This window comes from Streptomyces sp. NPDC127038, assembly GCF_042725875.1.
GTDB lineage: Bacteria > Actinomycetota > Actinomycetes > Streptomycetales > Streptomycetaceae > Streptomyces.
On record NZ_JBHXDQ010000017.1, the window covers coordinates 1 to 115343 of the forward strand.

102 protein-coding genes, 6 pseudogenes and 2 riboswitches are annotated in these 115343 nt (G+C 68.0%); of the genes and pseudogenes, 50 read left to right on the plus strand and 58 right to left on the minus strand.

Annotation, left to right across the window (positions count from 1 at the left end; all coding sequences use genetic code 11):
• Window positions 1–1135: 1135 nt before the first annotated feature.
• The gene (locus ACFWI4_RS14940; RefSeq protein WP_387195456.1) at window positions 1136–1735 is read left to right on the plus strand and encodes a hypothetical protein; all 600 of its coding nucleotides are present in this window, start codon (window positions 1136–1138) and stop codon (window positions 1733–1735) included.
• 415 nt (window positions 1736–2150) lie between these two features.
• Here ACFWI4_RS14940 and ACFWI4_RS14945 read toward each other — a convergent pair whose 3' ends face one another.
• A complete protein-coding gene (locus ACFWI4_RS14945; protein ID WP_387195458.1) occupies window positions 2151–2396 on the minus strand; it encodes a hypothetical protein in 246 nt (81 codons plus the stop codon).
• Window positions 2397–2777: 381 nt separating this feature from the next.
• On the opposite strand from ACFWI4_RS14945, the gene ACFWI4_RS14950 reads away from it, so the two are divergent.
• From ACFWI4_RS14950 to ACFWI4_RS14970, 5 genes are all read left to right on the plus strand, one after another.
• Window positions 2778–3587, plus strand: coding sequence for a hypothetical protein (locus ACFWI4_RS14950; protein ID WP_387195460.1), 810 nt, complete (start codon window positions 2778–2780; stop codon window positions 3585–3587).
• 284 nt (window positions 3588–3871) lie between these two features.
• Window positions 3872–4171: a hypothetical protein gene (locus ACFWI4_RS14955; protein WP_387195463.1), complete on the plus strand. Its 300-nt coding sequence runs from the start codon at window positions 3872–3874 to the stop codon at window positions 4169–4171.
• A gap of 274 nt (window positions 4172–4445) precedes the next feature.
• Window positions 4446–4652 (plus strand): hypothetical protein, encoded by a 207-nt coding sequence (locus tag ACFWI4_RS14960; RefSeq protein ID WP_387195466.1) that lies wholly within the window; start codon window positions 4446–4448, stop codon window positions 4650–4652.
• A gap of 309 nt (window positions 4653–4961) precedes the next feature.
• Window positions 4962–5213 carry a helicase associated domain-containing protein gene (locus ACFWI4_RS14965; protein ID WP_387195468.1) on the plus strand — a complete coding sequence of 84 codons (252 nt, stop codon included), beginning with the start codon at window positions 4962–4964 and terminating at the stop codon, window positions 5211–5213.
• Window positions 5214–5397: 184 nt separating this feature from the next.
• On the plus strand, window positions 5398–8193 hold the full coding sequence (locus ACFWI4_RS14970; RefSeq protein ID WP_387195471.1) for a TIGR02391 family protein: 2796 nt from the start codon (window positions 5398–5400) through the stop codon (window positions 8191–8193).
• 111 nt (window positions 8194–8304) lie between these two features.
• On the opposite strand, the gene ACFWI4_RS14975 is transcribed toward ACFWI4_RS14970, so the two are convergent.
• Together ACFWI4_RS14975 and ACFWI4_RS14980 are read right to left on the minus strand one after the other, a co-directional pair.
• Window positions 8305–10452 (minus strand): hypothetical protein, encoded by a 2148-nt coding sequence (locus ACFWI4_RS14975; RefSeq protein ID WP_387195474.1) that lies wholly within the window; start codon window positions 10450–10452, stop codon window positions 8305–8307.
• A gap of 1568 nt (window positions 10453–12020) precedes the next feature.
• Window positions 12021–12818, minus strand: coding sequence for an HNH endonuclease (locus ACFWI4_RS14980; protein ID WP_387195753.1), 798 nt, complete (start codon window positions 12816–12818; stop codon window positions 12021–12023).
• A 530-nt stretch (window positions 12819–13348) separates the two neighbouring features.
• Between ACFWI4_RS14980 and ACFWI4_RS14985 the strand changes: the two genes are divergently transcribed.
• From ACFWI4_RS14985 to ACFWI4_RS15020, 8 genes are all read left to right on the plus strand, one after another.
• Window positions 13349–14314, plus strand: a complete 966-nt coding sequence (locus ACFWI4_RS14985; RefSeq protein ID WP_387195477.1) for a hypothetical protein — start codon at window positions 13349–13351, stop codon at window positions 14312–14314.
• Window positions 14315–14811: 497 nt separating this feature from the next.
• Entirely contained in the window at window positions 14812–15777 is a 966-nt protein-coding gene (locus tag ACFWI4_RS14990; protein WP_387195480.1) for a PIN domain-containing protein, read from the plus strand.
• Between the two features lie 63 nt (window positions 15778–15840).
• On the plus strand, window positions 15841–16614 hold the full coding sequence (locus tag ACFWI4_RS14995; protein ID WP_387195483.1) for a hypothetical protein: 774 nt from the start codon (window positions 15841–15843) through the stop codon (window positions 16612–16614).
• 111 nt (window positions 16615–16725) lie between these two features.
• Window positions 16726–17307 carry a hypothetical protein gene (locus ACFWI4_RS15000; protein WP_387195486.1) on the plus strand — a complete coding sequence of 194 codons (582 nt, stop codon included), beginning with the start codon at window positions 16726–16728 and terminating at the stop codon, window positions 17305–17307.
• A gap of 117 nt (window positions 17308–17424) precedes the next feature.
• Window positions 17425–17847, plus strand: coding sequence for a hypothetical protein (locus ACFWI4_RS15005; protein ID WP_387195489.1), 423 nt, complete (start codon window positions 17425–17427; stop codon window positions 17845–17847).
• 921 nt (window positions 17848–18768) lie between these two features.
• Window positions 18769–19659 (plus strand): hypothetical protein, encoded by an 891-nt coding sequence (locus ACFWI4_RS15010; RefSeq protein WP_387195492.1) that lies wholly within the window; start codon window positions 18769–18771, stop codon window positions 19657–19659.
• 514 nt (window positions 19660–20173) lie between these two features.
• Window positions 20174–21325, plus strand: coding sequence for a hypothetical protein (locus ACFWI4_RS15015; RefSeq protein WP_387195494.1), 1152 nt, complete (start codon window positions 20174–20176; stop codon window positions 21323–21325).
• Window positions 21326–21832: 507 nt separating this feature from the next.
• Window positions 21833–23662 (plus strand): SIR2 family protein, encoded by a 1830-nt coding sequence (locus ACFWI4_RS15020; RefSeq protein ID WP_387195497.1) that lies wholly within the window; start codon window positions 21833–21835, stop codon window positions 23660–23662.
• Window positions 23663–23752: 90 nt separating this feature from the next.
• Here the strand turns inward: ACFWI4_RS15020 and ACFWI4_RS15025 are convergent, their stop codons facing one another.
• Window positions 23753–24811: a hypothetical protein gene (locus ACFWI4_RS15025; RefSeq protein ID WP_387195499.1), complete on the minus strand. Its 1059-nt coding sequence runs from the start codon at window positions 24809–24811 to the stop codon at window positions 23753–23755.
• Window positions 24812–25105: 294 nt separating this feature from the next.
• On the opposite strand from ACFWI4_RS15025, the gene ACFWI4_RS15030 reads away from it, so the two are divergent.
• On the plus strand, window positions 25106–25579 hold the full coding sequence (locus ACFWI4_RS15030; protein WP_387195502.1) for a hypothetical protein: 474 nt from the start codon (window positions 25106–25108) through the stop codon (window positions 25577–25579).
• Between the two features lie 142 nt (window positions 25580–25721).
• Here ACFWI4_RS15030 and tpg read toward each other — a convergent pair whose 3' ends face one another.
• The 5 genes and pseudogenes from tpg to ACFWI4_RS15055 form a co-directional block, all read right to left on the minus strand.
• Window positions 25722–26264, minus strand: a complete 543-nt coding sequence (gene tpg / locus ACFWI4_RS15035) for a telomere-protecting terminal protein Tpg (protein WP_387195505.1) — start codon at window positions 26262–26264, stop codon at window positions 25722–25724.
• A gap of 15 nt (window positions 26265–26279) precedes the next feature.
• Window positions 26280–26678 (minus strand): annotated as a pseudogene (locus tag ACFWI4_RS15040) (transcriptional regulator); the annotation flags it as partial.
• A gap of 903 nt (window positions 26679–27581) precedes the next feature.
• Complete coding sequence (locus ACFWI4_RS15045) at window positions 27582–28949, minus strand: replication-relaxation family protein (RefSeq protein WP_387195508.1); 1368 nt, start codon at window positions 28947–28949, stop codon at window positions 27582–27584.
• An 832-nt stretch (window positions 28950–29781) separates the two neighbouring features.
• Window positions 29782–29928, minus strand: coding sequence for a hypothetical protein (locus ACFWI4_RS15050; protein WP_387195511.1), 147 nt, complete (start codon window positions 29926–29928; stop codon window positions 29782–29784).
• Between the two features lie 410 nt (window positions 29929–30338).
• Window positions 30339–31688, minus strand: a complete 1350-nt coding sequence (locus ACFWI4_RS15055) for a hypothetical protein (RefSeq protein WP_387195514.1) — start codon at window positions 31686–31688, stop codon at window positions 30339–30341.
• Between the two features lie 217 nt (window positions 31689–31905).
• On the opposite strand from ACFWI4_RS15055, the gene ACFWI4_RS15060 reads away from it, so the two are divergent.
• The 5 genes from ACFWI4_RS15060 to ACFWI4_RS15080 all read left to right on the plus strand — a co-directional run bounded on the left by ACFWI4_RS15060 (window position 31906) and on the right by ACFWI4_RS15080 (window position 35271).
• The gene (locus tag ACFWI4_RS15060) at window positions 31906–32451 is read left to right on the plus strand and encodes a hypothetical protein (protein ID WP_387195517.1); all 546 of its coding nucleotides are present in this window, start codon (window positions 31906–31908) and stop codon (window positions 32449–32451) included.
• The gene (locus ACFWI4_RS15065) at window positions 32448–33032 is read left to right on the plus strand and encodes a hypothetical protein (protein ID WP_387195520.1); all 585 of its coding nucleotides are present in this window, start codon (window positions 32448–32450) and stop codon (window positions 33030–33032) included. Before ACFWI4_RS15060 ends, ACFWI4_RS15065 begins: the two co-directional genes overlap by 4 nt.
• A gap of 120 nt (window positions 33033–33152) precedes the next feature.
• Window positions 33153–34250 carry a radical SAM protein gene (locus tag ACFWI4_RS15070; RefSeq protein ID WP_387195523.1) on the plus strand — a complete coding sequence of 366 codons (1098 nt, stop codon included), beginning with the start codon at window positions 33153–33155 and terminating at the stop codon, window positions 34248–34250.
• Between the two features lie 2 nt (window positions 34251–34252).
• Window positions 34253–34396, plus strand: a complete 144-nt coding sequence (locus tag ACFWI4_RS15075; protein ID WP_387195526.1) for a hypothetical protein — start codon at window positions 34253–34255, stop codon at window positions 34394–34396.
• A gap of 62 nt (window positions 34397–34458) precedes the next feature.
• Complete coding sequence (locus ACFWI4_RS15080; RefSeq protein ID WP_387195529.1) at window positions 34459–35271, plus strand: aminoglycoside phosphotransferase; 813 nt, start codon at window positions 34459–34461, stop codon at window positions 35269–35271.
• A 641-nt stretch (window positions 35272–35912) separates the two neighbouring features.
• Here ACFWI4_RS15080 and ACFWI4_RS15085 read toward each other — a convergent pair.
• Window positions 35913–36131 carry a DUF3553 domain-containing protein gene (locus ACFWI4_RS15085; RefSeq protein ID WP_387195532.1) on the minus strand — a complete coding sequence of 73 codons (219 nt, stop codon included), beginning with the start codon at window positions 36129–36131 and terminating at the stop codon, window positions 35913–35915.
• Between ACFWI4_RS15085 and ACFWI4_RS15090 the strand changes: the two are divergent.
• A pseudogene (locus ACFWI4_RS15090) lies at window positions 36124–36585 on the plus strand (transposase family protein); the annotation flags it as partial. The gene ACFWI4_RS15085 and the pseudogene ACFWI4_RS15090 sit on opposite strands and share 8 nt — an antisense overlap.
• A 276-nt stretch (window positions 36586–36861) precedes the next feature.
• Here ACFWI4_RS15090 and ACFWI4_RS15095 read toward each other — a convergent pair.
• A pseudogene (locus tag ACFWI4_RS15095) lies at window positions 36862–37218 on the minus strand (transposase); the annotation flags it as partial.
• Window positions 37219–37897: 679 nt separating this feature from the next.
• On the opposite strand from ACFWI4_RS15095, the gene ACFWI4_RS15100 reads away from it, so the two are divergent.
• Both ACFWI4_RS15100 and ACFWI4_RS15105 read left to right on the plus strand, forming a co-directional pair.
• Window positions 37898–38998, plus strand: a complete 1101-nt coding sequence (locus ACFWI4_RS15100; protein WP_387195535.1) for a hypothetical protein — start codon at window positions 37898–37900, stop codon at window positions 38996–38998.
• Between the two features lie 125 nt (window positions 38999–39123).
• The gene (locus ACFWI4_RS15105; protein WP_387195537.1) at window positions 39124–39696 is read left to right on the plus strand and encodes a winged helix-turn-helix domain-containing protein; all 573 of its coding nucleotides are present in this window, start codon (window positions 39124–39126) and stop codon (window positions 39694–39696) included.
• 223 nt (window positions 39697–39919) lie between these two features.
• Here the strand turns inward: ACFWI4_RS15105 and ACFWI4_RS15110 are convergent, their stop codons facing one another.
• The 31 genes and pseudogenes from ACFWI4_RS15110 to ACFWI4_RS15260 all read right to left on the minus strand — a co-directional run bounded on the left by ACFWI4_RS15110 (window position 39920) and on the right by ACFWI4_RS15260 (window position 68812).
• A complete protein-coding gene (locus ACFWI4_RS15110) occupies window positions 39920–40492 on the minus strand; it encodes an ImmA/IrrE family metallo-endopeptidase (protein WP_387195540.1) in 573 nt (190 codons plus the stop codon).
• A 5-nt stretch (window positions 40493–40497) separates the two neighbouring features.
• Entirely contained in the window at window positions 40498–40728 is a 231-nt protein-coding gene (locus tag ACFWI4_RS15115) for a hypothetical protein (protein WP_387195543.1), read from the minus strand.
• 298 nt (window positions 40729–41026) lie between these two features.
• On the minus strand, window positions 41027–42187 hold the full coding sequence (locus tag ACFWI4_RS15120; protein ID WP_387195546.1) for an LLM class flavin-dependent oxidoreductase: 1161 nt from the start codon (window positions 42185–42187) through the stop codon (window positions 41027–41029).
• 48 nt (window positions 42188–42235) lie between these two features.
• Window positions 42236–42373, minus strand: a pseudogene (locus tag ACFWI4_RS15125) (SfnB family sulfur acquisition oxidoreductase); the annotation flags it as partial.
• Window positions 42374–42377: 4 nt separating this feature from the next.
• Window positions 42378–42932: an NADPH-dependent FMN reductase gene (gene ssuE / locus ACFWI4_RS15130; protein WP_073894529.1), complete on the minus strand. Its 555-nt coding sequence runs from the start codon at window positions 42930–42932 to the stop codon at window positions 42378–42380.
• Between the two features lie 56 nt (window positions 42933–42988).
• Window positions 42989–43289, minus strand: a pseudogene (locus ACFWI4_RS15135) (monooxygenase); the annotation flags it as partial.
• Window positions 43196–44341, minus strand: coding sequence for an LLM class flavin-dependent oxidoreductase (locus ACFWI4_RS15140; RefSeq protein WP_387195549.1), 1146 nt, complete (start codon window positions 44339–44341; stop codon window positions 43196–43198). The gene ACFWI4_RS15140 and the pseudogene ACFWI4_RS15135, both read right to left, overlap by 94 nt.
• Window positions 44334–45425 carry an LLM class flavin-dependent oxidoreductase gene (locus ACFWI4_RS15145; RefSeq protein ID WP_387195552.1) on the minus strand — a complete coding sequence of 364 codons (1092 nt, stop codon included), beginning with the start codon at window positions 45423–45425 and terminating at the stop codon, window positions 44334–44336. Before ACFWI4_RS15145 ends, ACFWI4_RS15140 begins: the two co-directional genes overlap by 8 nt.
• Entirely contained in the window at window positions 45422–46798 is a 1377-nt protein-coding gene (locus ACFWI4_RS15150) for an NtaA/DmoA family FMN-dependent monooxygenase (protein WP_387195555.1), read from the minus strand. The genes ACFWI4_RS15145 and ACFWI4_RS15150 overlap by 4 nt, the downstream gene beginning before the upstream one ends.
• A gap of 21 nt (window positions 46799–46819) precedes the next feature.
• Window positions 46820–48034 (minus strand): LLM class flavin-dependent oxidoreductase, encoded by a 1215-nt coding sequence (locus ACFWI4_RS15155; protein ID WP_387195558.1) that lies wholly within the window; start codon window positions 48032–48034, stop codon window positions 46820–46822.
• 77 nt (window positions 48035–48111) lie between these two features.
• The gene (locus ACFWI4_RS15160; protein WP_387195561.1) at window positions 48112–48255 is read right to left on the minus strand and encodes a putative leader peptide; all 144 of its coding nucleotides are present in this window, start codon (window positions 48253–48255) and stop codon (window positions 48112–48114) included.
• 2 nt (window positions 48256–48257) lie between these two features.
• On the minus strand, window positions 48258–48983 hold the full coding sequence (locus ACFWI4_RS15165; protein WP_387195564.1) for a GNAT family N-acetyltransferase: 726 nt from the start codon (window positions 48981–48983) through the stop codon (window positions 48258–48260).
• An 88-nt stretch (window positions 48984–49071) separates the two neighbouring features.
• On the minus strand, window positions 49072–50097 hold the full coding sequence (locus tag ACFWI4_RS15170; RefSeq protein WP_387195567.1) for an ABC transporter substrate-binding protein: 1026 nt from the start codon (window positions 50095–50097) through the stop codon (window positions 49072–49074).
• 64 nt (window positions 50098–50161) lie between these two features.
• Window positions 50162–50959, minus strand: a complete 798-nt coding sequence (locus ACFWI4_RS15175; protein ID WP_387195570.1) for an amino acid ABC transporter ATP-binding protein — start codon at window positions 50957–50959, stop codon at window positions 50162–50164.
• On the minus strand, window positions 50956–51936 hold the full coding sequence (locus tag ACFWI4_RS15180) for an amino acid ABC transporter permease (RefSeq protein ID WP_387195573.1): 981 nt from the start codon (window positions 51934–51936) through the stop codon (window positions 50956–50958). The genes ACFWI4_RS15175 and ACFWI4_RS15180 overlap by 4 nt, the downstream gene beginning before the upstream one ends.
• Before the next feature lie 325 nt (window positions 51937–52261).
• Window positions 52262–52370, minus strand: a riboswitch (SAM riboswitch).
• A gap of 65 nt (window positions 52371–52435) precedes the next feature.
• On the minus strand, window positions 52436–53299 hold the full coding sequence (locus tag ACFWI4_RS15185; protein ID WP_387195575.1) for a glutathione S-transferase family protein: 864 nt from the start codon (window positions 53297–53299) through the stop codon (window positions 52436–52438).
• A 128-nt stretch (window positions 53300–53427) separates the two neighbouring features.
• Window positions 53428–53508: a putative leader peptide gene (locus ACFWI4_RS15190; RefSeq protein WP_387195757.1), complete on the minus strand. Its 81-nt coding sequence runs from the start codon at window positions 53506–53508 to the stop codon at window positions 53428–53430.
• Window positions 53509–53988: 480 nt separating this feature from the next.
• Window positions 53989–54321: a 4Fe-4S binding protein gene (locus tag ACFWI4_RS15195; protein ID WP_387195578.1), complete on the minus strand. Its 333-nt coding sequence runs from the start codon at window positions 54319–54321 to the stop codon at window positions 53989–53991.
• Complete coding sequence (locus ACFWI4_RS15200; protein ID WP_387195580.1) at window positions 54318–55922, minus strand: FAD-dependent oxidoreductase; 1605 nt, start codon at window positions 55920–55922, stop codon at window positions 54318–54320. The genes ACFWI4_RS15195 and ACFWI4_RS15200 overlap by 4 nt, the downstream gene beginning before the upstream one ends.
• Window positions 55923–55946: 24 nt before the next feature.
• Window positions 55947–56759 (minus strand): ABC transporter permease, encoded by an 813-nt coding sequence (locus ACFWI4_RS15205; RefSeq protein ID WP_387195583.1) that lies wholly within the window; start codon window positions 56757–56759, stop codon window positions 55947–55949.
• A complete protein-coding gene (locus ACFWI4_RS15210; RefSeq protein WP_387195586.1) occupies window positions 56756–57598 on the minus strand; it encodes an ABC transporter ATP-binding protein in 843 nt (280 codons plus the stop codon). Before ACFWI4_RS15210 ends, ACFWI4_RS15205 begins: the two co-directional genes overlap by 4 nt.
• The gene (locus ACFWI4_RS15215; protein WP_387195589.1) at window positions 57591–58919 is read right to left on the minus strand and encodes an LLM class flavin-dependent oxidoreductase; all 1329 of its coding nucleotides are present in this window, start codon (window positions 58917–58919) and stop codon (window positions 57591–57593) included. Before ACFWI4_RS15215 ends, ACFWI4_RS15210 begins: the two co-directional genes overlap by 8 nt.
• Window positions 58916–59974, minus strand: coding sequence for an aliphatic sulfonate ABC transporter substrate-binding protein (locus ACFWI4_RS15220; RefSeq protein ID WP_387195592.1), 1059 nt, complete (start codon window positions 59972–59974; stop codon window positions 58916–58918). Before ACFWI4_RS15220 ends, ACFWI4_RS15215 begins: the two co-directional genes overlap by 4 nt.
• Before the next feature lie 44 nt (window positions 59975–60018).
• Window positions 60019–60750 (minus strand): ABC transporter ATP-binding protein, encoded by a 732-nt coding sequence (locus ACFWI4_RS15225; RefSeq protein WP_387195595.1) that lies wholly within the window; start codon window positions 60748–60750, stop codon window positions 60019–60021.
• Window positions 60747–61640: an ABC transporter permease gene (locus ACFWI4_RS15230; RefSeq protein ID WP_387195598.1), complete on the minus strand. Its 894-nt coding sequence runs from the start codon at window positions 61638–61640 to the stop codon at window positions 60747–60749. Before ACFWI4_RS15230 ends, ACFWI4_RS15225 begins: the two co-directional genes overlap by 4 nt.
• The gene (locus ACFWI4_RS15235) at window positions 61637–62533 is read right to left on the minus strand and encodes a TauD/TfdA dioxygenase family protein (RefSeq protein ID WP_387195601.1); all 897 of its coding nucleotides are present in this window, start codon (window positions 62531–62533) and stop codon (window positions 61637–61639) included. The genes ACFWI4_RS15230 and ACFWI4_RS15235 overlap by 4 nt, the downstream gene beginning before the upstream one ends.
• 890 nt (window positions 62534–63423) lie before the next feature.
• Window positions 63424–64665, minus strand: coding sequence for a vanadium-dependent haloperoxidase (locus ACFWI4_RS15240; RefSeq protein ID WP_387195604.1), 1242 nt, complete (start codon window positions 64663–64665; stop codon window positions 63424–63426).
• An 82-nt stretch (window positions 64666–64747) separates the two neighbouring features.
• Complete coding sequence (locus ACFWI4_RS15245) at window positions 64748–66214, minus strand: MFS transporter (protein WP_387195607.1); 1467 nt, start codon at window positions 66212–66214, stop codon at window positions 64748–64750.
• Window positions 66214–66450: a hypothetical protein gene (locus ACFWI4_RS15250; RefSeq protein ID WP_387195610.1), complete on the minus strand. Its 237-nt coding sequence runs from the start codon at window positions 66448–66450 to the stop codon at window positions 66214–66216. The genes ACFWI4_RS15245 and ACFWI4_RS15250 overlap by 1 nt, the downstream gene beginning before the upstream one ends.
• 35 nt (window positions 66451–66485) lie before the next feature.
• A complete protein-coding gene (locus tag ACFWI4_RS15255; RefSeq protein WP_387195613.1) occupies window positions 66486–67784 on the minus strand; it encodes an O-acetylhomoserine aminocarboxypropyltransferase/cysteine synthase family protein in 1299 nt (432 codons plus the stop codon).
• Window positions 67781–68812: an isopenicillin N synthase family dioxygenase gene (locus tag ACFWI4_RS15260; RefSeq protein ID WP_387195616.1), complete on the minus strand. Its 1032-nt coding sequence runs from the start codon at window positions 68810–68812 to the stop codon at window positions 67781–67783. Before ACFWI4_RS15260 ends, ACFWI4_RS15255 begins: the two co-directional genes overlap by 4 nt.
• A 572-nt stretch (window positions 68813–69384) precedes the next feature.
• On the opposite strand from ACFWI4_RS15260, the gene ACFWI4_RS15265 reads away from it, so the two are divergent.
• The 11 genes and pseudogenes from ACFWI4_RS15265 (at window position 69385) to ACFWI4_RS15315 (ending at window position 80780) form a co-directional block, all read left to right on the plus strand.
• A complete protein-coding gene (locus ACFWI4_RS15265) occupies window positions 69385–70491 on the plus strand; it encodes an LLM class flavin-dependent oxidoreductase (RefSeq protein WP_387195619.1) in 1107 nt (368 codons plus the stop codon).
• A complete protein-coding gene (locus ACFWI4_RS15270) occupies window positions 70488–71888 on the plus strand; it encodes an NtaA/DmoA family FMN-dependent monooxygenase (RefSeq protein WP_387195622.1) in 1401 nt (466 codons plus the stop codon). The genes ACFWI4_RS15265 and ACFWI4_RS15270 overlap by 4 nt, the downstream gene beginning before the upstream one ends.
• Before the next feature lie 105 nt (window positions 71889–71993).
• Window positions 71994–72347, plus strand: a pseudogene (locus tag ACFWI4_RS15275) (LLM class flavin-dependent oxidoreductase); the annotation flags it as partial.
• 81 nt (window positions 72348–72428) lie between these two features.
• Window positions 72429–73253 (plus strand): DUF1684 domain-containing protein, encoded by an 825-nt coding sequence (locus ACFWI4_RS15280; protein WP_387195760.1) that lies wholly within the window; start codon window positions 72429–72431, stop codon window positions 73251–73253.
• 86 nt (window positions 73254–73339) lie between these two features.
• A riboswitch (SAM riboswitch) is annotated at window positions 73340–73453 on the plus strand.
• A gap of 35 nt (window positions 73454–73488) precedes the next feature.
• Window positions 73489–73605, plus strand: a complete 117-nt coding sequence (locus tag ACFWI4_RS15285; protein WP_023551189.1) for a putative leader peptide — start codon at window positions 73489–73491, stop codon at window positions 73603–73605.
• A 217-nt stretch (window positions 73606–73822) separates the two neighbouring features.
• Window positions 73823–75442 (plus strand): ABC transporter substrate-binding protein, encoded by a 1620-nt coding sequence (locus ACFWI4_RS15290; protein ID WP_387195626.1) that lies wholly within the window; start codon window positions 73823–73825, stop codon window positions 75440–75442.
• A 3-nt stretch (window positions 75443–75445) separates the two neighbouring features.
• Complete coding sequence (locus tag ACFWI4_RS15295) at window positions 75446–76405, plus strand: ABC transporter permease (RefSeq protein WP_387195629.1); 960 nt, start codon at window positions 75446–75448, stop codon at window positions 76403–76405.
• Window positions 76402–77325 (plus strand): ABC transporter permease, encoded by a 924-nt coding sequence (locus ACFWI4_RS15300; RefSeq protein WP_387195632.1) that lies wholly within the window; start codon window positions 76402–76404, stop codon window positions 77323–77325. Before ACFWI4_RS15295 ends, ACFWI4_RS15300 begins: the two co-directional genes overlap by 4 nt.
• A complete protein-coding gene (locus ACFWI4_RS15305) occupies window positions 77322–79001 on the plus strand; it encodes a dipeptide ABC transporter ATP-binding protein (protein WP_387195635.1) in 1680 nt (559 codons plus the stop codon). Before ACFWI4_RS15300 ends, ACFWI4_RS15305 begins: the two co-directional genes overlap by 4 nt.
• A gap of 13 nt (window positions 79002–79014) precedes the next feature.
• Entirely contained in the window at window positions 79015–80073 is a 1059-nt protein-coding gene (locus tag ACFWI4_RS15310) for an LLM class flavin-dependent oxidoreductase (RefSeq protein WP_387195638.1), read from the plus strand.
• Entirely contained in the window at window positions 80070–80780 is a 711-nt protein-coding gene (locus ACFWI4_RS15315) for a hypothetical protein (protein WP_387195641.1), read from the plus strand. The genes ACFWI4_RS15310 and ACFWI4_RS15315 overlap by 4 nt, the downstream gene beginning before the upstream one ends.
• A 615-nt stretch (window positions 80781–81395) precedes the next feature.
• Here ACFWI4_RS15315 and ACFWI4_RS15320 read toward each other — a convergent pair.
• From ACFWI4_RS15320 to ACFWI4_RS15335, 4 genes are read right to left on the minus strand one after another with little or no spacing between them, the layout of a single operon-like run.
• Entirely contained in the window at window positions 81396–81575 is a 180-nt protein-coding gene (locus tag ACFWI4_RS15320; RefSeq protein WP_387195644.1) for a DUF397 domain-containing protein, read from the minus strand.
• A 13-nt stretch (window positions 81576–81588) separates the two neighbouring features.
• Window positions 81589–82443: a helix-turn-helix domain-containing protein gene (locus tag ACFWI4_RS15325; protein WP_387195647.1), complete on the minus strand. Its 855-nt coding sequence runs from the start codon at window positions 82441–82443 to the stop codon at window positions 81589–81591.
• Window positions 82444–82450: 7 nt separating this feature from the next.
• Window positions 82451–82975, minus strand: a complete 525-nt coding sequence (locus ACFWI4_RS15330; protein ID WP_387195650.1) for a DUF6879 family protein — start codon at window positions 82973–82975, stop codon at window positions 82451–82453.
• Window positions 82953–83354, minus strand: a complete 402-nt coding sequence (locus ACFWI4_RS15335) for a hypothetical protein (RefSeq protein WP_387195653.1) — start codon at window positions 83352–83354, stop codon at window positions 82953–82955. Before ACFWI4_RS15335 ends, ACFWI4_RS15330 begins: the two co-directional genes overlap by 23 nt.
• A gap of 670 nt (window positions 83355–84024) precedes the next feature.
• Here ACFWI4_RS15335 and ACFWI4_RS15340 point away from each other — a divergent pair.
• From ACFWI4_RS15340 to ACFWI4_RS15375, 8 genes are all read left to right on the plus strand, one after another.
• On the plus strand, window positions 84025–84444 hold the full coding sequence (locus tag ACFWI4_RS15340; RefSeq protein ID WP_387195656.1) for an ATP-binding protein: 420 nt from the start codon (window positions 84025–84027) through the stop codon (window positions 84442–84444).
• 445 nt (window positions 84445–84889) lie between these two features.
• Window positions 84890–85312: a DUF6415 family natural product biosynthesis protein gene (locus ACFWI4_RS15345; protein WP_387195659.1), complete on the plus strand. Its 423-nt coding sequence runs from the start codon at window positions 84890–84892 to the stop codon at window positions 85310–85312.
• Window positions 85309–86031 carry a hypothetical protein gene (locus tag ACFWI4_RS15350; protein ID WP_387195661.1) on the plus strand — a complete coding sequence of 241 codons (723 nt, stop codon included), beginning with the start codon at window positions 85309–85311 and terminating at the stop codon, window positions 86029–86031. Before ACFWI4_RS15345 ends, ACFWI4_RS15350 begins: the two co-directional genes overlap by 4 nt.
• Before the next feature lie 157 nt (window positions 86032–86188).
• Window positions 86189–86485, plus strand: coding sequence for a putative ATP-grasp-modified RiPP (tgmA, locus tag ACFWI4_RS15355; protein ID WP_387195664.1), 297 nt, complete (start codon window positions 86189–86191; stop codon window positions 86483–86485).
• Complete coding sequence (tgmB, locus tag ACFWI4_RS15360) at window positions 86482–87429, plus strand: ATP-grasp ribosomal peptide maturase (RefSeq protein WP_387195667.1); 948 nt, start codon at window positions 86482–86484, stop codon at window positions 87427–87429. The genes tgmA and tgmB overlap by 4 nt, the downstream gene beginning before the upstream one ends.
• A complete protein-coding gene (gene tgmC / locus ACFWI4_RS15365; protein WP_387195670.1) occupies window positions 87426–88544 on the plus strand; it encodes an ATP-grasp peptide maturase system methyltransferase in 1119 nt (372 codons plus the stop codon). The genes tgmB and tgmC overlap by 4 nt, the downstream gene beginning before the upstream one ends.
• A gap of 131 nt (window positions 88545–88675) precedes the next feature.
• Complete coding sequence (locus ACFWI4_RS15370; RefSeq protein ID WP_387195673.1) at window positions 88676–89254, plus strand: class I SAM-dependent methyltransferase; 579 nt, start codon at window positions 88676–88678, stop codon at window positions 89252–89254.
• 203 nt (window positions 89255–89457) lie between these two features.
• Complete coding sequence (locus ACFWI4_RS15375) at window positions 89458–89808, plus strand: DUF6193 family natural product biosynthesis protein (protein ID WP_387195676.1); 351 nt, start codon at window positions 89458–89460, stop codon at window positions 89806–89808.
• Window positions 89809–89823: 15 nt separating this feature from the next.
• On the opposite strand, the gene ACFWI4_RS15380 is transcribed toward ACFWI4_RS15375, so the two are convergent.
• Window positions 89824–90698 (minus strand): IS5 family transposase gene (locus ACFWI4_RS15380; protein WP_387195678.1). Its coding sequence is split into 2 segments (ribosomal slippage): window positions 89824–90305 and window positions 90305–90698, totalling 876 coding nucleotides; the frame shifts between segments, so codons are not numbered across the junction.
• A 684-nt stretch (window positions 90699–91382) separates the two neighbouring features.
• A complete protein-coding gene (locus ACFWI4_RS15385) occupies window positions 91383–92108 on the minus strand; it encodes an SDR family NAD(P)-dependent oxidoreductase (RefSeq protein WP_387195681.1) in 726 nt (241 codons plus the stop codon).
• A gap of 44 nt (window positions 92109–92152) precedes the next feature.
• On the opposite strand from ACFWI4_RS15385, the gene ACFWI4_RS15390 reads away from it, so the two are divergent.
• Window positions 92153–92680 carry a MarR family winged helix-turn-helix transcriptional regulator gene (locus tag ACFWI4_RS15390; protein WP_387195684.1) on the plus strand — a complete coding sequence of 176 codons (528 nt, stop codon included), beginning with the start codon at window positions 92153–92155 and terminating at the stop codon, window positions 92678–92680.
• On the opposite strand, the gene ACFWI4_RS15395 is transcribed toward ACFWI4_RS15390, so the two are convergent.
• The 3 genes from ACFWI4_RS15395 to ACFWI4_RS15405 all read right to left on the minus strand — a co-directional run bounded on the left by ACFWI4_RS15395 (window position 92639) and on the right by ACFWI4_RS15405 (window position 94612).
• On the minus strand, window positions 92639–93004 hold the full coding sequence (locus ACFWI4_RS15395; RefSeq protein ID WP_387195687.1) for a hypothetical protein: 366 nt from the start codon (window positions 93002–93004) through the stop codon (window positions 92639–92641). The two genes, ACFWI4_RS15390 and ACFWI4_RS15395, sit on opposite strands and share 42 nt — an antisense overlap.
• Before the next feature lie 1025 nt (window positions 93005–94029).
• Complete coding sequence (locus tag ACFWI4_RS15400) at window positions 94030–94197, minus strand: hypothetical protein (RefSeq protein ID WP_387195690.1); 168 nt, start codon at window positions 94195–94197, stop codon at window positions 94030–94032.
• 70 nt (window positions 94198–94267) lie between these two features.
• The gene (locus ACFWI4_RS15405) at window positions 94268–94612 is read right to left on the minus strand and encodes a hypothetical protein (protein WP_387195693.1); all 345 of its coding nucleotides are present in this window, start codon (window positions 94610–94612) and stop codon (window positions 94268–94270) included.
• Between the two features lie 82 nt (window positions 94613–94694).
• Between ACFWI4_RS15405 and ACFWI4_RS15410 the strand changes: the two genes are divergently transcribed.
• The gene (locus ACFWI4_RS15410; RefSeq protein ID WP_387195696.1) at window positions 94695–96488 is read left to right on the plus strand and encodes a hypothetical protein; all 1794 of its coding nucleotides are present in this window, start codon (window positions 94695–94697) and stop codon (window positions 96486–96488) included.
• 547 nt (window positions 96489–97035) lie between these two features.
• Here ACFWI4_RS15410 and ACFWI4_RS15415 read toward each other — a convergent pair.
• Both ACFWI4_RS15415 and ACFWI4_RS15420 read right to left on the minus strand, forming a co-directional pair.
• Entirely contained in the window at window positions 97036–97311 is a 276-nt protein-coding gene (locus ACFWI4_RS15415) for a hypothetical protein (RefSeq protein ID WP_387195699.1), read from the minus strand.
• A 41-nt stretch (window positions 97312–97352) separates the two neighbouring features.
• Complete coding sequence (locus ACFWI4_RS15420) at window positions 97353–97706, minus strand: peptidoglycan-binding protein (RefSeq protein ID WP_387195702.1); 354 nt, start codon at window positions 97704–97706, stop codon at window positions 97353–97355.
• Between the two features lie 1911 nt (window positions 97707–99617).
• On the opposite strand from ACFWI4_RS15420, the gene ACFWI4_RS15425 reads away from it, so the two are divergent.
• From ACFWI4_RS15425 to ACFWI4_RS15440, 4 genes are all read left to right on the plus strand, one after another.
• Window positions 99618–100151: a hypothetical protein gene (locus tag ACFWI4_RS15425; RefSeq protein ID WP_387195705.1), complete on the plus strand. Its 534-nt coding sequence runs from the start codon at window positions 99618–99620 to the stop codon at window positions 100149–100151.
• 563 nt (window positions 100152–100714) lie between these two features.
• A complete protein-coding gene (locus ACFWI4_RS15430) occupies window positions 100715–103345 on the plus strand; it encodes a hypothetical protein (RefSeq protein WP_387195708.1) in 2631 nt (876 codons plus the stop codon).
• 52 nt (window positions 103346–103397) lie between these two features.
• A complete protein-coding gene (locus ACFWI4_RS15435; protein WP_387195711.1) occupies window positions 103398–104345 on the plus strand; it encodes an FHA domain-containing protein in 948 nt (315 codons plus the stop codon).
• Window positions 104346–104359: 14 nt separating this feature from the next.
• Window positions 104360–104752, plus strand: a complete 393-nt coding sequence (locus tag ACFWI4_RS15440) for a hypothetical protein (protein ID WP_387195713.1) — start codon at window positions 104360–104362, stop codon at window positions 104750–104752.
• Between the two features lie 335 nt (window positions 104753–105087).
• Here ACFWI4_RS15440 and ACFWI4_RS15445 read toward each other — a convergent pair whose 3' ends face one another.
• Both ACFWI4_RS15445 and ACFWI4_RS15450 read right to left on the minus strand, forming a co-directional pair.
• Window positions 105088–105315, minus strand: a complete 228-nt coding sequence (locus ACFWI4_RS15445; protein ID WP_387195716.1) for a hypothetical protein — start codon at window positions 105313–105315, stop codon at window positions 105088–105090.
• Window positions 105316–106207: 892 nt separating this feature from the next.
• On the minus strand, window positions 106208–107938 hold the full coding sequence (locus ACFWI4_RS15450; protein WP_387195719.1) for a RecQ family ATP-dependent DNA helicase: 1731 nt from the start codon (window positions 107936–107938) through the stop codon (window positions 106208–106210).
• Window positions 107939–108139: 201 nt separating this feature from the next.
• Here ACFWI4_RS15450 and ACFWI4_RS15455 point away from each other — a divergent pair, with 201 nt between their 5' ends.
• Entirely contained in the window at window positions 108140–108508 is a 369-nt protein-coding gene (locus ACFWI4_RS15455; RefSeq protein WP_387195721.1) for a GNAT family N-acetyltransferase, read from the plus strand.
• Window positions 108509–108662: 154 nt separating this feature from the next.
• Here ACFWI4_RS15455 and ACFWI4_RS15460 read toward each other — a convergent pair whose 3' ends face one another.
• The 3 genes from ACFWI4_RS15460 to ACFWI4_RS15470 all read right to left on the minus strand — a co-directional run bounded on the left by ACFWI4_RS15460 (window position 108663) and on the right by ACFWI4_RS15470 (window position 113086).
• The gene (locus tag ACFWI4_RS15460; protein ID WP_387195724.1) at window positions 108663–109100 is read right to left on the minus strand and encodes a peptidoglycan-binding protein; all 438 of its coding nucleotides are present in this window, start codon (window positions 109098–109100) and stop codon (window positions 108663–108665) included.
• A gap of 246 nt (window positions 109101–109346) precedes the next feature.
• A complete protein-coding gene (locus ACFWI4_RS15465; protein WP_387195727.1) occupies window positions 109347–112205 on the minus strand; it encodes a BTAD domain-containing putative transcriptional regulator in 2859 nt (952 codons plus the stop codon).
• A 464-nt stretch (window positions 112206–112669) separates the two neighbouring features.
• On the minus strand, window positions 112670–113086 hold the full coding sequence (locus ACFWI4_RS15470) for an ankyrin repeat domain-containing protein (RefSeq protein ID WP_387195730.1): 417 nt from the start codon (window positions 113084–113086) through the stop codon (window positions 112670–112672).
• Between the two features lie 534 nt (window positions 113087–113620).
• Between ACFWI4_RS15470 and ACFWI4_RS15475 the strand changes: the two genes are divergently transcribed.
• Window positions 113621–114463 (plus strand): gamma-glutamylcyclotransferase family protein, encoded by an 843-nt coding sequence (locus ACFWI4_RS15475; protein WP_387195733.1) that lies wholly within the window; start codon window positions 113621–113623, stop codon window positions 114461–114463.
• The last annotated feature ends 880 nt before the right edge of the window (window positions 114464–115343 follow it).

The window sequence follows — 115343 nt, forward strand, 5'->3', positions numbered from 1 at the left end:
GCCGAATACTCGCTCCGCTCGTTTCGCGCGTCCCCGCGCGAAAAGCATTCCGCCTCCGGCGGCGGTTTATGAATTCACCCTCCGGGCGAAGTTCATAAACCTGCGTGCCTCCGGCACGATTTGAGGGTCTATCAGGAATTCTCCGAATTCCTTGAAAGGAAAGGAGAGTTGATGGGCGGATTCCGTGGGATGAGAACTCCACGGAATCCGGGCAGGGTTGGTCCCTCCGGGCCCAACCCTGCCGGACCGGTGCGGGTATGAGGGTTTGTCAGGGGCGCGATGTGAGGAGTGGTGGGCACCCTCCGGGCGCCCACCTCCTCCCGTCAGGCAGCCGACGCGCCTCCGGCGCACAGTCAAGTTGTGTGAGCGCCCTCCTGGTGCCCACTCACCCTGGCCATGGGGGCAAGCTCGGCCGTCGGCGCGGCGTCACGGGAGGGTTCGGCCTGGGGATCGAGAAACCGTGGGACCTATCCGGCCGCGCCACGCCGTGCGGGGCTGAGCTCTGGGAGATCCGCCCTGCCCATCGCTGTGGTCCGACGGGGCTTGGGCGCGTTTGCTGCGCAGGAACCACAGGGTGAGGTCGACTCCGTCGGCCTCACCTCGCCAGCTTCCCGTCCAACACCAAGCGCCGGTCCTTCACTTGAAGAACAGAGCCACCTAGCGTTCGACCCACCGGTCCCGGATGTCGCACATCCAGCGGCCGGTGCTGTGCCTCTCCTCGCTGACGATCACCCAGTAATCCCCGTCAGATCAACGGCCAGCAGCGGCCCGAACAGAGTCTCCTCATGCACCGTGACCCAGGACCGCTGGTCCGCGGATCACCATGCCTTTGGCCTTTCGCCTGCCCCATCAGGACCTGCGCGTCGCAGTTGTCGCAGCCGGAGGAGATGCGATCAGACCCAGTCGTCGGGTTCCACGCGACTTCGCAGAGGCGCACCCGCAGTAGCTCCTGCGCCGGCATGACCCGAACACGTCTGTACGCCAGGGCTGACCAATGCGGGGCCGGGATCGTGACCGCCACAGTCGAGGCGCCTGATCGTCCTGCGACAGGCTGAGCGACGCTGTATGTCAGGCTTTCGAGGGAAGCACACCTGTCCAGCCACCATGACCCAGATGGCGTTGTCAGGGTGGTGGCATGAAGCGATGCGGCGATACGTACACCTACACGGCCAACGATGTCGACCGGCTCGGCCTGTACGAAGACGACGCCGGCCTCGAGGCCGGTCCGTGTGATCTCGCACCCGGGCACTCGGGCCAGCACGTCGTCGACGTGTACCTCTTGGAGGAGCCCGAGAAGGACGACGACTATACATATCTGCTCTGGGGAAGCGGGGGCAGCACAGTACGAGTACTGCAGAAGTGCTCGACGTGCCAATTGCCGGCCGGCCACACAGAGGCGCACAAGTGCACTCACTGGGCCACGAGGTGTCCGGCCCAGGTCACGTTGGAGGACAGCGATATCCGCCGCCTCGACGACCTGCCCGAGGCTGCCTTCGCGGTCGAGAACCCGTTTGCCTGTGAGCTGGAACCCGGCCACACAGGGCGTCACAGCGTGTTGGGGCAGTCCCAGGACTTCGACTCCACAACCCAGACACTTTGGTGGATCTCCTGGGACCTGACCGGCTACGAAATCATGGAGGGACCGGACTGTGAGGCGGTAGCCGATCCTGAGGACGAAGACTTCGCGATCTGCCGAGCAGTCTCCGGACACCCCGGCGCCCATTCCTGGATCTGAGACGCACGGTCTTCTGAACAAGGGCTAGCGCAGGCGAAGATCTCAAGCGGCGCGGCACCAACGCCGAAAGTACGGCCCGCTGCTCCTCGCCCCAGCCGACGCCGTAGACGTAGCCATCACCCCCTTCCAGCGGGGCTCCAACCAATTGAGGTGCCCAGGGGAGCTCAGGGCGCCGCCGGAATCCGGTAACGGATGGTGTGCCGGGACTCGTTTGTCAGGGTCGAAACGGTCGGCGACCCTGACGGCCCGCGACAGCAGCGTCCGGTCAGGCTGCGTACCGCCGCGCCCAGCCCGCCGGTCCTGCGGTGATGAACCTCGGCATACGTCCGCACCGATCACAGTCCCAGGCTTTCGCAGGCGCCCGAGAAGACGGAAGGGTCGCGGACCGCGAGAAGGCCGGGGGATGCCCCGGCGGTCAGCAGGGCTGGTCGTCATCACTCTCGCCGCGGATCGCTCGCTTCGCCCTGTGCCAGGCAGCGAAGACCTCGGGGAGCTGGTCCAAAATGCCGCGCACGGTGAACAGGAGGACGCTGGCGACGCCCGCTACGGCCAGGATCCACAGAGTCAGCACATCCACTGATTCGATACCTTCGTGACAGAGGTCGAACCAGTGGCAGGGTGCTCTCAGTTCGACCATGAAGTGGTCAGAACTGAGTTCCACGCCGACAGTAAAGCTCAGGTACTGCTGGGAGGGTTCAGGCAGAAGCCGGAGCGACTGCGGGCGGCCGGTTGGGTGCAGGAGTCCGGGTCGTGGTTCACGGATCACAAACAGGGGTCGGCGACATGTCGGCTCGCCTACCTCTGCGCCTGACACAGCGAGTGAAGCGCCCATGAGCGGCCGGCAGGGCCGATAAGGAGATAACAGCGCGCAGACGCCCCGAATCTGATAGATCAGCCGCAGCCGGCGGACATCGTCTGCAAAGAGGCGGCGTACCGAGCACCCCGGCGTCCTGCACTGCAGAACTCCTCAAGATTCTTTGCCAGTCGGGCTGTCCCCCGGGACTGGAGGGTGAACCGCCCGCATCAGCAAGGAGCGACCATCGTGATCCCTGAGCCCGGCCCCGGCCAGCGACTGTGTGCCCCCGAGGTCCTCGTCAACCCCGACCTGCTCGCCCCTGCCTCCCCGAACACGGACCAGCTTCTGTTCGTCGCGCCGGACGGCGACGGCGGCATGCACATCGTCCGGGAGAGCCCGGTGCTGGTACCGACACAGGCCGTTCTCTCGCCGGAACTGATGGACGCATTGCGGGTCCGCGCCTACGCGAGCGGCGCGGAGCAAGCCGTCATCAACATGCCCCCTCCCCCGGGCGCCACGGACCGCCTCGCCCGCGACGTGTTGCTGGTGCCGCGCAGCGAGCGCTGGCGCCAGGCGGTGTCCACGGCCGTGCTGGGCAGTTGGTGCGCCTCCCTGCTGCAGACCGGGCACCTGCCTCTGAGCGCTCTCAACGTCCTGAAGGCGCAGGCCCGCACGGTGCACCGGGAGCTGGTGCCGCTGTGGCGGCGCCGGACCCGGCACGGGCGGGTGCTGTCCCTCGACGCGAGCCTGGGCGAGGGGCTGTCGCTGCACGACCTGGTCGCCACCCATGTCGACCTGCTCGCGCACACCGCAGGCGGAGTGTTCGAGGACGAACGGCTCGGCGCCGTACTGCGCGGCCTAAAGCCGGCGGAGCGTGCCGTCGTGTTCGCCTACGCCGAGGGCGAGGGCACCACGTGGACCGAGGCCGCAGCCGTCACCGGCGCGCTCGCTCCGGAGGCGTTCGGCGAGCGGGTCCGCCGCAAGGCCAAGCGGCTTGCCGCCGAGCAGCACCGTCGTGCCGGGCAGTCCCGGACCGGCCCGCCGAATCCGCGCTGACCGTCCTCGGCGTCGTGTTCCCGCCGGTGGCTCCCCTTCGCCGCGGGACAGTGCCTCGCGCCCAGCAGGGTCGCGTGGCCCTGCTGGGCAGCGCCCCCGAACCAGTCCCTCAGGGGGCGAGGGAGCCCCGGGGCAACGCCTGCCGGAATCTGTGCCACGCTTAACTCAAGCACCTCATCCAGGCATACCGCATGGCGAGGGCTGGGCCGACCGCGCGGCTACCCCCGCGGACGACACCACGCAGGTGTCCGCCTCCTGCCCGCCCTCCCCTCACGGAGAGCCGCGTGAAAATCCCCTCGTACCTAGCGGCCTGTGGTGCCGGCATCGCCACCATCGCCGCCGCACTCCCCCGACCGGCCGCGGTCCTGGCCATCCTGACAGCCCTGCTGGTGATGGCCCCGCGCCTGGGGGCCTGCTTCATCGACCGTGAACGCATGCAGCGCGACGACGCCTTCAGAAAAATGATCCTCGCCCACGCTCCCGGCCTGCCGGACAGTGAGCGGGCGACAGTTCTGTGCGCGCTGACCCGCACCTGCAGCACGGGCACCTCCGAAGATCCCTCCACCGCCCCTCACTCGCCCTGAGGCCGCTGCGGTGCGCGGGCCGGTCCGGGCTCTTGAGACCGGGAGCCGGAGCTGCAGGGTGGGAGCCGCTTGGGCATTTCTGCGATGTCCCGGGCAGCCGGTGTCTGTGGTGGTGAGGATTGGTGTCCATGGACGACGCCGGTGGTGCCGGGTATCCGCGCGGTACGGGAGTGGGAATGTTCCGTCTCCCGGCGCTGGAGGGCGAGTTGACGTCCTCGCTCGTACACCGGGTCGCGGCCCGCTACGGGCTGACGGTCGCCGAGGTGCTGCGGCTATGGACGGGGCGCAGTTCCACCGCCCGGCACGAGGCGGCGATGTGGGGGCCGACGCCGAGCTGCAGCTCGACAAGGCCGGGCGGCGGGTGCTCGCCGAACTGTGCGGGGTTGAGCCGGCGGTGCTGGCCCGCGCGTTGCCGGCCTTCACCGTGGACAAGCCCGGCATCGGCAGCGGTGGGCAGGCCTCGGTGGCGCAGGCGCGGTAGCGGGCGGCATCCACGGTGGCGGGGCCGGCCGCGTACGGGTGCCGTCTGTGCACCGCGCGGCGTACCGGTCAGGTAGTACGGGCGGTGCGGTTCATGCCGCGCGACTGGCAACGCAGCTTCGCACTGATGCTCGCACACACCCGAGCTGGCGGGGCGCTGCCTGGAGCCGCAGGCGAGGTGATCGTGCAGGGCGAAGACCTCGGCGCCTGGGCCCGCGCGCAGCGGGCGGGTTGGGAGAAGCCGACACCTCTGCAGCAGTGACTCTTCGACAACGTCCTGGGCCTCAAGCCAGTCACACCGCAGGAGGCTGTGGCGCAGCCGACGCGACGGACACAAGCCGACCGGTGGACTATCCACCTCGCTGCCGCCCGCCAGTTCCACGCCCGCGAAGGCCACCTCCACATCCCGCGGAAGCACATCGAGGAGCTGGCCGAAGAAGAGGGGAGGAGTGGTACTTCCGTCCGGCTCGGGGGATGGCTCGACAACACCCGGCGCAGGGCAGACAAGTTGAGCCTTGGACGACGGGCAGAGCTCGATGAGTTGGGGATGCGCTGGGCTTGACATACGGCCTTCATGCTGAGCGCAGGTCGGGCTTGCGCGTTCGGTGAGTCATGAGGGTAGACCGTGCTGCGTACGCGCTCCTGAGTGCGCCGCCTCTCGGACGGACTTCAGGCTGTTTCTGCAATTGACTGAGCCGTAGCCAAAAGCGGTCCGCAAAGCTATTTGGCGGCGGAAAATCATGCCTGTGACTCATGAGGCAGGCATTGACGCCGGTACCCGGGAGCTTCTTCAGGCCGTCTACGCCTTGTTGAAGCAGCGGGGTGACTGGCCCACGTTCACGACGGTGGACCTATGGGTTGACAGAGAGATGCACATCGAGGACGCACAAGCCGCACTCCTCGCTGTTCCTGACGCCTATCTTTTCCGCCCGTGGCAGGCACACGGCTTCTCCGGCAACGATCCGGTCCGACTGACCCTTCGAGGGGTAGCTGCATGCGACGGTGGTGCAGAGGACCTGCAACTGCTGGCGCGGTTCATGGCCTGGGCTGTGGAGCTTGAGCGCAATGACACCAGCCCCGCCGAAGTCCCGCTCGTAGCCACAAGCCAGGCCTTCGCCGAGGCCGAGGGCCTGTGGCTCGGCGAGCCGGACAGCAGGAACGAGCAAAGTGCAGCCGACACGCCCATACCTTCGGACGGCCCCGTGTCTGCCTCCTCGGCAGGATCTTCGGACTCCAACGACGCGGACGTGCCAGCACATGTAGAGGCGGCACGCGGGTCAGTGGCCCGTGTCAGGGTTCTCGCGGATCTACTTCCGGGCTTCTGGACGAGCGGCGGCTGGCCGTCGCAGAAGCCCTGGTTGTGGCACCTCACTGTGGATCGGCCGCGCCTGCGCCCCTACCGGCATGTGCATGGAGTGGAAGGTCTTCTGCGGTACACCGAGACCGTGGAGCGCGAGCGCGCAGCAGCGGCATCTGCGCAGATGCACGGGCTCACTGACACTCCCAGGGTCGCGCCACCAACTGAGGCACCCGGGAGAGCCGCCGAGGCACGGCTGGCGCCGGCCCAGGACCACAGTCTTGATGTGCTGCTCACTTTGTTGCGCGAAGAGATCTTGGACTCGTGCCAGGCGGCACTGCGCGCTGATCTGTACGACGAAGCTGTGTTCGCTGCATTCCGGCGGCTGGAAGACGAGGTCCAGCAGCGGTCGGGCAACTCCGCGATTGGAGACGTGCTGATCAAGACAGCTTTCAAGGAGAAGACGAACCCGATCCGTATCTCCGACCGTGACGGCGATATGGACCGCATGGTCCAGCTGTTCTCTGGCGCTGTCGGGCTGTTCAAGGGAGACCGCTCTCACAAGGACCGGCCCAGTCTGCCGTGCGTGTCACGACGGGAGTGCCTGCGTATTCTCGCTCACGCCAGTTCCTTGCTGGATCTACTTGATCGCGACATCGAACGTGCGCCAGCGGTCCGCGGATACCAGTACGGCCGGGGAGATCTCACGCTGTGGGTCGACCAGTCCGGGTCTCAGGTCCGGGCTTGGCTGGACGAGACCGTGCCCTTGACCACGCGCAGTTTCCGACCCGGGACCCTGGTGGTCGACGTCTCCGCGGTTTCTCCGGGCGAGCACCGTGTCCATCTGGTCGACGGAACCCGCCACGGGCCAGCACACACGGTGTGGCTGGTGCATGACCCGCGGCGCTCGACTTGGCACCGCGTCGTGGAAGTGGACGTCCCCCTTTACGGGGACGCTTTCGGGCAGCAACTGCTAGAGATCTCCGGGGTCCGGCTGGAAGTTCTGGAAGCTGGAGTGGCTAGCCAGCGCATGGTCCCAACCCACGAGGCCTACCAGGTAGGTCACTACGTCGAGTGGCGCCCTTCACGCTCGCGTGAGCAAGTCGGGCCTGCCTGGGCACGCGACCATGTCGGCGGACCTCTCCGACCTGTCTGGGATGGCGCGGCTGTGCTCGATGGCCAGCCGAGCGCTCCTGTCCACGACGAACGTCTGATGCGGATCAGTATCGAGCCAGGATTTCTGCGCCTGCGTCGCGGAGACACAGTTCCGCTGCGCGTCCTGGGCCACTACACCGACGGCACCGCGACATGGACGAAGCCGATCAATGGCCCTGAGGTGCAGAGCGCGGACGAAAAGATCGCATTCTTCAAGAACAACGTGGTCCGCGCGAAGGATCCGGGCGTCACCACACTGCGTTGCCAGCACAACGGGTGCTACGCAGAAGCCCGCGTCGATGTGGCCGCCCATCCTCGCTGGACTGCCACCGAACTGCTCACCGGTCTTCCACCAGTCAGCGGCATTGCCTGGACCTCTCGGGGGCTCGTTGTCAGCACGCGCGGCCGCTACATCTGGCGGCTCGATGCCAAGGACGGCGCGTTCCGGATGATCAGCGCGGTGCCCCCGGTGTCCCCTTACGACCAAGGCACGGACACGGTCAGCGCTCGCGATGACGGAGAACTCGCGGTCCGCGTCGTCGGTGACCGCGCCATTCTGGTACTCCACCACGCCGACGACTACCAGAGCAGCGAAGTCGTGGTCCCGGATGCGGAAGGCGTGCCGATGGCTTTCGTGTGGAACGGTGACGCTCTGCTCACTGCCATGGACAACGGAGCGGTCTATCGCGTGGAGATGGACGGCACCGCGCACGAGTTCACCCATGTCCAGGGAACCCCGGTCGCCATGGCCAGGAGTGCCGATTCCCTCTTGGTCCTCTGCGCCCCCTCGACGGGCCCCGCCACCGGGCAGGACCACAACACGCTATGGAGCATCCCACTCGCTGAACCCAATTCAGCCTCCAATCTTCTTGACGATCACAGGCTTGCAGGCCTCAACGGAATAACCCTGGCCGGGTCCTCCCTCTTGCTCAGCGACTTCAACGGAGGACGAATCTTCAGCCTCCACCCCAACAAGATCCGCGAAGTGGCCGCCGACCTCACCAACCCTGGTCAACTTGCCACCAGTTCCACCAACGACATCTACGTCGCCGAGTTCGGGGCCGGAGCAATCCGCAGACTCCTGCCATAAGGAGCGCGGCGCGAAGACCGTGGCGGGGCCGCTCAGCTAATCTCCTGCGAGGTCAGCCTGGGCGGCTCCAGCACACAGGATCTCCTGGCGGTAAGTCTCTGCACACACGTCTCACGTACTGCCCAAAGGAACGAGCTTCGGTGACGTTCCAAGCCCGGTCAGCAGACTGATCCTGGGCACAACCTTTCCAGCGCGCAGACGTCCCTGGCGTTCTTGCTTGAGCGCCTCAATGGTGGTCTGTGCCCACTGAGTTTTGGTGGTGGCCAAAATGAGACCAGATGCGCCGACAAGTGCGCACCCTTCCATGAGTTTGCCGGCCTCACCTCGCCGCCTGCCGGGGCTCGTGCCGAGAGAATCGTTGCTTTTGGCTTCCCCAAGCCATAGCTCCTCCGTAGTGGCAAGGGCAAAGTCCATCTCAACGAGCCGCTTGCCGTCCTTGAGAAGTTCGAACTCCTCAGATACCAAAGCTTGGCGAGCGGCGTACTGGCTGCGCAGGTACTGGGTGGCCAGCAGCGGTACGTCTCCATCGTTCGTGACGAGTTCCAGTACGGCTGGGTGCAGGTCGTAGAACCAACGGGGCTCGTCTGCAGTTGGTTTCCAGCGGCTCTTGGTGAGCTGGTTACCTCCTCCGCAACGCCGGCAACGGTAGCTCTGGCTGATCTCGGCCAGGGGATAGAACTCCAGAATGGGGCAGTGATCGCAGCTCAGGATCAACCCGCGACGCAGCACGCCTTGCGATGTCCACTGGTCGATCTGCTCTCTGCGAGTGGTCAGATCCCAGCCTCTGTCGTCGTGCGCTGCGATGGCTTCCCAGGACAGCACGACCGCAGATTTCAGCTTCCACCAACTGCCCTCTGGACAAACCTCATTCGGTGCGTCGGGAGCGAAGCGGTGCAAGAGAGGCCAGCCCGGGCTGGCGGCCAGAGCCTCCAAGGCGGCGCGGGACCCAAGGAGCCGCTCAGTGATGGCAGCACGTTTACCGGCGGGGCTGGGAAGAACAGTGCTGTCGTTCGATGAGGCGGCAACCCGCAGGATGCGCCTGATACCGGGCCAGGCCAGGCCAGGCGATGCCAGTGAACCGGCCAGCGATGCCCCGCTCGGTACGAAGTCGTAGCGGTGCGACCAGTAGGTGATGCCTCCGTCCGCAGCGCGGACAAAGGTCTCCCATGGGTTTTGGCCTGTTGCCATTACCGTGGACGATTCCAATACGACGAGAGGCGGCACCGGGTGGTTGGCGGCGGTGAGAGTGACCTGCCAGCGGTGCTTGTCCGGATCAAGGCCGCGAGGGACTTCCGCAGCGAGAGACAGCGACGTCTGAAGTGAACCGTCCGGCTCCATGGTGGCGGGAAGAGAGCGTGGTTGGTCCCAGGCGTTCTTCAAAACCACCATGAACGGGTGAGCCAGATCGATGTCGCCGGATTCAACCACGTCGAATGAGCGTTCCTCCTCAGGATCGATAGACCTGACAGGACGCTTGTCCCACCGCATGTCGATACGCTGCTGTGTCTCCTCCAGGCTCAACGACGCGCTCGTCACCAGCAGCCGCTCCGATGCACTGCGGGAAAACAACCACATGTCGTTGAGGTCTGTCTCTGTCCAGGGAACCCAAGAAACCGCGCCTCGAATCTGCCGGAGGGTCTCGGCAAGCGCGAAGTCTTCCGGCTGGTCCCCCAGGACGGCAATGCGCTCCCGGCTCTGGAAAGCTCGCCTGATCGGAACACACAGTGCTGCTTCGTGTGACCGGGCCGCGCGGGCTCGACCTGCTCTGCCTGAGTGCAGTTGCGACAGCAGCGTCGACTCGGCGCCGCGGACGGCTGCCTCCCGCCATTGCTCGCCCAGAACGTCTCCGCTGACGTCAGTGCCGGATGCCTCGATGCCGACATGCATCGCGTAGGCCAGAGCCTCCGGAGTGTTCACGAGAGCTGCCGGCACACCCATGACGGGGCCCGTGGCCACCTCGGCCAACGACGTCAGCTCATGCGCGTTGTCGTCGTCAAACAGATGACTGCACTGGGCGTGGTCATCCCGCCGGTTTGCGCCCAAGCGTGAACGAAGGCTGTTGGCAGCCGCCTCTGCTTCGTGCACGGCGCGGCCGTTCCACGGTTCCTGGCGCAGCATCTCCTTGAACTGCACTGCGGCGGAATCGTCAGGGATATTCCTCTGGGCAAGCAGCCGTTCGATCGCGCCGGGGTACAGGGCGTCATACGTAGCCCACGACGGGCCGTAGGCAACCACGTGATCGGGATGCAGTCGGGCCAAGCACCGCTCCACTGCAGGATGTCCGACCGCGCTGGCAGGCACCACCACGCTTCCGCTGCAGCCCCACACCCTCGACAGCCTGGCAAGGGCTGCCGCCGCCCACTGCACCCAATGCCCTTCATCGTGTGGCGCCACCACAACGATCCGAGGCGGCCTAGCCGCATAGGACAACGGAAGGAAAGAGAAGGACTGATCAGGCACCTGCCCAGTTTCGCACTTCACCGACTCACATCAGCATCAACCGGGAGCCGCGTTCGGTGCTCGTGTGATGGCTCCCGGGGACCATGGGGCCTTGCACGTAGACCGAGTTGACGGGACTGTCCATGGACTCAAGGGGGGTGCAGTCATTCTTGGCCTGTCGGTCTCTTCGCCCGCCCGACCGAACTGCGGCCGCGCTGCGCGGTCTCCATAGCGGGCCTTGGCAGACGCACAAGGCGGGCGGGTGATGCATCGATGGTCGACCTGGCTGCAGGAGCACCGTTACGCGCTGGCCTGCGAACCCTTCGCGTCGGGTGGCGTAGTTGGCGGCCCCCCTGCTGCGGTTGTCGTTGATGAGGGTTGTGGCCCCGGCCCGCTCCTGCTGCGCGTGATCGCGCCGGCGACCAGGGATCCTCCGCCAAGCACCACCAGGCCGGTGCCCAGGGTTCCGCGGGACCCGAATTGATCACGACAGGCCTGACGAGGGTCTCCGTCGTATCCGAAGCCGGTCATGGCCCCGGTCAATGTTCCGATGCGGGCCTCCTTGTCCGCGGCCTGCCAGTCGGGAGACCAAGGAGATCCACAGTTACCCATCGGAGCAGCCCCCAGGTACAGGCCGAGCCCTGCCACGATCGCGCCCAAGGACAGAAGCCACACAGCCGTCCTGTTGTTCACATCCATGTGCGTGATCATGACATCACACTGGAGGAGTTGAGAGGGTTTCGTGAAGACACATGGAGATCATTGCCTCGCCTCTGGTGTGAGGGCGATCGCGCCCGGCGCCAGGAAGGAATGCTGGCTCCTCACCGTGCTCTGCGGAGTGGCACGGCGGGTAGCTGGCGTGCGGCTGCCTCCCGGCAGGGCGGGTGCAGCCGGAGGGCAGGATGCGCACTCCGACCCGGGCCAGGCGCCGGGGCTGGCTGAACCGGTAGGCCGCCTGCGGCATCCGTCCCCGGGTCTGCGGTCCCGGCCCCCGCCTGCGAGCTGCCACCAGGCAGCCGTCGATGTCGGCGGGCTGGACCTCCCACACCGGACGTGCGCCGAAGTTCAGCAGTTGCTCGGTCCAGGCCCGCTGCTGGACTGCCCACCGGTCTGTCACCCCGCGCGCCGCCAGGGCCAGCACGAACTTATCCACCCGCGAGACCCAGCCCGTCTGCAGATCAGCGCTCGTCCATCCAGCGTGGAGCCCTGCCCGCGAGGATCCCGAGGGAAGTGCGCAGGTGCCGAAGAACGACCGCTTCGCCGACCTGCGGGCCGCGGCTCTGGCAGGCAGCGACCACATGGGAGCGAGCCGGACCGATTACGTATTCGTAATCTCGTGTGATCGAGAGAGCGTTACCAATACTCGACGCCCGGGGATGCGAGCCCGATCACGACTCCAAGTCGCCGACGTCACGGCGTCGCTCAGCTAGGTATCGCTTCACCAGCTGAACAAGGAGCTCGCCCTCGCCGAGTTGTGTCTGGTACGCCGCTCTGCGAAACGCCTCGCGCTCCTTGTTCGCGAGGATCATCGTCGGCGCAAAGACCCAGGCGTCGGGATGCTTCCATGGGCAGCACATCCGGCGGACGCATGTATCCGCCTTGGTCTCGCGAACCTTCGGCGTTGTCCACGGCTTGTGTGGGTAGCTCTTCAACTCCTCCTTGCAGCGTTCGAGCACTTCGAACATGCCCGCCTTGTTCGTGTGCTTCTCTCCGCCGAAGTGGTGACGGAACCAGTCGCGTCGGTCAGTGTCGGCAATCTCCCTCTGGGCTCGCTCCACGCGCCCCGGAATACCGCGATACACCTGGGGACGCATGGGCTTCGTGCTGAAACCTGCCTTCGGGAAGAGGTAGCTCAGGTCCATGTCTGCGGCCCACCTCTTCGCAGTGCGCTTGCTCTTCCGCTTGTTGCAGCTCTCACACGCCGGGACGAAGTTCCACCAGATGTCTGCCCCGTTGTCCTTCACCGGCTCCTCATGGTCCAGCGTTGTCGCGCTCTTTCCGCAATAGACACAGAGTCCCTGGTGCGCGGTGAGAACCATCAGCCAGACCCATGTCGGCTGATCAGCACGGCTCCCCCGTGGGATTGCAGACTGTGCGGTAGACACGTTCCCCCTTGCCGTTCTTGAAGCAGAGGAGGAACAGTAACGGCGGCCACGGACGAACGAAGCACCAGAGGTCGCTTTCATCGGGCGCTCCGCATCCTCAACCAGCTGACACAGGTCCGGCACGCATGGAACCCTAGGGGGCGGCGCGCAAGCTGCAACACCCGGTCTGGATCTCCTGGGAGCAGACCATCTCACAGCGCAGCGGCACCAGCGAGGAGTCACTGGCCTACGCCATCGCAGAGACACTCGATCCCCGCTGCCCCGGCAACATGGACGCGTTGCAGGACTATCTGCTGTTCTTGCGCACCGAGCTTGGGCTGCCCGACGAAGACGTTATCGCTGCCTCTTTCGCCGATCCTGCGCCGGCAGTCCGGCCGGGCTCCGCGAGACGGTAGTCGACCTTGTTACCGACGCCTTGGCCGCCGGACACGTCGAGACGTTGATGAGCGCCACGAACACCATCGTCCGTACGAACTCAATGCTCAAGCTCACTCGGGCTTCCTGAATTGAACAAGTCCCCGGCCTCGGAGAGTTTCTGGGTGTGGTTCACCTCGGGGCCGAGTCGCTCAATTCGATCGCACCTGTAGTACATGGGCGGTTACCGTCCCTCCATGGATGATTCTCTCTCGTTCGAGAGCCTGCTTGCCGGAGCAAAGAAGTTCGCCGGGCTCGCGCTGCAAGCCCACCGCGACGTGGACGACGAAGTGTTCGTCCTGCATACGGGCGTCAGCATAGAGCGCCTGATGAAGGCGGCCCTGGCCAAGACCAACCCCGTCTTGCTCATGGAGACCGGAGCCGTCAAGGACGACCGTGTGCTCCTGCACTTCGCGGGACTTCGGCCATACGGCGAGCGGATACGCACCGTGAGCGCCTCGGCAGCTCTCATACGCATACGGTCGGCGGGATGGCTGCCGAAGGACCCAGCGCTGGACGACCTGATCGAGCTGCGCAACGGTGTCGTCCACCTCGGACCCGCTGAAGCGGACAGCGCGGACGTCCTAGCCACCTTCGGCCGCACGACCAACGCGTTGCTTGCCCAACTCGGGCTTGATCCCGACGAGTACTGGGGCGCTTGGAAGCCCCTGATCGACATCTCTCTCAACGACCAGCTCGAACGAGTCGAGCGGGACGTCAAACGGCACATTGAGCAGGCTCGCCACCGCTACGCAGAGCGGATTGAACGGCTGCCTGCTACGGCCGTGCAGCTCCTCAAGGACGAAGCGAGGCTTGGAGGTCTCGTCGGATTCCCCACCATGCAGGAGGGCCCCATCCTCTTCGGTCGGGTCGCTTGCCCGGCGTGCGACAACCCAAACGCAGTCGTGCTGCTGGTCATGAGTCGTTTGGGCGACGCTGGCCGTGCTGAACGCCGTGCTGCCTACAGCGGATACGGATGCAGTCTGTGCACACTGCCGCTCGCGACCATCGAGCAGATGGATGCGACCGGGATCGACATCATGGACGTAAAGATGCCGGACCTACCGCTATCGGCTATTGAAGTCCAGATGAATGAGTGGATGGCGAAAATGGCGGCGGACGCAGCCGCTCAGACCCAGCAGTCACCACAGAATGCTTCTTGAGTAAGCAGCCCTAGGCTGTGTCCGCAAACCTCGGGCTGAAATGGGCAGCGGCGCAGACCGGGCGGGAGGCTAGGAGCCATCTCCGGGCAGTAGATCTTGATCGCGTCCGCCACTACGGCTTCGGTCTGGGAGCGCGAGTGTTCCTTCGAGACAAGATCAGTGGCTGGGAGATTCGCCCCTCCCCGAGCGGGCGCCGCGCTGGAGGACCTGCACCGTGTCGGCCCACGCACCCTGGTGTGGCTGAACGAGGCCCGGCACTACCTTGGCGACCGGGCAGCCGGGTCCGTCCTCCACCCGGCGATCGGCCTGCCGTTGCCCGGCAGGCTCTCCCTGTCGCCCGTGTGTGCAGGCGTGGGGGTGAACGGAGTTGCGGTCGGTGCTGGTGGTGACAACGGTGCCAGTGGGCTCAGCGGTGTAGCAGGATCCGCGGTGCCGGCGCTGACAGGATGGACCGGGTCGGGGCGCACCGAGCCCCGTCGGGGGGAGAGAACAAAGGCATGCTGAGAGCTGGAACGACCTGTGCCGACGCGACCAACTTCCTGGACAACGATCTCTTGGCTGGACTCAACGACGTCTCCATCCGGCTCCCTCACACGATGAGGACCGGCGTGGAGGCCGAGGCTGAGATGCGGGACGTGCGCAAGCGGTACGACCAGTGGACCTGGAAGGCTGCCGAGGATCTCAACCGGCGGTTCAGCGACCGGGAGATCGCGGGACAGCTGCGCGCGGGCCGCTACCGGGCGATCCTCACCGCGCCGCTGGATGAGGCCCTGCGAATGATGTATGTGGAACTCATCGAGCTTCACGACTACTTCAAAACCGTGGCGAACCGGGTGCGTGCCCTGCAGGAGCGGTACGGGCACGCCGGTGCCGGCCGGTACGCGGTATTGGACACGAACACCACGCTGCACTTCACGCGGTTCGACAAGGTCCCTTGGCAGAAGGTGTTCGGGAAGGGCACCGCGGTCATGGTCCCGCACGTCGTGGTCGACGAGATCGACACCAAGAGCTACCAGACCGGGGACAGGAAGATCTCCCGGCGGGCGCGCGGCGTGTTCCGGCTGCTGGAAACGGTGCTGGAAGCGGGAACCGGGAAAGCCGCCGCGGACGACGGAACCCCCGTGTTCATCGCGGCCGATGAGCCCGGGCACGCCCGCCTTCCCGTGCCGGACGACGAGCTGGTGGCCTCGGCACTGCGGCTGCACCAAGCCGTCGCTCCCGCAGAGGTGGTCGTCGTCACCCGCGACATCGGCGTACGGACCCGCGCCCGAGCCTGGGGACTGCCGGCACGGCCCCTGCCCGACACGTACCTGATCGAGGGCGGCGAACTTCGCCGGCAGGAACTGGAACAGGCAGCCGCCGAGCTCGTGCCGGGCGGGGGCGTACCGCAGCAGCCCGAACTGAAGGACTCAGGCGCCCCTTCCCCGGACTCGGCGGCGCGTCAGACAGGGAGCGGCTCGTGAACGAGCAGGACGGACCGGACGGGTGGGGACGCCAGGAGCGTGCGGACGCGGTGGACCCGCGAGATGGCCGCACGCCTGCTGCCCGACGCCGCCGTACGGGCGCTGGGCCGCTGGTGGAAGACGAACGCGGCTGCCTACGCGGACAGGACGCCCGGCGCGCACTCCGTCCGCTACACGCCCGGCCGATGGGCGCAGATCACTCCGTGGCCGGAAGCGCTGGCGCCCACCTCCGCAGGCGGTGACGCTGCGGTCAGCAGGGCAGAGGTCGCCTCGGTAGTCGCCGACGCGCTGCAACGGGAGGCGTTCAAGGAGGCGCTGGTCGCGACGTACGTGTGGGGCAAGGGAAAGCGCGGCACTCCCGGCGGCAGCGGACCGGCCACCCTCCACAAGATCCTGGCCCACGACGGCCTCGACGCGACGCTGGCCGCCGCGGTCACCGCACTGCGCGAACACGGTGCACCACAGGCGTACGCCGCGCTTCAGGGGCAGGTGCCCGGGCTCGGACCGGCCTTCTTCACCAAGTTCCTCTACTTCACCGGCCTCGCACTGGAGCCCGTCCACGGCGTGCGGCCGCTCATCCTCGACCGCGTGCTGGCCCGACGCCTGCGGCAGATAGCGGCTGCGGTCGGCCGAGAGAGAGGCCACGATGCAGACGGCTCCATCGCCGCCTGGGTGTGGTCGGACGGGAACTGGACGCCCCACCGCTACCGGGTCTACCTCTCCTTCATGCACGCCGCCACCGACCAGCTGGCCGCTCATGAAGGCTGGCCGTCCGGCGCGACCCCCGACCTCCTCGAATGCGCGCTGTTCACCACCAGGTGGGAGACATCCGGCTAACTGATCGTTTCAGACTGATCTGATGACGCGGCTGCCGCGTGCGGTGTCCGCCGGGGGCATCACGGTTAGTCCGGTTCCTGACGGTCGGCGGCCCTGGCTATCGTCTAGGTCATGGCCTCAGGTGATCATCTGCTCGATCTGATCCGGAGCATGCCGGACATCCACGGCCTGCTCCGGGCGTCCTTCGAGTTCGACCTCGCGCGGAGGGAGTGCGGTGACGGCCTGCGGCTGGCCTCGGGTGCGCCGTTGGAACCAATCGCAGGAGATTTCACCGGTGGGGCGTACTTCCTGTGCGCCGAGGAAAGCGGTCGCCGCGCAGTTGTGTACGCGAGCTCCGACGGGGCCGGCGGGCTGATCGCCGATGACCTGGCCGGGGCGCTGGAGATCATCGTCGGGTTGCAGTGGCGGGACTGCCTGGTCTTCTCCGGCGGCGGCGACGTGGAGGTCATGCAGGCTTCCGCCCAGCACCTTGAGAGGTATCTGGCCAAGGACAATCCGGAGATCGCCGAAGAGCGCTCCCGGGTGGCTGCGGCCCTGTCGCTGCGTGTCCTTCCTGTCTCTGACCTTGTCGTTCGTCTGCAAGAGGCCGCATCACGGACCGAGCCCTCCTGCGTGGTGGCCACCGATGACGGCGATGTCTACGGCCCGCTGTTCGGCGAGTACTCGCAACCGCGGCTCGGTGGCTGGCGCTGAGCCGGACGGAGCCCCCATCACTTGACGCGCCGATCTTGTCAGCTCCGGTGGCGTCCGACGGCCGCTCTCAGCAGACTCTCGGCTGTGGATTTGAGACCGGAGTTGTTGCCCCCGCCCGTGAGTCGCCAGCGGCTGGACGAGCTGTGCGCCGAGGTGGAGCGGATCGCTGACCTGCTGGAAACCCGCCCGGAGGCGGCGGGCGAGGCGATCGCGGCCTTCAACGCCATGACCGGACACAACTACGTAGCCCTCGACTTCGCCGAGTACGACGGCAGCAGGAGCCTGGAGGAGTTCGCGACGGAGGCGGCCCGTCCGGCATACCCCAGGATCACGGACATCACCCGGGACGAACTCGTAGAGATCGTCCGCAGACTGCTGACGGTTTCTCCCGAGAGCGACTACTACCTGCGACTCCTGGAAGCGAACGTGCCGCATCCCCACGTGAGCGACCTGACCTCCCACACCTCGGACGACCTCCAGGACGCCTCTGCGGAGCAGATTGTCGATGCGGCTCTGAAGTACCGGCCGATGGCACTCTGAACCCTGCCAAGAAGTCAGTCGGCCGTGGCCTGTTGCTCGGGCGTGGGCGCAAGTGGTGGCGAGGCAGTAGGAGTCGGTGCCGGCCAGGCCGAGGACAACGTCTTCTGCACCGCCAGGAACTCGACGCTGCACTTACGTTGAAGAGCACGGCTCGACAGTCCCTGACGCGAATCACGACGGATCACCGCAGGAGCCCGGCAATAGGAAATCCTGCGCCGATCACCACATTCCGAAGCGATCACTGAACTCGCACTTCAGGAGCCTCTCCGGCTCCTCAACCTCTGCCGAAACCCCAGCTCAGGTCGACACATCACACCAACCAGCAATCCCGCAACGATCACAAGACCAACAGCTCAACGCATCGATCATGCAGTGATCCTTAGCGGATTTGTCACAGCGGCAGTGGCCGACGGAGCAGCCGCGAGAACCACCGTGGCGGCGGCCGCCGTGGTGAGCAGAGGTCGAGTCAGGTGTACACACGGTCAACTCGGCTGTGCGGTCGCGCGGCCAGGCCCTCACCACCGTGCAGCCCACCTCCGCCCAGCGGCAGATCAACACCCTAGGCGGCGCGGTGTGCTGGCTCGCAGAGAACACCCTGTTCGGTCCCCTACGGCAGACACACGCACCAGCACGCCACCCGGGAAGGCGAGGACTGGAGCGGCGACCTGGCGTCCTGGCGCTACGACTGGCGCATCTCCCGCCCCCGCCCAGCCGGTGAAGCCGACTGGTGGAGCTGGTCCCGGTCCCGCTTGCCGGCCTCTCCCTGCCGCAGCTCGCTGAAGGAAGGCCCCGGACGCCAGGCGACGCCATTTTGCACAGACGGGCGTGATGCACGTCACATAAATTCACGGATGGGAGAGTGCCGAATCAGTGGCGTGCGGGAGCTGGTGGGTAGACCCACCAACACCGCAGGGAGGCATCATGGAGCACGACCTTAAGCCCGAGGACAAGAAAGCAGCGGGTCGGCAACGAGCCGAGGCGCTCAGGACGCTCCGAAACCGGCACGTGAAAGCCGAGTCTGGCCGCCCCTCGCTAACGAGCACCAAGACGTTCCGCGCGATAGCCAAGCTCCATCTGGAAGAGGTCATCGCGGCACCGTCCGACCAGCCCCCATCGTTCAACGCTGCATGGGAAGCCCTGTATGCGTCTGCCGGCCGGAGCGTCGACAACCGCGCCTGGAGCGAGTACGACGAGTTCTCGAATCAGTCCATTCGGGCCCTGAACGCCGCAATCGTCACGGAGTATGTGCGGACCGAACTGTGCCTGCCCCAGGGGCCTCAGTGGAACGAGGCAGCAGCCACCGCTCTGCATGCCCCACAATCACGATGGTGGTACCAGATCGACGATGACGGTTCGGGCTACTCCCAGGTCAATACGGCTGCACCTGCCTATCAGGACGTCTCCAGGGAGATTAGGCGCCAAGCTCGACGCGAGCATCGCCTATTGGTACCGATCTGGTCTCATCGCGTCGGAGGACGCCGGCTCGTGTCGCTGGACCTACCACTCGGTGACGATGGTTCAACTCTGCACGACTTGGTTCGAGGCGGCCTGGATCCGCAGGAAGTCGCTACGGGCGCATACCTCGACGACCCGCGACTGGCCGCGATCCTTGAGGCATTGGAGCCGATGGAGCGCCTGGTCGCCTTGACCTGGGCTTCGTGGAAAGTCGGCAGCTGGGAAGAGGCAGCCGCCCTGGCTGGCGCACCATGCCCTGCTTCGGTGGGCGAGCGAGTACGGCGCAAGCTCAAAAGGCTCGGCCGCAGGCACACGACAAACGGCGCTGGCCCTCAAGATTCGGAAACCGGCCGATGAACACGCAGCAGCGGAATCCGCGCAATTCGGGAAAGCTGGTCATCGTCGTACCGAAACCACGGTTCGCTGCATGCACTGCGTTGTTCGGCACAAGCTCGCTTGGCTCCTTGATCGCGAGCGGGAAGATCCTGCCCAACTCGCCGCTTGTGTGGCCCCTCGTCGTACTAGCCCTCGGTTCCATGGCGTACGACCTTGGCCTGCGGTCGCTGCGACGGAACACACCAGGGCGTTAGAAGAAGATCGATCTTCTGCCGCCCTGCCGGGCGACGGAAGGGTCTCCACAGGTAGCGAGATCGGCGCTGCCCAGAGCATGTACGCGCCCGCGTCGCGGCCGTTTCCACATTGCGCTCCCGACCTGATGAGCGGGCCAGCGGGTGCTCGCTGCTCATCATCCGGGTGAAGCTGTGCTGGTGTCGTCTGTCGTGGCGTGGCTTCTGCTGGAGGATGAACGTGGCCCGAGGCGGGCCACGCAGCGACTACCGCCCGATCCGGTGTGGCGCAGCGCAAGGAGCGTATGACTGCTCCGGCCCGTACCACCGAAATCATCAGCAACAGCCCGTCAGTGACTTCATCAGCGTGCCGGGATCGGGCCGAGGCATGCCGGAAGGACACTGTGGTGAGCCGTCACTCTTCGTGGAAGTCCCGCAAGCTCGACTACTGGGCAGAATGCAGCGGACGCTCCCGCCGCACCGGCCTTCGCACCAGCCACCCAGCTCAGCCAGCCACGCCAGCACAGGCACTACTTGAGAGCCACATCCTCGAACAACTCGGCATGTCTCCGGATTTGTCCGCGCATCCGTTCGGTATCACGGCAGTGACCAGCTCCCGGGCCTCCATCACCTTGCATCTCGACCCCTACATCGGCAGACAGCGCCACTCCTTCCCCGCACACTGCCTGTCGCGTCTGCTGCCCACTGCCCCTGCCGCCGGCAGTGGGGACGAACCCCGCGGCATCCTCGGTCTCCGGATCAGTGCCACCGACCTCCGACGGCGGCAGATGCAGCTGCACCTGGCCGAAGAGCTAGGGCATCCGACGAGCCTCGTCCTCGCTTTGCCCAGCGGCACGCGGGAGGGATGGGAACCGATCGAAAGGCGGTACAAGCACTGGTGCGAAGCCAACGGCCTGCGACCACTCTGGAGGACTCCACGGCTCGATCGAGTGGAGTCCGCGCACATCGGCGCCTATCCCAGTCTCGAAGACTCACGCGCCCAACGGGCCCCAATGGGGAGCGCTTTGCTGCGGCGTATCGCGCTCTTCCACACCGTCGCTGCCTTCTACCGTGTTCAATGCTGGGACGACGGTGCCGGCTGGAAGATCGACGCCCGGACAGCCCATCCTCTTGCCTGCTGGCACGATCAGCTCCTGCAACGACTGTGCCACCCGCGCTGGGGACTGCCCGTCACCGTCTCCGACCGATTCTGCTTTTGCGCGGAGCCGAACGCCCCATATCAATGGGGGCACAGCTGCTCCTTCTACTTCGACAGACACGACAAGAAAGGGCGTGGGAACCAGAGCGACCCGATCTACCTGCGAATCCACGCAAGCCCCGAAGGAGGCACCTACGACCGCCAGATCGAAACACTGAGCAAAGCCGGGGCACCGTCAGACTGGATGGCCCGAGCCTTTCCATCGCATGCGATCCAGCAGTACGGGCAACAGCACTAGCCCGATCCCCCGCCAACCGAGTGAACGCGGACGAACGCGCCGTGAGTCTGCATATCCCGCTTCAGCTGCGCGGCCGAGATGATGTGGGCCGCGCGGGCGAATGCGTCACACAGCTCGCCCGGCGTCAGGGCGAGCCGCAGCGCGGTACTGGGCCGCATCTCGCCTAAAGCAGCGCCAGGATCTACTCCCCGCCGGCCGGTCGGTGTCGGTGTCGGTGTCGGCGTGCTCGTCGGGGTTGGGCGGCTGGTGGTGGGCCGGGGTGGGCAGTGGAAGATGCTGATGCCGATCATTCGGACCTCGCGGTGGGGTCCATCGTTCTCGCCTGATTGTTCGCCTGCCTGATGGGGGCAGGTCAACCGGTCTCGGCGGCAGCAGTTTTTCCCGTCGAACGCACGACGCGACGAACTATCATTCATTATCGTCTCTGTGACGATAATGAATGATAGGGTGTTCCGTGGACGGGCGATACGGAACATTCCGAGCGCCGCCTGGGAAAGGAGCACCCCCATGGAAACTGACGGCACAAGGCCAGAGCCCATCGCACAGGCGCCTCTTGCGGTACCGCCCGGCCGCATCCTGGACGCCAAGACTGCGCTCGCCCTGAACGTTCACGCCAGCCCGGGGGTATACGCGCTCCTGCTCGGGTCCGGAATCTCGCTGACGTCCGGCGTGAAGACCGGGTGGGGCATCGTCGAGGACTTGGTCGGCCGCGTCGCCGCAATGCAGGATCCCGACGCCCCTGACGCCGCGGAGAAGGCGGTGGCCGACCCGGCCGGCTGGTGGGCGCAGTACTACGACGACGCCCTCGGGTACTCCGGCCTTCTGGGCGCGGTGGCCCCCACGGCAGCCGCTCGCCAGGCACAGCTCGCCCGGTACTTCCAGCCCCAGGAAGACGATGAACCCGGCGCGAAGGGTCCCACGCCCGCCCACCACGCGATCGCCCATCTGGTGAAGCGGGGAAGTATCCGCGTCATCCTCACCACCAACTTCGACCGGCTCACCGAGCGGGCCCTGGAAGAAGCAGGTATCCCGCCCCAGGTCATCAGCCGGCCGAGCCAGATCGCGGGGATGATGCCCCTCCCCCACGCCCCGGTGACAGTGTTCAAGCTCCACGGCGACTACGCCGACCTGGACCAGCTCAACACAGTGGACGAACTGGAGACCTACGACTCCCTGCAACAGGACTTGCTCAAGCGGGTCCTGGACGAGTACGGGCTGATCATCTGCGGCTGGTCCGCAGACTGGGACACGGCACTCGTACGGGCCCTGGAAGGCGTGCGTCCCCGCCGCTATCCGTTGTTCTGGTCGTCCTTCAGCACGCTCGGAGAAGCCGCGAAGCGCCTGACCGCCCAGCACAACGCAGCCGTTATCGAGGGCATGACGGCGGACGAACTCTTCACCGACCTCCAGCAGCGCGTCGAGGCCCTGGACCGAATGGCGGCCCCGCCCCTCACCCGTGACATGGCCGTCGTCCGCCTCAAGCGGGCTCTGCCCGACCCAGTGCGCAGGATCGAGGCCTCCGACCTCGTCCACCAGACCGTCACCGACATCCTCGACAGAACGGCGGCAGCGGCGCGCCCTCTGGGTGGCCCCATCTTCGATGAAAGCGTGCGCGGCTACCGGTCCGACTGCGACGTCCTGCTGCACCTTCTGGCCCACGGGGTCTTCCACGACGACGGAACCCATGACGCCCTGTGGCTGAGCGCCGTGGAACGACTTACCCGCATGCGCAGCAGCTTCTCCGGTGCCTTCAACGACGCACTGGAGGCACTGAGGCACCTCCCGGCGCTCTTGGCCACCTGGACCATGGGCGTCACCGCCGTCATCAGCCGTCGCGAGGAATACCTGGCGACCATCCTGTCCCAGCCCACCTGGACCACCCTGTCGGGCAGGACCAAGACCCAGCCGCCAGCCGTCTACCTCAACCCCGTCCGTGTTCTGCCGGCCGACCTCAGCTCCGTAATGCCCCCACCGGACGGACAGAGATGGCGTTTCCCGCAGAGCAGGTTCCTGCGCCAGGAATCACGTGAACCACTGCGAGTCCTCGAACCCGACGACACGGCGTATCAGACCGCCTGCACCCGCTTCGAGTTCCTCGCCTCCCTCATCTCCATGGACAACGACACGCAAAACTCCGCCTTCCCATGGATCGGCGAGTTCATCAGCGACGTGCACTGGGAGTACGACACCAACATCGCCAACACGATCAAGGCCGAACTGACACCCAGTTGGCCACTGCTCCGAGCAGGCGCGTTCGGGGGCGACGCCGAACGGGCGCAAGCGGCCTACGAGCGCCTCGTCCAATGGCGGGCACAGAACCTGCGGCACCTCCGTTAGTGATCCCCGCAGGACGGGTGGCGCGGCGTTTTCGGGAGCCGTCCTGCCAGGCGCGCCGTGAATGTGGCTGCGTATCGGACGTTCTCAAGGTCAGATCCGCTTCCGTACCTGGCGACCGACGGTCCACAGGTCGCCGGGGGCGCGGACGAACGCGCCGTGGGTCTGCATGTCCCGTTTCAGCTGCGCGGCGGAGACGGTGTGGCCGCGCCGGGCGAGCGCGTCACGCAGTTCGCCGGGTGTCAGGGGCCGGCCGCAGCGCGCGAGGTACCGGGCCGCGAGCTGCTCGCTGGTGGGGTAGGCCGGAGGCTCCACCACCAGGAGCGAGTTGCTGAGCGCCCGGTGCTCGGCCATCCCGGCTTGCGCCAGCTCCAGCATCGGCTTTGCCACACCCCCTGCCTGCGACAGGCGGCGTCTCCAGTTGTCGCGGGTCAGGTGGCCGTGGCGGTGGCACCACCACAGCAGGCCGCTCACGGCGGCCGTCGCGGCCAGCGGGTTGTGCGCGGCGAGGACCGCCAGTCGGTGAACGCCTGCGCCGAACAGCTGGAACGCGATGTCGATGAGTACCAGCGCGTTCGCGGCGGTGGCTTCCAGGCCGGCTATGCGCAGCACGCTCTCTGCGACAGGGATCCAGTCGATGACGGCGTACCCGAAGCGGGAGAAGACACTGTCCTTGGAGACGATGACGCACGGCCCCAAAAACTCCGCGAGCGCCATGGTGGGCGCGTCGTCCGGGTCGCCCCGATACTTGCGCGGCATCTTGGGGTCGACCCGCAGAATGTGCCGGGTCTGCGGGGCCAGGTGGTCGCGGATCTCGAGGTCGACCACTCGAAGGGCGGGCAGGATCTGCTCATTGAGTACGCGGCGCGCCTGATCTTCCGACGCGTTAAGGTCGGCGGCCACTTTGGCCAGGTGTTCGTCGGCTTCGTCGGGGACGTGCGCGGCGATGTACGGGGTGGCGCGGCCGGTGACGGCCAGCGCGGTGACCCTGTCCTGCCGGCCGCCGTGCTTGGCCAGGGCGCAGGCTTCGACCAGCAGCGCGTTGGTGTCGAGGACGGGCAGCAGCATCCGCCGGTCCAGCACCATCGGGTTCAACGCCGATCCGGAGGGGATCAGTGGTGGTGGTGCCGCATCGGCACGGTCGAGCGTCATGGATCAAGTGTCGCCAACGCCGCTGACATCCGTGCGGGATTTTCGGGCCTGGACCGCCTGGGTGATGCCCGTCGGTCGTCGTTGGAGCGCGGCCATATATGTCCCTCGCTGGCGAGGGTGCACAACTGCGCGGTGCCGGCCGCGTGCCCACGCTGCGATCCTGGCGACAACAGACCTGCCAACCGTTGTGACCTACAAAGCCAGTTGGCCACTCTGAGCACACGGTTGGCCGGAGTGGCGATCAGAACAGGGATACCCCGTCCAGATAAGAGTCCCGGCTGGCAGGCTCGCTCCATGGCAGATGACGTCGTGGGGGGTCAGGTCGCCGACCTTCGGACCGAGTGCGAAGAACAAGCCCGGAAGAACCGCTTCCGTCGGCAGTTCTGGCGGTTCACCCATGCCGCGCTTGGACTGCCCGCTGCCGTACTGGCCGGGATCTCGGGCGCAGCGGGGCTCTCTTCAGCAGATGCCCGTATCCCGGCGGCGGTGCTGGCGCTCGTCAGCGCGGGACTCAGCGCTGCTATCGCCTTTTTGAAGCCGGAGGTGCATCAGCGCGCGGCTCACGCACGCCGCAGGGCCTACCTGGCGTTGGAAGTGGAGGCCCGCTTCGCGCTGACACGGGCGGCATCCAGTGGGGAGCCCGTACCTCTGACCGTCTACAGGAATCTGCTGGAGCGCCGCAGGATGATCATCGCCGGTCAGCTCGATGAACTTGTTCAGCGGATTGCTGTGGGGGAAGGGCATGCCGACGCGGCGGCCAGCGAGTAGAGAGTCTCGTGCGGCGAAGTCGTACGACTCCCGGGGCAGCTGGGGCCGACTCCGAGTGTCGAAGTGTCCGCCTGAAGCACTCGGTGGCCACCTTGCGCACTCATCACACTGGTCCGGGCTCGCAGGCTGTTCGGGGACACGGCTACAGCTCGAACTCCAGGTGCTCCACGTCCGTGAAGCGGACTTCTTCGAGGCTTCCGGCGCGGCGGCCACCGTCCTGGAAGTACACCTCCCTCAGCGCTTCGGCGGCGATCTCCCGCAGTTCCTGGTCGCCGGCGCCGGCCTGCTGGGCGTCGAAGAGGCGGGCCGCGTACTGCGGCGGGAGGGCGACGGTCAGGTGCCGGATGCGGTCCTGGTCGGTCGATCCGATCGGGGCGGTGTAGCCGAGGCGGGCGCGGGTGTCGATGATGATGCCGCCGGTGGTGGCCGCCTTCTGTCGGGCCTTGGCCCGGATCTGGGGCTGCCAGCGGGCTTTCACCTCGCGTTCCAGGCGTGTGGCGAGGTCCGGGCGGGGCTTTTTGATCTGGCCTTTCACGTACCGCTCGACGGTGCGCTGGGAGATCCGCAGCATCTGGGCGACCGCCTTGGTGCCCCCCAACTGCTTGACCAGGTAGCGCATCTGCGCGGGCGCAGTCTTGGGTGCCGGGTGCACCGCGGCGTCCAGGCCGTCCCCGAACATGCTCATCGCCTGCCCACTCCCCTACTCGCCGTTGTCCACTCGGTGACGGTGCCATCCTTGATGTACCGGGCGAGATTGAGCTCCGGTGCGTTGAACCGCTCGCGGACCTCCTCGCCCCACAGCACGCTCTGGGTGCCCTCGTGCTTGACCAGGCCGGGGTTGGTTGATGCCGAGCTTGAAGCCGCCCGGCAGCGGCTTGCCGTCCCGGTAGGGCAGGAAGTCCAACGGGCTCGACCCGTTCGCGGCGTAGACGACGCAGTCGGACAGGACCGCCACCGGGTACTGGCCGGTGAACGCCGCATGCTTGACGATCTTGCGGTGCAGGTTGATCCGCGTGCGGGAGATGACCGCCGCGCGGATGTCCGGCCGCCACGTGGGACGCGACAGTGCACGCCACGGCTCGCCCGGCCGCCAGCCCTGATGTCAGAGCAAATCCCCCAGGGGTCCGTGCAGTGTCCGGCCGCTCCTCGCCTCACCACCCCGCCGGGGCGCCGACTCGGTCGGCGCGAGCGCGGAGGGCCGCCGCCCGACGTGCGACGCCCACCAGACGATGCCCGAACCCTCTTACCGCTCCTCCGTCCTGTTCTGCCCCCGCCTTCTAGGGGGCAGAACAGGACGGAGGAGCGGTAAGAGGGTTGTAGGGACGGCTGGTTGGGGCTGGTCAAGGGGTGTGACCTGCGTGAATCGGGATGGGCAGGTGAAGGTGCCGGTAGGGGAGTTGGTAGGGGGATCGGTAGGGGCGCCGGTAGGGGAATCGGCGCCGCGCGCATCGGCCCAGCGTGTGGCCCAGCGAGTTGGGTGAAGTGCCGGGCCACAGGGGTCCGTCCGAATTGCTGCCCCGGGCCCGGGACTTGCGGGCGAGACACGGGCTGTGGGGATGAGAACGACACCACCACTTCAATTGTGGCAAGCGACGCAAGCTGGCACCGCCACTTCCTGGAACCATTCGTGCGTGGGAGCTGCTCGGGCCGCGCAGGAGGCGCCAGTGCGCCTGCAATCACGATGGACAGCCGTCACACGGTGAATGCTTACAGCAACGGCCGTTCGGAACGGTCACCCGCCGCGTCGGCTGCTTCCCGTCGTAGCCGCCCCCTGGGTGCGGCACTTCAGCGAGCAGTACACCCAGTCCGTCTGTTCGGCCCCGCGTTCTGGGGCCACACGGGCCTGCACGCCAAGTGTCCGGTCATCTCAAGCGTCGTGGAGCAGGCGTCGCTCGCGTTCCTGCCTGTGATCCGGGATGCGAGGGCTGAGGATTCGACGTCGCTGCCCGGTCTAGAGTGCCAGCCGTAGTCCGGCTCCGGCCGCGCTCTGGACGGGGTATGGCTACGTACCGTGTGGTCGGCGCCCGAGGAGCGCCTGCCGCAAAGTCGGGTACTGGTAGATATCGCTGCGGCACGACGGACAGTGCCGCCCGTCCTCGGGAGCATCCTCGCCGCGACCGGTAAGGGGCTCTCCGCACCGCTCGCAGGCCGGAACCGCTGAGGCCGGTAATGGAGCAGGCTCGCCGGGCCACAGCTCCGGAGTCCGTCGCGGGCTCCGTTGTGCGGATGCGGCCGCCTGTTCCTGTTCCCGTTGGCGCTCCTGCTCAGCCTGCCGGCGCAAGGCGCGGCGTTCTTCGGTGCGGGCCGACCATGCCGCGTGGTCGTTGGGGTTGGCGAGGGCGTCGGTCAGGGTTTCCCAGCGGCCGTGGCCGCACCGCCACCACACCAACCCGCGCGGCCCTCCGTCCCGCAGTCGGTCGAGAGTGGTGAAGAGGATGGGGATCGCGTCGTGGTAGTCGTAGTAGCCTTCCTGGGCGCCGTAGTTGGGATCTGTATGCCAGGCTCCGGACCACACGGTTCGGGTCAAGTGCATGACGGTGTTCATGCGGTTCTTCAAGGCTTGTGGGCCGATCCGTGTGCCGGGGTTGAAGGCGATCAGCACGGGCGGGTGACCGTCACGTCCTGAGGGCCGGTAGTGGGCACGCCAGGCTGGCATCTCGGTGCCCAGTGAGCTCTTCATCCGCGCGCGGAAGTAGCGCACGTACTTCTCGAACTTCGCTGCCAGGAAGTCAGCCGGCTCAGTGCAGTTGTCGACTTCCACGAACAGCACAGGCAACTCCGCCTCCGGCGCCTGCAAGACCGCGTCCACCCGCACACCGGCCCGGTTCGTCTTGCTGCTGGAGGCATTGAGAGGGACTTCGGTCGTCCAGGAGCCGATCCACCCCAGCCCCGACGGGACGGGATCCGGCTGGGCGTCCGGCGTCGGCGCGACGGTGGCCGGGGCCGTCGACGGCTCCTCCGGCTGGTGCTGGCGGGGTACCGGGCGGGTCGTCGCGGCGGGCGTACGGGTCATGGCGATGACCGTCTCGTTCACCGCCATCGCGTGCGGGGCACCCGAACGGGCAGCTCCCCGCGCGGTGCCGCCCATCTCCCCCACGGGCCGTCCCAGGACTTCGGCGGCCGCGTCCAGGCCGAGCGGGGTCAGCGACCAGATCTTGTGCCCGTCCCGGCTGCTGCCCTCGGAGACCGTCAGGCCGTGCCTGGCCAGGTCCAGGGCGGCGTTGCGGAAGGCCTTGTTGTCCTTGTGGCCGGGCGCCATCAGCCGGTGCAGCTGCCCCGCCGTCGCCAACTTCAACACCCCCAGCGCCGCCAGCACTTGCGCGCGCACGACGTTCGTCGACCCGTACGGATACGCTTTCGAGCCGCCCACCGAGCCCCCTCACCACGCGGCCTGCGCAATAGCTGCGCATCATGGCTTTGACCTGCACAAATTCGCGATCCTGGTGCTCTAGGCAGCCCGGAGGGCACCGCACCTGTTGGGCTCAGGCCGCGTGCGCCGGCGCGGCGATGGGTGGCCGCGTTGCGCAGTATCCGCACCACTGCGAGCGACCGGTGCGCAGTCGGTGCGGCATCGACTGTGCAATGCGGGACGTGGAGATGGACGTTGCGCAGTCGGCGACGGGCAACGCTCCGAGACCGACTGCGCAGCCCCTCGTACACCCGCCGTCCTGGGTCCCAGGTTGCTCAGTTTGCTGGCCCGCACGAGGGCGGGTTGCAGGCCAGCCCGTAAAGCCGGCGCCGTGGCGTCAAAACTGCCTCCGTGCGAAATGTACGAGCCTATGCCGCCAGGTAGTCGGGACAGGCTCGTACTGCTTTCACCGTAGGAGTGGCGGGGCCGACCAAAGCAACCCGACCAGCCACATCAATTTCCGGTAACGAGCCCCCACCGGTACCTCTCCGGACCCGACCACAGCCCCAACCAGCGCAGGCCAGCGCGACAGACGCGTGGAGCTTCGGGCGCCAAAAAAGATCTTGCTCTGGAGTGGGGCCGGCCTTGGCCCCACCACGCCCCCCACCGGGATGCTGTCGCGTACCCGTCGCACTGGCGTATTCGGGTGAACGTGCAACAGGATGGCTTCCGGATCAATGACGGCCGGGCCGATCTCGGCATCGAAGACCGGCACTTCGGCAAGTCGCTCCGCAGCGGCGGCCACAATCTTGTCGACGTCCTTCTCGCTCGTCTCGCCCACGAAGCCGATGCCCTACATGGTGAGGTGGAGCCACCGGTCGGGGATCAGGGTGACGCTGTCGCCGAGCGGAGCGAGAGCGGCCCGGTACTCGGCAGCCAGCCGGTGCACATCGTCCTGCCCCTCGAAGGTGAGGTGCCACGTGTAGAAGCGACGGCCCACGCTCCAACCGGGCCGCCACCACCAGTGGTTCCGTATTGTCTCGGTGTCCGATGTCATAGCCGAGATCCAATCAGGCAGCACCGCTCCCTGGCGAAGCGCGAGACGTTACCCGGCCGCACTCCACCTTGCCCGCCGTCTTGGGCACGTCGCTGACCACGGAACAAGAACCTAGTCCCGTTCCAGCGGGCGGTGAGGCGGGGGCCGATCTGGATGGAATCGTCAGGGTGGACGGTCCCTCCACAGCGGACCACAGCTATGACGCCACACTTGTACGTGCACATGGCGGAGAGCATCCCGCATCATCGACGCGCGCACCGATCTCGGCCTGTCCCACGCGTGTGCGGCAGGATGGCCCTATCGTGACGGCGGCCTCCGAGGGGCCGGCAGTTCCCCCGGAAGCGCCTATCGTTTCAGGCCTTAGCCGCGGCTACCTCGCGAACACGCGCGCTCAGCTCCTTGACCGAGCGGGAAGCGGCGTGCGGGGCGAGTTCCCTGCGCATCGTTCCGAAGTGGTCGTCACCGCGCACGGAAGAAACATGCTCGTACTCGTCCAGGAATCGGCCCCATGACTCGCACGACGCATCGACGTGCCCGATGCGGAGCTGACGCTGTGCGAGCACGGCGTAGGCGTGGACGCGGCCTTGGCGCTCTTCAGCGGGCTGCACCCGGATGGACTGCCGCATCGCTGCGATGCTGCCCTTCAGGTCTCCCTCTTCCATGAGCACGTGCGAGACGTGGAAGAGGTAGGCGGTCTGGTCGTATCCGCCGATCGCGTCCCGCCGGTTGTCCGCCTTCGACAGGGCCGTCTCGGCTTCCCGGAGCCGGGTGTGGGCCTGGCGCCGGTCGCCCACCATGGAAGCCGCGTGCGCCTGTTGCCCGCGCAGGAAGGCCACGAGACGGGGACCGGCCGAGGGGGCTGCTTCTGCGGCCGAGTCCGCGAGCTCAAGGGACATGCGCCCGTGCCCGAGGCTCGATGCCTGGAGCGACATGCCGCGCAGGGTCCGACAGTAGGTGACGTGGTCTTCCGCCTCGTTGGCGAGCCTGAGCGCGTTCACGTAGTACGTCTGGCCAAGGCCGTGGGCCTTCTCGTACATGGCCATCCAGCCGGTGAGGTATGTCAGGTCTGATGCGGCGGCGAGCATGTCCTGTTTCACCGGCTCGGAGGCCTGCGCTCGTAGCCACGGCCCGACGGTGTTGACCAGGAACGCGGCGGCCATCGGGCGCGCGTGCCCGGCCCCGAACTCGTCAAGGATGTCCGCGATGCGCTCCGTCATGGACCGGACGGAGGCGACCTGTGACGCTCCGATGCGGGTGGTGGCCTTGCCCGGCGTTATCGGCTCGTCGGCCGCCCGTGCATCCTGCTGAAAGACAGGGACCGAGAGCGCTGCGGTGAACAGAGTCGCAGCCAGGAGGCTTCGACGAGATGGGTCCATGTCCGCCCTTCCGAGGTCGATCAACTCCTCCACAGTGTCGACTGAGAGAGAGTCACCGACGGGCAGAGCGGGTTGCAGGCCAGCCTCGGCGTGCGTGACCGGTCTGCCTAAGCGCGCGGACAGCGCTTCGAGGATCAGCGCCCTGACCTCGGGTTTCGGCGGCGTGCCAGCGATCCAGTGCGCTACCGCCGTCCGGTCGTATGTCAGATCCAACCCAGCCTGCGGGCCAAGCCTGTTGACCTGCTGAGCGAGCTGTGTGCGCGTCCATCGTGCCTGCTCAAGCAGCCCGGCAAGGGCGGGGTTGGGTGTGCGATTCCTCGTGGCCATGTACTCAACTCCCGACAGCTCATGGCGTTCACGGTGTTCACGGTCCCACCAGTCACCAACGGTACCCGCAGAGCGTGACCACGCGATTACCTCTTACAAGAAGCGATCGTTCTCAGCCCTTGGAGCAGCGGTGACCAGCGCATCACCAGCTACAGAAGGCGTCTCCGGGCTGGGAGACGGATGCACGGAGCGCCACAGCCAGACAGGGAGCCACCCCGTGAACCCCCCAGAGAAGCGTCACGCCGCCACCGCAGAAGGAGCGAGCGTCACCGCGCTGAGTCCGGCCGGCACTGCGACCGCGCTCCTGCCGTTGCCCGCAGAACCGGGCCCGTTCCGGTGGTCCGCGCGTCTGATCGCCGATCGCGGAGCGGGGGCGAATGCCCGGCTGCGAGCCCGGCCCCGCCTCACCGTCTGCGGGTGGCCCGGCAACGTCGATGCCGCCGCCCGCGTCATCGGGCACCTGGCCGACAACGCCGCCTGGCACGGACGGCCCTTCCAGGACGGGAAGATCGTCGTCCGGCTGATCGCCCATCCCGGCACCAGCGAACTGCTCATCGAGGTCGACGACGCGCGCCCCGACTTCCCGGACTTCGAGCAGGTCGCGAACCAGAGCCACGAGACCCGGCCCGCCCCCACGGGGCTCTCGTGGGCGGCCCACTACCGCGGAACCGTCTCGTGGGACGTGAAGCGGGACGACGACGGTGCGAACGTCGGCAAGACCGTGCAAGTCATCCTCCCCGCGACGTGGGACGGCTCGGCATGACGCACACGCCCCTCCCCCAGCGCGCGGCGCGGCTCCACGGAATGCCGGAACACGTCGACTTTGCGGCGCGGGACCTGGCCGTCACGCCCGAAGAGGTTGCGCCGGACATGGGCACCCTCGCCGCACGAGTGCGGAACCTAATGGATGTCCAGGAGGGCCGGTCGAGTCGCCTGCCGCTGGGCGGCCGGTTCTTCGACGCCGTCGTGACGGCCGCCGGCCCCGAGGCCTACGCGGTTGTGGACCTCATGGACGAAGTCCAGCGACCGCGCGGCGCCCGCTCGGACGCTCCCGCCTGCGGACCCGTGATCGCGGACCCGGAGCGGGACTGGTTCATATGGCTCGTCCCTCCGGGCACGCACGCCGTCTGGGACAGCGCCCACGGCGTGTGCCGGGGCGCCCCGCACGAGCTCACCCTGCCCGCCATGCGGCAGACGGCTCCACAGGGCCCGTACTGGCTCCGCCCGTGCCGCAGTGACCGTCTGGTTCCGCACTGGCCCCTGGCCGATCTCCTCCACCGCTTCCAGCCGGGCCCGGTCCCCAAGGAGGCACTCCTCCAAGGGTTCTTCAGTACCGACTCCTGATCCCCGCGTGCGGTGGCGGCGTACGCCCCAGTCCCGCCGCCGCACGCGGCCCACTCCCTGCCGCCGAACAACTGACCTGGCTCCCCCGGCGGCAGGGACCCCAACCGTGAGGGGAACGTCATGCCCGAGCTCGTTGCCACACCGTTCGCAGACCGCCGCTTGGTACTGCGGCGGGGAAGCCCGAAAGCCGTGCAGCTCCCCCGCGCCCGATTCGAGGAGCTGCGCACGCTGAGCACCGTTCCCGGGTGGCTTGCCGACGCCGTCGCCGCACAGTGGCAGATGGACGTCTCTGGCCAGGCCCTCGCGGACGTAGTGCTGATGCGCGAGCCGGGGCCGTACGGGTTCAGCCGCGCCACGTGGGAGATCAATCTCGGTTGCGACTACGACTGCGAGATGTGCTACCTCGGCGAGAAGCGTTTTGAGGGCCTGGACATGGCCGGCAAACGCAGGCTTCTGGGGGTCATGCGGGACGCCGGGGTGATCTGGCTCCAGATCACCGGCGGGGAGCCACTGATCGATCCCGACTTCCCCGAGTCGTACCGGCTCGCCAACGAGATGGGGATGCAGCTCGAAATCCTGTCCAACGGGTCACAGCTGCGCCGGGACAGGGTCTTGGACGTGCTCCGCGCCTACCCGCCCACCAAGCTGACGCTGAGTCTGTACGGCGCGACGGCCGGCACCTACGACGCGGTGACCCGCCGTCGCGGCGGCTTCGAGCGGTTCCGCGAAGGCGTACACAAGGCACTCGCCGCAGGCCTGCGCATCGACCTGAGCCTGATCATCGTGCGCACCAACGCGCATGAGGCCGACGCCATGCGCGCTTGGGCCGCCGAGCTCGGGGTGCCCTTTCGCGAGTACGCCAACATCTCGCCCACCATCCACGGCACCGCGGAAACCCTGCCGTCCCAGTCCCCCGAATACCTCACCGACCGCAAGCCGTTCACCGGCTGCCCGGCCGGCGTCACGTTCTTCCACGCCGACCCGTTCGGCCGGGCCTCGATCTGCAAGGTCGGCCGGGAACCGAACATCGACCTGACCGCCGAAGGCGTGCCAGGCCTTGCCCGACTCGGCCAGATTGCCGAGTCCCTCATGCTTCGCACCGGCGGATGCAGCGGCTGCAAGCTCTCCGCCACCTGCCGGGTGTGCCGACCGATGGCACAGGTCTTCCAGGCCGCAAAGGCGCCACTCAAGAACTACTGCCAACACGGAGAGAGGTAGTCATGACTGCTGTCATGGTCGAGATCACGCCCCCGCCCGCGGCCGAGGCACTCGCCGACCCGACCGGGATCGTCCTGGTCGACGACGTGTCCGCGCTCACCGCAAGCGTGGAGTCCGGCTGCAACGACGACAACCCGTACAAGTAGCGCCACCAGTTGGGGCCGCGCCTCCCCGCGCGGCCCCGACTTCCCGCACCTCTGGAGATTTCATGCCCACCCCGCGTATCACCGAGCTGCCGGACGCAGTGCGAGCACTGATCGAGAAGAACAGCGGCCCGATCACCGACTTGGGCACCGTTCACGGGGGCTACAACAGCTCCATTGCCGCCTGCGTGCGAACCGGCCGCCGCGCCCCGCACACCCTGTTCGTCAAGGGCCTTCCCCTCGATCACCCCCGCGTCTGGACACAGGCACGTGAGGCGAGGATCAACCCGTACGTCCGCGACCTCACCCCTGCGCTGCACTGGTACGAGGAAGCCGACGGCTGGAGCCTTCTCGGCTTCGAGTACGTCGAGGGAGGACACGCCGACTACACACCCGGCGCCTCCGACCTATTCCAGATCTCCGCGACCATGGGGCAGCTTGCCCGGCTGCGAGCCCCCGGCGTCGAGCTGAAGACCATGGCGGACCGGTTCAGGAAGTACGTCGAAAGCCCTGCCGAGCTGAAGTGGTTCGAGGGTGACAGCCTTCTCCACACGGACTGGAACCCGCACAACGTCATCATGACGAAGGCCGGAGCCGTGCTCGTCGACTGGGCGTGGGCGTCGACCGGAGCGGCATGGATCGACCCCGCGCTGTGGCTGCTGTGGCTGATCGCCGACGGCCACACCGCCGAGCAGGCCGAAAGCGTCGCCGCCACGCACCCCGCGTGGAAGACCGCCCCACCGGCCGGGGTCGACACCCTCGCCCGCGTCCAAGAACGCCTGTGGGACTCCATCGCCGAGCAGAGCCCCGACAACTGGTCGCAGACGATGAAGGCCGCCGCGCGGGCCTGGAACACACACCGGCAGAATCAGGACTAACGTCAGATACGGGCCCCGCTCGTTCGCCCCCCGAGGCGGACGAGCGGGCTTCCTGCTCCTTGGAGAGCCCTGCGCTGGGCGTGCGCGGGCGCGTAGTGAAGGCGGTTTCCCTCCCGCACGCCATGTCCGAAAAAGGAATCTTGGTTCGTCTCTCGGGCGCGTCACCGCATAGACGGGCCGAGTTGGAGATCCGTTACAGGTGCTGGGCCATTCTGATCGGCGTACGGTGCTGCGGTCTGGGCGGTAGTGTCTCGCCAGGCCCTTTCTCAAGCTAATCCGTCGGGACAGCTCGGGCGGACCACCCTCCGGGGTGATCTTCCTGCGGCATACAGCGACGGTACTTAGAGAAAAGGAAACCACTGGTGAAGAAGTTCAAGCAGCAGTTCATCACCTGGCCCGAGGTCAGGCAGTTCGTTGTCATGGTGGCAGGCGGCGTACTCGCTTCAGCCATCAGTTTCTGGCTCGGGCTGAAGGGGTGAGGAAGGGCCTACGGGGCTCCCGGGAGTACGCGCCGGGCCCCGGCCTCAAGCGATGATGCCGCAGCGTGCCGGGCGGCCCGTCCCGTTGCCGACCGTGGCAGGGCTGTTGTCGGCATCGCGCGCCTGCCGCCGGGGGGCGGCTGTTTCCTCAGCGGGCAGCGGTCAGTTCCTCGTCGCGGTCGACGGCACCGGTGTCAGCAGGCCCCGCGCCTGGACGGCGGGGAGGGACAGGGTTCGATAGCCCACGGTCTCGAACAAGATGGTGATCCTGTTCCCCTCCTCGCTCATCACCTCGCCCTCGCCCCACGTCCTGTGTCCCACCCGTGTCCCGGGCGGGAAGGCGCCGTCGGACGCCACGGGCCGGAGCGGCACCATGCTCATCGTCACCCGCGAGGGTGACCGCCGCTGCAAGCTCCCGCCGCACCAGCGTGCGCTCGTCGCTCTGGTGTACCTGCGCAAGCACGACACCCTGGCCCGGATCGCGGCCGGCTTCGGCATCTCGGTGGGTACCGCCCACGCCTACACCACCGCCGTGATCAGCCTTCTCGCTGGTCGGGCGCCGGGCCTGCTCAAGGCCCTGCGCGAGCACGAACCGGAGTACGTCCTGCTCGACGGAACGCTCGCCGAGTGCGACCGCGTGGGCGACGGCCGGGCCGACTACTCGCAGAAGCACCGCCGCCACGGTGTGAACGTGCAGGTCGTGACCGACCCAACCGGGCACGTGCTGTGGATCTCGCCGGCCTTGCCGGGCCGGTGCCACGACCTGACCGCGGCCCGCACTCATCGGATCATCCGGATCTGCGAACGCCAGGGCGTCCCCATCCAGGCGGACCGGCCGACCGTAGCGCAGCCCCCAGTCCTCCTCAACCAGCTCGTCCAGCAGCTGAGGGGAGATGCCTGCAACCTCTTCGAGTGCGGCGCGGGCCACCTCGGTGATCCACTCCAGGCGGGTCAGGTCGCGCACCGCGGCCAGGACGTGGGTGGAGTCGGTGCGCTGCGTGGTGTGCTCGCGCACCAGGCCTGCCTCCTTGAGGCGGGCCAGTGCGAGGTCCAGGAGGCGGTCGGCACGGCCGTCTTCAGCGAGACGGTCGCGGAAGTCGGCCAGCACGCTGTGGTGGAACCCGGGATCGTCCAGCTCCATGGCCATCGCATATTTGAAGTCGATGCGGCAGCGGACCGCCTCGGCGGCCTGCCGGTCCGACAGGCCGAGCAGGAACTGCAGCACACAGACGGTGGCCAGTTGAGCAGGCGAGAGCCCCGGGCGCCCGTCACGCGGGTACCAGTCGGCGAAGTCCTCGTCGCACCACAGCCCGTCGAGGCGATCGCGTACCCATATCGCCGTCGTACCGCCCGGGTTGCTCGCCCGCGCGATCTGGGCGGTCAGAGAAGGGACTTGCTCACCGGAACGGGGGCGAAGGGACAACGGGCACCTCGACAGCTGCATCGGTCTGCGGAACTCCCCGAGCATGCCCGTTGATCACGCTGCCGCATCGAGGAACTCCAAGATCCCCGACAGAGTCAAGCTTAGGTGGGGGGCCCGCGGTGTTCGGAGGTCTAGCAGAGCTGCAGCTCACCGAGGTGTACACCGACACCGACGGCATGCTCGACCTCGCCCGTCTCGACGAGCAGGAACTCGTCGCGGCCTGATCCCTCCACTGGTTCGAACCTCTCGACCGTACCGGCGACACCGCCGGTACGGTCGAGATTGGGGGCGAGGGGCGACCGCGGCCTCAGACCCCACGACCCGATATTCCCGCCGACCAACCACCCGGCGCCGTATACGGCGTTCGGCTTTTTGGCCCGTCCCGCGATGGACTTCCCTGACCTGCGAACGCCGACCCCTGACCTGCGACCTGCGACCGCGCCCGCACTCGGAACGGCACCAGGTCCTCCTGGACCCTGTCGCCAGAACAATCGACGTGACGCCCGGGGCGCGAGCAAATACCCTGACGATCCGGGGAGTTCACCGCCTCGCACGACACGACCGTGTGCCGCTGAGCTGTAACCGGGCCCGAAGGGCGGCGCGTTGGCCGCGGCTGTCCGGCACCGATCTCGGCGAAGGCCGCCTGGCCGACAGTCGACAGGACTGTCGCAGCCCACCCGCAGAGTCCGCCCGAAACTCACAGTCGGCTGCTGAAGGAGCACGAGTGTCAAGAACCACCCCACCGCGGTCTGTTGACATCGCGGACATCTTCCCGGAGCTGGCGCCGTTGGCCAAGCAGGCTGTCCGCCTGCACCCGCGCGAGGGTCTGCCGACCGTTCACGAAAGCTCCGTCGGCGGACCACTCGTGTGGCCGGCCGACGAAACGTGGCCGACCTGCGTAGAGGAACACCACAACGCGCACCCGCCCGTCTCCCTCGACGACATCCGCAACATGCGGGCCATGCTCGACGCCGCCTGGCGCCGCCCCCACGACCCTCGCGAGTTCCGCCTCAACCCCGAGGAGCGCGCGCATTTCGCCACGCTCCGAGCAGGGCATCCGGCGCACACCGAGCCGAATGCCCTGCTGCCGGTCGCCCAGCTCTACCTCCGCGACGTCCCGGGCCTCGCGGGCCCCGAGGGAGCCGACCTTCTGCAAGTCCTGTGGTGCCCCCTCGACCACGACAACGAGCTTCCCTCGGCCCGCCTCGTCTGGCGGAACGCCGCGAGCGTCGGCACGCTGCTCACCGATCCCCCGGAACCCGCGGACGTCCAGTACTACGGCAGCTACGTTCCCGCGCCTTGTGTCCTCCACCCCGAGGTCGTCACCGAGTACCCGGCACCGCACGAACTCCCGGAAGAGCTCGCCGACCGTCTCCACGACTGGGGAGAACAGCAGGAGCTCCCCGATTGCCCGGCATGGCACAACCACCCTGAGGGTCTCTCCTGCCGTGTCCGCGACGCGGAAGACGAAGAGGGGGAGGACCCGGAAGCAGGGCTTGGCGGCCCCTACTACGAGCGCGAACTCTCGGTCGCCCCTGGCTGGAAGGTCGGCGGCTGGGCCCCGTGGATGCACGGCGACCCGCGGCCCCTGCACTGCGACGCCTGCAACGCCCGGTACAAGCCCCTGTTCACCATCGACTCCGGCGAAAGCAGTGGCTGGAGCAACACCTGGACCCCGCTGGTGGACCTCGAGAAGCCGTCAGGTCCCATCGGACTGCGCACTCCTGCCGATGCGCCGATGGTGAAGATCGGCAGGGGCCACCGCATGCAGATCTATGTCTGCCCGACGTCGTTCGATCATCCGCACCTCGAAGTCATGCAGTGAGCGCGGACGAAGGCCCGGATCGATTACTGACTTCGGCTCGTCAGGGTGATCTTTGCCAACGTGCCTGATGGGTCCGGGGTGCGGGCTGTATCTCGTGTTGTGTGAGATACGCGGATGGGGGCGGGTTGACCGCTACGGGACGCCGACGTCGAGAGGCCGTACGGCGGCAGGCGGCCGAGTTGTTCGAGCAGAAGATCAGGCCGTTGGAGGTCGCTCAGCGTCTCCGGGTGAGCCGGAAATCGGCCTACCGGTGGCACCAGTTGTGGCGGGACGACGGGATCGCGGCCCTGGTCTCGCGCGGACCGAGCGGATCACGGTGCCGTCTGTCACCGCGCTGCCTGGACAAGCTCGTCGCGTATCTGCAGGAGGGGCCGGCCGCTCATGGCTGGACGGAGGACCAGGTGTGGACCGCCGCGCGGGTGGCCACGCTGATCGGCCGGAAGTTCCACATCTCCTACAGCGTCTCGGGTGCCACCCGGCTGATGCATCGGCTCGGGTTCTCCCCGCAGGTGCCCGTCCGGCAGGTGGCCGAGCGCGACGAGGAGGCCGTGAAGGTGTGGAAGGAGGCGACCTGGGCGGAGGTAAAAGGACCAGGGCGGCCAGCGGGGGCTACATCTGCTTCGAGGACGAGGCAGGCTTCACCCGCAGGCCGCCTCGGGGCCGGACCTGGGGCCGACGCGGACAAACCCCGATCGTGACGGTCAGTGGGCGGCGCTCGGGGCGGCTGTCGGTCGCCGGGCTGATCGCAATGCGGCCCGGCTCACGGACCCGGCTGTGCCACCGGCTGATCGCGCACCCGGCTGGTCAGGGCAAGCGCCGCAGCATGAGCGAGCGCGAATTCATCGCCCTGCTCGACGGCACCCACAGGCACTTACGGCCCGTGCACGCGGCCAATCCATGCGCAGGTGGATCGCTCGGCTTTCAACGGGACTGGTAGCCCGCCTGTCGGGCACGTTCGACGCGCCCGACAGCTCCGGTGATGTTCAGGCGGTACTGGACCATCTGCTCGCTGACGCCGAAGTGCGCCGCAGCTTCGGGCTTGGTGAATCTACCTCTCGCAATGGCCAGAGCCGCGTCTTCTGGCACCAGCAACGCTCCGGAGAGGAACTGTGCTTCATCCTCGATGTCCTGGTCCCAGAGACGGCACCCGCGGTTGTCCATGGCCGGGGTGGGGCGGTGGTGCAAGAGGCCGTGCGCGGCTTCGTGGGTGAGGTTGCTGCTGATTCTTCCGTCCGAATGGGCGTCATTGTGCAAGATGGTGCGTTTCGAGCCGGCGAAGACGGTGACGGCTGAAAAGGCGCTTGGATCGTGGTTGAGCAGGTGATTGGCGCCTGCTGACGACGCCCCCATGCCCGAGAGTGCGACAACGGGTATGGCCAAGTGGTCCGCGAGCACGAAGGGGTCGAGCCGGTCGAGGGCCCCGAGGTGGAGCTCTGACCGGACATCGAGGGCGAGGGAGTTGGCCTCTGTCTTGAAGCCCCGTCGAAACGCCATGTTGCCTAGTCCTTTTGACGCAACCGTTCGTAAGTGATCTTGATGATCTCCTCCAGGGCGGCGGCGGACTCCGGAGATAGATTGCGGTCGCTGCGCAGGTACGTGGAGATCATCGCCAGCGGTTCCGCTTGCGGCCGGTCATCACCCTCGGAACGGACAAAGTCGTCCGCGTCCAGACCGGACCACGCGCACAGTGCTGCAAGCCCGTCCACGTCTGGTCGCTTGCCCTGAGCCATCCGGGTCAGCGTGGATGCGCTTACCCCCGAGCCTGTCGCCACCTGCTTCCAGTGTGCGCTCCGGCTGATTCACGCTCCTGGATGGCGAGTTCGCGATGGCGGGCGGCCGGGTGGTCGTCCCGGCCCCGAGGGCTGCCGCCGGGCCGTGGAGGCGCTCGCGGAGCGTGGCGCCGCCGGACGGGGCCGGGAGCCTGCCGTGGCCTGGCGGGCGAATTTGGCGGCCAACTCGGCGACGACGACCGTCTCGGCGTGGTCAGCGATCACCTGGGCGCTTCCGACCTCCGCCGCGATCGCGCGGTCATCGCGGGCCCCCGGCGCCGGCGAAGGGCACTTGGGCTGAAGGGGCGGCCTGCTGTCCGTACGGGTGCTGCCACAGGCCCTGCGCCTGAAGTCTCGGCAGGACGCCCTCGCCGAACCAGTACGCCTCCTCCAGGTGCGGATAGCCGGAGAGCACGAACTCGTCGACGCCGAGGGCGTGGTACTCCTTGATCCGCTCGGCGACCTCGCCATGGCTGCCGACCAGGGCGGTGCCCGCGCCGCCGCGCACCAGGCCGATGCCTGCCCACAGGTTGGGGTGGATTTCCAGGCGGTCACGGCTGCCGCCGTCGTGCAGGGCGAGCATGCGCTGCTGGCCCTCGGACTCGCTGCGGGCCAGGCCCGCCTGGATGGTCTTGACCGCCTCCGGGTCGAAGCCGTCCAGGAGCCGGTTCGCCTCGGCCCAGGCCTGCTCGGAGGTGTCGCGGGTGATGACATGCAGGCGGATGCCGAAGCGGACGCGACGGCCCTCCTTGTCGGCCAACGCCCGGATCCAGGAGATCTTCTCCGCGACGGCGGCGGGCGGCTCGCCCCAGGTGAGATAGACGTCGACATGCTTGGCGGCGACTTCTCCGGCGATCGGCGAGGAGCCCCCGAAGTACACCTCGGGGACCGGGCCGGGTACCCGTGCGAGCTTCGCGTCCTCGACCTGGAGGTGCTCGCCGCGCAGGTCGATGGTCTTGCCCTCCCACAACCCTCGTACGATCGCGAGGAATTCGCCGGTACGGCGGTAGCGCGCGTCCTTGTCGAGGAAGTCTCCGTAGGCCCGCTGCTCGTGGCTTTCCCCGCCGGTGACGACGTTGAGCAGAAGCCGTCCGCCGGTCTGCCGCTGGAAGGTGGAGGCCATCTGCGCGGCGAGCGTCGGTGAGACGAAGCCAGGCCGGAAGGCGACGAGGAACTTCAGCCGCTCGGTGTTCTGGCTGACCATCGCGGTGGTCAGCCACGCGTCCTCGCACCAGGCTCCCGTCGGCGTGAGTGCGCCGACGAAGCCCAGGTCCTCGGCGGCGCGGGCGATCTGGCTGAGGTAGGCGACAGTGGGCGGCCGGTCGCGCCCGGACTCGGTGGCGGGGGTGCCGTGGCCGCCGCCGACGACGTGGCGGCTGTCTCCGTTGGTCGGCAGGAACCAGTGGAAGGTGAGGGACACTCGGGGCTCCGATCTGGGGTGCGATCAGGGGACGTTCGTCGGCGCCGGGGCGGAGAGCCGGTCCAGCTCCCCGCGGGGAAGCCGGCGTTCGGCGTCGCGAGCCGAGGCGCCCGCCCGGAACTCGTTGCTCGGGGCGGACGCGACAGTGACGGCCTCGGCGTCGTCGGTGATGACCTGCGCGGTCATGGCCTCAGCTCGCCGCGGCGAGGAGCGGGGTACGGCCCAGCGCCAGCGAGAAATGGTCGACGACCTGGGTGAGGGCCTCGGCTGCGGCTGGTGCGACAGTGATCGAGCCGTCGTCGTGGGCGGTGATGTCCTTGTCGAGGGTGAACCAGCCCTGCACGATGTGCGCGGCGCCCATGGAGTTGAGGACCGGACGCAGGGCGTAGTCGATGGCGAGGACATGCGCGGTGGAGCCGCCGGTGGCGAGAGGGAGGACCGTCTTTCCGGTGAGTGCGTACTGCGGGAGCAGGTCGAGGAGCGCCTTGAGGACTCCGGAGTACGACGCTTTGTAGACGGGTGTTCCTACGACGACGCCGTCGGCGCTCGCGAACAGTTCGGTGGCCTCGACGATCGCCGGATGCCGGAAGTCCGCGCCGAGCAGGGCATCGGCCGGGATGGTGCGAACGTCGAGCGGAACGACGTCGTGCCCCTGAGCGGTCAGTCGCTGGTCCAGGTGGCGCAGCAGGCGGTTGGTGCGGGAGGAGGCGGAAGGGCTGCCGGATACGGACAGGACGGTGGCCATGGGTCCTCTTTCGGGGAGAAGGGGGCGCCTCCGCCGGGGAGGCGCTCTGGGGGCGGTCAGGGGTACCAGGTCGGTCCGGGCAGTTCGCCCTCGATGACCCAGCGCCCGACCTCTGGCCGCTTGTGGGCGACAGGGTCGTGGAGGGTGTGGGTGCGGACGTTGCGCCAGAAGCGGCAGGCCCTCGGATGCGGCGGTGGCGCGGGCGCCGGTCACTTCGAGGATCTGGTTGCCGATCTCCAGGGCGACGTCGGTGGCGCGGGCGTTCACTGCTGGAAGGAGTGCCCCCGTCGGCGCCATTCCTCCGCGAGCAGTTCGTACGAGCGGACCCGGTCCGTGTGGTCGTGGGTGATCGTCGTGATGAGCAACTCGTCCGCGCTCGTGGCCTCCTGCAGTTGTTCCAACTGGTCGGCGACCCGGCTCGGCGAGCCGACGAACTGGGTGTCGAGGCGGTCCTGGACGAGGGCCCGGTCCTCGTCGGTCCATGCGTGGGCACGCGCTTCCTGCGGCGTCGGGAACTCGATGGCGCCTTCGGCGGTACGGATGCTGCGCACCCATGGGCCGTAGCCGGTGGCGAGTTCACGGGCCGTTGCGTCGTCCTCTGCGACGACGACGTCCGCCGAGACGCTGACGTACGGCTTGTCGAGGAACTCGGAGGGCTGGAAGAAGGACCGGTAGCCCTCCACCGCCTCCAGGACCGTGGCTGGGCTGACGTGATAGTTGGCCGCGAACCGCAGACCGTTGCCGCCCGCCACCTCGGCGCTCTGACCACCGCTGCTGCCCAGGATCCACACCTCCACGTCGGCGCCCTCCCCTGGCACGACGTGCGCTTCGACGCCCTCCGGCGAGCGGTAGGTGCCGGCCAGCAGGGCGAGGATGTCGTCGATCTGCTCGGCGTAGTCCTGTGACTCGGCACCTGGCAGCAGGAGCAGCCTGCGCTGCAGCGCGATGCGGGGTGAGCCGAGCAGATGTTCGAATGAGAAGCGGGGTGGGATCAGCAGGCCGTTCGGGGTGCGGCCGTCGACGACGGGTGTCGCCGTGGGCAACGGTGCGACCGGCTGTCCCGGCGTGCGGCCGCCCGAGCGTCCCAGGCCCAGATCGAAGCGGCCCGGGTGCAGTGTGTCGAGCAGGCCGAACTCCTCCACGGTGGACAGCGCCGTGCGGTGCCCGAGCTGCACGGCCCCGGAGCCGAGCCGGATGGTGGAGGTGGCGGAGGCGGTCAGCGCCAGGACGACGGCGGGTGACGTGCCCGCCACGCCGGGATTGAGGTGATGCTCAGCGAACCAGTAGCGGGCATATCCGAGGCGTTCGGCCTGCTGTGCGAGGTCGATGGAGTTGCGCAGGGCATCGGCTGCCGTCGATCCGGAGGAGATCGGGACCAGGTCGAGGACGCCGAGGGAGATGTCAGACACGGGTGGACTCCTGGGTGATCGGTGATGCCGGAAGCACGGGGCCCCAGGCGAACGGCGGGTCGGGGATCTCGCGGCGCAGCACGGGGGCGGCCTCGGACTGGAACAGCTCGAGGGAGGCGCGATGCTGGGACTCCGGCAGCCCACCCGCGTCGGCGTGCAGGTGGACGACCGTGTGGCCGAACTGCTCGTGGTAGCGGTGCACCTTGTCGACGACCTGTTGCGGGCTGCCGATCAGCGCCGAGCTGCGCTCGACGAAGTCCTCGAAGGTCTCGAAGACCACCGGCAGGCCTGCCTTCTTGAAGAAGGCCAGGTTGGCCTCGAAGATCGGCCGGTACGCGGCGAGCGCCTCCTGCGAGGTGGGGGCGACACAGATGCCCGCGGTGCCGGCGCCGACGGCGATCTGCGCCGGGTCGTGGCCGTAGAACTCCCAGCGCTCGCGGTAGTGGCGGATCAACTCGGCATACGGCTCAATGGGGTTGGTGACGTTGGCGGAGAACAGCGGGTCGCCGTAGCGGGCGGCGAGATCGACCGACTCCTTGCTGGTGGCGCTGCCGTGCCAGACCCGGACCGGCCGCTGGTACGGCCGCGGCCACACCTCGGCGTCGGTCAGCGGGGGACGGAAGCGGGCGTCGGCGGTGACCTTGTCCTGGCGCCAGATCTTCCGGAAGACCTCGTAGCTCTCGGCGTTGCGGTCCCACTGGTCCTCGGGCGTTACGTTGAACAGGACGCGCTGGGCGGCGCCGTTGCCCTTGCCGATGATCAGGTCGAGGCGGCCGCCCGAGAGATGGTCGAGGGTGGCGTAGTCCTCGTACGCGCGGACCGGGTCCAGCAGGCTGAGCGTCGTGACGGCCGTGAACAGGCGGATCCGCTTCGTCCGGGCGGCCACATGGCTCAGTACGACGGTCGGGGACGAGGAGATGAACGGCCGCTCGTGCCGCTCCCCCACGCCGAAGCCGTCGAACCCCAGCTCCTCGGCGAGCAGGGCGTTGTCGAGGACCTCGCGGAACCGGTCGTGTGTGGACTTCTGCACCCCGGTGACCGGGTCCGGGCGGTGCACGATCAGGGTGATCGCGAGGAACTTCACGACGCCGCCCGCTCGTCGGACGCCTCGTCCGGGTGGGCGAGGCCGAGGTGGTGCCGGAGCGTCGGGCCCTCGTAGTCGGTGCGGAAGACGCCCTGTTCCTGCAGCAGCGGGACAACCTTGTCGGCGAAGTCGTCGAGGCCGGTCGGGGTGATGTGCGGGACGAGGATGAAGCCGTCACTGGCGTCGGCCTGGACGTAGTCGTTGATGGTCTTGGCGATGGTCGCCGGGGAGCCGATGAAGTTCTGGCGGTTGCCGGTGTTGATGATCAGGTCGCGGATGGACCAGTTGTTCGCCTCGGCCAGCTCGCGCCACTCGCGGGCGGTGGCCAGCGGGTCGCGGTACATCCGGACCTGGGCGCGGCCCTTGGAGATGTGGTTGTCGCTGACGTCCGGGTCGATGTCGGGCAGCGGGCCTTCGGGGTCGTAGGCGGACAGATCGCGGTTCCAGACGAACTCCAGGTGCTTGATGGCGGTGGCCCCGCTGACCTGCTGGCGGCGCACCTCCCGGGCCAGCTCCTCCGCCTCGGCGTCGGTGTCGGCGAGGGCGAAGGAAGCGGCGGGCAGGATGAGCAACTGGTCGTGCCGGCGGCCGTACTTGGCGAGGCGGTTCTTGACGTCCGTGTAGAAGGCCTGGCCGCCTTCGAGGGTGGCGTAGCGGCTGAAGATGGCGTCGGCGCTCGAAGCGGCGAATTCGCGGCCCTCGTCGGAGTCTCCGGCCTGGAAGATGACCGGGCGGCCCTGCGGGGAGCGCGGGACGTTGAACTGGCCGTGGATGTCGAAGTGCTGGCCGGTGTGGACGAAGGAGCCGGCCTTCGCGTCACGTAGGAAGACGCCGGTCGTCTGGTCAGCGATGATCTCGTCGCCTTGCCAGGAGTCGAAGAGTTCGCCCACCGTGGCCAGGAACTCCTTCGCCCGGGAGTAACGCTCGCCCTGCGGCAGGAAGCCGCCGCGGCGGAAGTTCTCGCCCGTGAAGGCGTCCCAGGAGGTGACGACGTTCCAGGCGGCGCGGCCGCCCGAGAGGTGGTCGAGGCTGGCGAACTGGCGGGCCACCTCGTAGGGCTCGTTGAAGGTGGAGTTAATGGTTCCGGTCAGGCCGAGGTGTTCGGTGACGGCGGCGAGCGCGGCGAGGACGGTGAAGGTGTCGGGGCGGCCGATGACGTCCAAGTCGTATATTTTTCCGCCCTGTTCGCGCAGCCTGAGGCCCTCGGCGAGGAACAGGAAGTCGAACTTGGCGCGTTCGGCGGTCTGCGCGAAGTGGGTGAAGGAGCTGAACTCGATGTGGCTGCCGGCCTTCGGGTCGCTCCACACGGTGGTGTTGTTGACGCCCGGGAAGTGCGCGGCCAGATGGATCTGCTTCAGCGGCTTGCTGGTCATGTCGGTGCGGGTCCTTCCGGCTCAGACGGTGGCAGCGGCGTAGCGGTTGGCGGGGCGGGCCAGGCCCAGCAGGCCGCGCAGGGTGTCGGCCTCGTAGGCGGTGCGGAAGGCACCGCGGCGCTGGAGTTCGGGCACCAGGCCCCGGGTGACGGCTGGCAGGTCGTGCCCGGCGACGGCGGGCCGCAACCGGAAGCCGCTCAGCCCCTCCACCGCCAAGTCCTGCAACAAGTCAGCGAGTTGAGCGGGCGTACCGGCGAAGATGCGTGCGTCGCTTGTGTACGGCTCCCCCGCGAGGGCGTCGAGACGTGCCCGGCGGTCCTCCGCCGCGGCCGGCTCGTCGTCCAGGAAGACCACCAGGTCACCGAAGACGTGCACGAGTTCACCGGCGCGTCCGGCCGCCTCCTGCTCGGCGCGGATCTCGGCGACGATCGCGCGGGCCTGGCCGGCGTCGTGCGGGGTGACGTAGCCGACGTCGGCCTGACGGGCCACCAGCCGGTACGGGATCGTCTGGTGGGCCAGGGCGGTGACCAGCGGCTGGCCCTGGGGCGGCCGCGGGGTGATGGACGGGCCCTTCACACTGAAGTGTCTGCCCTCGAAGTCGATGTAGTGCAGCTTGTCGCGGTCGATGAAGCGGCCGGTGGCGACGTCGCGGATCTCCGCGTCGTCCTCCCAGCTGTCCCAGAGTCGGCGCACGACCTCGACGTAGTCGGCGGCCTCGTCGAAGTGGTCGGTGAGCAGGTCCTGCCCGGCCGGGCTCTGGATGCCCTCCAGGCTGAGCGGTGGAAAGGTGCGGCGACCGAAGTGCGCGGCCTCGTGCGGCCGGGGCGAGATCTGCACGCGCAGGCCGGCCCGGCCGCTGCTGACGTAGTCGAGAGTGGCGATCGCCTTGGAGATGTGGAACGGCTCCGTGTGGGTGGCGATCACGGTCGGCACCAGGCCGATATGCCGGGTCAAGGGTGCAATACGGGACGCGATCAGTACGGCGTCCAGGCGTCCGCGGACCTGATCGGTACGGCCGTCCAACTCACCGTAGTGAGAGGACTGCAGGCCGAGGCCGTCCTCGAGGGTGACGAAGTCGAGCAGGCCGCGTTCGGCCTCGGCGACCAGGTCGGCCCAGTATCCGGCGGTGAACAGGTACCGGGGGCGGGCGACTTGCTCGCGCCAGGAGGCGGGATGCCAGCCTGTGCCGTCGAGAGCCACGGCAAGGTGCAGGGGAGAAGCGGGAGTTGCGGACACGAGGGTGCCTTCCTGGAGGTCCGTACGAGATCGCCGGCCCGCGGGAGTCGGGGCACACGGCGGCTAGGGAAGCGGGGTCAGGAGCTACAGAGGGAGCCGGCCACGCGCTGGAGGTCGATGTGGGGCCGGGAGTGGAGGCGGACGGCACGCAGTACACGTGTCACGTGTCGCACCTCCGTCCGAGCGGACCATGCACTCACCTTCGACAAGGACAACGGCACGGCTATGCCGTTTCTTCCAGAGCGGCTGCCCCGGTGTGCCGGACGAGCGAGAAGACGGTACGGCGGCGCAGGGTGAACCCGATCGACTCGTACAGCCGGATCGCGTTCGCGTTGGTGGCCGCGGCGTGCAGGAAGGGGCGTTCGCCGCGTTCCCTGATGCCGGCGGCGACCGCACGGACCAGGCGGGTGGCCAGGCCCCGGCCGCGGTGGGCGGGGTCGGTGCACACGGCGCTGATCTCCGTCCAGCCCGGCGGGTGCAGCCGCTCGCCGGCCATTGCGATCAGCCGGCCCTCGTGGCGGATGCCGAGGTAGGTGCCCAGTTCGACGGTGCGCGGCAGATAGGGGCCCGGCTCGGTGCGGGCGACCAGGTCGAGGATCTCGGGCACGTCGTCGGGACCGAGCCGTACGGCCTCAGGGTCGGGCCCCGCGCGCAGGGAGGTGTCCACGAGCTGGACGCCGTGTCCGGTGCGCACGACCTCCCAGCCCACCGCCGCCTCGGTGACGCCCCGCACCGCGGCGGTGCCGCCAGGGCCGACGAGTGCGGCGAGGTCGGCCCAGGCGCGCGGGTCGTCCTCGTCGGAGAGGGCGTGGAAGGGTGCCACGTCCTCGCGGTAGCGGGCGGCGCGGCCGATGCGTTCGGCGAAGGGGGCGTGGGGGCCGGTAAGCGCGGCCCAGGCGGGGTTGTCCAGGATGTGCGAGGAGCTGGCGTCGATGCTGGTCACGGACATGGTGTGGCAGTCTCCGGGGTGCGGCTCGGGTGTCCGGCGCGCGGGGACTCCACCGCGAGGCGGCGGCGGAGTCCCGGTCACGCGATGGTCAGGAGTTGTCGAGGGGCAGTCCGGGCGGGTTGACCTCGGACTTGGCGACGGCCTCGTTGGAGAGGTTGTAGGCCTTGAGCCACTCGGCGTACTGACCGTTCTCGATCAGGTAATTGATGGAGTCGGCGAGCGGCTTCGCCAGGCCGCTGTCCTTCTTCGCGGTCGCCGCGATCAGGCCCTGCAGGCTCGCGCCGGCTCCGGAGTACGTGCCTGCGGTGCGGGTGGCGTTGGGCGTGTTCGCGACCTGGCGGTTGTGGTACGCGATGCCGGGGTTGGGGCCCAGGTACGCGTCGATCTTGCCGCTGGACAGGGCGAGGTAGACGCTGTTGCTGTCCTGGAAGTACTTGACGGTGAGCTTCTTGCCCTCCTTGGCCAGCTTCGCCTTCCACTCCAGGAGGATCTTTTCCTGGTTGGTGCCAGAGCTGACGGAGACGGTCTTGCCGGCGAGGTTCTCGTAGTTGTCTTCGAAGTTCCAGGTGCTCTTCTTCGGCACCACGAAGGCGAGGTTGTCCTGCCGGTAGGAGGCGAACTCGTACTTCTTCTTGCGCTCCTCGGTGTCGGTGACGTTGGAGAAGGCCACGTCGACCTTGCCGCTGTCGATGCCGACGAAGAGGTTCTCCCAGGTGGAGTTCTTCACCTCGGGCTGGAGGCCGAGGACCGCGGCGACCAGGCGGCCGAAGTCGGGTTCCGCGCCGGTGAGGGTCTTCTGGTCGCTGCCCACGTAGGCCAGCGGCGGGAAGCCGGCCGGCAGGGCGCCGATGCCGATCTCCAGCTTGCCGCTCTTCTTGACGGCGGCGGGCAGTTCGGCGCTGATGGACTTGACCTCGGAGACCTTGATGGAGGTCTGCTTGGCGGCGCCGTTGGAGACCTGTCCGATGACGACCTCGCCGGACTTGGCGCTGTCGGTGGAGGTGGCCGCGTCGCTGTTGCCACCGCAGGCGGCGAGCCCGGTGGCCAGGGAGGCGACGGCGGTCGCCGCGGTGATGCCGCGTATCAGGCTGCGTCGGGTGAACTGGGTGGGCATGGCCGTTCCTTGTCGCTGGAGGTGATGAGGGTGGCGTGGGGGGAGGTCTGAAGGGTGCGGCGGGTCAGAGGACCTTGCTGAGGAAGTCCCTGGTCCGCTCGTGCCGGGGCTTGTCGAGGACCTCGGAGGGCGGGCCCTGCTCGATGATCTTGCCGCTGTCGATGAAGACGACCCGGTCGGCGATCTCGCGGGCGAAGCCGATCTCGTGGGTGACGATGAGAAGGGTGGTGCCGCTGGTCGCCAGGTCCTTGATGACGGCGAGGACTTCGCCGACGAGTTCGGGGTCGAGGGCGGAGGTGGGCTCGTCGAAGAGGATGACGCCGGGGCGCAGGGCGAGGGCGCGGGCGATGGCGACGCGCTGCTGCTGGCCGCCGGAGAGCTGGCGCGGGTAGGCGCCGGTCTTGTCGCCGAGGCCGACCCGGCCGAGGAGTTCGCGGGCGAGCTCCTGGGCTTCGGGCTTGCCGAGCCTGCCGGTGGCGACCGGGGCGGCGGCCACGTTGTCCAGGACGGTGAGGTGCGGGAAGAGGTTGAAGTTCTGGAAGACGAAGCCGATCCGCCCGCGCTGGGTGAGGATGGCGCGCTCGCTCAGCTCCTTGAGCCTCTCGCCCTGTCGCTTCACACCGATCAGCTCGCCATTGATGCTGACGTGGCCGATCTCGGGCTTCTCCAGATGGTTGATGACCCGCAGCAGGGTGGACTTGCCGGAGCCCGAGGGGCCGAGGATCACGGTGACCTCGCCGGGGCGGACGGTCAGGTCGACGCCGTCCAGCACCCGATGGGTGCCGTACCACTTGTGCACGTCGTGGACCTCGAGGGTGGCGGCCTCGACGTCCGCCAGGGCCTCGATGGTGTCGGCGGTCATACGGCGGCCTCCCGGCGGATGCGGGCCCGCAGGTCGGTGAGCCCGGTGCGGAGCTTCTGCAGCGGTGTCGGCGGCAGGCTGCGAATGGCACCGCGGGCGTAGTACCGCTCGACGTAGAACTGGACGACGGAGACGACGCTGGTCAGGATCAGGTACCAGACGGTGACGACCAGCAGCAGCGGCACGATGTCGCCGGGGTAGGTGGAACCCATGGTCTGCGCCGAGCCGAACAGGTCGAGCAGAGAGACGTAGAAGACCAGCGAGGTGCCCTTGATCAGGCCGATGAGCTGGTTGACGTAGTTCGGGATGATCGAGCGCAGCGCCTGCGGAAAGACGATCTTCCGGAACTGGTAGCCCTTCGGCAGGCCGAGCGCCGCGGCCGCCTCGTGCTGGCCCTGGTCGACGGAGAGGATGCCCCCGCGTACGACCTCGGCCGCGTAGGCGGCCTCGTTGAGGCTGAGGCCGATCACGGCGACGACCATGTCGGTGGCGAGCTTCGACTCGTCGAAGGAGAAGAAGGCCGGGCCGAAGGGAATGCCGACGCTCAACGTCTTGTACAGGGCACTGAAGTTGTAGAGGAAGATCAGTACCACGATGAGCGGGATGGAGCGCAGCGCCCAGACGTAGGTCCAGCTGACCGCGCGCAGCACGGGGCTCCTCGACAGCCGGGCCAGGGCGAGCACGATGCCGCCGATCAGGCCGAGCACCGCGCTGTAGGCGGTGACTTCGAGGGTGATCAGCAGGCCGTCGAGGATGGTGGGGCGCAGGAACCAGTAGCTCCAGCGGTCCCACTGGTAGAAGGGGTTGGAGACCAGTCCGTGCACGAACTGGGCGACCAGGACGAGGACGACCGCAGTGGCGATCCAGCGTCCGGGGCGCCGCAGCGTCAAAACTCGCTGGGCAGTGAGGGCTTTCGATGGTTCGTCGGCGGTCGGCGCCTCGGGGAGGGTGACGGTGGCGCCAGGGGGTTCACTCATGGTGGGCTCCGGCTGGGTGAGAACACCCCGGAAGCACGGCGGCATGCGGAAGCGCACACGACGGTGAGGTACCGGGGGCGGGGAGGACAACGGCACACCGCACGGGCGGTGTTCGTCAGGGAGTGCGGGGGCTGCGGGGAGGTGTCAGCCCCGACAGCGGGCACAGCCCGGTGCGGTACACAGTGCGCTGTTCACGCGGAGCAGATCGACGGCGCGATCGGCGACGAGAGGGTTCGGGTACGGCTGTACGCAGCCCTGGGAGCGGCGCGTGGCCGTCCTGGGAGCTGCGTACATGACGTCACCATCACTGTTCCGGCCCGTGTGGGCCTCGCGCTTACCGAAACGTCTTCGGTCCGGTCGTCACCTGGGGCACCCCACCGCGGAGCGAGGGTTGCCAGTCAGCAAGCCAGGGCTTGTCGCTGACACTCATGACCGTTCTGGGCCATAGTCAAGACAATTGCCCGAACGAATGTCAACGCCGGTCCACCAGGTGGAACGGCTAACGGGCCGCGTGTGCTGCCCAGTCCAGGATCCGCACGGCCGCTCCGGCGGCCTCCAGGCCCTGGCAACGGGCGTGGTGACGGCGCTCGATGCCGTCGAGGTCGAGGTGGCCGCCGAAGGCAGGGTGGGCGGCGAGCCGGCGGGCGTAGGCCCACAGGGTCGGGTGGTCGGCGATGCGTTGGACGGCTGAGGCGTCGAGGTGGTTGCGGTGCACGGTGTCGAGTTGGACCAGGGCGACCCACAACTCGACGTCGGCGGCGATGATTTCGTCGCGGATCAGGTACGTGCGTCCTTCGAGCCAGCGTTCCAGGGCCCCGAGCGTTTCGAGCAGCATGCCAAGTGCCGTGTCACGTTCCACCGGCGCGCCACCGGCCGATCCGGCGTGCTGCGCGGCCTGTTCGATGCCTTGCGCGCACATCCACTCGACGGCCTCGATCTCCGACTCCGCGCCGCACGGGTAGAGCGAGGGGCGGTCGCCGCCAAACCGGCGGTCGAGGTCGCGCATGATGTCCGGGGCGTGGGTGCTGACGATCCGCCCGGACCAGTCGTCGCTGAGCACCGGCGCGACGGCCGGACCGGGGTACCGGTGGGCGCTGGCCTCGTACAACGGACGCAGGACGGAGTGGCCGCCCTCGGGGCAGTCGGGGACCGCGGGCAGGAAGGTGGCCGGACAGACGGTGTCCAGGCCGAGCAGGCTGTGGGTGACGGCGATGCGCAGGCCGCCGGGACAGGCGGTCGACAGATGGAGGCGGTAGCGGCCCGGAACGGCGTAGTGGCCGCTGCGCGCGTCCCGGCCGATCCGGCCCCGGAAGGCGGGCGCGGGTCGGTCGGCGGCGTGGGCGGCCAGCGGTGTGACAGTCATGACTCTCCCCGGGAGCGGGCGCGGACGTACGCGCGGCGGAAGCGACGTCGGGTGAGGGAGCGGAGTTCTCCCGTGCGCACCGGACGGCACGACGCCCGAGGGCGTCTCCGGTGCGGGATGGGCGCGGCTCAGCCCTGGGGGTTGATGGCGCTGCAGACACGCAGCAGATCGATGTGACGGCGGGAGGTCAGAAGAGGCGAACGGCTCATCGGACGGTGACCGACTCCAAGCGCCTCATAATTTCCCTACCTATTCACTAGGATTCCCTCAGTGAGTGTCGATCCGACCGACATCGGCGTCAAGAGGGCCGTCCCGCATCGCGGACGCCCCGATGGACGGCGGCCCGCCTCGACACGGTCACCACACGTTTCCCACTGCAACCGTCGGGACGCGGCGACGGTGTCGAATCCGCGTGGATGACGTGCCGACGAGCTGCGTGCTCACCGCAGAAGGCCCAGACGAAAGGGCCCGCAGGCTCTCGCCCGCGAAGTCTCCTCGCACCGTCGGGACATCATCGGGACGACAGGTTGTGAATCTGCGATCCCCTGTCCCCGTTTGCGGAGCATCAGAGCGACGTGCGACAAGTCGTTCTTCGTGGTCGGTGTCCGGCGTCCTCGGCCGGGTACAGGAGTCTGGGCCTGGATCCTGCGACGATCCAGGCCCTGGTCAGTCCGGATACTCCGGTCCGGTCAGTCCGGATACTCCGGTCCGACCGCGGTGCGGGCGCCGAGCGTCCTTCCCCTGCCCCAGCCGAGCTCACGCCGGTATCCGCCGAGCAGACCGGAGTCCTCGAGCTCTGTCACATCACGGAAACGCGAGCCGGGAGCGACCGCGGTCACCAGTGGGGCGACGAACAGCGCGTCGGTCGGGCAGTAAGCCTCGCACTGGAAGCAGGTCTGGCAGCTGTCCTGGCGCGCGATCACCGGAACGCCGTCAGCGCCGCGATCGAAGACGCGCGTCGGGCACACCTCGATGCACCGGTCGCAGGCAATGCAGCGATCCGGGTCGACGATCTCGATCATGCGGCTCGGCCTCCGCTCGCGACCAGTTGCCGTTGCACCGCCTCCGGGCGGCTCCAGACCTCGTCCAGCCCACCGGTGAGCAGCCGGTGGTGCTGGGCCGGGTCCTGCGCCGGCCGGTCGGCCCGCTTGTGCATACCGCGCGACTCGGTGCGCTGCAGCGCCGCGTGGTACATCCAGCGGCCGTGGGCCACCATCGCGGCCGCTTCCCTGGCCCGGAACAGCGTCTCGCCGCTCGCTCCGAGCCCTTCACGGACCGCGGACCACGTCTCGTGCAGCGAACGCAGCGCCGGCTCCAGACGGTCCGCGTGTCGCAGGTAGTTGCGGTCGTACGGCAGGACCTCGCGTTGTACGGCGGTGACGACCTCGCGGTGGCCGACGTTCACCGCGCCGGTGGGGCGCAGGCCCGCCGTCCCCACTGGGCGCACGGCGCGGCCCGGACGGCCGCGCCCGGCGGCGAACGTGGCGGCGCCCCGGCCCGCCCAGCTGCCCGAGGACGCCGCCCACGCGGCGTTGTGGCTGCCGCCGCCTGTGAAGCCGCCGCAGATCAGCTCGCGGGTCGCGGTGTCGCCGGCCGCGTACAGACCGGGGACGTCGGTGGAGCAGTCGTGGCCGGCGATGCGGACACCGCCGGTCCCGCGCACCGTGCCCTCGGCGAGCAGGGTGATCTCGAACAGGTCGGTGAAGGGGTCGATGCCCAGCCGGTCGAAGACCAGGAAGGTGTTCGGCTGGCCCTTGCGCATCGCCAGCTGCTCGTCCGGTGTGGCCTTGTCGAAGCGGGCGTAGACCGGCTCCGTGAGCAGGGCCCTCGCGATCACCGACCGGCCGCGGGTGCTGCCCGCGCCGTCGAGGACCGAGCCGTCGGCGCGGTAGAAGGTCGCCCACGAGTAGTAGGCGGTCTTGGTCAGTGACGTGCCCTTGGGGGCGATGGCGTAGGCGTTGGAGAACTCCATCCCGGACAGCCGTGCCCCCGCCTCGACGGCCAGCAGCGCGCCGTCCCCGGTGTTGACGTCGCAGCCGAGCGTCTTGGACTGGAACGCGCATCCCCCGGCGGCGAGTACCACCGCCCCGGCCTCGATGCGGACGGTCTCACCGGTCGTACGGTCCAGCGCCCGCGCCCCCGAGACGATGCCGTCGGCGTCGGTCAAAAGCTCCAGCGCCGGGGTGTGGTCGAGGATGCGGACGCCGAGCCGCCGCACCCGGGTGCGCTGCCGCCGCATGTACTCCGGCCCTTGGAGGTCGCCGCGCAGTTGACGACCGTCGGCGTCGACGGGGAAGGGGTAGCGCTGGATGCGGGCCAGTTCATCCATGCGCGCGTGGGTCTCGTCAAGGACGCGCGCCATCCAGTCCCGGTCGGCGAGGAATCCGCCGAGTGCCTCGCGGCTCGCCATGGCGGCTTCGCGCAGTTCGGGGACGTCGTCGACGTACCAGATGCCGGTGCCGACGGATGCGGTCGCTCCGCTCGCGCCCGTGTATCCCTTGTCGGCCAGCACGACGTCGGCTCCCCCCTGAGCGGCCTTGATCGCGGCCCAGGTGCCCGCGGGGCCGCCGCCGATCACCAACACGTCGGTGGACAGAGCCTGTTCGGGTTCGGTGCTCGCCATGATGTGTTCCTTCCCGTATGGGATTCAGGGTTTGAGTCGGCCGGTGGCGAACATCGCGGACGACCAGGCCGTCAGCGTCGCCGCCAGGCCCCAGACCACGGCAAGGGCCCAGCCGGCGCTGACGTCGCCTTTGCCGAGGAACCCGATCCGTTCGGCCTGGACCAGCCAGAAGACGGGGTCGAGGTGGCTCACGTAGTTCCAGAACGAAGGCAGTTGACGGACCGAGTAGAAGACGCCGCCGAGGAAGCCCAGCGGCAGCAGGATGATCGACTCCATGGAGTAGACATGGTCGAGGGACTTGGCGTGACCGCCCGCGATCACGCCGACCTGCGCGGCGACCAGGAGCACTCCGAGCGTGCCGAACGCCAGGACGACGGGGCGGGCCGGGGTGCCGCCGTGGGTGAGCGGCAGGGCCACCGCCAGGACGCCCGCGCCCACGACGACGCCTCGGGCGACGCCGGCGCCCACCAGTGCCGCGTTGATCTCCCACCACCTGAGCGGGCTCGCGAACACGTCGTTGATGTACTGGTCCCGGCGGGCCTCGAACAGGCTGGTCGTCCCGTTGAAGAAGCCGACGTTGACGATCGCCTGGGCGAAGAGGCCGGGCACGATGAAGCTGCCGTAGCCGACGCCGTCGATCGTGTCGACGTGCGAGCCGAGAGCCGATCCGAAGACCACGACGAACAGCACGGTCGACAGCACCGGGCCGACGACGCTGTAGCGCCAGATCGTGAGGAAGCGCAGGACCTCGCGCTCCAGGAACCACAAGAACGGTGAGCGCTCCGGCCGGAAGGACTCGTCGTACGCCGGGAGGGCCGGCGTTTCGGTGCTGCTCACGAGGCCATCTCCTCCGCCGTGATCACCCGTTCGTAGACCTCCGAGATGTCCCGGGCCGCGTACCGCTCCCGCAGCGAGGCGGCGGAGCCGCGGTCGACGATCCGGCCCGCGCGCAGCAGCGCGATCTCGTCACACAAGGTCTCCGCCTCCTCCAGGTAGTGAGTCGTCAGCAGGACCGTGGTGCCGGCCGCGTTGAGGCCCTTCACGACCCGCCAGATCTCCGAGCGCAGTTCGACGTCGACGCCGGCCGTCGGCTCGTCGAGGATGAGCAGGCGGGGACGGTGCATGAGGGCCCGCGCGAGGACGAGGCGCCGTTGCATGCCGCCGGAGAGTTCGTAGGCTCGTACGTCGGCCTTGTCGTCGAGACGGAACAGGGCGAGCAGTTCGTCCGCGCGCCGGGCGGCCGCCTTCCGGCCGATGCCGTGATATCCCGCGTGGTAGACCAGGATCTGCCGGATGGACAGAAACCGGTCGACGTTGATCTCCTGCGCGGCCAGACCCAGCAGTCTGCGGGCCTGACGGCTGCGGTGGTCGTGCCCGAAGACGGAGAGGCTGCCGGCGCTGGGGCGCACGATGTTGCATACCGAACCGATGAGCGTGGTCTTTCCCGCGCCGTTCGGGCCGAGCAGCCCGAAGAAAGCACCATCCGGTATCTCCAGGTCGAGCCCAGCCACCGCGGTGAAGCCGTCCTCGTACGTCTTGCGCAGGCCCTCGACCCGCAGCGCGGGCGGACTCCCGCCGCTCCGGAAAGTGGAAGCGGCGGGAGTCGCGAGCGGGTCGCCCAGGGGAAGCGGGCCGGCCGTGGGAAGCGGATCAGGCCCGGAAAGCAGGTCAGCCATGGAACTGGTTCGCGGGCACCGGGAGCCCGTAGTGCTCACGCAGGGTGGTGCCTTCGTACTCCTCGCGGAACAACCCCTTGCCGCGCAGGATCGGCAGCACGTGCTCGACGAAGGCCGCCAGGCCCGACGGCAGCGCGGGGGCCATGATGTTGAACCCGTCTGCCGCACCGCCCTCGAACCAGGCGATGATCGTGTCCGCCACCTGCTCGGGTGTGCCGACGAACTCGAAGTGGCCGCGTCCGCCCCCGAGCCGAGAGATGATCTGCCGGACCGTGAGCTGCTCGCGCACCGCGAGATCGATGATCAGGTCGGAACGGCTCTGCGAGCCCTCCAGCTTCGGTCTCGCCAGGATGAACTCCGGCAGCGGCTGGTCGAGTTCGAAGGCCGACGGCTCGGTCTCGAACACCGCGGCCAGCTGACGCAGCCCGTACTCCGGGACGCGCAGCTCGTCGAACTGCCGCGCAAGCGCCCGGGCATCCTCCTCGGTCGAGCCGATGTACGGGACGATGCCGGGCAGCACGATGACGCCGTCCGGGTCGCGCCCCGCGGCCCTGGTGCGTGCCTTGATGTCGGCGTAGAAGGCGGCGGCGCGCTCGTACGTCGTGTGGGCGGTGAAGACGGCCTCGGCGTGGCGGGCCGCGAAGTCCTTGCCGTCCTCGGAGGAGCCGGCCTGGACGAGCAGCGGGTAGCCCTGCGGCGGACGTTCGACGTTGAGCGGGCCGGCCACTTTGAAGTACCTGCCCTGGTGGCCGAGCCGGTGGAGGCGCCCGGGGTCGGCGTAGCGGCCCGTGGACCTGTCCGCGACGACGGCCTCGGACTCCCAGCTGTCCCACAGCGCCTTGGCGACCTTCAGGAACTCGTCGGCGCGGGCGTAGCGTTCGGCGTGGCCAGGGCGGTCGTCGAGGCCGAAGTTGGCGGCCTCGTCGGCCCCTGCCGAGGTGACGATGTTCCAGCCGGCGCGGCCACCGCTGACGTGGTCGACGGACGCGAGCCTGCGGGCGAGGTTGTACGGCTCGTTGTACGTCGACGACACGGTCGCGATGAGGCCGATCCTGCTGGTCGCCTGGGACAGCGCAGTCAGCAGCGTCAGCGGCTCGAGCTGGCCGGGCGGGCGGAACTCGCCGGTGCCGATGAGGGCCGGGCCGTCCGCGAGGAACAGCGAGTCGAACTTGGCGCTCTCTGCGAGCTGTGCCAGCTCGATCCAGTGCCGCAGGTCGAAGTCCGCCCGGGGATTGCTGTGCGGGAGCCGCCACGCCGCCTCGTGGTGGCCCGCCTCCATGAGGAAGGCGTTGAGGTGGAGCCTCCTCCGTCCCGCGCTCATGAGGTGACCTTGAGCTTGGAGCTGTCGTAGTCGGCCGGCAGAAGGTTGTCGACGATCGACGGGACGTCGACCTTCTTGGCGATCTGCCCCGCCTCCAGGAAGGCGTCGGCGAGCTTCTGCTCCAGCTCGATGTCCGACTGCTCCACCGGAGTCACCCGGTTCGAGTAGGCGGCCAGGGACGCCTTGGCGTCATCCAGCGGGATGCCCTGCTCCTTCGACAGCGCCTGCGCGTATTCGTCGGGGTTCTTGACCGCCCAGGCGAACTCTCGCGACAGCCTCTTCAGGACGTCCGTCAGAGCCGCACGCTTGGTCTTGTCCTTCAGTGACGTGTCGCTCGCGACGTAGTAACTGCTCGTCTGGTCGATCGGCGGGAGACCCTTCACCAGGATCCGCGCGCCGTTCTTGACCGCGATCGCCGACTGCGGGTTCCAGATCGACCAGGCGTCCACCTTCCCGGTGTTGAACGCCGTGGCACCGGCCGCCGGATCGAGGAAGACCAGCTTCACGTCCTTGGGGGTGAGACCGACGCTCTTCAGCGCGTTCAGGGCCAGACCGTGGGCCGAACTGCCCTGCGGGACGGCGATCTTCTTGCCCTTGAGGTCGGCGGCCGTCTTCAGCTTCGAGCCCTTGGGCACGATGATGTTCTCCACCGCCTGGTCGGGAGTGAGCGAGCGGTTGACGGCGACGACCTTGAAACCGTACTCCTTCGCCGCGCCGGTGATCGGCGGTACGTCGCCGACGCTGCCCAGGTCGATGTCGCCCGAGGCGGCGGCCTGCACGAGCGGCGGACCGTAGGTGAAGCGGGCGAACTTCACCTTGTAGGGCGCGTTGTCGAACACGCCGGTAACCTTCGCCAGTTCCTGGCTGCCGTCACCGCCGTTGTCGCCGATCGTGAAGGTGTACTTGCTCCACTCGGGGTGCTTGGCGTCACTCGCGTCGACGGCGTTGCTCAGCGGCGCGGCGGTGTCCGACGACGATCCTCCGCAGGCAACGAGGGTGCTCGCCAGAGCGAGCGAGCCGACTGCGCCGATGAGTCTCGTGGTTCTCTTTCGCATGGGGTTGTCGTGCTTTCTGTGCTGGGTGAGGGTGTTCGGGCAGGTCACAGCCGGTCGGCGAGGCCGAGGTCTTCAAGGAGCCGGGCGCGGAGTTCCTCGCGGGCAACGCTCGCCTCGCGGTCCGCGGCGGTGAGGTGCACCTCGTGCGATGTGCCGATGCGGCCGTTGCTCATGACGACGATGCGGTCCGCCAGGGCTATCGCCTCGTCGACGTCGTGGGTGACGAGCAGCATGGCGGCCTGATGCTTGGTCCGCAGTGCGCGTACGAGGTCGTGCATGCGCAGCCGGGTGATCGCGTCGAGGGCGGCGAACGGTTCGTCGAGCAGGACGAGTTCGGGCTCAGAGACGAGCGCCCGCGCGAGTGAGACCCGCTGGGCCTCACCGCCGGAGAGCTCCTTGGGCCAGGCCTTCTCGCGCCCGGCGAGGCCGACCTCGGAGAGCACGTCGCGGGCCCGCTGTTCCGCGTCTGCCGCGTGCAGGCCGAGCGTGACGTTGCGCAGGACCCGCTGCCAGGGCAGCAGCCGGTCGGCCTGGAAGACGATCGCGCGCCGGGCCGGGACCTCCACGCGCCCGCCGTCGGGCCGGTCCAGTCCGGCGAGCAGCCGCAGCAGGGTGCTCTTGCCGCAGCCCGAAGGACCGAGCAGGATCACCAACTCCTCCTCGGCGATGGTGAGGTCGAGATGGTCGAGCACCACTCGGTCACCGAACCGACGGACCACCTGCTCGACGACGACCCCGGTCTGCCGACGGGGCTCCGTCGCGATCGTGTTGCTCATGACGCCTCATAACTGGGGCGCCACCGCAGCAGCACCCGCTCGAGAGCCCTGACGAACTGGTCGGCGAGCAGACCGAGGAGCGAGTAGATCACCAGCCCCACGAAGACCTGGTTGGTCTGGAGATAGGTCTGCCCCTGAGTGATGAGGAAGCCAAGTCCCTTGTCCGCGTTGACCGTTTCGGCGGCGACCAGGCCCAGGACGCTGTACGCGAGGGAGAACCGGAGGCCCACCAGGAACCCCGGCAGGGCCCCGGGCACCAGCACGCGCGTCACCAGGCGCCAGGTGCCCGCGCCCGTCGTGCGCGCCATTTCGATCAGCCGCTGGTCGACACCCCGGATCGCGGCGAACAGGTTGAGATACATCGGGACACCGGCGCCGAAGGAGATCAGCAGCACCTTCGTGAGCTCGTCGATACCGAACCACACGATCATCAGCGGCAGCACCGCGAGGAGGGGGATCGTGTTCAGCACCTGTACCAAGCCGTTGAACAGGTACTCACCGCTGCGTAGCAGCCCGCCGAGCACCCCGCTGACGATGCCCACCGTCAGACCGATCGCGAGACCGATGCCGGCCCGCTGCAGCGAGATGGCCAAGTCCGGCCCGAGGACACCCTGTTGCCAAAGATCGGCGGCGGACTTCACGATCGAGGTCGGCGCGGGGGCGTAGGTCTTCGACACCACTCCGGCCCGGGCGAGGATCTCCCAGGCGATGAGGATCGCGACCGGTGTCGTGTAGATGCCCAGCGGCCAGCGCAGGCGTTCGCGGAGTGTGCTGAGCAACGTCCGGCGGCGGGCGTCGCGCGGCAGGAACACCTCGCGTTCCCGCACGTTCGTCGTCTCGGCGTCCGGGCCCTTGGTGACGGCCGGCGCCTTGAGGCTGAGCTCGGTCATGCCGCCACCGCCAGCACGCTGCTGTAGTGCGAGGCATCGCCGATCAGTTGCTCGCTGCGGCGGCCGTCGACACCGGTCGGTGCCTCTCCTGCGATCGTCACCCGGTTGAGGCGGCGCGGGTGATCGTCGTAGTTGTCCACCGCGTAGTGCTGGGTGATCCGGTTGTCGAAGATCAGCAGCTGGTTCGGGGACCAGGTCCAGCTCAGGATGTTCTCCGGACGGGTCACATACGACTGGAGGATGCGCAGCAGATCTGCCGAGTCGCTGCTCGACAGGCCGACGATCCGCTTGGCGAACCCGCCGATGAACAGCCCGCGTTCGCCAGTGAGCGGATGGACTCGCACGAGTGGGTGCTCGGCCTCGTAGGGCGTCGAGACGAAGGCCCGGTCGTACTCCTGTCGCTGCGCCGTGGCGGCTGCGGGGCGGGCGTAGTCGTACTGGTTGGTGTGCACGACGCGCAGCGTGTCCGCGAGGGCGCGCAGCGGTTCGGGCAGGTCGCGGTAGGCCGCAGCGGCGTTGGCGATGAGCGTCTGGCCGCCGTAGGGCGTGGTCACGATGGACCGGAGCGTGGTGAGCTGCGGCGGGTTGACCACGAAGGTGACGTCCGTGTGCCACTCGTTCGCCTTGGACGTCGCACTGTCGACGGCGAGGACATTCGTCGTGCCGTCGGCGGCCGGCACGTTCGGATGGGCGGTCGTCAGGTCGCCGAACCACCCGGCCACACGCTCCTGACCGGCGTTGTCGAGCTGCACGTCGTCGAACACGATCGCCTTGTGCTCGTTGAGGGCGTCTCGGAGCATCGTGACTGTCGAGAGGTCGGGTGGCGCCGCGAGGTCGACGCCGTCGACGACCGCGCCGATGCGGCCGGTGAGCTTTCGGATGGACGGAGGCATGAGGGGATCCCTCCCGGGCAGATGGGCACGCCAAGGGCTGCTGGAGAACGGGGAGTCGGGTGAAGGGGGTTGGGTACTGCGCAGGACTGATCGACCACGCGGAATACCGGACTGGGCCGGCCGGAGAGAGGACGCGTGGTCGCAGAAGGCGCGTGGTCGCAGGAGCGATACAGCCGCGTTCTCAGCGGCCGCGTCGGCGTGCGCGAACAGGCTCCCGGCTCATACGAGAAGGAGATGAGAGGAGAGGGGAGCCCTCAGGAGGTGGATACGACGATCCCTTGCCGCGTCAGCGACAACAAAACGCGCTGGAGACGTGCGCCAGGTCGATGTGGCGCCGCCGAGTGAGATCCACGCGCGGGTTCATAAGACGGGAGTTCAGCAGAGGTCCACCACGTCGGTCAATAACTTTCCGGACAGGTCTTGCATTGCGGACACGGAGAACGCCTCCGCCTGGTCGTGGAGACCGCACAGCCCGCATTGCTTGCCTCTGACGTGTGCGTCAAGGGCAAGCCTCCTGTGCGGCAGCGCCGCCGGTCGTCCACGCTCGGCCCGTTTCCCTCGATCAGCAGCGGTGCTTCGTTGTCTTCCCCGGGCTGCGCACTCTGCTCGATCCCCCCGGTGGCCACGCCCGAACAGCGGGCCCTGCAGACAGCCACCCGGTGAGCGTCAGCGGGCGGCCGCAGAGCGGGCCGAGGCCGAGAACGTCAGCCGGGAGTTGCGGGCGGTGCGCCGGGGTGGGGCCGTGCGGCCCAGGCGCTGCGCGACGCGGCGGCGTTCGAATGAGGCCGGCCCACCGAGGCCCCACACGACGGCGGGGCCTCGGTACGGTCATCGCCTGCGTTTTGTCAGCAACGGATTGGGCGCCGCGCTGCCGGTGAGCGCTCGGAGGGTCAGCGTGGGGCGAGGAGCCGTCCCGCGTTCTGCAGGACGTACCGTGCAACGTTCGTGCCAAGCGTGATCCCCGCCTGGTCGGCCGACCGGGTGTGGATGCCGGAGAAGACCCGAGCGTCCACGTTCTCGTCCGAGAGCTGCTTCCAGGCGGTGTACGTCCTCGTCACCCCGGGCGCGGTGGGGCTGGTCAGGTCGAACGGGGCGGTACGCGGCCCGACCAGCGCCGACAGCACGGTCTGTGCGGCGCCCGCGTAGGTGTTGTGGCCGCTGGGGTAGTCCGGGTGAGCGGGGGTGGTGTGCAGCGGCGTCCAGTCCGGGTCAGGGACGATGGTGCCGGTGCGGATCGCGGTGACGGGACGCCAGCGTTCGTAGGTGTACTTGCTGTCGGAGGTGGCGATCTGTGTGTCCACCAGCGCCACGTGGAAGAGCGCGACCAGCCGCGCCTGCCCGGCGATCCCCTGGTCCGCGCGCGAGAGCGCCACCCGCAGCGGCTCGGTGTAGAGGGTGAGGGAGGAGCCCAGCCAGAAGGTGGCGGTCTCGGTCTGTTGGGCGCTGCGCACCGCGCTGTCCGCGGCACCGTACGCCCGCACCTCCGCGAGGTCGGCTGCGTAGCGCCTGGAGTCGAGGGCGGGCGGCGGGCCGAGCCGGAACTGGCTCTGCGTTCTGAGCAGGAACGGCTTGGCGAGACGGTTGCCGTACTGGGCCGCCGGTGCGTAGTCGGGCGGCGTCGGCTGCCAGACGCCCGGCGCCGCGGGCTTCACGGGATAGGGCGCGTTGACCGAGGCGGGATCCAGGCCGTCGCCCTCCCTCGACTTCACGACAAGATCGGCTTGCTTCTCCCCCGCTGCGACACCCCGCTCCTCAGCGGGGCCATCGGGGATCGCGTCGAGGGTCTCCTTGTACGTCGCGTCGAGCTGCTCCGCACGGCTTGGGACCAGCGTCACCAGCGCACGGTGTACGGCCCCGGCGAGCGCCGCCTCCTGATACACGCCGCGCTCGACGCCCGCGGGCACGCTCCGGGTGGCCCTGGCGGCGGCGAGCCAACTGATGGCCCACGTGCGGCTGTTGGTGATCTGGGTGGATGCCCCGGCCGCCGCGATGGTTTCGGCGGTGGCGTCGTACCAGGCGAGGGACGTGGACGTACGGCCGGCCGCCGCGGCCTGTGGAACGGCGACGGACGCGGTCAACAGCGCCGCCGCACCCAGGACTACGAGGGCGGGCCGCGTTCTGGTCGAACTCATGTGATCTCCTTCGGTTTCGGTAGGGGTGAGAGAGCCGCTGAGGCATGAAGAGGGCGAGGTGTGGCACCCGCGTCGCGGGGGATCAGGTCGATTCCTTGGAGCGGGGAACCGCGCCGGCGTGGTGCGCCGACGGTGGTGCGGACAGGCGAGACGGCGGGACGGGGCGGCGCTTCGAGGACAGCAGCAGGGCAACGGCGAGCAGGCCCGCGCAGACACAGGAGGCCAGCGCGTACCCGGTCCGAGGTTGACCGTCTCCCGGGGGACCGGAAGCGGCGTGCAGATAGACCGCCGGGACGGCGCTGAGGCAGATGGCCGCCGCGATGCGCTGGGCCATCTGCAGGACGCCGCCGCCCACTCCCGCGGCCTCGGCCGGAGCATCCTGCAGAACCTGGGTCTGGTTGGGCGAGACGGTGAGCCCTCCGGCGGTGGCGGACATCAGCTGCGTCCCGGCCAGTGCCATCGGCAGCGCCTCCGTCGGCGCGTAGAGCGCGACTGCCGCTCCCGTCAGGGCGGCACCGATGCCCAGGGTCAGTCCGACGGTCACCGTACGCGGTCCGATCCGTCGCACGAGCCGCCAGGCGAGGGCCGAGGAGATGCCCATCCCGACCGCCCCGGGGAGGGTGACCGCCGCCGTGAGCAGAGCGGACAGACCGAGGCCGCTTTGCAGGAAGGTGAGTACGAGGAACGCGGCCAGTGAGGAGCCGAACTGGGCCATGGCGACGGCTGTGCCCAGCATGTACGGCTTCGACGAGGTCAGCGCGGGGTGCACCAGTGGCTGACGGCCCCGCCGCACCCGCAGGCGCTGGTGCACGGCGAAGACGGCTGCCAGCACGCCCACCGCGGTGCCCCACAGCAGTGTTTCTCCCCCGCCGTCCGGGGTGCGGATGAAGGGCACCATCAGCGTCAGCGTGCAGCCGCAGAGCAGACCGAGGCCGAGGACGTCCAGCCGGGAGTTGCGGGCGGTGCGCCTGGGCGGAGGCAGCAGGCGGGCCGCGAGGGTCAGGGTGAGTACGGCGCACGGAGTGCTCATCAACAGGCAGCACCGCCAGCCCGCCTCGGGGCCGAGTCCGGCGACGAGCGCACCGCCGAGTGGCGGGCCGAGGGCCGTGGCCACGCCGCCGGTGACCGCGTACAGGCCAAGCGCACGCCCGCGGGCCGGACCGTGGAAGACGTCCTGAATGGTGCCGATCACCTGCGAGTTGACGAGCCCGGCCGCAGCACCCTGGACCAGCCGGGCACCGATCAGGGTCTCCGGCTCACCTCCGGTCGCGGCCGTCACCCCGGCAAGGAGGAAGACCGCCACCCCGGCCATGAAGAGCCACTTGCGCCCGTGCAGGTCACCGAGGCTGCCACCGGGGACGAAGGCCAGGCCGAAGGCCAGCGAGTACCCGGCCACGATCCACTGGACGTCCGCCCCGGTGGCCCCGAGCGACTGGCGCATGCTGGGGATCGCGATGTTGAGCACAGCCTGGTCCAGCAGGGTCGTCCCGCCCGCCGCCATGCACACCAGCAGCACCCGCCGTGCGGCGCGGTCTTCTCCCGGGAGCACTACGCCCGCCGGGACGACCGCGGCAGGCCCAGGTGATCGCGCAGTGTGCGGCGCGTGTAGTGGGTGCGGAACAGGCTGCGGCGCCGCAACCCGGGGATGACGCGCTCGGCGAAGGCGTCCAGGCTGCTCGGCCCTGCGTTCGCCGGGTCGTCGGCCGCGCCGGTGCCACAGGCGGTCGCGGCCAGGCCGGCGAGGACTGAGCTGGCGGCGAGCCGGAGGGCGGTGCTGCGGCGCATGGCGGATCGTGCTCCTCGGGTGCTGGCGACGGGGTTCATACGACGGCGGCTCTCAGCCCTGCGTCGAGGTCGGCGATCAGGTCGTCGATACCCTCGATCCCGACCGACAGCCGCACCAGGCCGGGGGTGACACCAGCTGCGGCCTGCTGACCGGCGTCCAGTTGGGCGTGGGTGGTGGAGACGGGATGGATGACGAGGCTGCGTACGTCGCCGATGTTCGCGAGATGGCTGAACAGCCGGACGCCTTCGACGAATCGCCGGCCCGCCTCCAGGCCACCCACAAGTTCGAAGGCGAGGACCGCTCCGGCACCGCGCGGCAGATACCGCTTGGCCTGCGTCTGCCACGGGCTGGAGGGCAGGGAGGCGTAGTGCACTCGCGTCACCCGGGGCTGTTCCTCCAGCCATTCCGCGAGCGACTGGGCGTTGGCCACGTGCCGTTCGATGCGCAGGCTGAGCGTCTCCAGGCCCTGCAGGAGCAGGAAGCTGTTGAAGGGAGAAACGGCCGGTCCCAGATCCCGGACCAGGCGGGTGCGCAGGCGCAGCGCGTAGGCAAGGCCAAGGTCGGAAAAGGAGTCCCAGAAGGACAGGCCGTTGTAGGTCGGATCGGGGCGGGTCAGTCCCGGCCATCGATCGGGGTCGGCACCGAAGTCGAAGTGCCCGCTGTCCACGACGACCCCGCCGATACCGGTGCCGTGGCCGGACAGGAACTTGGTGGTGGAGTGCACGACGATGTCGGCGCCGTGCTCGAACGGGCGCAGCAGGTAGGGCGTGAGCACGGTGTTGTCGACGACGAGCGGCACGCCGACCTCGTGGGCGATGCGGGCCACCGCCTCGTTGTCGAGGATGTTGCCGCGTGGGTTGCCGATGGTCTCACCCAAGAACGCCTTCGTGGTGGGACGTACGGCCGTGTGCCAGGCGCCCAGGTCGTCCGGGTCGTCGACGAAGGTGACATCGATGCCGAAGTCGGCGAAGGTGTGCTGCAGCAGGGTGCGGGTGCCGCCGTACAGGGACGACGAAGCGACGATGTGATCGCCCGCGCGAGCCAGGTTGAGCAGGGCGAGGCTCGTCGCGGCCTGGCCGCTGGCCACGGCGACCGCGGCCGACCCGCCCTCCAGCGCGGCGATGCGCTCCTCGGCCACCGAGGTGGTGGGGTTCGACAGCCGGGTGTAGGCGTGGGTGGTCAGGTCGGACAGTTCGAAGGCCGCGGCGGCGTGCGCGACGTCCCGGAAGACGTAGCTGGTGGCCTGGTGGATCGGCACCGCTCGGGCGCCCGTCGCGGGGTCCGGAACGGCACCGGCATGCACCTGACGGGTCTCGAAGGCCCAGTTGCTCATAGGTTCTCGGCCTCCCGCTTCACCAGGGCCTCGGACCACCAGCGCTCGGCGACCCGCGGATGCGAGCGGAGCCAGCCGACGACCGCGTTCTCCCCGAAGGCCGCGAGCAGCGGGTTGTCCGGGTCGTCGGTCACTCCACGGCTCAACGCCGCCAGCTCCGGGGGAAGTTGCAGCGGCCTGACAACCGCGTCCAGGCACGGGCCGAGGAAGAAGGGGATCGAGTAACGGTGAACACCCGGCTGCGGACTGACCACCCGGTGCTGAGTGGCCTTCAGATAGCCCTGGGTCGCGATCTCCAGCATCTCACCGATGTTGAACACGAACGCGCCGGGCACGGGTACCGCGTCGATCCACTCGCCGTCCTCGCGCTGCACCTGGAGCCCGCCGACCTCGTCCTGCTGCAACAGCGCGAGATAGCCGTAGTCCTTGTGCGCACCCACGCCCTGGTCTGCGTCCTCGGCGACGCGCGGCGGATAGTGCACGATCTTCACGTGCACGGCCGCCTCGTCGTCGAACCACTGGTCGAAGTAGCCCTCGTCCTGCCCGAGCGCCGCGGCGAGCGCCCGCAGCACCTCACGACTCACCCGCAGCGCCTCCGCCTGCCAGCGCAGCACGATGTCCCGCAGCTCCGGTAGTGCGGAGGGCCATTGGTTGGGGCCGATCAGGCGCAGATAGTCGGGATCGTCCGGGCCGGTCTCGAGCGCCGCCCGCTCCGGGCCGATGTCGATCTGCTCGCGCCAGTCGGCGCTGCCCCCCGTGTATTCGGTGCCGGTGCGCGTATAGCCGCGGAACTGCGGTGAGTTGAGGTTCTCGATCTCCAGCCGCTGCTCCTCCGGCAGCGCGAAGAAGCGGCGGGCCGCGCTCAGCACCTCTTCCCGCAGTGCCGCTGACACACCGTGCCCTGATACGTAGAAGAAGCCCACCTCGTGGGCGGCGGAGCGGAGTTCGGCGAGGAAAGCGTCACGGTCCGCGTCCGGGGCGCGGAAGCGGGAGACGTCGATGACAGGCAAGGCTGTGGACTGGGCCATGGGAGATTCCTTCACGGCAGGGCGGACACGCGCGCTTCACAACTACGCCCCCAGCAATGGCTAGTTGAGGGCGAAAGGAGGCAGCAGACAGAAAGAGAAGAACGGGATCGCGAGCCGTCGAACGGCGGTCAGCAACAGACCTGGTCGAACTGGTCGGCGCGGCGGCTCACCCAGAACGGGTCGAGCAGCACCGTGTGTGCCGTGCCAGTGGTCTCCATGGCCGGATCAAAGCACACCAGGAAAGATGCGTCCACCATGCGTCCCAGCGGGCGGGACGACCCTGCGCCCATGGTCGACCTTGACATTCAGCGGGGCGGACGACATACGTTGAACGGGAAAGTTCCTGACAGGTGGAGGCTTCGATGCACGTACTGGGCGCGGCACCGCGCGGTGCGTGCACTGGTGCGCGGCTGATCACCCGGCGGCACGTCGACTACTGCCGCACCTCCTCCGCCGTCTGTCCTTCCGCACACGCCTGACCCCTGTCGGCCAGCCCCGCCGGCTGTCTCGTCGTGGCCTGTGGCCGCGCGTGCTCGCGTTTTCCTGCTCCCGTGTTCCCGGAAGGAACCCCATTGTCCGGCTCTGCCCTGCACCTCGCCGTCGAGCTCGACGGCGACGGCGCCCACCCCGCGGCCTGGCGCCGTGCCGCCCACTCCCCCGATCAATTGCTCACGCCGCGCCGCGTGGCCCGGGTCGCCGCCATCGCCGAGAACGCCGGGTTCACCCTGATCACCCTGGACGACGGCGTGCTGCCGCCGGGCGCCGCACCGGATCCGGTGGGCCGGATCGGCGCAGTCGAGCGGGCAGCTTTCGTCGCGGCGTCCACGAGCACCATCGGGATCGCGCCGGTCGTCCCGGTCACGTATGCGGAGCCCTTCCACGTCTCCAGTCAGTTGGCGTCCCTGGACCACATCTCCGCCGGTCGCGCCGGGTGGGTGGTGACGGAGGAGGAGCGTCCCGAGGCGGCCCGGGCCTGGGGGCGCCCGCTCGTCGCCGGCGCCGACGCGCGGGCCCGGGAGTCCCGTGATGGGGTCGATGTGGCCCGCGCCCTGTGGGACTCGTGGGAGGACGACGCGGTCATCCGGTCAGTGGCCACCAGCCGCTACCTCGACCGCGAGCGGCTCCACTACATCGACTTCACCGGTGACACGTATGCCGTCAAGGGCCCGGCGATCGTGCCGCGCCCGCCGCAGGGGCAGCTCGTCGTCCTGGGCCGTCCGGACCGGGTTCCCGACGCACAGCTCGACGTCGCGCTCGTCACAGGGCGCGACCTCGCATCGGTCGCCACGGCCGCCGCAGACGCCGGTACGCCCCGCGTCTTCGCGGAGGTCGAGGTGGCACTGGACACACCCGAGGCCACAGCCGCCGAACGCGTCGCAGACCTCGAACGACACGCGGAATGGACCGACCGGGGAAGGCTGCGGCACATCGGCCCCGCCGACCAACTCATCGCTCTGCTCGGTGAGTTGAGCCGTCACGTCGACGGCGTACGGCTGCATCCGCTGGTGCTGGACGAGGACCTGTCCGTCCTCTCCCGCCTCGTCCTGCCGGACCTGTCCGAGCGGCGTCTTGTCGCCCGTCCGCTGCCCGGCACGCCCCTGCGCTCGACCCTGGGTCTGCAGCGCCCCGCCAACCGCTTCGCCACCGCCGCCGCGGCCGCCCCGGAGGACGCCCGATGACCCGCACCGACCCCCTCGACGTCCCCCGGCCCGACGCCCAGCTCCACTTCGGGGTGTTCTTCCAGGGCGTCAACCACTGGACCATCTGGTCCGCCCCCGACAGCGGCTCCCAGATCGACCCGGCCTCCTTCCGCCGGGTCGCCCAGACCGCCGAACGCGGCCTGTTCGACGCCTTCTTCCTCGGTGAGGGGCTGCGGCTGCGCGAGGTCGACGGCAGGATCCACGACCTCGACGTGGCCGGACGGCCGGACGCCATCACCCAGCTCGCCGCGCTGGCCGCGGTCACCCGCCGCATCGGCCTCGTCTCCACCTCCAACTCCACCTTCAACGAACCCGCCGATCTGGCCCGCCGCCTCTCCGGTCTGGACCTGCTCTCCGAGGGCCGCGCCGGCTGGAACGTGGTGACCACGGACAACGCCTGGACCGGCGCGAACTTCCGCCGCGGCGGCTACCTCGACCACGCCGACCGCTACCGGCGCGCCGAGGAGTTCCTCACCGTGGCCCGCGCCCTCTGGGACGGCTGGGAGGACGGGGCAGTCGCCGACACCATCGGCGCGCCCGCCTGGTCGCTGCCCGGCGCCGTCCACCAAGTGCGCCACAAGGGGCCGCAGTTCGACGTCGACCTCGCTCCGACCCTGCCGCGCAGCGCCCAGGGTCACCCCGTGATCTTCCAGGCCGGGGACTCCGGTGAGGGACGCGACTTCGCCGCCCGCAACGCCGACGTCATCTTCTCCGCGCACGGCACCGAATTCGACGACGCGCTGGCCTTCGCCGAAGACATCCGGCGTCGGCTGCGCGCGGTCGGGCGGCCCGACGACGACCTCCGCATCCTGCCCGGCACCGAGATCATCATCGGCGCCACCGAGGAGGAGGCCCAGGAGAAGAAGCGCTGGATCCGGCTCCAACAGGTCACCCCGGCCACGGCCCTGGGCATCGCCGGACTGCTGTGGGGCATCGATCTGTCCGACCGCGACGCCGACGGGCCCTTGCCCAAGGAGGACCCGGTCGTCACGGAGAACGACGGCTCCTTCGGTGCGCGGCGCATCGCCGACCCGCGCGCCATCGTGGCCGAATGGCGGGCAAAAGCGGAGGCGCACGGCTGGTCGCTGCGCGAGACCGTCATCGCGCTGGGCCCCCAGCGCGGGCACGTCGGCACTCCGGCCAGCCTCGCCGACAAGTTCGCCCATTACGTACGGCACGGCGCGATCGACGGCTTCAACGTCACTCCGTACCTCATCCCCGACGGCCTCGACGACATCGTCGACCTGCTCGTCCCGGAACTACAGGAACGCGGCATCTACCGCACCGAATACACCGGCAACACCCTGCGTGAGAACCTCGGCCTGCGCGCACCGCTCACCCACCGGTCCGCACCGGACCGACGGCAGGCGGGCTGAGCCCCGGGCCAGCCCTTCCACTCATGGCTGAGTACACATGACTGACAAGAAGCTGTCACACGCGGACCGGAATGCGGGTCCGGCCGACGCCCGTTCTGAACTGACATGACTGTTGGAGTAGCGCTCAACGCGTCCGACGCGCCGAACCAGGTCGACGCCACCGTCCAACTGGCCCAAGAAGCTGCAGAGTTCGGTCTCACCTCGGCCTGGTTCGGGCAGACCTTCGGCGCGGACTCACCCCAGCTCGCGGCGCTCGTCGGGCGCGAAGTGCCCGGACTGCAGGTCGGCACCTCCGCGATCCCCGTCTTCGGCCGCCACCCGCTGCTCGTCTCCAGCCAGGCCCAGACCGCCCAGGCCGCCACCCACGGCCGCTATCACCTCGGTCTGGCCCTGGGCACGAAACTGCTGACGGAGTCCGGCTTCGGCCTTCCTTTCGAACGCCCCATCGCCCGGCTGCGCTGGCCGGCTGAATACACCCGTCGGCCCGACAACCCCTTGCATCCCCTGCCCGAAGGCACCCCCGGCACAAAGGAGATTCCCATGACCACCGAGGCCACCACCACGGACCTCCACGCCTTCACCGAGACCTGGCTGGAGTGGCACCGCAGCCAGGAGGCCCGGCTCGCCGACCCACACGGGTTCCTGGCGATCACCGGCCTGCACTGGCTCGACGACCGGCCCCAGCGCTTCCCGGACGCGCCCGGCTCGTGGCACACCGGCCCCGAAGGCGTCGTCGTGGACCTCGACGAGGGCGAGGAGCTGGTCGTCGACGGGACGCCGGTGCGCGGCGAGCACCGCTTCGACGTGCTTCCCGAGCGCGGCGGCGTCGACGCCGTCTGGGGAGACGCCGTCATCGAGGTCGCCAAGCGCGGCGGCCAGGACATCGTGCGCCCCAGGCACCCGGACGCGCCGCTGCGCACGGCTTTCACCGGCACGCCCGCCTACGCCCCCGATCCGCGCTGGGCCGTAACTGGCCGCTACATCCCCTTCGACACACCGCGGCCGGCCACCGTGGGCGCCGCGGTCGAGGGCCTTGAGCATGTCTACGACGCTCCGGGCAGGGTCGAGTTCGAGCTCGACGGGCGCCCGCTGTCGCTGACCGCATTTCCCGGCCATGGTGCGGGACGGCTGTTGGTGCTGTTCACCGACGCGACCTCCGGGGTCACCACCTACGCCGCCAACCGGTCCCTGGCGCTCGATCCGCCCGCCGCCGACGGCACGGTCGTCCTGGACTTCAACCGCGCCGCGAACCTGCCGTGCGCCTACACGGACCTGGCCACCTGCCCGCTGCCCCCGGCCGAGAACCGGCTGCCCGTGGCGATCGAGGCCGGCCAGAAGATCCCCCGCGAGCGCGGCGGCTCCTGAGCCGGCACTCTCGCCCCGGACTCCCCTGACGAGGCGTCCTTTTGCGCCATTGACGTACGCCAAGACCGCTCCGTACGATCACGAACGGCATTGAGTGTCAGCGTCAAGCCCTGGCTCGCTGACCGGCAACCCTCCCGCGCGGCGGGGTGCTCCAGGTGAAAGCCCGGCGGGATCACCGACGATCTCCGCAAGCGCGTGGCCCCGGGAGCGGGGCCGGATCATGTGGAGGACCGATATGCGGCACGGTGGTGACCTCAGCGCCCGTTTCGCCGGCGCCACCGTGTTCTCCCGGCTCTCGCGTCGGCGCCACATCGACCTCAAGCGCTCGACCAGCTGTCTCTGTCAGGCCTGACGGGTCTTCCCGCCGCAGGCCGCAGTACGACACCTGTCGTCGCCGCACCCGCCTGCGCCTGATCTCCGCCTGTCTTTGATCCCCCCGTTTCGCCCTGATCCCCCTCTGCACAGCGCTCCCCCGGCACCGGCGTCGCGCCGGCCGGGGCCGCACGCCCACGCACAGCCATGCCTCGTACGGCGTCCGTGCCTGGTGACACGAGTAGGAGAAGCCCTCCGTGACTGCACTTTCCCATGTCAGAACCTCCCGGTGGGCGGCACTGACCGCCCTTGTGACCACCAGTGTTCTGCTGACCGCCTGCGGCTCCGGCGGCGGCGATTCCGGCAGCGGCACCGGACAGCCCAAGTCCGGCGGCACCCTGACCTTCGCGGTAGGTTCGGACGCCGGCTGCGTGGATCCGCAGCAGGTCGCCAGCAACGAGACCATCTACTCGGTGCGCCAGATCGTGGACTCCCTGACGGACCAGGACCCCAAGACCGGCAAGATCGTGCCGTGGCTGGCGAAGAGCTGGGACATCAGCTCCGACACCACGACGTTCACGTTCCATCTGAGGTCGGGCGTCACCTTCAGCGACGGCTCGAAGCTGACCGCGCAGGTGGTCAAGGACAACTTCGACGCGGTGCCGAAGCTCGGCGCCCTGGGGACGCTCGCCGAGGGCTATCTGAGCGGCGTCAAGAGCACCACGGTGGTCGACCCGCTCACTGTGAAGGTGACCTTCAGCCAGCCCAACGCCCAGTTCCTGCAGGCCACTTCGACGCACTCGCTGGGGATCGAGTCCTCGGCCAGCGTGAAGAAGACCCCGCAGCAGAAGTGCAGCGACGGGGTGATCGGCTCCGGGCCGTTCGTGCTGAAGCAGTATGTGCAGAACCAGTCCCTCACCCTTGCCAAGCGCACCGGATACGCCTGGGGTTCCTCGCTGTGGTCCAAGAAGGGCGATGCGTATCTGGACAAGCTGGTGTTCAAGGTCGTGCCGGAGGCGGGTGTACGGGCCGGCAGCCTGCAGTCCGGTCAGGTCGACGCCGTCTCCAGCGTCGGCAAGGCCAACGAGGCGGCCCTTAAGGGCGGCCAGGTCACCCTCCAGCGGCGGGCCAACCCCGGCGTCGTGTTCGGTCTGGGCCTCAACAACTCTCGGCCGCTGCTCAAGGACGCCAAGGTGCGCCAGGCGATCCTGTTCGCCATCGACCGGCAGCAGATCGCCAACACGGTGTTCCCGACCGGTACCCAGCCGGCCACCAGCGTCCTCGCGCACACCACGCCCGACTACACCGACCTCGCCTCCGGCCTGACCTTCGACGCCGCCGCGGCCAAGTCCCTGCTGGACGAGGCCGGCTGGAAGACCGGCAGCGACGGCATCCGCGCCAAGGACGGCAAGAAGCTCAGCCTGACCATCAAGTGGTTCCCCAACGCGGCCACCAACCAGCCCGCGCTGGAGCTGATCCAGCAGCAGCTCAAGGCCGTCGGCGTCGAAGTGGTTCTCAAGCAGCTCCAGGTCACGCAGTTCGCCCCGACGCTCCAGTCGGGTGACTACGACGCGGTGTGGGGCAACGTGACCCGTGCCGACCCCGACATCCTGCGCAGCTCCTTCTCCACCAAGCTGGCCAACTTCTACCGCCTGCCCGCCAGTTCCCTCGACTCCGCACTGTCCGAGCAGGCCGCGACCGTCGATGGGGCCAAGCGCAGGAAACTGGTCACCCAGGCACAGCAGTTGATCGTGCAGAACGCCCGCTACGTGCCGGTGGTGGAGCTCCAGACCCAGCTGGGCGTGGCGAAGAAGGTGCACGACCTGAACTTCGACGCCTCCAGCCGGATCCAACTGCACGACACCTGGATCGGCTAGCGCATGCGCCGCTATGTGATCAAGCGGCTGGCCCAGGCGGTCGGTGTGCTGTGGGCGGCCTACACAGTCTCGTTCCTGGTGCTGGACTATCTGCCGGGCGACCCGGTCACGGCGATGGCCAGCGCTGGTATGGACTCGGGGCAGGTCGACCCGAAGCAGCTCGCCGCCCTGCGGCACGAGTACGGCTTCGACAAGCCGGTGCTGGTGCAGTACGTCGAGTACCTCGGCCGGGCGGTGCGCGGGGACTTCGGCGACTCGGTGTCCACCGGCCGCCCGGTCACCTCGACGCTGGCCGACGCGCTGCCGCAGACCCTGCAGCTGACCGGCGCGGCCCTGTTGCTCGCGGTGGTCCTCGGCGGTGGTCTGGCGGTGCTGGCGACCTACACCACACAGCGCTGGCTGCGGCAGCTGCTGCTGTCGCTGCCGCCGCTGGGGGTGTCCGTCCCGACGTTCTGGGTGGGGCTGCTGCTCGTCGAGGTGTTCTCGTTCCGGCTGCGCTGGTTCCCGGCGTTCGGCAACGACGGACTCGAGGGGCTGGTATTGCCAGCGCTGACGCTGGCGGTGCCGACGGGCGCGCAGATCGCGCAGGTCCTCGCCAAGAGCCTGCTCACCGCGCTCGACCAGGCGTATGTGGAGACCGCGCGGGCCAAGGGCGCCGGGCGGTGGCGGGTTCATCTGCGGCATGCGCTGCGCAACGCGTCCCTGCCGGCCCTGACGGTCGTCGGCCTGCTGGTGGGGCAGCTGATCGCCGGTTCGGTCGTCGTCGAGACGGTGTTCTCCCGCGACGGCCTCGGCCGGGTGACCGCAGCGGCGGTCACAGCCCAGGACATCCCGCTGGTCCAGGGGGTGGTGGTGTTCGGGGCGCTGATCTTCGTGACGACGAACCTGGTCATCGACCTGGTCTATCCACTCCTGGACCCGCGGATCGTGGTGGCCTCGGGCAGAAGGGCGGCACTCACATGAGCCAGAGCCTCGTCGACGACCCCGCCGAAGCAGCACGGGGACCGGCCCGCCCGGTCGAGGCGGGGCCGAAGCCTGATCCCGGGCGCCGCGTGGACGTACGACGGCTGCTGCGCTTCGTGGTACGCCGCCCGGGACTGCTCCTGTCCGTGACCGTCCTCGTGCTGGTGGTGCTGGCCTCGTTCTGGCCGGACCTGTTCACCTCGCAGGACCCACTGAAGGGCGTGCCGTCGCAGAACTTCCGTGTTCCGAGCGGCAGTCACTGGTTCGGCACCGACGAGTTGGGCCGCGACGTGTTCTCTCGGGTCGTCCACGGCGCCCAACTGTCACTGAAGGCAACGCTGATCGCCGTGCTGGTCGCGTTCGTGGTCGGCGGGCTGCTGGGGGTGGTCGCCGGGTTCGTGGGCCGCTGGGTGGACGACGTACTCATGCGCTTCGTCGACGTACTCCTGTCCATCCCCGCCCTGTTCATGTCCCTGGCCCTGGTCACCGCTCTCGGCTACGGCACGGTGAAGGTGGCAGTCGCGGTCGGCATCGCCAGCGTCGCCGCGTTCGCGCGGGTGGCGCGCTCAGAGGTGCTGCGGGTGCGGCAGGCCGTCTTCGTCGAGGCCTCACGCGCCAGCGGGGCGCGCTGGTACTCGGTACTGGGCCGCCATGTGCTGCCCAACGCGGCGGGCCCGGTGATCGTCCTGGCCACCCTCGACTTCGGCTCCTCCATCCTGGCCGTGTCGGCCCTGAGCTTCCTCGGCTACGGCGCTCCCCCGCCGGCCCCGGAGTGGGGAACGTTGATCTCCGACGGCCGCAACTACCTCGCCAACGCCTGGTGGCTGACCGCACTGCCCGGGCTGGCGATCGCCGCGACCGTACTGGCCACCAACCGCATCGCCCGGGCATTGGACGGCGAATGGTCCCGGCAGCGATGACCGACGAACGTGAGAACGGTGAGGACGTGACCACACCACTGCTGGAGATACGCGACCTGTCGGTGTCGTACCGCACGCGAGGCGGCACAGTCCAGGCCGTCCGCGGCGTCGACCTCGACGTGTGGCCGGGACAGGTGACCGCGGTGGTCGGCGAGTCCGGCTCCGGCAAAAGCACGACCGCGCACGCGATCACCCGGCTCCTGTCGACGAACGGCAGCATCGACGCGGGCACCGTCCGCTTCGGCCGACACGACCTGGCCACCCTGTCGGAGGCGGAACTGCGCACCGTACGGGGGGCACGTATCGGGCTGGTCCCCCAGGACCCGACGGTCTCCCTCAACCCGGTCAAGCGCATCGGCGACCAGGTCGCCGAAGTGCTGCGCATCCACGGTCTCGCAACCCACCGCTCGGCCCCCGCAGAGGCGATCGGCATCCTGGACCGGGCCGGACTGCCCGACGCGGCCACCCGCGCCCGCCAGTACCCGCACGAACTGTCCGGCGGCATGCGGCAGCGCGCCCTGATCGCCATCGCCATCGCCGCGAAACCCGAGCTGATCATCGCCGACGAGCCCACCAGCGCACTCGACGTCACCGTGCAGCGGGTCATCCTCGACCATCTCCATCGCCTGACCGAGGAGTCCGGCACCGCGATCCTGCTCGTCACCCACGACCTCGGGGTCGCCGCCGACCGGGCCCAGCGCCTGGTGGTGATGTCCCAGGGCAAGGTCGTCGAGGCGGGCCCCACCCAAGACATCCTGGCCGACCCGCAGGACAACTACACCCGGCACCTGCTGGCCAGCGCCCCCAGCCTGACCACCGCCCGGCCCCGCACCCCGGCCTCCGCAGTCCCCAAGCCTGATTCAGCACCCCTGGTCGAAGTCCGCAACCTGGTCAAGGAGTTCAGGCTGCCCCGCACCGAGGACGGCCCCCGCACGCTTCGCGCCGTCGACGACGTCAGCCTCACCCTCCACCGAGGCCAGACCCTCGCCCTGGTCGGCGAGTCGGGCTCGGGCAAGTCCACCACCGCCCGCCTGATTCTCCGCCTTGCCGACGCGACCGCCGGACAGATCCTCTTCGACGGCACCGACGTCACCACCGCCAAGGGCCCCCAGGCCAGGCAACTGCGCCGCCGCGCCCAGCTCGTCTACCAGAACCCCTACGCCTCCCTCGACCCCCGCTTCTCCATCGGCGAGGTAATCACCGAACCGCTGCGCGCCTTCAAGATCGGCGACCGCGCCACCCGGCTCGCCCGGGCCCGTGATCTGCTCGACCGGGTGGCCCTTCCGGCCGCGACGCTGGAACGCCGCCCGGCGGAACTGTCCGGCGGGCAGCGACAGCGCGTGGCCATCGCCCGTGCCCTCGCCCTCTCCCCCGACCTGGTGGTCTGCGACGAACCGGTCTCCGCGCTCGACGTGTCCGTGCAGGCCCAAGTCCTCAACCTGCTGGCCGAGTTGCAGGCCGACACCGGGGTCGCGTACCTCTTCATCTCGCACGACCTGGCCGTCGTACGCCAGATCGCGCACCAGGTCGCCGTCATGCGGGCCGGCCGCGTCGTCGAGACGGGCCCACCGGAGGAACTGTTCACCCGCCCCCGCCACGAGTACACCCGCGAACTGCTCGCGGCGATCCCCGGCGGCCGCGTCCCCGCCCCCGCCGCCGAGACCACCACGAGCTGAGGAGCACGGTCGCATGAGCACGCCCACCATCGCTTCGTTGGCCCTTCTCACCCCGGGCAATTTCGACGACGACGACCCCTACACCGGCCTGGAGGAGACACTCCAACTCTTCGAGTACGGCGAACGGCTCGGCTTCGACGGCGCCTGGATCCGCCAGCGCCACCTCGAACACGGCGTCGGCTCCGCCGCGGTGTTCCTCGCTGCGGCCGGCCAGCGCACCCAGCGGATCGAGCTGGGCACCGCGGTCATCCCCATCGGCTACGAGAGCCCCTTCCGCCTCGCCGAAGACCTCGCGCTGGCCGACGTCCTCTCCCGCGGCCGCCTCCAGGTCGGCTTCAGCACCGGCATGCCGCACGCCGAACTCCTCGGCGACCTGGTGTACGACGGCGACTGGCGCAGCTTCGACCTGTCGTACGGCAGGATCGCCCGCCTCGTCGACAACCTGCGCGGCGGCTACCTCGGGGGCCCGGACACCGTGATCCACTCGCCCGGCAACATCCAGCGACCGCGGCTGCAGCCACACAACCCCGGACTGGTGCAGCGGATCTGGTACGGCGGAGGCAGCCTGCGCTCGGTCCGCTGGGCCGCAGAGAACGCCCTCAACCTGCTGTCCGGCAACATCGTCTCCGGCGAGGACACCGACGACTTCACCACCGCCCAGGCGAACCTGCTCACCGAGTACCAGCGCAACCTCGGCGACGACCCGTCGGCGGCGCGAGTGGCGCTGGGACGGGTGATCGTGCCGTTCGACAGCGCCGACGCCGCCACTCGGGCCCGCTACCGCAACTACGCGGCCAGTCGGCACGAACGCACCCTGAAGCCGCAGACGGTGGCGGCACTGGGCGGGAAGCGGATCCTGTTCGCCCCGGACGTGGTCGGCACCGCGGACCAGATCCTGGAACAACTGACGGCCGATCCCGTCCTCGCACAAGTGTCGGAGCTACGCCTGGAGCTGCCGTACGAGTTCCATCGCGAGGAGTACGAACAGATCCTGCACGACGTCCGGCATCTGATCGCACCCGAACTGGGCTGGCGCGCCGCTTCCCCGGCGTTTCCGGAGACGGGCCGGTGAGTCCTGTTCCGGAGCCCCCGGTCCGGCTGGAGATGCACGCCCGCGAGCCGTTCGCCCAGGCCCACCGCTTCTACGGCGTCGGGGAGTACGAGGCGCTCACCGCCACCGCCCACTACGCCGTCTACACGAAGCGCGATGAAAACGGCTTCCCGGAGATCGCCGACATGCGCGGACGCGCCCGCCTGTGGGACCACGCCGAGGTCACTGCGTGGTTCGCCCAGCGTCCGCTGGCGAGACTGCGCGACCACACGCCTCCGTCCCGTGACCCTCAGGATCTGCTGACCGGCGCCGAGGCCTCGAGGTTCCTGGGCTACGGGTACTTCCCCGACCCGGACGTCGTCGAGGAGCTGGGGACAGAGGAGCACCCCTACCTCCGCAGGAAGTGGCGTGTGCAGACTCTGCTCGACTGGATGGCCACCCGCCCCGGCAGTGGCCAGCATCTGGGAACCCAACGCGGAGCGCCGGCGCTGCCCGAAGTCTCGGTCGACGGCGATCCCGACGAGCTCCTGGGAGCCAGCGAGGCCGCGGCGCTGCTGCAGTTCAAGAGCGTCAACTCCTTCTCCAGCAGTCTCTCTCAAGGCAACCTGCCTCTTCTGGAGACCCCTGACGCCCTTTCGGAAAGGGGTGGGCGCCGGCGGTGGACGCGCAAACGGATCCTTGAGCAGGCCGCCAAGCGCAACCCCAAGGGCAGGAACAAGCCCTCGTAGTAGATTCGGCGGCTGGGCTTCCTTCCCACCGCCCCCTGTTTGTGGCTCCCGGCTGTGGATTGTTGGTTCCTTGCGGGCCGGGAGGCGCACGATGGCCGGCATGGCGTGGCTCGCCACCACGCCCCGCAGCAGCATCTGCTGCTGCGGACCGGCCATCGCCAGCCTTCACCGGCAAGCCCCAAGGTCGGATTCCTCGAAGACCGTCGCGCAGGCGCACGCCGATGGCGTGGTCGGGCCTTCATGGTCAGGGGTTTGGTCGGGTCGATCAGGTGTGCTCGTGAGGGTCAGACCGCAGAGGCCCTTCCCAGCGAGCGCTGGTGGGCCCCACTGCCCCGCAATGAGATGGCCACCGACTCGGTTGGTTTCGCACGCGCCATACACGAAGCCAGCACGTGCGGAACGGCCATGATCAGTGGCGCGCGTCGAGAGATCCTGCATGACCGCCGGAACACCGAACGCTCAGATCTCACCGGCAGACTCCGGGCAGGCCAAACTTCTGCGGCACCAGGTGCTGGCCGCCCTTGCCCAACATCGCCCTGGAAAGCCGACGGAGCGGCGCAGGGTCAGCAGGATGACGCGACGGCCGGGGCATCGACGTATCCGAGGTTGCTGACTCTATTGATGCTTGATTCCCTGCACGAAGGCCGCCCAGGCTTCGAACGCGACGGCTATGACCCCATGATCACGGTTCTTGGTGTCGCGCACCATGACGGTTTGCGGCCTGCTGTCGGCGACCTCGACGCAGGTATCTTGGGAAGTGTAGGTGCTGGTGCGCCAATTCAGCTTCTCGGGCATGGTAGGTGGCCTCCTATTTGGCGGGCATCCGGTCAAAATATTGGATCGCTGCGAGAATCAAGTCCCGCCCGGCTTTGCCGTAGACCGCTGACTGCTGCAGGAGGGCAAAAGCCTTGGCATAAAGCTCGATCTCTCGTGGTTGGGAGACCGATAGCTCAGCAGAGTAGGTCTCCACGAGGACGAGTTTTTCGTCAAACATCGAAAACGAATTTCCGGGCCAGATGGCAGCTGGCGCAGAGCGGGGCACGATACCGAGACTGAGTCGCGGCAGTCCCATCACGGCCAATAGGCGATCGAGTTGCCCTTTCATCGTCTCGGGACCACCGAAGTTGGTGTAGAGGGCCTGCTCTCCAAGCAGAACGTTGAAGATCCTCTCGCCCTGGTAGAGGTATTGCTGACGTTGAAGCCGTTTTGCAACGGCAGCCTCGGAGTCGTCTGGGATCTCGTAGTAGTTGACGACCTGTTCAAATACATGAGCAGCGTATTCGGTGGTCTGCAGGGTCCCCCAGACAACAGTGGGATGCCAGATGCGGAAAACCTTGGTCCTGGCATACACGGGGATGGCTTTGTGTTGCCGGCGTTCCGCTCCGGTCTGCAACTGGCGGCGCCATTCGAGCCAGAGTTCATCGACATGTCGGACGATCGCGATCAGATCGCCGAGTTGATCGGTTTGACCTGTGATCTCACACCATGTGCGGATGTCGCCTTCGCTTGGGCGTTGTTTGCCGTGTTCAATACGCGAGATCTTTGATTCGTGCCATGCAGTGGCAAGCGCGAAGGCCCGGCCGCTGGTATATCCGGCATCCTTGCGGAAGCCGCGCAGCCGGGCGCCGAGCGCTTGCAGTGCCTCATCTACTTGTGTCGTCACAGATAGTTCAGGGTTTGTAGTCAGTGTGGGGAATGGCAGCGGTCCAGAGCTCGTTGCGGAGGGCTACGCACGCAGCGACTGTGTCCGGGGCCAGGACAACTTGCGATCCGAGGACTCGGCCGACTGAGTCGAAGTGGCCAATCGCGAGGAGTTGGTCGTCGAACAACCACCAGTCATTCCCACCGAAGGGAAGAGTGATGGTCTGCGGCAGGAGATGACGTGGAAGCCAGCGAATGTCCTCTCCGGCCTCCACGTTCAGTGAGGTGAGAGCATGCTCCCATTGGATATAGGGGGTCACCGGCTCGGTGATAACACGGACCCGGCGGATGGTCATGCCCCGCGCGGTGCACTGGCGCACAAGCTGCGTCCAAGGGGCGAGGTAGGAGTGGTCGACGTCTCTGCCACGGAGCCAGTTACGGAACGGCGTTTCCTCGCCGGGAACCGAATAGTCGTCTCGCAGCTCGAGGTGGAAGGCGTCGTGTTTGTAGCGCGCGAAGAGCAGGTTGCGCTCAGCGCTGGAAATCAGTTCCACTCGGTTCCTTCGCCAGGGCGGTGACGTTCGACTTCGGGACCTCGACACAGGTCTCGTAGTGCGGGATCGACATCTGGGACAGGGCTTCGGTGTCTGTCACCGCTTTGCCCTGGACGACGCACGTGCCCTGGGAGGTGAGGATCATGACTGGCGCCTGGACACGGGTGATCGGGCTGGCCGGCAGTCCGTCCTCCTTCAGATACTCGAACAGTTCCGTGGGCACCTCAACTGCGCTCTCTCCGTCGGGAATGTGAAGCTGCATCAGCAGGTCGTTGGCGAAGATCTGCCACCCCTGGACGATGTAGGTGTCCCGGTCGGTTGCGTAGAGCGTCGGGCAGTCTCCTCCAGTGGAGTTGCTGCCAAGGAAGCGTAACTTCACGGTTGATCTCCTGTCTTCGTCCTTGCGTGAATTTGCTGGACACATCGATAGTCAGCGAGCCGTAGATACTCGTCAACTGGCATGCTGCAAACTCCTGCAAGTTCCTTGGGAGTTGAGCTCCGGCAGTCCTACCGTCGTCATCGGTCGCCACAGGCCCCGGTGTCTGCGCCGGAGTCCAGGCCTGCAGACCGGCGACTGGATAGCCAGGCCCTGTCTCCCCCGGCAGGGCCGGGCGGCCCACGCCAAAAGGGACGACCAACCATGACCGATCCGCCGCTGAACACCTCCAGCCCTGCTGTCAGCCCTTGCCTAGCCACCCGTATCTCGTGCTTCGGCTTCCTGTCCAAGCATCGCCCGCTCAGGCCTGCGCCGGCCGCGGGCCGCCCTAGGCAGGCTGGCGGCCGGAGCGCTGTCTCCCGTGGCAGTCACTTGTCCGAAGAGTCAGACCTGAACGCGGTTATCCCTGCAACCCGACGACGGTTTGAGACGCCCAGACACTCTCGTCGAACGGATGTTCTCGCGGCCTGTCTATGTGGAGTAGCCGATGTCCCTCGCTGACTCACCCGGGCCGCAGTACGCACTGCACCGAAATCTGTCTCGTGTTCTCGCTTCAGGGTGCAGTTCTCTCGCAGCGGCCGTCCCCAGCCGTCTGACGCTCGTCCGAGATCTGATGATGGTGACGTTCAAAATCTCCTCAGTTGGGATCGACGGCGTTGTCTGTGATCGTGATGCCCAACGAGTACAAGATGTTCGTCACCTGACAGCCACCCGGTTGAGGTTTCACGCACTCGACGAGCTGGTCGACGACGCAATCCTCGTTGTCTCGGAACTGGTAACGAACGCCATCAAGCACAGCGGCGGAAGCCGGATCACCGTCATGACGGTGATCAGCGACCAACAGTTACAGATCTTTGTCCACGACGGGATGCAGGGCAGCCCTCAACTGCGTGTGGCCGGTGATGACTCCGAAAGCGGCCGTGGTCTTTTCCTGATGGACTGCATCGCCCGCACCCGCAACGGCCAGTGGGGGATCAGCGATGCGGGGGCAACGACATGGTGCTCATTCTCGCTCAGCGGGAAGCAGTCGTGACTGCGCTCGCCACGGTTTCGTTCCAGGGTCAGTCCGTGATCGTGCGGACTCTTCCCTTGGAACAGGTCACGTTGAAGACGGTCGAGGCCAAGGTCCATGGATGGGGGCCGTTCAATGGTGAACCCCTCCTCGGCGATTTGAGCGGGGTTGAAGTTCCTCCGGCAGAGGAGCACCTCGAGGACCGCGGCCAACAGTTCGGTAGCCACCGCATGCAACTAGCTGCTCTCGCGGTTGCTGCCGGCGCTGATCAGTGGGACGGCGCGGCGGACCAGTTGATTCGCACTGTCCCGTCGGGTGCAGGCCGAGAAGATTCCTGGCGGTCGTCTGTGGGCTATCGCTCACCTGTCCCATTCCTGGTCATCCGCCGAGCTGTACACGCGCCTCGCTGCGATCTAGTGCGCCAAGGAGCCGGACTGACGCGCGGCCTACAGCGGGAGGAGGACCGGTGACCGCGACCCGTCCTCATGGGCCACACCTGGTACCCGTGTGGACGCCGCCGCTGGACCCTGATGGACTGCATTCCCTACTCGTGAAGGTCCGCAAATGGCGGCCATTCGATGGCGAGGCCGTCCTCGACGACGTCAGCGCTGTCCTGGACGAATACACGCCGAGCGAGGAGCAGGTGGCCGTACTCGTCGTGCGCCTGCATGGCCACCTCTCACGCCTGGTCGAGATCGCCGTGGCATCTAACGCCGCCCCAGCCGACGGGATCACCGCGCAGCTCATCGCCAAGGCGAGCACAGTGCAGTGCCGGGAGCTGCCCGGCGACTACTTGAGGGCGGTGGGGCAGCTCCGCCGAACGGGCTGGATCGTCAACGAACTCTTCGAGCGTCTGATCGTCCTGGGGTGCTTGAGGGAGGCGGCATGACCAACTCAAGCCTGCCGGCGACCAACATCACCAGTACGGAGAAAGGCACCCACGTGAGCACGCCGCCCGGAGGGGGCCCGGTCCCCTTCGTCATCCAGCGCCGCGGCGAGGAAGCCGCGCCAGCCGACTTCTTGTTCACGCGCTCCGGCCCCGGCCGGTACCGGTTGCGTTACCTCGACGAGGATCCACGCGATCGCGATCTGCACGGCGTGCTGTGGGGCCGCTGCTCCCTCAACCCCGTCGACGACGACGGCTGGCCCACCGGTGAACCCGAGTGGAAAATGATGCATCCCTTCCGCCAGCGCATCACGATGCAGTCCCTGCGCTGCCAGGTCTGCACCGAACCGGCCCGCACCCGCCTCGGCACGGTGTTCCTCGCCGGGCCGCACGACCTCGGCCCCGGGGCCGACACGGTACTCACCAACCAGCCGCCCGTATGCGCCCGGCACGTCAAGGCCGCCGCCCGACTCTGCCCCCACCTGGCAGGCCGGCCACGAGTTTTCCTCGCCCGCAGTGCGCCGCTGTACGGAGTCGTCGGCGTCATCTACGGCTACAGCCCCGAACACGGCATCCACGTCGTCGCCCAGCCCGAGATGGCCCTGCCCTACGGACACCCCAACCTGGCCACCTGCCTCGCATCCCAACTCGTGCGCCGAATCTCCTCGTTCACCGTCCTCACCGTGGACGAGCTGATGCGAGACCTCGACGCCGCCCCCTAAAGCCCCGCCTGGTGGCCCGGACGCTCCTCTTGGGCCTGCGGCTGTCAGGCGGCAACAGCCCCCGGCGTGGGGAGACGTACCCGCCACTCCCCTGGGCGGCGTACACACCCCCGCTCCCCGCGCCGGGCCCATCCCTGCAATCTCGAAGGAGACAACTATGTACGTTCACTCTGACCGTCTGCCCACCGATCCCGCCCTCCCGACGGGGGGCGCCGCTCCGTTGCCGTGGGGAGTGGCTCGTATGGCGCCGTATCCGACGATGGCGCCGGGCTATGCCCGTGCCGAGCTGGACCCGATCACCCAGACCACGGTGTTCTTCGACGGGCTCGGGCAGGTGATGGAGATGCCCGGCCATGGCACCAGTACCGGCACCACCCCGTCGACCGGCACCAGCCCCGACGGGCAGGGACAGGGAGCCACGGACTCCGACCAGGGAAGCGACAGCGACCAGTGAGTGACCCTCGTCCGGTGCTGGTCGTCACCGCACTGCACGACCCCACCGCCGACGTGGTGATCAACGAGCTGCACGGCCGGGATGTCCCGGTCGTGCGGCTCGACTCGGGGGACTTCCCCTTGTCGCTGTCACTCGAAGCGGAGATCACTGCGGACGGCCTCAGCGGACGCCTGCACACCCCTTCGCGTACGGCCGACCTTGCCCAGGTCCGGGCCCTGTACTACCGCCGGCCCGCCGGCTTCGCCTTCCCCCACCTGAGCGAGCAGGACGCGCGGTTCGCCGTCACCCAGGCCCGGTACGGGCTCGGCGGTGTACTGGCCGCACTGCCCGGTTGCCTCTACGTCAACCACCCGCACCGCATCGGGGACGCCGAGTTCAAACCGGCAGGCCTCGCCGCAGCCGTGGCGGCCGGCTTCCTCATCCCGCCCACACTCATCACCTCAAACCCCGACGCCGCCAGAGCCTTCGTCAAACGCTACGCCCTGGTCTTGTACAAGCCGCTGTGGAACCCGGTGTACCGGATCGACGGCGTCTCCTCCGTCGTCGAGGTCGCCGACGTTCAGGCCGAGGACCTCGACGACCGCATCGCCGGCACCGCGCACCTCTTCCAGCAACGCATCCGCAAAACCGCCGACGTACGCGTGACCGTCATCGGTACCAAGACGTTCTGCGTCCGTATCGACTCCGACCTCCTGGACTGGCGCACCGACTACAGCCGGCTGCGCTACACCCCCGTGGAACCACCGCCGGGGATCGAACAGTCGCTCCACCGCTACCTGGCCTGCTTCGGTCTCGTCTTCGGGGCCTTTGACTTCGCCGTCGACACGGACGGGCAATGGTGGTTCCTGGAGTGCAACCCGTCCGGCCAGTGGTACTGGCTGGAGCCCGAGACAGGCCTGCCGATGAGCGCGGCCCTGGCAGACCTATTGGAGAGGACGACGTGACCGACGCAGCCCAGCTACACCGGCAGCTCCTCGAGACCCTGACCGCGGGCGGCAGCCTGCGCACCAGGCCATGGAAGGAGGCCACCGCATCTGTTCTGCGGCATGAGTTCCTTCAGAGCGGGTTCTTCCGCCGGGTGAACGGAGCAGTACCCGCCGCCTGGCAACCGGTCCTCAACGGTGACGACGACTGGCTCGCGGCCTGCTACCAGGACGAATCACTGATCACCCAGATCGCCGGAACCATCGTGCCGGCCGACATCCAGGGCCGGATCATGCGCGAGCCGACCAGCTCCAGCACACTGCCGTCCCTCGTGGTGCGCATGCTGGAGGACCTCCACGTCGAACCCGACTCGCAGGTACTGGAGATCGGCACCGGCACCGGTTACTCGACCGCTCTGCTCTGCGCCCGCCTGGGCGAAGACCATGTGACTTCCATCGAGTACGACGCGGATGTCGCCACCCGCGCACGCACCGCCCTGGCCAACCAGGGCATGTTTCCCACCCTCGTCACCGGCGACGGACTGCTGGGCTGTGACGCGTCGGCCCCCTACGACCGGATCATCACGACCTGCGCCGTACACACGGTGCCGACCGCGTGGATCGAACAGACGAAGCCCGGCGGACTGATCCTGACCACCATCGGCGGGTGGCTGGGCGCATCGGAACTGGCACGTCTGACCGTTCACGACGACGGGACGGCATCCGGCCCCGTGCTCGGCGGCAAGGTCAGCTTCATGCTCGCCCGCCCCCACATGCCTCCGCCCCTCGAGCTCCTGCCCGACCTGAACCAGGGCAAAGAACGGGAGACCGTCATGGGCCCCGACGTACTGTCCCACTGGGCTACCCGGTTCGTCGTCCAGAGCGCCGCACCCCATGCACAAAGGCTGACGATGAACCGGGAAGGCTCCACCGAAGAGGTACTGATCGACGTCACCTCGGGCTCCTGGGCCGCCCTCTACGACGACAACGGCAGATGGATCGTCCGCCAAGACGGCCCCGACAACCTCTGGGACTCCATCGAGGAGCGCCTCAGCAACTGGCACGCAGCCGGCACACCCGCCTTGAACGAGTTCACCGTCACCGTCACCCCGGACAGACAGAGCCTTCACTGGTAGCCAATCCCTCTGACCGGCCCCGCCCATCCGCCCGCCCTGATGGATTGAGCGGGGTTCGTCGGCCAAACCTGCGCGGTCGCTAACGAGGCGCCGCGTGCCCCGCGGTCGTCCCCGCCCATAAAGGGAGCCCCATGACCACGCCCACCGCGGCCGCGACCTATTGGGAACCGCTCTGGTCCCAGGGCCGTCGCTACCGGCAACTCGACGACACCGAGCACGGGTTACTGGAGGACCACGCCGGCCCCGGCCGCGACCGCCCGGCCCTCGACATCGGCTGCGGCGACGGCTCCCTCGCCCGATGCCTCACCCAGCTCGGCTACCGCGCAACCGGCATCGACTGCTCCCCCAGCGCCATCGCGCTCGCCGCCGCCCAAGACCCCAGCCCCGGCCCCGAACCGCTCTGGCGGTGCATGGACATCACCACCGCAGACCTCGGAGCCCTGCCGGAACCGGCGTACGCACTCGTCACCTGCCGCCTGGTCTACCGGTGGATCGACAACAAGCCAGCCTTCCTCAGCCGCGTCCGCCACCTCCTCGCCCCGGGCGGGACCTTCTGGGTTGTCACCGAGATCACCGGGCGCCGCGCCACCACCGACCCCCTGCACAACCTCGGTATCACCCGCGCCCAGGCGGAGATACTCACCGCTGGCTGGTCCACCGTCCACACCGCCAACCTCGACGTCCTGCGCTGCTACGCCCTGCGCCCCTGACCTCGCCTGTCCCACCATCCGCGGGAGGGCCAGGTGACTACCGAATAGGACGCCGTCGAGATTTGGAACACCTACGGCAACCACCAGCTGACCCGAAGGTTCGAACCACCCGAACTAGGCCGTGTTGTGAAAGTCGTCATCAGACCCGGAGGTATTTCGCCAGCTACTTGCACGCGGTGTCCATAGGTCTGGAAGATCGGCTCATGTCCGAAGCTCCTGACATCACGACGGCCTGGCGGCGACTGCTGGAAGGTACTCCGGGCACCCGCAACGGGGATCTTCTGGTCGTCCAAGCGGCACACGCGCAGCCTCGGCTGCGCGCCCTCTACCCCTTCCCAACCCACGGCACGCTGCACTTCCTGCTCGTGGCCCCGCCACCATGGCCCGAGTCGGACGGCGACCGGCTGCCCTTCATCGTCTGTGGTGGACCGCCGTACAAGATCTACACGCCCGGTTACGGCCAGCTCCTTGGCGAGACAGCCACACCTGGAGAAGCAGCCGCGCTTGTGGTGGATCATCTACCGGCGGACGCAGGTCTGTCTGCAAAGGAATAGAGCGTGCAGTGCTGGTCACAGCCACTCATTGATGGCCGCGACCAGCACCGTCGCTTCGTAGCGGACTGCGAGTTTCTCGAATCTCGTGGCCACGGCCCGGTGGCGCTTGAGCCGGTTTATGCCGCACTCCACCGCGTGGCGCTCCCTGTAGTCGTCCTTGTCGAACTTGGGCGGTCGGCCGCCGCGCGTCCCGAGTTTCTTGCGGTGGCGGACCTGGTCAACCTTCTCCGGGATCGTGCAGCCAATCCCGCGTCTGCGCAGGTAGGCCCGGTTCACGCGGGAGCCGTACGCCCTGTCCGCGCGGACCCTGTCCGGCTTGGTCCGTGGCCGGCCCGGGCCTATACGGGGCACCCGGATGCCCTCAAGGACCGGCTGAAACTGCGGGCTGTCGTGCCGCTGGCCGGCGGTGATCAGCAGCGACAGAGGTTTTTGCCCTTGCTCCACGGCCAGGTGCAGCTTGGTGGTCAGCCCGCCCCGCGACCGCCCGAGGCCATGGTCGTCGGGCTCAGTGAAGACTCCACCGGGAGGCTCCTTCTGCAGTGCCCCTTTTTACGCGCACCGGCAGCGTGCTGGTGAGCCCGGGCGACCGTGGAGTCCACGCTCACGTCCCACGTGATCAAGCCCTTCGCGTCGGCCTCGGCCTGCAGCTGCACGAAGATCCGCTTCCAGGTGCCGCCCCGTTGCCAGCGTCGGAACAGGTCATAGACACGGTCCCAGGGCCCATACCGTTCAGGCACGTCCCGCCACGGCGCTCCGGTCCGGGTCCGCCACCTTATGCCGTCGACCAACTGGCGACGCGTCCACGTCGGTGGCCGACCCGGCTTCTTGCCCTGCGGCAGCAACGGCTTCAGTTGGGCCCACTGGCCGTCCGTCAGATCACCACGCCCCACGGCTCGTGATCATCCACGATGGTGATCCACTTTCACAACACGGCCTAGACCAGTGGAACTGGGACATTGTTCCGCCCGGACGGCCCCATCCGGTCGTCGGTTTGGGGCCGCGCGACAGGCGCCCGCATCGGCGGCGAGGATCGCGGCGGCCGCGCTCGTGAGGGCAGAGCGGAACCGGAGCCGGTGTCCGCCATCTCGCCGCCGGTCGTCGACGAGCCCGAGGCCCCGGTCGCCGTCGAGGCGCCGCTGGAGCTGCTGAGCAATGACCCCGGCGTCGCCGACCACACGCCCGGCCCTGGTCGGACAGGCCCGTGCTCAGACCGTGGGCTCCGTTCCCTGGTCGCCAACCTGGAGGAGCTGGCCCGGTTCGGCCAGCATGACAGCCGTAACGAGGACGAGTTGCTCACCGAGCGGGTTCGTGAGGTCACCGCTCTCGATCGCGCGGGTGCTGAAGAAACGCGATGCAACTGGCTGGCCGTCAGAACGAAGCCTTCACGGGTGGAAGTAGTGTCGTCAAAGGCCCGGGTCGCCACCAGCGCCCGGGAGCCGTTGCCAAGCATGGCGTGCCAGTACATGGTCGTCCAGCGGCCCGATCCGACTAGTCTTCCGGCGCGACGCCGTCGCCATCAAGGAGCCGCTCCTGAACTGGCGGCAAGGTCGAGAGCGTGTGGACAAGCCTGTTGTTCAGCGCCCAGACAGGGCCCCACCGTTGATGTGGAGGATCTGGCCGGTCACGTGTCCTGCGGCCGGTGAGGCGAGGAACAGCACGGTGCTCGCGATGTCCGCCGGGGTGCCGGCCCGGCCGTTGGCTGTCTGGGCGAGCAGGGCGGCACGGCGGTTGGGGGTCATGCCGCCTTGGAAGAAGTCGGTGGACTCGATGTAGCCCGGGGCGATGACGTTGGCTGTGATCTGGTCTTTGCCGAGGTCCTGGGCAATGGTGAGGTTCCAGGCCTCGACGGCGGCCTTGGCGGATCCGTAGGAGCCGGATCCGCCACGGTGAGCCGCGATGGAGCTGACGCTCACCACGGCTCCCCCTGCTCTCAGGCGCGGTCGCAGGGCGGTGGTGACCAGGACCGCAGAGAGCACGTTGGCGTCGAGATTCGCGCGCCAGGCCTGCGCCACGCTGTCCAGGTCACGGGGTGGCTCGGTGCCGATGTCGGTGTTGCCCCCGGCGTTGTTGACCAGCACGTCCACGTGCGAGGGCAGGGCGTCGAGTGCCGCCTGGACCTGCCCGGGATCGCTCGCGTCGAAAGCGACGGTACGCACGTTCGGGCCCAGGTGCGCGGCGGTCTCCTCCAGCACGTCCTTGCGGCGCCCGGTGATCACTACCTGGTCGCCCTGCCCGGCGAAGGCCTCGGCAACCGCCCGGCCGATCCCGGTTCCCCCACCGGTAACCACGATCTGACGCATCCCACTCCTCGTTTAGCGCTAAACGTGTGTGGGACACTACCACCATGACCACCCCGGACCAGCCCCGCATCGACCGCGCCGAGGAGATCGCCCAGGCCTGGCGACGCGAGCAGCCCGGACTCCCGGTCGACTCGATCGGGATCCTCACCCGCATCCGCCACGCCGCGAAACTGCTGGCCGACGAACGCCGCCGCGTCCTGACCCAGGTCGGCATGGACGCCGCCACCCTCGACCTGCTCAGCACCCTGCGCCGCTCCGGCCAGCCCTACCGCCTGTCCACCCGCGAGCTCGCCACCCGCTGCCTGATCACACCGGGAGCTGTGACCCAACGGGTGGACCGAGCCCAGCACGACGGACTGGTCCGCAAGCTGGCCGCGCACCCCGGGACTCGCGCCGTGCCCGTAGAGCTGACTGCCAAAGGGCACCACGCGGTGGAGAACGCCGTCGACGGCCTCCTGACCTACGAGCAGGGCCTTATCGAAACCCTGTCACCCCAGGAACAACAGGAACTGGCCCGCCTCCTGACCGTGCTACTGCGGGACCTCAACGACCGCGCCCACCACCACACCTGATCTCCGCACGGCCACCCCAGATGCCCGGGGTGGCCGTGCCACGTTCAGGCCCGGGGAGCGGGCGCGATGCTCAGGCGCCGGGCAGGGTGTGCGCAAGAGCCGGCGCAGGGCGCGGCGCAGGGCCAGGCGGCAGGCGAGGGCGGGTGCTGTGTAGGCGGTGCCGACGAGGACGGCCACGATGGCGAACGTGGCGAGGGGACCGGTCCAGCAGGACATCAGCAGCGCGTTGCCAGTCAGGAGCAGGACGGCGAGGGTGAACGCGAGGCCCTGGTCGTGGTCGTGGTGCGCAAGGCCGGCTCGCTGGTTCATGTCCGGCGCAGGCATCCGGACGGCACCTGCCCTCCCGGTACAACCCGCCACAGGCTCCCGCCGCCGCACTCCCGGTACTGCGACCACGAGGTGCGGCCGACCGCGACTACGCAGGAGCGTACCCGCTCTCTCCTGTGCAGGTAGCGCACGACCGGCGAACGCGTCGTCGCGACCGGCCCCTCGTTCCACGCTGGCCTGCGCACCGCCACCTTCTGGACCGCCTGCCACGTCGACGTGCACGGTGCAGCGGAAGTCGGTGGGGCAGCGGACAGGGCGGTCGCAAGGACGGCGGTGACGGCGGCCGCGGTGGTGAGTAGACGTCGGGTCAGGTGCATGCACGGTCAACCCCGCTGCCCACCCGCCCGGTCACGGGCTCTCTCCGAGATCACCCGCCAGGGGCAGCCGGGGCCTCCCTTACCTGCCTGCGTGGCGCCATTCAATAGGCCGCCCCGGCCCGCCGCGAGCAGCTGCTCAATCTCGCGGACCGGCTCGGCAGTTGCAGCTCGCCAACTATCGAATGAGCCCGCCGGACATGGCAACGTCCCCTCCCCGGCAGCACTTGCGCGGCTAACCCCCGAACCCAGCACAGTGCGGCCAAAGGCCCGCCGTCCCTGTCCTGGCCGGTGCTCCGGCCGTGGCGAGACACAAACGCCGCCGCCCTGTCACTGTCCTGCCCCCACCCCGCACACCAAGGGGTGAAAGAGCCCTGCCCGAAGAATCGGAGTCCACCGTGCCTGCCTCCAGCGAGATCCTGGCCGAACTGTCCCGCCTCTCCCACGCGACCTCGCTCGTCGCCGTAGTGGCTTTCGCGTTCAAGAGCCTGGCCGACCTGCTCCGGGCTTATACCGAGTTCCTCCCCGCCTGGAGCCAGTCCCGGACCGACCGCATGCTGCGCAAGACCGCCGCCAAGGACGCCGCTACAGCCCTCGAACTCCTCCTCCGTCCCGGCAGGCTCCGGGCGTGGCACCCGGCCAGCAGGCGGTACCAGAACCAGAGACTCTGGACCCGCCGGACAGGCTTCCGCCCTGACCGCCCGCCGGTCAGACCGGCACGGCCTCCCGCAGCACCTGCGCAGTCCGGTCACAGATCTTCGCCAGCTGCTCGCGGAAGGGGTAGATCTGCCCGACCCCCGCGACGTCCCGCAGCGCCTTGAGGGTCTCCGCCCACTCGACGGCGTCCTCGGGCAGCGTGTACGGCTGCCCGCTCATCCTGACCGCCGGACGCGGCGGCGCAGGCACAGCCACCGTCACCGTCCGGGTCTCCGTCCGCTCCACCACCTCACGCACCGGCGCAGTGGCGCGGCCGCCAGCCGTCACGGGCCGCGGCCGGTGAGGGCCGGCCCGGGGTCAGGACTCGGATGAAGTTCAGGAGCTCGATCGTGCCGACCATGGCCCAGGCGACCAACGGCACGGCGGCGCGAAACCGGTCGCGCAATCCGAAGGGATCGCCTGCCCGGCGCCACTGCGGGTCGTGATGCACCACGTCTCCGTAGATCCAGGCCATGGCCAGCCCGTGAGCATCAAGGTCATGATCCTCCCCGGTGGATGCGTCAGCAACCATGCCCCAATAGATCGCACCTGTCATGCCGTTGTCAGGGGCAGACACGAGTGATATGAAGATCATCCTTGCAATCAACCCACGAAATCCTCACACAAGAGGGTCTGAGGTAGTGCTGCACCACTCACACTGAGAGCGAACTTCGAACATGCGACGCGTTCGACCGACAGCCACTGCGGTCGTCATCCTCACGGGGCTCAGCCTCCTGGCCGCTCCCGGCGCCTCGGCGGACAGCCACGTCACGCTGCAGGTACCCGCAGCAGCGAGCCACGACATCACCTACGACTGGCGCTCCTACACCCCCGGCGTTCCCGATGTCTTCCAGCTCAACACAGGGGCCACGTCGCTTCATGTGACGCTGCCGGCCGAAGTGCTCAGCCACCTTCACAAAGCGACGTGGACCCTGTCCGCAGAGCATCTTGACGGCACTTCGGACATCACGTCGGGCGCGGTGCCGGAGGCGAAGCAGCAGTTCGACATCGCCCTGACCGCGGACAAGGGTGCCTGGAGCCGGTCGTCCGTCACGTCTTGGAACCTCACCGTTGAGGGGCAACCCGACGACGGCTGGCTCAGCCTGGGCTCAGCCTCGATAAACGACCAGGACCAAGTGATCATCAGCGCTGATATGGGCGCCGGCTCCACGGGAGGGCCAAAGACGTTTGATCTCGACCTCTCACATGGCCGCCTCGAGACCGACAGCCAGAACCGCCACGGCGGCCTGTCCAGCGATGTCACCAACCGCAACATCGGCTTCGAGGGTGTCCACGCGGTCGATACGGGTGACGGGCTCTTCGCTCCGACCGGTTTCGACGGGACAGGCGTGCTTGCCCCTGGTGAAACGATCACGCTTCAGACATCGGCAGGCTTCTTCACCGATGCTCTGGCCGAAGGCGACGGTTCCGCTGTCTATTACGACAACTGCGGGGACGGGCGATGGCTGACTGCGGCCGTCTCCGGTGACGCTTCGACGCTCACCTTCACCATTCCGGCGGATCTGGCCCCCGGGCGGGACCGCCGATGCGACAGCCTTGAGGTCGACTTCAACACGGGGCCGGCAGTAGGGACATCAGGCGACCCGGAACACCCCTACAGTCAGCGCATCCTGATCGACCCTCGCTGGGAGTACCTGACCAACACCAAGCCGGTGACGATCACCGGTACGGCGCGAGTCGGCGCACTGCTGACCGCGAAGCACGGGACCTGGACTCCCGCCGCATCCTTGTACGGGGACGACTACGCATGGTTCCGTGACGGGAAGTACGTCTACTCGAGCCCGAGCTACATGCTCACGGCCAAGGACGCCGGCAAGAAGATCACCGTGCGAGAGAGCGCCTGGCGCGAGAACTACAGCGACACCTGGGGACTTCCGTCCGCCGCGGTCATCGTTCAGCCCGCGGCCGCACCCAAGACGACGACGGTGCCCACGATCTCCGGCACGGCCCAGGTAGGCAAGACCCTCACCGCAACCTACGGCACCTGGACACCCGCCCCCTCCAGCTACACCTACCAGTGGTACCGAAACGGAACCGCCATCACCGGTGCCACCAAGGCCACCTACACGGCCACCGCCACCGACAAGGACACAAAGCTCACCGCTAAGGTCACCGCCCACCTCACCGGCCACACCGACGGGAACGCAACCACCGCCGCCACGGCTGCGGTCAAGGCTGGCGCCGCGCCGAAGGCGACGACCGCGCCGAGCATCAGCGGTACCAAGAAGACCGGATCCACCCTCACCGCGAACCATGGCACCTGGAGCCCGGCCCCGACGAGCTACGGCTACCAGTGGTACCGCGCTGGCAAGACCATCTCCGGCGCTACCAAGTCCACGTATAGGCTCACCACGAGCGACCGCGGGCGCGACATCACCGTCAAGGTCACCGCCAAGAAGACCGGCTACACCAGTGGCACGGCCATCAGCAAAGCAGCTCACATCAGCTGACCAAGAAGCCCGCTTGAGGCCCGGCCCGAAAACCGGGCCTCAAAGGGTTGCTTCATGCGCACGAATCGTGTGAGCCCGCCTTCCACGATGGGCGCAGTTCGTCGACGCGAGTCTGTTCGGGGGACTTCCGCTCGGACGCGGGTGAGGTCGACGAGGACGCAGAGGCACTGTCCGAAAGCCGGGTCGAAGAGTCCAACCCCGTGCCCCGGACGCTTCTCGACGAGTACGTGCCACAGGGCGGACAGAACGCTTCCGAAACAGCAGCCCGGACACTGATCTTCACCGATTCTGGTGTGGGTGCCGCGTCGCCGGCGGGTCTAACGCATATCGCGGCTTCACGTCATGCACAACACGTGATCGCGGTCACCGCCGAGTCTCAGTGGCGGAGCCAAGCCTGTGAACGGTCTCGAAAACCGTCATGGCGCGAGTCACCGTGGGTTCAAATCCCACACCCACCGCAACTGAACGGGCCCTGCCCTCAACGGCACAGGAGCCTTGTCCGTTGCAGACGGCGAAATCGTCACCCGATCAGTGGCTCTGCAAGAGCTCAAGGAACGAGCGCGGGCTGGAGCTTCTGCATTTCACGCTTCAGTTCATCGATCTCCCGCCGCAGCGTCTCGGCGTCTTGATGCCGGTCGTTGTCATCCATGCACGCAGCAAGCGACATCACTGCCACGCAGTAGCCGACGAACTGTATGCCCAGAGCGGCGAGCGCAGCCGCCGATATCGCAACGGTCGGGGTACCGCCGACTGCGACAACCGCAGTCAGCCCCATACCAGCGACGGATGCACCGACGGCTATTTTATTGGCCAGGCAAGGCATGGTAACTCCCTTGTGTTTGCATGCGGTTGTGGAATCGGCTGCTACACCTTGCCATCGTCGCTGAGACCGGACGAGTCAATACCCAGTGAGTCGAGGTACACGTCCGCGTCGCCTCCACTGTTCACGACGCGCGCGAGGGCCGGGAACTCATCTCCAGGCAGTTGCGTCCTCTCTTCCGGCTGGAACGGTTGGCTGCCGAGTGCCGACAAGGTGTCCGAGTCCACGACGCCCGTGGCCGGGAGACCGAGCCCAGATTGGAACTGCGTCACGGCATCAGCCGTGGCTTGATCGAAAATTCCGTTCACTTCACCGCTGAAGACCCCCAACGCGTTCAGGGCTACTTGCACTCCGACTACCGCGGGACCTTCTGCGCCTTGCTCGATCGGTGTCGTCATGGGTTCCTCCGGTGTTCACCTGATGAATGCGGTGGCACGATTCCTGCATTCCGATCCGGTTACAGCCCCCCGGAGTTGCTCCCCCTACACTCAACCGTAACGCCGATCTACGGCGACGGCTCATTAACCCCGAGCACTAATCAGGCCACCAAAGGAAATTACCGATTCAACCTCCGAATGTCGCAAATTTTTAAGCCCTGTCCTATACGGTGAGGTGATTGTTGACTTCGGTATGATGTGGGGTAGGTGGAGTTGGATCGTTCCGGGCGAGCCGTGACGGAGCTCAAAGCCGCTACCTCCGGGCGGCAGACCCACGGACCGTGGTAAGAATTCGTAACAGGCGCCTTGCCCCCTGATCTTGGACACACGAGACACCGGATCCTGAGTCGCTCGAACAACTCCCACAAACCGTCCGGCATCACCCGCTGAACCAATCCGGACTACCGGAAGATCACGCCAAACGAAATGGCGTCTACTGCCAACAGCGGTGTGGGAGACCGAGGCCCTCAAACCAGTTGCACCCTGACGGCGGTTGGGTGTGACGGCCCGCGCGATCGCCGCACTGGACGAAGGACAAGCCGCCTCCGGAAAAATGCGGTTTAGTCAACACCCCTCCTGGACAGACGGCTTGCCGCTATACCGAGTGGCAAGCAACGCATTCTCGTCCTGCAGGTAGGCCGCTGCTTCCATCAGCCCTTTCGATTGACAGCGTGTTCTGACGGACGTCTTCCCACAGTGCCCTGAACGGGTGGCGAGGAGGCGGCCGCTGACACGACCCAATGATCTCGTGGTTCCCGGTGTCAACGGGTCCGGGTTCCATGGGCTCGCTCCCCAAGGGCAGTCTCCGAGCCCGCCCTTGTGAGGGCGCTCCTCCCGCCGCAGCACCTGGCCGAGGACACCGGCAACGGCATGGCCCAGGCACGACTGTCGGGAACCAGCCAAGACGTCGACCGGTGGCTGCAGGGACCGGGATCGACCTGGCTGTGGGCGGTTCCCGGAGGCCGTCGACCGGGCGGAGGACCAGACTCGATCGAACAGGAACTCAGAAACGTTTGGATCTTGCCTAATGCGGTTAACGGGCACCCTGGGCTATCGGCAGAACGTCCTGACCGAGGGTCAAGCTGCTCTCGCAACCGCGGAGACCAAACAAGCCCAGCCGGGCACACGGTTCGGTGAACTAAGCCTCGGCAGATCCCAGTTGGTTTCGGATAACCATACGACCATAAGGGTGCACGCAGGTGATGCACGCGCCAGGGAAGGTGCCCCATGGCCCCGCACAGCACCACCGCGCTGCACGGAGACAAGCTGGCCGACGGGCTGCAACGCCCTGCTGGGCGGCGGTCACCCCCGCGCCGTCTGGTCCGACGGCGTGGACGAGGTCGTCGTCCACGCCACCGATACGACGGTGACCGTCCATGACGGTGCGCTCGCAGTCACCGTCCCCCTGGAGTGCACCGAGACCGGCCGCGGGAACGTGGACGTGCTCTTCGCACTCGCTGGACCGGCGAGCCGCCCGCGCTCGTCGTCGCAACCGAGAAACTGCCCAGCGGGGCGCCGCTTCTTGCAGGACGCTGGGGAACACTCGTACAGGGCACCGTCCGGGCGGCCCTGCTCACGCGCGCCGCAAATGCCGCTCGCGCGACCGTCACCGGTCTCGGAATCGGCAACGGCCATCTCACGGTGGCCCAGTTCCGGCTGCCACGGCACCGGGGCGCGGCATGATTGGCGCCGACGGCCTCGATGACGAGGTCCTCGCCGTCGCGAGCGCAGTCGGCCTGGTCCGCAACGGTCAACACGACGAGGGCTTCTTCGCCGATCCGCTCGCCCACGTACGTACCCGGATCTCCGATCCCGACGAACGAATCACACTGCTCGGCGCACTGGACACGCTGCTCCAACCGGACCCCGAGGATGACGCACCACCCCGGGGTGCCCCGGCATCCTCTCGCCGTCGGCCCGCACGGAGGCATCGCCCTGTCCCTTGCATGCTCCGGGCCGGCCGACTCCCCCACCGTCGTCCTCGGACTGCACGCCGACGCCCGGCACGCGGGCACCGCCGCCATGATCGAGGTCGAGTTGCTGCTGGTTGAGTCCAAAGGCAACGACGTCTTGGTGGTCCTCGCGAACTCCGAGCATCTGATGGCCGTGGGCGCTGGCCTGCCCATCGGATGGCAGCGTCCCGACCGGACCGATCAGGCTCGACCGCATCGGGCTGTCGCGTTGATCGTCGCCGAACCGGCCGACCGTAACCGCTTTGTAGTCTCCCTCACCGGACTCGGCATGGGCACCGGGCAACCGAGGCGTTCAGCGCGCGTCGACCTGCTCGCGCACACAGCGGGCAAGGCTCGACAACGACGGCTCGGCACCGTGCCGCGCGGCCTCGGCCCGGCCGAGCGCGCGGTCGTGTTCGCCTACGCCGAGGGCGAGGGCGAGGCCACCAACTAGATCGAAGCAGCCACCTACGCCGGGGCCGGTCCGGGAGTTGGGAGCTTGATGGCGTGCGCCGCCGCAGATATTGACAAGGCCCGGATCGATGCAGCGCTGGAGAGCTGTCTCATGCGATTCGGTCTCGTGCTGACCATCACCACTCTGACCGTGCAGGGCGACCAGCAGAAGGTGATCATGTATACGCTCAACTGGAAGGCTTGGCCACCCGGGCACACACTGGAAGTGTCACAGAAACTTGGCAAGCCCGGGCGCTCGTGCCCACCGAGCGGGGTAACCCCGTTCGGGGCATGGCCAGGGCCACAGTGCCGCCGGTGCATCGAACCTGGCAATCGGCATTTCAGGGCTGGGAGTTGTCCCGCATTCGCCCTCGTCGCCGCGGTTCTACTCGAACCGCTTCGGCCGATCATTACCGTTGTGTGACAACCAGAAAAGAGCAGGCCATCGCGTTGTCATCATGCAAGGTGTTGTCTCTCTAGCACTTAAGGCATGGACTACCGCACTTGCTCCGAGAAGCTCGCCCTGCATCTACCTCGGATGAATCTATTGGCGAGGAGCGCCGCATGCTTCCCGACTACTATCCCTACATACGTGACGTGGTAACGATCACAGAGGATTTCAAGGAATTCTGCACACGCCCGAGCATCGGGCCGGTGTTCCTGATCGGGCGCGTAGTGAAGCACAAGGTCGGGTGTGATCTGCCGGTAACCACAAATCAAGTGATCATCATCGCCGATGTCTACGACGGCACGAATGGGATGATCGACGCCAGGGCTACGAGCAGAGGCGGGCCCGGCGGCTCGGTCACGGTGATGTGCCGGCGGTCGATCAACGCACGGGTGGATGCCTCCGGCGGATACGGGACTCCCGGGGCGGCCGGGGCAGACGGCTCGCCGGGGACAGCCAGTTACCACAGCGACGAATACTGGGAGACCGTCACAGACCCAGTAACAGGGGAGACCCGCGACGTCTATCATCCCGCTGTGGACATCCCGGGCGCTGATCCCACCAACGGCGGTTCGGGCGGACCGGGCGGACCGGGCGGCGTTGGCGGGTCGATCACGTTCACCTGCATCCAAGACGAAGCTGCGACACCACCGGATCTCTCGGCCGCCGGCGGTGCGGGCGGTCCAGGGGGCCCTGGCGGGGCAGCCGCACAGGGCCCCTACAGCGAAGGGTCGGTGGAGGGGGATCCCGGAGTGGATGGCCCTTGGGGCGCCGATGGTCAGGTCAACTTCACCACCCTTGACGAAGCCGACTACGTCGCCGGTCTTCGACCATTGCTCAACAGCACCGGTTGGCCATTCGCGAACTACTGGGCCCCTTACCGCATCGCAGTCGGCGAGCACTTCTACCGCCTGTACAACTCGGGTGTGCCGGACGCTGCCGAGTGCTTGCATCACCTGGGCGAATCGGGTGTGCCGGATCATGCCAAGTACGGAGCCCTCGCGGCGGTCGAGTTCCAGCGGGCACTGGAGCTGCAACCCGACAACGCCGATGCGATCCGCCTGCAGCGCCAGCTCGTCGGCTTCGCCCCGACACCCGGCGCGGTGTGGGTCGGTGGAGGCGCCAATGTGCTGGGTCTGCCACCCGACATGGATGTGGTGCCCAACTTCGACAAGTACACCGAGGCATTCACGCGCTTTCTGCCCCTTGTTCTGCCGTTTCTTGAAATAGGCATCAGCGAGCTCAACACGGCCAAGGGGATCGATAGTCTGGCCGAGGTCGCCGGTCAGCTGTCGCTCGAGGCGGCCGCAGCGCGTGAGGACGCCGACCGCACCTTGGGCATCGCCAAGACAGAGCAGACGCAGGCCGACAGCGATGTCGATTACGCACAAACTCAGTTGGCCCAGGCGACCACCGCCATCAGCAGGGCAATCGTCGAGGCGCAGCAGCAGCCACACCCGCCCGAAATCTCCTTCGGTGGGTTCGTCAAAACGATCGCCGAGGTCGGTGGCGCGATCTTGAGCGTGGCGGCTGCAGTCCCGACCGCCGGTGCAAGCTTGGCTGCCTTGGCACCGGACCTCATGCTGCTTGCGGACACCGTGTTCGACAGCACAGCGCCGATCGCCCAGGCACTCCTGTGCGGTGACGACGCCGATCTGACGACGATCAAAAATGCGTACAAGGCGGTTGATCAGGATGCTTCTGCTGTCATCGGCAGTGCGCGCACGATCGTCAACTTCGGCACCGTCGCGCAGAGGCTCGCTGAGGTCACAACGGCCCAGAATTCACCGCATGTGGCTCTGATCAGGCGCGGCACCGAGCTCACTCACGAACTATTGCTAGCCCGCAACCGCGCTGTGCTCGCCCGCCAGCGCGTCGATGCGGCCACCGCTCGGTTGGCTCTCGCGCAGAACGCTGCCACACAAGCGGATGCCCTGCAGCACAAACAAGTTCTGGATGCGGAGGCGCTCAAGCAAACGGGGCTGTCGGCCATCTACACCGCTCAGTCGAAGGCCGACGCCTTGCTGGGCCTCGCTTTCCGGGCGAAGCGGTCGGTCGAGATCTACACGCTGAGGAACCAGGACGCTCACTTTCCCATCGATGCTGGCCGGATCTGCACCGACCTCGGGACCGATTACTACGAGAAGGAGAATGGGATCGACGAAGTCAGGCTCGCGAAGGAGCTCACCTCGTCGTGGGAAAAGATACTCACCCTGGGCGAACTGCAGGCCGACTATACCCAGTACTTCGACGGATCGCTGGATCGGGACTGGATCAGGCGATCGTTCAGCCCCGCCGATCCGCAGGTGGCTGAGTTGCAGTCGCTGCACCGGGCTACTTTTACGATCGACGCAGTCGCCGACATACCGGCCGACCGCTTCGACGCGAAGATCAACTGCGTCCGTTTGGCGCTCGTCGGAGCGTCTCATCCCGAAGGTGCGATCTCGTGCGAGGTGCACCACGGCGGGAAGTATCAGCAGCGTCGGCTTGACAAGAGCGTTACGACCCAGTGGTTGCTGCCCAAGGTCAGCACTCGCGACGCCAAGACAACGCCGCTGCAACTGCCTGATGAAGCATTTGGCGATGAACCGCCCCTCGACGCACCCAAATCGCTGGCGTTCTGGGGACGAGGTGTGGGTGGAAGCTGGCAGTTGACAATCCCGCAAGAGCAGTTCGACACAGGACTGAATCTGAGCGGGTTGACACGAATCCAAGTGTGGATCGGATACCAGTTCCTCCACGGTTGACCGAATCATTTCGTCCGAGACCGGAAGCTTCGCCAAGACAGGAGGTCGTGCCATGCACCCACCTCTGCGAGAACGTAGCCTGCCGAAATTCGTGGTCGACCGTCCAGACCGGCTGCGCGGCCGGGTCTACGTCCTCGACGACCAGCCGATGCTGGTCGGGCGGGATTCCGACTGCCAGATCCAGGTGCGCGATCCGGGCGTCAGCCGGCGGCACGCGGTGGTGTGGCGGGCCTCGGGCCGGACCACCGTCGAGGATCTCGCCTCCACCAACGGCACCATGCTGAACGGTCACCCGGTGCTCGGCCAGCAGGTGCTGCACTCGGGCGACGTGCTGGACTTTGGGCCCTTCGAAGTGCACTACGAAGAGCTACGCCCCGCCGACCGGACCGTTCAGGCCCCGAAGCCCGGAGCCGACGGCCCCCTGGGCGGCATCTCGGACACCATGCCGGGCTGGGGCCCCGCCTCTGGGCCCGGGTCTACGCCTCACGGCGCCCCCGCCGCAGGACCGCCGCCCTCCCGCCCCCCGGGCCGCCCGGTACCGCGCGAGGCCGGCTGTACGCCGCCCGGCGGCGAGCGACGATTCGACATCGGGGAGCAGCAAGCCGACCAGCTGAGCAACGTCGCCGGTGACCAGTACAACTACGTTCAGCAGGCGCAGCGCGAGAGCTTTTTCAAGGAGATCGCCGCGACACGTACCAGGGCACGGCACCTGATCATTCTCGGTTTCCTGCTCTTTCTGGTCGGGGGCGGGATCTACGGCTGGGGGATCATCCGATTCATTACCAGGACCAACGACGATATTTCGTCGGGGAATCCGAGCAGCTCCTCCCCGGAGCTGCTCGGACCGAAGGTGGCCGGGGTACCGATTGGGGCGGTCGGGTTCGTGATGGCTGCTATCGGGACAGTTCTGATGGTCGTCGGAATCGTTCTGCACATCGTCACGACATCCCGGCGCCGCCACTTCGAGGATGCCGAGCGGCAGGCGTCCTGGCAGCGGTGAGGAGACAGGAAGCCATGGCCTTCAACATCGGCAACCAGCAGGGCGGCGTGGTCAACAACGTCGCCGGGAACCAGACCGTTCACGGTGCTCAGTCGGCCGCCTTCACGGCAGGCGGGCAGGAGGTGCGCGACCTGCTCCAAGAACTGAGGGCGTCGATCGAGCGAACGACGCTGCCGCCAGCGATCGAGCCCGAGGTGCGGGCCGAGCTGGACTCGCTGGATGAGGAGGTCGCCCGGCCGGAGCCGGACCGGGAGGCAGTGGCGGGCCGGCTCGGCCGGATTACCCGTCTGCTGTCCTCGGCGGGTGCGCTGGCCACGGCCAGCACCGGGCTGATCGGGCCGCTCGGAGCGCTCGCGGGCTGGCTCGGCGCACTCGGCCAGCCGATCTTGCAGGCTATCGCAGGCTAACAAAGCCAAGCACCGCATGACCGACTGTGATGAGCGCCCGCCACTCAGCGCAGGCGGGTGCGGTGGGAGGGTTCGTTGCTGAGCAGTGCGTGGGTCATGTCTGCTGGCTCCGTCGGCGAGAGGCGACGGCCAGCATTTCGGCCGACGTGGCCAGCTGGGAGTGCAACGGCAATCCTGGGCCTCGTGCCGCCCGTAAGGCGCGCTCTCACCGATGCTGCCCGCCTTACGGGAGAACCGCCCGGATGCTTGCCCATCTTCGGCTGGCAGAGTCGCCTTCGCCTCGCCTGAGTTCAGCGCTCCGTGCGGAGGCGGGGTGGGCTGGAGCCGTCCCAGCGCTACATCTGCCGCCGCACGCTGGTCAGGCGGCGTCCCCCGGGCGCAGCCGCGTCGTCCTCCAGCGGCCCGTCGCCGTCAGGCTCCGCGGGTGCGGGCGAGGTGCTTCCCGCTGCGATCCGCGCGCGCTCGGTCTGGCCGTCCTGGCGCAGCTGCTCCCGGCGGGTCTTGCCGCGCTCGGTCAGCGGGGTCTTTGCCACGTCGAACCCGTACTTCACCGCCGCTGCCAACACGGCTCCCGACCCGATCAGCGCGCCAAGAATGCCGGATGCCCAATCCCCGCCGTTGAAGCCATCGCGCCCGCCAGCGTTGGAATTGCGCGAGTAGGGGCGGGATAGGTCCGGCTGCCGGGAAGGAAAGCCCAGTCCCCGCCGGGGTCCGAGCTCGGGGCCTCGCTCCTGTCGTTCATGGGCCCTGGATACCCGGAGGGCCCGCGGTACTGCCCGTCGCCGCGACGAAGCGGCGCTGGAGTGTTCGAGGCGCACTTTGCAACGTACGGGGTCGAGGTCGTGGGGTCATCGCAGATGGTCACGTGGCGGCCGTCGCAGGCTCCGCCGACGAGCTCGATCTCCATTCCCATGGCGCTGCTCCCGTACGGATCGGGTCGGGAAATTGGTCGGCGCCCGAGGGATGTCTCCGACCGTCCCTCGGGTGCGTCACCGCATAGACGGGCCGAGTTGGAGATCCGTTACAGGTGCTGGGCCATTGTGATCGGCGTACGGTGCTGCGGTCTGGGCGGTAGTGTCTCGCCAGGCCCTTTCTCAAGCTAATCCGTCGGGACAGCTCGGGCGGACCACCCTCCGGGGTGATCTTCCTGCGGCATACAGCGACGGTACTTAGAGAAAAGGAAACCACTGGTGAAGAAGTTCAAGCAGCAGTTCATCACCTGGCCCGAGGTCAGGCAGTTCGTAGTCATGGTGGCAGGCGGCGTACTCGCTTCAGCCATCAGTTTCTGGCTCGGGCTGAAGGGGTGAGGAAGGGCTTACGGGCTCCCGGGAGTACGCGCCGGGCCCCGGCCTCAGGCGATGATGCCGCAGCGTGCCGGGCGTCCCGTTGCCGGTTGTGGCAGGCATGGTGTCGGCATCGCGCGCCTGCCGGCGGGGGCGGCTGTCTCCTCAGCGGTCAGTTCCTCGTCGCGGTCGACGGTACCGGTGTCAGCAGGCCCCGCGCCTGGACGGCGGGGAGGGACAGGGTGCGATAGCCCACGCTCTCGAACAGGACGGTGATCCTGTTCCCCTCCTCGCTCATCACCTCGCCCTCGCCCCACGTCCTGTGTCCCACCCGTGTCCCGGGCGGGAAGGCGCCGTCGGACGCCACGGGCCCGAGCGGCTCAGGACCCGTACCGGACAGGATGTCCTCCGTCCGCAGGGGGGCCTCCTTCAACTCCTTTATACGGGCGCAGGTGTCGCAGCCCGCGCAGTCGCCTTCCGCCAGGCTCTGGCCGAAGTATCCGAGCATGTGCCTGCGGCGGCAGCCGTTCGTCTCGGCGTACGCCCGCATCATCTCCACCCGGGAACGCTCCAGATCGACACGGGCGGAGGCGATCCGCACCGCCTCGCGGACGCAGGCGTCCCGCCGCGCCCCGGGGACGCCCGCGATGGCACCGCGCTTGCGCGTCGTCACGGCTCCGGCCTCCTCCAGCAGGTGCAGCATCGACGTCAGCGGGGTCGGAGACAGCCCGGTCCGTTCGCGCAGACCGGTCGCCGTGACCGGTTCCGGGTGCTCGCGCACCGCGTCGATCAGCCCGCCCAGTACCTCCGGGTCGGGGGGTGTGCCCGTCCGGAACCGCTGCACGCCGAGGTCCTCGGGCCGGTAGGCGAGGATCGCCGTCGACGCCTCTCCGTCGCGGCCCGCCCGGCCGATCTCCTGGTAGTACGTGTCGAGGGAACCGGGCACCGACGCGTGCAGCACGAAGCGGATGTTCGGCTTGTCGATACCCATGCCGAACGCGGAGGTGGCGACGACCACGTCGAGTTCGCCGTCCCGGAAGCGATCGTGCGTGCGGGAGCGCTCGGCCGCCGCCAGCCCCGCGTGATAGGCGGCGCTGTCAAATCCGAGCGCCGACAGCTCCCGGGCGTACTCCTCCGCCTCCCGTCGTGTTCCCGCGTAGACGATGCCCGGTTTGGCCTCGGCCGCGGCCCGCTCCACCACCCACCGGCGCTTGCCCGCGTTCTCCCGGTGCCGTACGACCTCCAGAGTGATGTTGCGGCGGTCGAACCCCGCGACCACCTGGTGCGTCTCGCGCATGCCGAGGCGCTCCACGATGTCGGCCCGCACGGGGGCCGCCGCGCTGGCGGTGAGGGCCAGGAGGGGAGGCCGGCCGATGCGTTCGCGGACATGGCACAGGGACAAATAGTCGGGCCGGAAGTCGTATCCCCACGTGGACACGCAGTGCGCCTCGTCGACCACCATCAACGCGGGGCCGGCCGCGGCGATCTGCTCCACCACCTCGTCCTTGGCGAGCTGCTCGGGCGAGACGAACAGGAAGTCCAGGCGGCCTTCGCGTACGCGCTCCCACACCGCCTCGTTGTCCCGCGGGCGCTGGGCGGAGTTGACGGCCGAGGCATCGGATCCCTCGATGCGGGCGAGATGGGCGACCTGGTCCCGCTGGAGGGCGATCAGGGGCGAGACCACGACGGTCGGCCCCTTCAGCAGCACCCCCGGCACCTGGTACACGGCGGACTTCCCGGCGCCGGTCGGCATCACCACGATGGTGTCGCGTCCCTCCATCACGGCTGTCATGGCGTCGAGCTGGGAGGGGCGCAGTCGCTCCCAGCCGAACACCTCGCGGGCGCAGCGGCGCAGACGTCTCCTGAGTGACTTGGTCTTGAAGTATCCGACCTTGGCACGCATGGCACTCCTGACGCCGTTCTCCGGTGAGTTCGGCGCTCGTGTACCCCCGAAAGGGACGGGAAACGGTCCGCTCGGGAAGAGTTGCGGTTCCTTGGAAGGTGCGGTTCCCCGGCCGTCGGCGGGAGACCGGGCCTCCCGCTTGTTCGCCTGCGTCTCGCGAATGCTGAAAGGCACGTCCCACTCGATCCGGCCATCTACCGCGTGCCCGACGTCGAGGCAGTGCGTTTCCAGGAGGTGCTTGCAGCCGAGTCCAAAGTGCTGATCTTGGTCGCCGAGGTGGTGGGCATGGTGGAGGTAGTTCTGTTGGCGGATCCCCCGGACCATCAGATCCTGGCTCCCCGCCGCGCGGCCGAGATCCACACCGTCGTCCTGGACGGGCATCGCGACAAGGGCGTCGGGGCGGCCTTGCTGACAGCGGCGGAAAAGGCCGCCCCGAAGCGCGGTTTCTTGATCATCTATGCCGGCATCTTCGCGCCGAACAAAGAAGCCGTTCGCTTCTACTCTTCGACTGGCTTCCGGCCGCGCGGAACCTTGCTGAACAAGGAGCAAGGCGCGCCCTCGGCAGGCTGACGGATCTCCGGTCGGAGAGGGGTGGGCAGCTGCTATGCGATGTTCGCCCTGGCCACGACCTCGCGGAGTCGTTCGTCAGCAGCTCGGCCGAGAATCAGGGCCGGTTGTCCCTCGCCTGACGTGGTCCTCGCGGCTGACCGGAGGACCCCCGTCATCAGTTGTAGAGGGTGGGCAGGTACTGGAAGCAGTAGGCGCCGCTGTTCGTGGCGCCTCCGGTGTAGTAGGGGTCGCCGAAGGCCACGATGGAGTTGCCGGTCTGCTGGCCGACGTAGCCGTCGACATCGAGGTTGGGGCCGGCGTGGTTCATGGCCTGCTGGAAATACATCACGGCCTGCTTGGTCTTCGCGCCCCAGACGCCGTCCTGGGCCAGCGTCGGGATCGCCGGACCCCACTTGTACTGCTGGTTCCAGTACGTCTGGAAGTAGTTCAGGCTCTCCTGGACGCACCACACGGCGTGGGTGTTGTTGGCGTAGCCGTCGCCGATGGTCGGTGCGCCGGTGCTGGCCTGGGCGGTGCCGCCGAGGCCCACCAGGGCCGTGCAGAGGACGGTAGCCGCCGCCATGCTCTGGGCGATCCTGCTCTTCGCGCTCACGTGTCTCTCCCCGAATGTGCTTGCTACGGGCCGTGGTTCCAGCGGCCCGGAATGCGAGACCTACGACATCGTCGCTAAGCGACAGATGCACGCCCCGGACACCATGTGTCTGTCGGGGAGGCCTGGAACGATCACAACAGGAGGGGCCAACGCTTGATTAACGACCCGCCAACGCAGGGAGGACGAGCCCGCAGCGGACCGTTGGCCGATCTGATGGCACCCGGGCGGCCGATCGGGCGAGGCGGGTCATCGGCCACCTTCAAGCAATTCCAGTCCCGTGCGACAGTCGATGACCACCCTTTGCAGGTCGTGCCGTTCAGCGATAGATAGGGCCTCTCGCCAGTGCACGCCGGCCTGTTGACGGTCACCGAAGTGGAAGTGCGCGCGCCCGAGTGCCTCCAATGCGTCGGCGGTGGAGAATTCATGATTCTCCTTCCGGGCTATCCGAAGCCCTTCTTCGAGCAAGGCGAGGGATTCGTCGCGCTCGCCGAGAGCCCGCAGGGTGTCACCTAGGCTGACCAGGCAGATATGGATGAAGAGCACCTGTCCTTCCTTACGCCAGAAGTCCAGCGCGCGCCGGTAGACCACCGCCGCGCCATGGGTGTCACCCAACTTGAGCAGGACCGTACCCAGCGTGTGCTCGAAGCGCGCACTGGGCAGCCCGGACTCGTCCGCGAGGCGGATGGCTCCCTCGATGGCAATCCGGGCCTCGTCCGGCCGGCCTGCCTGCGAACACGCGTTGGAGATGTTGGCGAGGGTCGAGACCTGACGTTCCGTCTCTCCCGTCTGCTCGTACAACGCGAGCGCCGCGCGCAGGTGGTGGAGGCTGAGGTCGTTGCGGTGCGCCGAACCGTGTGCCATGCCCAACAGGTTGTGCATTTCGGCCTGGCCGCTCAGGTCGGACTCGCGCTCCGCGGCGGCCAGTGCCACGGCGACGGGCTCCTCCCACTCCTTGGTCCACCAGTTCCCCTGGATCCATGCGAAGAGGGAGGCCGCGGTGTGCCAGGCGAGTTCGGGCCGCGAGCTGCTCGCGGCAAGCTGAACGGCGGCCGTCACAGCGGGCAGCTCATTGGACACCCACTGGAGTGCCTGCTGACCGTCCGTGAACTCCGGCAGTGACAGGGGCAGGGCCGAGGTGGTGTCGACGGCCAGCCTGGCGCGGCCGATGCCGCTGGCCCGCTCGGCGTGCTCGGTCGCGTCGCGGTACCAGTGGAGCAGGCGAAGCAGGGCGGCCTCGGCGTCCGCGGGGGACTCCTCGGCGCGGGCGCGTTCGGCGGCGAACTCACCGAGCAGGTCGTGGAACCGGTAGACGCCAGGGTAGGGGTTCTGGAGCAGATGCGCGCTCACCAGCAGGTCGAGCAGATCCATGGTGTGCTCGAGCGGCTGGTTCAGCAGGGCGGAGGCGGCCTCGACCGAGAACGGGTGCGAGGGCCACAACCCTAGGTGGCGAAAGGCTCTGGCGGCATCACGGTGCCGCGCTCCGTCAGGGCCGGGCAGGGCCCGGTAGCTCAGCATGAAGACATTGCGGATGTCCAGGTGGTCGACGCTGAGCGCGTTCAGACGCTGTCCCGTGCGCGCGAGCCGGTCGGCGGTTCCCGCCATCGAGTGGCCGCCGTGCTGGGCGAGACGGACCCCCACGATGCGCAGGGCGAGCGGGAGTCCGGCACAGGCGTCGAGCACACGGTCGGCCGCCGACGGGTCCGCACGTACCAGTTGGGTGCCGCAGATGGACGCCAGCAGGGTCTCCTGTTCCGCTCTGTCGAGCGGTGCGAGGGTGACGCGTGAAGTCCCTGGGAGCCCGGCAAGGGCGTGCCTGCTGGTCACGACGACCGCACTGGGACCGGCGCCCGGCAGAAGAGGGATGACCTGCTCCACGTGGCGGGCGTTGTCGAGGATCAGCAGCACGCGCCGCCCGGCGAGCGTTGTCCGGTAGAGGGCGGCCCGGTCGTCGGTGTCGTCGGGGATCAGCCGTGGCGACACTCCGAGGTCGGCGAGGAAGCGGGCCAGCAGGTCGTGGGCGGCGCGTGGTGTACCGGTCCCGAAGCCACGAAGGTCCGCGTACAACTGCCCGTCGGGGAAGTCCTCGTGGCACAGATGCGCTGCGCGCAGGACAAGGGTCGTCTTTCCGACCCCGCCCATTCCGGAGACGAGTGCGATGGTGGGCGGAGCCGTCGCCCGCTCGCGCAACGCGGCAAGCAGAGTGGCCAGTTCGTTTGTTCTGCCGGTGAAGTCGCCGATGTCGCGCGGCGTCTGGAACGGCGCCGCCGATGTCGGCCTTGGTGATTGCGCGGGCTCCGGCGCCGTCACCGGCCGCTGCACTTTTGTCCGGGGTGTCCGGGTGGTGCCGGTGGCGGCAGGAGAGCCGGGGCCGGGAGAGTCGAGGATCTCCTGGAAGCACTTCTGGGTGGCGGGGGAAGGGTCGATGCCGAGTTCGTCGGCGAGCCGTCGGCGCAGGTCGTGGTAGACGGCGATGGCTTCGGCGGCCCGGTCCTCACGGTGCAACACCGTCATGAGTTGTCGGTGGAACGACTCCCGCAACGGGTGCTCCGCCGTGCGTTGCGTGAGATCCCCGACGATGTCGTGATGACGTCCGAGGTGGATGCGTGCCTCGACGTGCAGTTCCACCGCGTTCAGGTGAAGTTCGGCCAGGTGAGCGACGGCCGGACCATCGTGGAGCTGTGGGAACTCCGGTAGAGGCCGGCCTCGCCACAGACCAAGGGCAGCGGTGGTCCCGGCGTGCACGGCCTCCCAGCGGCCGTCCGCATGGGCGGCCCGCGCCTGTGCGAGCCGGGCCGTGAAGACCTCGGCGTCGAGCTCGCCGGCACGAAGCTCCAGCCGGTACCCGCCGTGACAGTGGACCAGCCGCTCCCGCTGCGGACCGAGCAGCGCACGCAGCCGGGCGAGGTGGTTGTGCAGCGATGCGTTGGCCGTCCGGGGCGGAGTTCGCCCCCACAACACATCGATCAACTGATCTGCGGTCAAGGGGAGGTCACGGCGAAGGAGCAGCACGGCCAGCAGCGCTCCGGCCTTCTTCCCCTGGATCGTGAGCGGTTGTTCCTCCAGTTGAAGGGTCAGTTCGCCCAGTACCCCGAACTTCGTCGCCACTACCGCTCCTCAGCATGTTCCCAGCAGCAGCACGCCGCCCCCACCCGCGATGATCCGCGGCACAGGCAATGATCCACGGTGGATTGACTGTGGATCACGCGAGCTGTCGTTGTGTAAGTGCGGTAGGGACGGGCTACGGACGTCACCGTCGCCGGACTTTCGTGACGGCCTTGCGCCGCACCCTCTTTCGAAGGTTGGGACGTCCATGCCGGGAGTCGGCGTCAGGGCCTGAGCCGGGGTCGGGGTCGGCGACGACAACGCCTTCGCGACTGCCGGCGACCTCGCCGCCTACGCCGTACTCACCCCAGCGACCTGCAGTCGGGGGCTTCAATCCGCAGCGGCAACCTCCAGAAGGGGGAAAGCAGATTAAACGGGCCTTCTTTCTCTCTACGTTCGCGGCCCTGGGCGACCACCCGACAGGAAGATCGCCCAGGGCAGGCACCACACCCAAGCCTTGCCCTGCCTCACCCGAAGACGGGTTGACGTCCTGTTCGCCATGGTCCGTCGGAACCCTCACGAAGTACGGCCGCCAAGGCTGCCTGATCTGGAATTGCACTAGGGGGAAGGACATCCCCGAGATACACCGCGGCATGTGAGCCGATACGCCAGCTGGCAAGACACTGCGGGCTTACACCATGAAAGTTGGCGTTGTCCGGATCGGCACCTGCCTTGGCCAGCAGCGACAACACCCAGACATCGCCTCGATACGTGAACACGGTCAGCCACAAGGGCGTATTGCCCTGCCCGTCGGGTGCATCCACCTCCACACCTGCCGCGAGGAGAGAACTGACAGCCGGCGCATCCTGCTCATCCGCGGCGAAGTGCAGTTGCATCCAGTCCTGGCGGGCCGCACGATCCCCGCCCTGATGCTCATCCGTCATGCCCGTCATCATTCCGAGCAGCACGGCCGCCCGTCGGGCCAGCTCGTCACCGAACTACAGGTGCACCATCGTCAGCGCCCCTCAGCAAGTAGTCCACTGGCCGGTGCCTGGCAACCAGCCGCTGACGCCGCCACGGTGCGCAGGCCGTCTGGAGCGTAGGTATACCCGCGGCGCTGTCTAGCGCCCACAGGGACGGGGCTGGGAACATGGGCTCAGGTCAAGCGCTCGGTGCTCTTGGGGGGGCAGATGCAGCATTTGAGTGAGGGTATTTTGGCCAACCCGGTTTGGCAGGGGGTCGGAGCTCTAGCTGGACTGGCGGCCGTAATCCTTTACGTGGTGATAGAGCTGCGTCGTCGACACCGCACAGAACCCGACCCGGATACCGATATACGCACACGCAATTGGTATACGTTCGACCTGTCCACGCCCGAAGGCGAGGACGCCTTCTATAAGGCTCTCACGAAGAGCGTCGCAAACGCTGAAGATTGCATTTACCGGTCAGGACGGGGATTTTCAAGGAGTCGACACGAGCGCGTGATCAATGACTTGATAAGGGCCGAGGAAACAGCCTTGCGCAACGGAGTGGAAATAACGCGCATTCAGTTAAGTTCCTGGACTAATGAGGCCTGGGCGAATGCCTACGCGGGTCTCGTTGAACGATATCCGGAAAATCTTCGAATGTTTGCGGATTACGGAGAACCTCAGCTTGTCAATGTGGCCGTCATAGACGCATATGGCGCATCTCCAGTGATCCAGCTCCTTTTTGAGGCTCACGAGGTGGTGGCTGGCGGGCCGAGACAGAGGGGTAGCGCTGCCATCTTCCTTCACGGGAATTCACCCCTTGCAGTGAGCCTGCAGAGGCAGTTTGAAGAATACTCGCAGAGCCTCGACAGGATGACAGCCGAGAACGTTAGAAATCTCGCGCAGGCGCCAGTTTATTTCGCCTACGGCTCTAATATTTCGAGTAGGCAGATGCAGACGCGATGCCCCAGCGCCCGACGGGCCGGAATTGGATATCTTTACGGATGGAAGCGGGGCTTCTGCGTTCCAGCGCCGCACATGAATGGTCTGGCGATTGGAATTCAGAGATCCGACGCCGATAATTCATATGTCACTGGAGTTGTGTATGAAATGACGCCTTCGGATCAGCGGCGACTGGATGATATTGAGCGCGGCGGTTACCGACCCCAGCGCATAGGCGTAAAAGTAGACGGTGTCCATTTGGACGCCTATACACACGTTCCAGTGATCACTGCTCCAGAGAACTCATCTGAAGTCCCCTTGTCCTACTTGGAGACGATGTTGGCGGGGGCGGAGGAGAACGGTCTAGAGGATTTCGCTCGACAGTTGCGGCAGCTCATTGAACGTGCCGCGTGAAGCGAGGGTTCGGTTGTCGGACGCCGACACCGTTGGTAACCGCGGCCTGGCCCGGTGCCGGGGACAACCAGAACGCCCGGGCCGGGTGGGCCGTCGCACTGTCGTACCGGGCGATCCTGACCTGCCGCGGGTCCGCACGGATGAGATGCGGACCACCGGTCGTCGCGGCGGTGACCAACAGCACGACCAGCGTCCCGTAAGCGGCCACAGCCCTCATATCCCGGTCACGAACCCCGAGCAGTACAGCGCCTGGTCACCACCCGCGCAGGTCGCACGTCCATACGTGCCAATCGAAGGTGCGACTTCGAGGGGGCTGCAACCGTCACAGCCTGATGACCGCTGCCCCAGTCGGCTGCCCGTCCGGCCAGCCGGTTCCTGATCGCTTTTCTGATCCTGACCACATTCAGGAACACAGTTGCAGCGGCCGTCCTGTGCGGCCGCGCTCATTGCCCAGTCGCGGTGGTGGCCGACGCGGCAGCAACGACGTGTGCCCGAAACACAACGGGCGCGGGCAAAGCCAACTCGCAGTATCCGCGCGGGGGGACGGCGACATGCAAGGACGGCACCTGCACCCTACGCCCACGCCCGCGGCCGCCAGGCGGCACCAGCCCCCGCGGAGAGACGTACCCGCGACTCCCCTGGGCGGGGTACGCAGCCCCGCTCCACGCGCCGGGCCATCCCCGCACTCTTGAGGGAAACGCGCTGTAATGCCTTCCGGCGTGTGGGCAGACAGCTCCCGCGAAGGCGATCCCGCTGTCTGCTGTCTGCCCTCGAAGGCACCTGGGACAGGCGATGCGGGGTGTGGCGGGATGGTTTGCAGGCGGCCGCCCTGGGAGAAACGACCGCCTGTTCCTGCCGTGGCTGACCATCACGGCGGAGA

Bases quoted from the DNA above. Each gene is read 5' to 3' on its own strand.
- ACFWI4_RS14940 (WP_387195456.1), top strand. From the start codon at position 1,136: ATGAAGCGATGCGGCGATACGTACACCTACACGGCCAACGATGTCGAC.
- ACFWI4_RS14960 (WP_387195466.1), top strand. From the start codon at position 4,446: ATGGACGGGGCGCAGTTCCACCGCCCGGCACGAGGCGGCGATGTGGGG.
- ACFWI4_RS14980 (WP_387195753.1), bottom strand. From the start codon at position 12,818: ATGAAAGCGACCTCTGGTGCTTCGTTCGTCCGTGGCCGCCGTTACTGT.
- ACFWI4_RS14985 (WP_387195477.1), top strand. From the start codon at position 13,349: ATGGATGATTCTCTCTCGTTCGAGAGCCTGCTTGCCGGAGCAAAGAAG.
- ACFWI4_RS14990 (WP_387195480.1), top strand. From the start codon at position 14,812: ATGCTGAGAGCTGGAACGACCTGTGCCGACGCGACCAACTTCCTGGAC.
- ACFWI4_RS14995 (WP_387195483.1), top strand. From the start codon at position 15,841: ATGGCCGCACGCCTGCTGCCCGACGCCGCCGTACGGGCGCTGGGCCGC.
- ACFWI4_RS15000 (WP_387195486.1), top strand. From the start codon at position 16,726: ATGGCCTCAGGTGATCATCTGCTCGATCTGATCCGGAGCATGCCGGAC.
- ACFWI4_RS15010 (WP_387195492.1), top strand. From the start codon at position 18,769: ATGGAGCACGACCTTAAGCCCGAGGACAAGAAAGCAGCGGGTCGGCAA.
- ACFWI4_RS15015 (WP_387195494.1), top strand. From the start codon at position 20,174: ATGACTGCTCCGGCCCGTACCACCGAAATCATCAGCAACAGCCCGTCA.
- ACFWI4_RS15020 (WP_387195497.1), top strand. From the start codon at position 21,833: ATGGAAACTGACGGCACAAGGCCAGAGCCCATCGCACAGGCGCCTCTT.
- ACFWI4_RS15025 (WP_387195499.1), bottom strand. From the start codon at position 24,811: ATGACGCTCGACCGTGCCGATGCGGCACCACCACCACTGATCCCCTCC.
- ACFWI4_RS15030 (WP_387195502.1), top strand. From the start codon at position 25,106: ATGGCAGATGACGTCGTGGGGGGTCAGGTCGCCGACCTTCGGACCGAG.
- tpg (WP_387195505.1), bottom strand. From the start codon at position 26,264: ATGAGCATGTTCGGGGACGGCCTGGACGCCGCGGTGCACCCGGCACCC.
- ACFWI4_RS15055 (WP_387195514.1), bottom strand. From the start codon at position 31,688: ATGGCCACGAGGAATCGCACACCCAACCCCGCCCTTGCCGGGCTGCTT.
- ACFWI4_RS15065 (WP_387195520.1), top strand. From the start codon at position 32,448: ATGACGCACACGCCCCTCCCCCAGCGCGCGGCGCGGCTCCACGGAATG.
- ACFWI4_RS15070 (WP_387195523.1), top strand. From the start codon at position 33,153: ATGCCCGAGCTCGTTGCCACACCGTTCGCAGACCGCCGCTTGGTACTG.
- ACFWI4_RS15075 (WP_387195526.1), top strand. From the start codon at position 34,253: ATGACTGCTGTCATGGTCGAGATCACGCCCCCGCCCGCGGCCGAGGCA.
- ACFWI4_RS15080 (WP_387195529.1), top strand. From the start codon at position 34,459: ATGCCCACCCCGCGTATCACCGAGCTGCCGGACGCAGTGCGAGCACTG.
- ACFWI4_RS15085 (WP_387195532.1), bottom strand. From the start codon at position 36,131: ATGAGCATGGTGCCGCTCCGGCCCGTGGCGTCCGACGGCGCCTTCCCG.
- ACFWI4_RS15110 (WP_387195540.1), bottom strand. From the start codon at position 40,492: ATGGCGTTTCGACGGGGCTTCAAGACAGAGGCCAACTCCCTCGCCCTC.
- ACFWI4_RS15115 (WP_387195543.1), bottom strand. From the start codon at position 40,728: ATGGCTCAGGGCAAGCGACCAGACGTGGACGGGCTTGCAGCACTGTGC.
- ssuE (WP_073894529.1), bottom strand. From the start codon at position 42,932: ATGGCCACCGTCCTGTCCGTATCCGGCAGCCCTTCCGCCTCCTCCCGC.
- ACFWI4_RS15150 (WP_387195555.1), bottom strand. From the start codon at position 46,798: ATGACCAGCAAGCCGCTGAAGCAGATCCATCTGGCCGCGCACTTCCCG.
- ACFWI4_RS15165 (WP_387195564.1), bottom strand. From the start codon at position 48,983: ATGTCCGTGACCAGCATCGACGCCAGCTCCTCGCACATCCTGGACAAC.
- ACFWI4_RS15170 (WP_387195567.1), bottom strand. From the start codon at position 50,097: ATGCCCACCCAGTTCACCCGACGCAGCCTGATACGCGGCATCACCGCG.
- ACFWI4_RS15175 (WP_387195570.1), bottom strand. From the start codon at position 50,959: ATGACCGCCGACACCATCGAGGCCCTGGCGGACGTCGAGGCCGCCACC.
- ACFWI4_RS15180 (WP_387195573.1), bottom strand. From the start codon at position 51,936: ATGAGTGAACCCCCTGGCGCCACCGTCACCCTCCCCGAGGCGCCGACC.
- ACFWI4_RS15185 (WP_387195575.1), bottom strand. From the start codon at position 53,299: ATGACTGTCACACCGCTGGCCGCCCACGCCGCCGACCGACCCGCGCCC.
- ACFWI4_RS15190 (WP_387195757.1), bottom strand. From the start codon at position 53,508: ATGAGCCGTTCGCCTCTTCTGACCTCCCGCCGTCACATCGATCTGCTG.
- ACFWI4_RS15195 (WP_387195578.1), bottom strand. From the start codon at position 54,321: ATGATCGAGATCGTCGACCCGGATCGCTGCATTGCCTGCGACCGGTGC.
- ACFWI4_RS15200 (WP_387195580.1), bottom strand. From the start codon at position 55,922: ATGGCGAGCACCGAACCCGAACAGGCTCTGTCCACCGACGTGTTGGTG.
- ACFWI4_RS15210 (WP_387195586.1), bottom strand. From the start codon at position 57,598: ATGGCTGACCTGCTTTCCGGGCCTGATCCGCTTCCCACGGCCGGCCCG.
- ACFWI4_RS15215 (WP_387195589.1), bottom strand. From the start codon at position 58,919: ATGAGCGCGGGACGGAGGAGGCTCCACCTCAACGCCTTCCTCATGGAG.
- ACFWI4_RS15220 (WP_387195592.1), bottom strand. From the start codon at position 59,974: ATGCGAAAGAGAACCACGAGACTCATCGGCGCAGTCGGCTCGCTCGCT.
- ACFWI4_RS15225 (WP_387195595.1), bottom strand. From the start codon at position 60,750: ATGAGCAACACGATCGCGACGGAGCCCCGTCGGCAGACCGGGGTCGTC.
- ACFWI4_RS15230 (WP_387195598.1), bottom strand. From the start codon at position 61,640: ATGACCGAGCTCAGCCTCAAGGCGCCGGCCGTCACCAAGGGCCCGGAC.
- ACFWI4_RS15235 (WP_387195601.1), bottom strand. From the start codon at position 62,533: ATGCCTCCGTCCATCCGAAAGCTCACCGGCCGCATCGGCGCGGTCGTC.
- ACFWI4_RS15240 (WP_387195604.1), bottom strand. From the start codon at position 64,665: ATGAGTTCGACCAGAACGCGGCCCGCCCTCGTAGTCCTGGGTGCGGCG.
- ACFWI4_RS15250 (WP_387195610.1), bottom strand. From the start codon at position 66,450: ATGCGCCGCAGCACCGCCCTCCGGCTCGCCGCCAGCTCAGTCCTCGCC.
- ACFWI4_RS15255 (WP_387195613.1), bottom strand. From the start codon at position 67,784: ATGAGCAACTGGGCCTTCGAGACCCGTCAGGTGCATGCCGGTGCCGTT.
- ACFWI4_RS15260 (WP_387195616.1), bottom strand. From the start codon at position 68,812: ATGGCCCAGTCCACAGCCTTGCCTGTCATCGACGTCTCCCGCTTCCGC.
- ACFWI4_RS15270 (WP_387195622.1), top strand. From the start codon at position 70,488: ATGACCCGCACCGACCCCCTCGACGTCCCCCGGCCCGACGCCCAGCTC.
- ACFWI4_RS15280 (WP_387195760.1), top strand. From the start codon at position 72,429: ATGACCACCGAGGCCACCACCACGGACCTCCACGCCTTCACCGAGACC.
- ACFWI4_RS15285 (WP_023551189.1), top strand. From the start codon at position 73,489: ATGCGGCACGGTGGTGACCTCAGCGCCCGTTTCGCCGGCGCCACCGTG.
- ACFWI4_RS15295 (WP_387195629.1), top strand. From the start codon at position 75,446: ATGCGCCGCTATGTGATCAAGCGGCTGGCCCAGGCGGTCGGTGTGCTG.
- ACFWI4_RS15300 (WP_387195632.1), top strand. From the start codon at position 76,402: ATGAGCCAGAGCCTCGTCGACGACCCCGCCGAAGCAGCACGGGGACCG.
- ACFWI4_RS15305 (WP_387195635.1), top strand. From the start codon at position 77,322: ATGACCGACGAACGTGAGAACGGTGAGGACGTGACCACACCACTGCTG.
- ACFWI4_RS15310 (WP_387195638.1), top strand. From the start codon at position 79,015: ATGAGCACGCCCACCATCGCTTCGTTGGCCCTTCTCACCCCGGGCAAT.
- ACFWI4_RS15320 (WP_387195644.1), bottom strand. From the start codon at position 81,575: ATGCCCGAGAAGCTGAATTGGCGCACCAGCACCTACACTTCCCAAGAT.
- ACFWI4_RS15340 (WP_387195656.1), top strand. From the start codon at position 84,025: ATGATGGTGACGTTCAAAATCTCCTCAGTTGGGATCGACGGCGTTGTC.
- ACFWI4_RS15350 (WP_387195661.1), top strand. From the start codon at position 85,309: ATGACCAACTCAAGCCTGCCGGCGACCAACATCACCAGTACGGAGAAA.
- tgmA (WP_387195664.1), top strand. From the start codon at position 86,189: ATGTACGTTCACTCTGACCGTCTGCCCACCGATCCCGCCCTCCCGACG.
- ACFWI4_RS15370 (WP_387195673.1), top strand. From the start codon at position 88,676: ATGACCACGCCCACCGCGGCCGCGACCTATTGGGAACCGCTCTGGTCC.
- ACFWI4_RS15375 (WP_387195676.1), top strand. From the start codon at position 89,458: ATGTCCGAAGCTCCTGACATCACGACGGCCTGGCGGCGACTGCTGGAA.
- ACFWI4_RS15385 (WP_387195681.1), bottom strand. From the start codon at position 92,108: ATGCGTCAGATCGTGGTTACCGGTGGGGGAACCGGGATCGGCCGGGCG.
- ACFWI4_RS15390 (WP_387195684.1), top strand. From the start codon at position 92,153: ATGACCACCCCGGACCAGCCCCGCATCGACCGCGCCGAGGAGATCGCC.
- ACFWI4_RS15395 (WP_387195687.1), bottom strand. From the start codon at position 93,004: ATGCCTGCGCCGGACATGAACCAGCGAGCCGGCCTTGCGCACCACGAC.
- ACFWI4_RS15400 (WP_387195690.1), bottom strand. From the start codon at position 94,197: ATGAGCGGGCAGCCGTACACGCTGCCCGAGGACGCCGTCGAGTGGGCG.
- ACFWI4_RS15405 (WP_387195693.1), bottom strand. From the start codon at position 94,612: ATGATCTTCATATCACTCGTGTCTGCCCCTGACAACGGCATGACAGGT.
- ACFWI4_RS15410 (WP_387195696.1), top strand. From the start codon at position 94,695: ATGCGACGCGTTCGACCGACAGCCACTGCGGTCGTCATCCTCACGGGG.
- ACFWI4_RS15415 (WP_387195699.1), bottom strand. From the start codon at position 97,311: ATGCCTTGCCTGGCCAATAAAATAGCCGTCGGTGCATCCGTCGCTGGT.
- ACFWI4_RS15420 (WP_387195702.1), bottom strand. From the start codon at position 97,706: ATGACGACACCGATCGAGCAAGGCGCAGAAGGTCCCGCGGTAGTCGGA.
- ACFWI4_RS15425 (WP_387195705.1), top strand. From the start codon at position 99,618: ATGACGCACCACCCCGGGGTGCCCCGGCATCCTCTCGCCGTCGGCCCG.
- ACFWI4_RS15430 (WP_387195708.1), top strand. From the start codon at position 100,715: ATGCTTCCCGACTACTATCCCTACATACGTGACGTGGTAACGATCACA.
- ACFWI4_RS15435 (WP_387195711.1), top strand. From the start codon at position 103,398: ATGCACCCACCTCTGCGAGAACGTAGCCTGCCGAAATTCGTGGTCGAC.
- ACFWI4_RS15440 (WP_387195713.1), top strand. From the start codon at position 104,360: ATGGCCTTCAACATCGGCAACCAGCAGGGCGGCGTGGTCAACAACGTC.
- ACFWI4_RS15450 (WP_387195719.1), bottom strand. From the start codon at position 107,938: ATGCGTGCCAAGGTCGGATACTTCAAGACCAAGTCACTCAGGAGACGT.
- ACFWI4_RS15470 (WP_387195730.1), bottom strand. From the start codon at position 113,086: ATGACGGATGAGCATCAGGGCGGGGATCGTGCGGCCCGCCAGGACTGG.